This window comes from Mangrovimonas sp. CR14, assembly GCF_011764015.1.
Classification (GTDB): domain Bacteria; phylum Bacteroidota; class Bacteroidia; order Flavobacteriales; family Flavobacteriaceae; genus Mangrovimonas; species Mangrovimonas futianensis.
Genome location: NZ_JAAFZY010000008.1, coordinates 1 through 115,343, shown reverse-complemented (window position 1 = coordinate 115,343; position 115,343 = coordinate 1). Strand labels below are relative to the sequence as shown.

The window sequence follows — 115,343 nt, the reverse complement described above, 5'->3', positions numbered from 1 at the left end:
CCTCCAGGGGTTATAAATGTGGTGCACGGATTTGGTCCGGAAGCTGGAAAACCATTGGCTTCAAGTTCAAGAGTGGACAAGGTAGCCTTTACAGGTGAAACTACAACAGGACAGTTGATCATGCAGTACGCTTCAAAGAATCTAAATCCTGTAACGATGGAGTTAGGTGGAAAGTCACCAAACATATTCTTTAATAGTGTTATGGATGAAGATGATGCCTTCCTGGATAAAGCCATTGAGGGTGCTGTGCTATTTGCGTTTAATCAAGGCGAGGTGTGCACCTGTCCGTCCAGAATTTTGGTTCAAGAAGATATTTACGACAAATTCATGGAGCGTGTTGTTAAAAGAACAGAAGCCATTGTTCAAACCAATCCTTATGATACGTCTACAATGGTAGGGGCTCAGGCTTCAAATGATCAATTTGAAAAAATTCAGTCTTACATTAAAATAGGTAAGGATGAAGGAGCAAAAGTGTTATGTGGTGGTGAAGCAAACAAATTGGAAGGAGAATTTGCCAATGGTTATTATATCAAACCAACCATTCTTGAGGGACATAATAAGATGCGGGTTTTCCAGGAAGAGATTTTTGGGCCGGTCGTTTGTGTAACCAAGTTTAAGGATGAAGCCGAAGCTATAGAAATAGCAAATGATACATTATATGGATTGGGAGCAGGTGTCTGGACCAGAGATGCCCACCAGTTATATCAAATTCCTCGCGCCATTAAGGCAGGTCGTGTTTGGGTAAATTGTTACCATGCCTATCCAGCACACGCACCATTTGGAGGATACAAGAAATCCGGTTTCGGAAGAGAGAATCACCTAATGATGATGGATCACTATCGTCAAACCAAGAATATGCTTATCTCATATGATAAAAATAAACTTGGATTCTTTTAGGAGTTTAGTTAGTTAGTTTAAGGCTGGGTGGTTCCAGCCTTTTTTTTTAAATTTAAGTTTATGGAAAGAGTAGCAATTACAGAAAATGCCTCAAAGGTGGTTGAAGAACTTAAAGAAAAATTTGGGGAACTTATTTTTCATCAAAGTGGAGGATGTTGTGATGGGTCATCACCCATGATTTTTGAAAAGGAAGATATGTATCTGGATGAAAGTGATATTCTAATGGGTAATTTGTTGGGCGTTAATTTTTATATGAACAAAGACCAATTTGAATATTGGAAACATACCCATTTAACTGTGGATATTACAGAAGGCAGAGGCGCCAGTTTTTCTTTGGAGATTCCTATGGGAGTCAGGTTTATTATCCACTCTAGAATGTTAACTCCAGAGGAGGAAGCCTATTTTAATGCAAAAGCGGAATAATGGAGTAAAATGTCATTTTGTGATAATTTTTCAATTTGCAGCTGTAAAATATAGGTATATCCAATTATTTAAGTGAAAATATTAATGAATTGATATTTTAATGTTGCTAAATTACTATATTTATGCAAAATTAATATATATGAAGATTGACTTGTGTCCCAATTGCGGTTCAGACCATTATATAAAGAGTGGCATTGTTAACGACCGCCAACGTTATAAATGTAAATCATGCGGTTATTTCTTTACTGTTAACAAGCTTGGAAAGCGCATCGACGACTATTATGTCAATAAGGCTTTGCAATTATATTTAGAAGGATTGACCTATCGTGAAATCGAACGAATTTTAGGAATTTCGCATGTGAGTATCATGAATTGGGTTAAGAAGTATAATGTCAAACGCCCTTATAAAACAGATTATCATCCAACTTATAAGATTTTAAATGCCGAGGAATTGGGGAAATATTTTTCCAATTCTAATAATTTATCGGGTGCTGGTGTCTTGGTAACAGAGCTTGGAGATAAGTTTATGTTGATTAAATGGGAGCGATTTAAAGATTAACTATATCTAATGAACATAAAAATATATTAATTTTTTGTTAACAAAAGAATTTAAAGAGATTAGCAATGCACACAAAACTAATTGTTAATTAACTAATCTTTTTAAATTTTATGAGAAAAACACTATTCATAATGGCAGGATTTCTTTTTGCGTCCTGCCATTTTTTATTTGCCCAAGGATCGCCCGATTATACTGGCGGACTCAAGGTAAAACTGGATGAAGAGGGGAAAAAATACTTCCGTATTATCTCATGGGCACAAGTTCAAGCGGCTTACAGTGATGACGTACCAGACGAATCCAGTAAGCTTAACTTTAATCTGCGACGTGCCAGGGTTTTAATGTATGCCCAAATCAATGAGAAATTTTTAATTCTAACCCATTTCGGACTTAATAGTCTAAATGCTTCAAACATGACTCCAGTGGGAACAGGTAATAATTCCCAATTGTTCTTTCATGATGTTTGGGCACAATATAATATAGCTAAAAATCACACCATTGGTGGTGGTTTACACTATTTCAATGGGATTTCTAGATTGAACAATCAAAGTACTTTAAATTTTCTAACCTTGGATAATAACAGACAGTCTTGGTCTACTCTAGGGCTTTCTGATCAGTTTGCAAGACATATAGGAATCTTTGCCAAAGGTAAGTTTGGCAGATTGCAATACCGTGTTGCAGTAAATGATGCGATTACCAATTCATTAGATGTTCAGAATAGAGTAGCATATGATGGCGATGGAAATCTAGATATAGCTGAAAACACCACCTATTATGCCGGTAGAAAACTATTAGGAACTAAAGACGCAGGGAAAGCATATTCAGGCTATTTTGATTATAACTTTTTTGATCAGGAATCCAATTTTCTGCCTTTTAAAGTAGGTTCCTATGTGGGTACTAAAAAGGTATTCAATGTTGGAGCTGGTTTCTTCTTGCATCCCAATGGTGCGGTAAGAATGGAAGGAACTGAATTAGCTGGTGAAGATGTGGCCATTTTTGCAGTAGATGCCTTTTATGATGCGCCGCTAGGGGAGAGTGGTAGTGCTATTACTGCCTACGCTACGTTTCAATCCAATGACTATGGTGAAGATTATTTATACAGCGCTTATGGAACAGGATCTATGGTTTATGGCCACTTTGGTTTCCTAATTCCTGGTGATAAGACTAAAGCGAGATTTCAGCCATATGTGTCCTATGCTTCCAATAGTTATGATGCTGTGGATGACAATCGCAATATTCTGGGAATTGGCGCTAATGCCTATTTCAGCGGACATAATTCCAAACTGACCTTGGAATATAAAAATCAAAAATTCGGAGATTCAAACGTTGGGTCTGTCACATTACAAGCAATGATTTATTTATAAAATTTAAGATAATGACTGAAAAACAAAAACATGCAACTGCTTATTGGAAAGAAAACCTGAAATATCTAATCATCTTGTTGGTGATCTGGTTTTTGGTTTCCTATGGGGCAGGGATTTTATTCAAAGATGCTTTGAATGAAGTTAGATTGGGTGGATTTAAACTAGGGTTTTGGTTCGCACAACAAGGGTCTATTTACGTATTTATCGTGTTGATTTTCGTTTACGTAAGACTAATGAACAAATTGGATAAAAAATATGGTTTCGACGAGTAAACCAATAAAAACATATTAAAATTATGAGTGTACAAACGTGGACTTGGATACTAGTAGGGATCACTTTCGCCCTATATTTTGGAATTGCTATTTGGGCTAGAGCTGGCTCAACCAAAGAGTTTTATGTTGCTGGAGGAGGCGTATCTCCTTTAGCCAACGGTATGGCTACGGCTGCTGATTGGATGAGTGCTGCTTCCTTTATTTCCATGGCGGGGATTATTTCCTTTGCTGGATATGACGGATCGGTATATTTGATGGGCTGGACTGGAGGCTATGTGCTCTTGGCCTTATTATTGGCGCCTTATCTCCGGAAGTTTGGAAAATTTACGGTGCCAGATTTTATTGGTGACCGTTATTACTCCAATGCGGCTAGAACGGTTGCTGTAATCTGTGCCTTAATTGTTTCATTTACCTATGTTGCCGGACAAATGCGTGGTGTGGGAATCGTATTTTCCCAATTCCTTCAAGTTGATATTAATACAGGTGTCATTATTGGAATGGCTGTAGTATTGGTTTTCGCCTTTTTGGGTGGAATGAAGGGTATCACTTATACGCAGGTAGCACAATATTGTGTTTTGATTTTTGCCTTTATGGTACCAGCTTTCTTTATCTCCATGCAAATGACTGGAAACCCAATTCCTCAGATTGGAATGGGAGGAAAACTAGAAGGTGGTGCCTATTTATTGGATAAATTGGACGCCTTACACACACAATTAGGTTTCAACGAATATACAGATGGTACAAAATCAACTTGGGATGTTTTTGCAATTACTTTAGCTCTAATGGTTGGTACGGCAGGATTACCTCACGTGATCGTGAGATTCTTTACGGTACCTAAAGTGAAGGATGCTAGAAAATCAGCAGGTTTGGCCTTGTTGTTCATTGGTATCCTATATACCACAGCACCAGCGATTGCCGTTTTTGCTAGAACCAATCTTATTGATACGGTTAGTGAGCAAGAATATGCACAAATGCCAGAGTGGTTCAAAAATTGGGAGAATACAGGTCTTATCGCTTGGAGCGATAAAAACAATGATGGAAAAATCCAATATGTGGCCGGTAGTGCCATAGACGGAAAAAAACCTTTGTTTTCCGATACCCGTGGAGAGCATGGGGAACGCATGGTTACCAATGTGAATGCCGAATCCAAAAATGAGCTTTATGTAGATAGAGATATTATGGTATTGGCAAATCCAGAAATTGCTAAGTTACCTAACTGGGTTATTGCTTTAGTAGCAGCAGGGGGATTGGCAGCAGCTTTATCAACGGCAGCTGGACTTCTTTTAGTAATATCTACCTCCATTTCCCATGACTTGATTAAAAAGCAAATCAAACCAGATATTTCTGAAAAAGGTGAGCTTTGGGCAGCTAGAATTGCCATTTTAGTAGCCATTATTATCGCTGGATTGTTCGGTATTTATCCACCGGGATTTGTAGCGGCGGTAGTAGCACTTGCCTTCGGATTGGCGGCGGCATCCTTTTTCCCAGCCATTATCCTCGGAATATTTGATAAGCGTATGAACAAGCAGGGAGCTGTTTCTGGTATGATCGTCGGAATTACGCTTATGTTGTTTTACATGATTCGTTACAAAACAGGTTTGATTGGGGTGATGGACCCAAGACCAGCATCTGAATGGTGGTTTGGAACTTCCCCAGAAGGATTTGGAACAGTAGCTATGATTGTCAACGTGATTATTTCTGTGGTCGTTTCTAGAATGACGCCAGCACCTCCACATGAGGTACAAGAAATTGTTGAGCATATAAGAATACCTAGTGGAGCAGGAGAAGCCACTCATCACTAGGCTATATTTTAGGTTTATTAGTTAGCTTTAAACAGTGTCAATGGGTTTTTTGACACTGTTTTTTGTTACATTTATGGTTCTATCCATGAGTATGAAAAAAAGACATGAACAAAAATTGGTTGTCGTTTCAATAGCCTTGTTGCTGTTGTTTAATATTCCGTTTTTGCTTATTTATAGTTTGGAAGGAGCCATCTTGGGCATTCCTGTTTTTTACTTCGTTATTTTTTCTATTTGGTTGGTGTCCATTGTAATCGCATACATTGTATTAAAAAGGCATTATGAGTAATTATATATTAATTGCCATCATCATGTTCTATTTGGCAGTCTTGTTTTTTTTGGCTTTCAAAGCTGAAAAAAATGCCAAGAGCCGCTGGGTGAACAATCCGTATGTGTATTCGTTGTCGCTAGCTGTTTATTGTTCAGCTTGGACGTATTACGGGAGTATTGGGATAGCGGCCAATTCGGGTGTGGATTTTTTACCTATTTATATCGGACCAGTAATAGCAGCACCACTCTGGATTGTATTGCTGCGTAAAATCATCCGTATTTCTAAACAACACAAAATTTCTTCCATCGCCGATTTTATTTCTTTGCGCTATGGAAACAATCGTTTTTTAGGAGCTTTGATTACTATTATTTGCTTTCTGGCCATTCTACCTTATATCTCCCTTCAACTAAAGGCGGTCTCAGAAGGGTTTGAAATTATTTCAGATGAAACGAGCTATGTATCAAAAAGCATTTGGGATGACTCCACCTTTTATATTGCGGTTTTATTAGCCTTATTTGCTACTTTTTTTGGTACACAAGCAACAGATGCTTCTGAAAAACACCGAGGAATTGTTACCACAGTAGCTTTGGAGTCCATTTTGAAAATCGGATTTTTCCTTTTAGTAGGGATATATGTCACCTTTTTCATCTTTGATGGTACACAGGATATTTTTGACCAATTTTCCCAAATAGGAGATGTAGACCGACTCACAACCATTCAAGGCTTAGAGGGCGGTGTTAATTGGTTTTTTATGGTAGCCCTATCATTCTTCGCTATTTTTTTATTGCCGCGGCAGTTTCAAATGGCGGTGATAGAAAATAACCGGGAAAAACATTTAAAAACAGCTATTTGGGCTTTTCCGTTGTATTTGTTACTATTCAATTTGTTTGTGATTTTTATTGCCTTTGGCGGGAAATTGGTTTTTGGTGATACAGCCAATGCAGAGTATTATACGCTTCTTCTTCCTTTAAGTGAAGGTCATTTGTTTTTAACGTTATTGGTGTTCTTGGGAGGTTTCTCGGCGGTAATATCCATGGTGGTTGTTTCCACCTTGGCCTTGTCAACCATGGTGAGTAATAACCTGATTATACCTTATGGGTTTTTGGACAAGTTTATTGAGAACCATCCTGATAAAAATGCCTACTATATTAAAAACATCCGCCGTATATCCATTTTCTCGATTATTATTCTTGCCTATGTTTTTTACTACCACTTTTCTATAGAGCGGTCCTTGATTTCTATAGGGCTGGTATCATTTGTAATTGTATCACAATTGGCACCTTCCTTTTTCATAGGGTTGTATTGGAATAGAGGATCGGCGAGAGGGTCTATCGCTGGGATCATAATTGGATTTGCCATTACGGTTTATACTTTAATACTGCCGTTTACCACCAATATAGTTTCGGGAAACAATAATTTAGCTGAGCATGGATTATTCGGTATTTCCCTGTTAAAGCCTTATGCACTTTTCGGAATTGACTTTTTGAATCCCTATGCTCATGCCATGTTTTGGAGTTTGACCTTCAATATTCTGGTTTATTTGGTTTTATCCCTTATTTACAAAGGAAACTATCGAGAAAGAAACTATGCAGAAATGTTTATTGATAGTAAAAACTATTCTTCTTTACAAGACAGTGCCTTGGTATGGAAAGGAGAAGCTTATGTAGCGGATATTAAAAATGTGTTGGCCAAATTTTTAGGAGAAAAGGAAACCACCAGAGCCCTACGGATATTTTTCACAAAATATGACCTACCTCAGGACACCCAAGTCGCCGATGCCCGATTGATTAATTTTTCTGAAAAGCTTTTAACGGGAAGCATTGGTAGCGCATCGGCAAAAATCCTTATTGCAAGTGTGGTGAAAGAGGAAGAAATTAGCTTGTTGGAAGTCTTGAAAATTTTAGAAGAATCAAAGGAAACCATTGCAAGAAATAAAATGCTTAGGGAAAAGTCAGAAACATTAACCTTACTGACAGACCAGCTAAGACAAGCCAATTTGGATTTATTGGACAAGGACAAACAAAAAGATGAATTCTTGGATACTGTTGCCCATGAATTAAAAACGCCTATTACAGGAATAAGGGCCTCAACCGAATTGGTATTGGAAGATAAAGAAATGCCCGATCCAATAAGGGAGCAGTTCTTAAAGAATGTGCTTCAGGATAGCGACAGACTTTCTAGGTTGATCAATAATATTTTAGATTTTGAAAAACTCTCAAAAGGCAAGACTACGTTAGATTTGGCTCAAAATGACATTCAGCAAACCATCAAGAAAGCGATGGAAGTTGTGAAACATATGGCGGCCAAAAAACAGGTGACCTTGGTTAATAAAAACCCTCACAAACTTTCCTTAAGGTATGATGCAGATAGAATCCTTCAGGTGTTGACAAATTTATTATCAAATGCCATAAAGTTTTCACCTGCAGAAACCGGTGTGGTTACAATGGATTATAAGCTGTCAAATCAAAGCATAGAACTATCTGTTACTGATAACGGTAAAGGAATTCCACCAGAAGATTTTGACTTTATTTTTGATAAATTTTACCAATCAAAACACCAGAATACTAAAAAGCCAGAAGGTAGTGGATTGGGGCTAGCTATTTGTAAGCAAATTGTTGAGCAACACCAAGGAACCATATGGATTGATAAATCTTATAAAAAAGGGGCTAAGCTTGTTTTTAAACTGCCTTTTGATTAAATTGCCTAACGAAACTATGACGAGGAAAATTTTAATTGTAGATGACGAACCGAATATAGTGATGACCCTGGAATATGCCTTCAAAAAACAAGGCTTTGAGGTGTTTATAGCGCGAGATGGAGGCGAAGCATTACAAATTTTAGAAAGTAATATTCCAGATGTTGTTTTACTGGATATTATGATGCCAGAAGTAGATGGGTATGAGACCCTTAAGTTCATAAAAGAAAAGTCAGGTTTAGAACAGGTGAAAGTCGTGTTTCTAACCGCAAAACATAAAGCTTCAGATATTGAAAAAGGCTTAAAACTTGGAGCAGATAAATATTTAACCAAGCCGTTTTCGATAAAGAAAATTATCTCCGAAATACAGGATTTACTTGATTAACAATTGGTTTTGTGTGCAAATTAAACCAATGTGTAATTAAAGTAAGTTGTTATGAAATTTCGACTAGGACCGTTAGCATCGGATATATTGATATTCATATATGCCACAGGGTCCCTATATCTTCGTTTTAAGTTTGAAAGTCAAACTCCTATTAGTCCTTTAAACTCCATTGTTATGGGGGTGTGTTTTGTTGTGGTTATTTGGGCTTTAATCAAATTAAAGGTCCTCAATCCAAATTGGTTTGGTTTGTTTAATTCTAAAAAGGCTCAATAATGGACTACATGGATTTTTACAACCAAAGTATTGCAGAACCTGAAGTATTTTGGTTGAAGCAAGCGAAACAGTTAGATTGGAGCCAACTTCCTAAAACCATTACTTCAAAAAATGATGAAGATTATAACCAATGGTTTGCAGATGGCACTTTAAACCTTAGCTATTTATGTATAGATAAGCATATAGCCGATGGATATGGTGAACAAAATGCGATTATTTATGATTCTCCAGTAACCAATACCATTCAAAAAATCACCTATAACGAGCTTCATGAAGAAGTGTCCAAATTGGCTGGTGGGTTACAGAAATTGGGAATTGGCAAAGGGGATACCGTAGTTATTTACATGCCCATGATTCCTCAAGCGGTATACGCCATGTTAGCCTGTGTTAGAATAGGAGCGATTCACTCTGTAGTATTTGGGGGATTTGCACCACATGAGTTGGCTATCCGGATTGACGACTGCAAGCCCAAAGCCATCATAACAGCAACTTGTGGTATAGAGATAAAAAGAATCATCCCCTACAAACCGTTTGTAGACGAGGCCATCAATCAGGCAGAGCATAAACCTAATCATGTCGTCATCTTTGATCGTGGAATCGATGTAGAGAGACCACAAAAAACCTATGACGTCGATTATAGTGAATTGGTTGCAGAATCAGATTCCGTAAAACCAGTGGATGTGAATTCAAACCATCCCTCTTATATTTTGTATACCTCAGGAACCACAGGTAAACCTAAAGGTATTATAAGAGACACGGGTGGGTACGCCACAGCCCTAAAGTTTTCGATGAAATATATCTATGGGGTTGATGAAGGCGATGTGTTTTGGGCAGCCAGTGATGTTGGTTGGGTTGTAGGACATAGTTACATTGTTTATGGTCCGTTATTAAACAGAAATACCACCATCCTTTTTGAAGGGAAACCCATTAAAACACCAGATGCTTCCACGTTTTGGCGGGTGATAAGTGAACATCGAGTCAAAGTCATGTTTACAGCACCTACAGCTATTAGGGCCATTAAAAAAGAGGACCATGATGGTGAATTTATTGAAAAGTATGATTTATCATGTTTGAAATATCAATTCCTTGCTGGTGAGAGATGCGATGTGGCTACCCTTTCTTGGACTCAGCAACATTTGCATATACCGGTCATTGACCATTGGTGGCAAACAGAATCTGGTTGGCCTATGTTAGCCAATATGGTTGGCGTGGGATTACAGGAAATCAAACCTGGTTCAGCTGGGTTACCAGTTTGTGGTTATGATATCAGAATCCTTGATGAACACGGGGAAGAAGTTTCTGATGGTGTAGAAGGCTATGTGACCGTGAAATTACCATTGCCACCAGGTACGTTAAGCAGTCTTTGGGGAAATCCTGAACGATTTAAAGCAGGATACCTAAAAAGATTCCCAGGATATTATTTTTCCGGTGATGGAGGCTATAAGGATGAAGATGGTTATGTCTTTATTACAGGTAGGGTAGATGATATTATCAATGTGGCTGGCCACAGGTTATCAACTGCCGAAATGGAAGAAATTGTCGCTTCCCATAAAGATGTGGCAGAATGTGCCGTTTTTGGAATCCATTGTGAAATCAAGGGACAAAAACCACTGGGATTGGTCGTCTTAAAATCAGGTCAAACAAGTGATGAAGAAGTTTTAAAATCAGAGGTCATCCATGATGTGAGAAAGGAAATAGGGGCAGTAGCATCGTTTAAGGATGTCTTGGTTGTAAAACGCCTTCCAAAGACGAGATCGGGAAAAATTCTTCGTAAATTGTTACGACAAATGGCTGATGATTTATCCTTTAACATCCCATCAACCATAGATGATATGGATATCATTCCCGAAATCCAATCGGTTTATAAAGAAAATGAAATAGGAATACACAAACACTAATTATTAAAACATATATTAATTATTATGAGTAATTATCACATTAAACATTTAGAAGAGTACTTTCAGGTTTATAGAAAATCAGTTAGAAACCCTGAAAGTTTTTGGGAAGAGGTTGCTGAAGAACATTTTTTATGGAGAAAGCGATGGGATAATGCCCTAAGTTGGGACTTTTCCAAGCCTGAGGTAAAATGGTTTGAAGGCGCCAAATTAAATATCACAGAGAACTGTATTGATAGACATTTAAATACTCGAGGCGATAAAACAGCGATTATTTTTGAACCCAATGATCCAAATGAAGCGGCACAACACATTACCTACAAACAGTTACATGATAGGGTGTGTAGATTTGCCAATGTACTCAAGGAGCAAGGAATCCAAAAAGGAGATCGTGTTTGTATCTACCTTCCCATGATTCCAGAATTGGCTATTTCAGTCTTGGCATGTGCCCGTATAGGAGCGATCCATTCGGTGGTGTTTGCTGGTTTTTCTTCAACGGCTTTAAGTACCAGAATCAATGATAGTGACTGTAAAATGGTCATCACTTCTGATGGGTCTTATCGCGGCTCCAAAACGATTGACTTAAAAGGTATTGTAGATGAAGCCTTGGAAGATTGTCCAAGCATTCAAAGTGTCTTGGTAGTTAAAAGAATCAACTCTGATATCCAAATGAAAGAAGGTAGAGACCATTGGTTACAACCTTTATTGGATGAAGCTTATCACGATTGCGAACCAGAGATTATGGATTCAGAAGACCCATTATTTATTTTATACACCTCAGGTTCCACTGGGAAACCTAAAGGTATGGTGCATTCGTCAGGTGGGTATATGGTATATACGGCCTACACCTTCAAAAATGTATTCCAATATCGGGAGAATGATGTGTATTGGTGTACGGCAGATATTGGATGGATTACGGGACACAGTTACATCGTTTATGGGCCATTGGCAAATGGTGCTACCACGGTGATGTTTGAAGGCGTACCAAGCTATCCAGATTTTGGTCGCTTTTGGGAAATAGTAGACAAGCACCAAGTCAATCAATTTTATACAGCGCCTACGGCTATTCGTGCTTTGGCCAAAGAAGGGGTTGACTATGTTGAGAAATATGATTTGTCATCATTAAAAGTGTTGGGAACCGTTGGTGAACCTATCAATGAGGAGGCTTGGCACTGGTATGATGACAATGTAGGTAAAAAGAAATCACCAATTGTAGATACTTGGTGGCAGACAGAAACAGGCGGGATTATGATTTCACCCATTCCGTTTGCAACACCTACCAAGCCTACCTATGCGACCTTACCATTTATTGGTATCCAACCCGCATTAATGGATGAAAACGGTAAGGAAATCAAAGGAAATCAGGTAGATGGTAGACTCTGTATTAAATTCCCTTGGCCATCCATGGCTCGAACCATTTGGGGCGACCACCAGAGGTATAAGGACACCTATTTTTCTGCTTTTGAAAACATGTACTTTACAGGTGATGGCGCTTTAAGGGATGAAGTAGGTTATTATAGAATTACTGGTAGGGTAGATGATGTTATCATTGTTTCCGGCCATAACTTAGGAACAGCACCTATAGAAGATGCCATTAATGAGCACCCAGCGGTGGCAGAAAGTGCTATCGTAGGATTCCCTCATGACATTAAAGGAAATGCCCTTTATGGTTATGTGATCTTAAAAGATACAGGTGAATATCGTAGACATGATAACCTGCGTAAAGAGATAAACCAATTGATTACAGAACAAATTGGCCCTATCGCCAAGTTAGATAAAATCCAGTTCACACAAGGGTTGCCTAAAACACGTAGTGGTAAAATCATGCGTCGTATTTTACGAAAAATAGCGAGCAAGGATACGTCAAACTTAGGAGACACCAGTACGTTATTAAACCCAGAGGTGGTTCAAGAAATTATAGATAATGCTCTATAATGTCATAATTAGTGTTATGTGAAAAAGAGGGTTTTTAAACCCTCTTTTTTTTATGTGATTATACGTCCTCCTCTTGGTTTGATGAGCTTCTAAATATTTTCTTCTTGAAAGCACTAAACAAACCAATAGCACCTATGGCAATAAACTTCCAAAACTTGATAAGTAAGGCAAAAAAGCCAGCTTTGGCTAGTATTTTCCCGGCAATCAGTCCTCCGATACCGTAGGCAGCCACTTGGTCAATATCAGGATTGAAATCCTCATAGCGATGTCCTTTGTTAAACTCCACACTTCGAATCACATAGTCCTTATCTTGATTGAATTCATCTAAAACAGAAACGTCACCAATAGCCGTTAAGCTTAAATAACCTTTTCTTCCCAGGACTCTTATTTCATAGTTTAAGGTATTCACATCATAGTTTTCAAATTTAAGCTCCTTGGCCCAATGTAATTTTTTGTTTTCGTGATCATAATAAGGTGGGGCTGCCCATCCTACCAACTCGATTTTTTCATAGCCCATAGTTTCTCGTTGCGGATTGGCTTCTAGAACATCCTTTTGCATGGTTTCTAAAAGATCATCATAATCCAAATCTTCGGCATCTTCATCATCGATATAGCCATCCTCTGAATAGGAAATTTCGATGCAATAGGAAAAGTCGTCATCCAATGGTGAAACATTCTCTGGAAGCAACATACCTAAAGATTCACTAGGCGGGTTGTTCCATAATTCAGTTAGAACATACTCGGTTTGCTCAGAATTTAAAAACTTATAGCCGTTTGGTATGTGAATGATTGCCAAATCATCACCAATGGTGACATCACCATGCTCATATTTAAAGCTGTTGTTGATGCTATCCATAGCTTTTTGATAGGTGGCAAGATCAAACGATAAGGTGTCAGTTGATTCCTGTGCTGAAACAGAGAAAATTGAAAAAATAAATAATAATGAAAACAGTTGGTTTTTCATGGTTAGTTTGGGTTAGTGTTAGTAATTAACTTGCAATATAATATTCTTGAATTTTAAAAGCCTTATTTTTTTATCAGTTTGCTTGCTTTTATGAGCTCCCGTTTCTTCTAAAATTAATATTTTTGAAAAGGATTTTTAGGAATGATGAACTACCAACCTTTACTTGATTATATCGCCCAGTATGTGTCCTTGACCAAAGAAGAGGAAGCCTTTTTATTGAGTAAATTGAGCTACCGTAAATATCTTAAAGGGCAATACGTTCTGCAACAGGGAGATATAAGTAGGGTAGAGTGCTTTATAGTTAAAGGATGCACCAAAATGTTTTTTGTAGATGATTCGGGGCAGGAACATATTATCATGTTTTCTATTGAAGATTGGTGGACGTCCGATTTAGGAAGTTTTAGCACCCAAACACCTTCCGATTTTAATGTACAATGCTTAGAGGATACCGAACTCATTCAATTCTCACACGATACCATTGAAGACATTTTTGAACGCATTCCCAAAATGGAACGCTTTTTCAGGAAGATCATTGAAAAGGCCTTTGTGGCCTCTCAGAAAAGAATCATTCGTAATTTTAGTATGACAGCCAAGGAGCGTTACACCTCTTTCAGAAACAAATACCCCTCCATGGACCAACGCATTCCTCAATACATGATTGCGTCTTATTTGGGTATCACCAAGGAGTTTTTGAGTAAGATAAAAAGCCAACTGCTGCTAGAAGACTAAGGCGGTTGTTTTTTTCCTGTCATGCTGAACTCGTTTCAGCATCTCTAGTCACGCATAACCCAGCCCTGTCCTGCTGAACCCCAACGCTTGTCCTGCTGAACCCCAATTCTGTCCTGCTGAACCCCAATTCTGTCATGCTGAACTTGTTTCAGCATCTTTTATTCCATCACCCCACAAAAAACCTTCTTTTTTTTAACAAAAGAACACCTACATTTTTAATAAAAATCATAAATTAGTGATTCTCCTTAAGTTATTACGACTAGTTCCTAGCTAGTAGGGTTTATTATTTGAAATAAACCTATGATTTAATGTATTTTAAAAAGATAATAACAAACTCGAAACCCACTCAAAAAGATATCCCTACAAAAAGAGAAGTAAAAGATTGTTTTTTAGGGATGTATCAAGTTGTGCTTCATTATAACCAACCAATGACTAATGATAAAATTCTTCAGAAAAATTAGACAAAAAACCCTGACTGAAAATAAATTTGGAAAGTATTTAACCTATGCTATTGGAGAAATTATTCTTGTAGTTATTGGGATTTTGATTGCCCTACAGATTAATAACTGGAACATAAATAAAAGTAATTTAAAAGAATCTAAGGAGTTTGTTGCACGACTCAAAGTCGAAGTAAAAAGTAATATAGGTTTTGCTCAAGAAGAAATTGAGAAAAAGGAAAGCCAAAGGAGGAGTTCATTGGCTATTTTAAAAATGGTTGGTGAAGATATAACCAAACTTTCTTCCAAGAAATTGGACAGCCTAATCAATATATCTATGGCTAATGGCAACATGGAGTTTAAAAACGGAACCTTAAACGAAGGACTGAATACTGGAAAAGTCGCGCTTATTAAATCCGATTCCTTAAAAACACTTTTATACGGTTTACCATCTCTAGTCGAAGAGGTTAGAAGTGGAGAAAAATACATGAACGAAGACCTTAACGATTATTTTTACCCGTTTATATATGAGCATATCAGTTTCAGGCAGATGGACTATGAACACACTGCACATGGAGAACTAATCGGACCTTCAAAATTTAGCAGCCACAACAATTTAAATGTGCTGAATATTCTAAAGTTTGAGAGCTTAATAGACAATATATTTTATAACTCTAATGTACAGATTGACAACTACCAAAGACTTAAAACTGAATTAGAAAACATTTATGAATTAATAGAGGAATATGACTAAAATAACGAAAGCACAACAATGTATAACCCCAATTTCGTCGGATTTGACTACCCTTCGACTACGCTCAGGGCAGGCTAGAAGCCACTCGGAATTGCTTACGCTAGTTCTTAACCGAAAATTATCAACTTTAATCCCGTAACTGACGATTATACGAGCCGCTTGGTGTAAGGCAAAAAAGGACCACCATATATTCAAACGTAATTTTGGCTACATCGTAACTCAGTTTGGCAACAACTACTGCTTTGATTCTACCCAACTTTGCATTGTAAATTTTAAATAAGTATTACAATGGAAAAAACAATTTTTATAACAGGAGCTTCTTCAGGATTAGGAAAAGCAACCGCTAAATTATTTCAAAGTAAAGGATGGAATGTTATAGCTACCATGCGAAATCCTGAAAACGAAACGGAGCTTACCCAGTTGGACAATATTTCGTTGTTACCACTCGATGTAACCAACTTAGAGCAAATAAAATCGTCTGTAATGGAAGCCATTTCCTTACACGACATCGATGTGGTTTTTAACAATGCAGGCTATGGACTTATTGGCGCGATGGAAGGGTTGACAGACAAAAAAATCGCTCGTCAAATCAACACAAACCTGCTAGGGGTCTTACGTGTCACACAGGCATTTATTCCATACTTCAGAGAAAAGAAAAGCGGCTTGTTTATTTCGACAACATCTATCGGTGGATTTATGGGCTTTCCCTTACACTCTATTTATCACGCTACAAAATTTGCACTGGAAGGTTGGTCAGAAAGTATGTCGTTCGAATTAAGCAAATTTGGTATTGGTATTAAAACTATTGCTCCGGGTGGGATTTCAACTGATTTTGCCGGACGTTCGCTTGATTTCAATAAACAGGCTGAATATTCAGACATTGAGAATAAATTGCTGGAAGTGGTTGATGTCATGATGAAAAACGCATCAACAGCCGAACAAATAGCCGAAGTGGTTTACGAAGCTGCAACCGATAATAAAGACCAGGTGCGTTATTTAGCAGGTGTCGATGCTCATATGATGCATGAAAGACGACTGGAAATTGGAAAAGAATCGTTCAGAAAAGAAATCGGGCAACAATTCCTGTAAAAATTAAAAACAAAGTAACTGACTTTTTGAGGCAGTTACTTTTCATAAATTTGTAAGATCAATGCATATTGTCAATTCCATATCCGAATTTCATCAGCAATTACTGCTGCCAGAACCATTGCATCCACTCGTAAGCGTTATTGATGTTTCGGGAGTCAAACCGGACGAAAATAAAATCTGGGAACATTTTTTTGTGAATTTTTACTGCGTTTCATTGAAAAAAGATGTTACCGCAAAAGTCAAATATGGACAGCAATACTATGATTTCAATAAGGGAACGATGAATTTTATTGCTCCCAAGCAGGTTCAATCACTAAGCATTTCCGAAATCAGGAAAATAAGGAAAGAATGCGGGCAGGGATATATGTTGATGTTCCACCCCGATTTTTTGTTGAAACATTCTTTGGCAACTAATATAAAAAATTACGGTTTCTTCTCGTATGCGGTCAATGAAGCCTTACACCTTTCGGAGCGGGAAGAGAAAAATGTTATTGAGATATTTCAAAAGATAGACAGGGAATACCAGCATATAGACAGGCATACGCAGGATATTATTCTTTCGCAAATCGACTTATTACTTAACTACAGTAACAGGTTTTACGAAAGACAGTTTATTACTCGAAAAGCGATAAATCACGATTTGCTTTGTAAAATGGAACATCTATTGAATACTTATTTTGAAAAAGAGCAAACGCTAGATAAAGGACTTCCAACTGTTGGGTATTTGGCAGAGAAATTGAATGTCTCACCACGTTATTTAAGCGATATGTTACGCTCACTCACAGGACAAAGTACACAGCAACATATCCATGAAAAGCTAATTGAAAAAGCAAAAGAAAAGCTATCAACGACAAATTTATCGGTAAGCGAAATTGCCTTTCAATTAGGGTTTGAGCATTCACAATCGTTCAGTAAACTATTCAAGACAAAAACCAATCTTTCGCCTTTGGAATTTAGACAATCGTTTAACTGAAAGAAAAATACAACTTAATAGATTGAAATAAATCCCTGCACCCAACCCTGTCACGCAGAACCCCAACGCTTGTCATGCTGAACCCAAGATGTGTCATGCTGAACTCGTTTCAGCATCTCTTGTCCTGCAGAACCCAGACCTGTCGCCCTGAACCCCAATTCTGTCATGCTGCACTTGTTTCAGCATCTCTAGTCACGCAGAACCCCAAGCCCTTGTCTTGCTAATCCCCAAACCCTTGTCATGCTGAACTTGTTTCAGCATCTCTTGTTTCAGCATCTCTTGTTTCAGCATCTCTTGTTTCAGCATCTCTTGTTTCAGCATCTCTTGTTTCAGCATTTTATTCCACCACCCCACAAAAAACCCTATTTTTTTAACAAAAAAACACCTACATTTTTAATAAATAATAATAAATTAGTGGCTCTCCTTAAGATGTTACGACTAGTTGCTAGCTCGTACGGTTTATTAATTGAGATAAGCCCATTAGTTCATGTATTTTAAAACGATAATAACAAACTCAAAACCAATACAAAAAATTAACGATATCCCGACAAAAAGAGGGGTGAAAGACTATTTTTATGGGGATATAACGAGTTGGCAAACATTGAAGAAAGGGATGAAGTAAATTCTTAATAGGAGCATTATGATACAACCAAAACCGACAGTCTTTTCATTTCTACTATCATTTTTATTAGTTGTCAACATGGTACAGGCACAAAATGACACTATCAAAAACACCTCAACACTGTGGCATCAGGTAGAGGCCTTTACTTCTACCAAAGTGGTACTGCCTGATGATTATGACTCTTCTGAAGCACATACACTTGTCATAGCACTTCATGGCTATGGAGGTACCGCAGATAGTTTTCTAAGTTTGAGCAAGCCCTTTACCGATGCAGGATTTATTTATGCAGCTCCTGAAGCACCCTATCCGTACGTTCGTAGTAATGGGAAACAGGGCTATGAGTGGTTTCTATATGATATATCATCCTATATTATGCTCGAAAGACCTGCCTCTGACATGGAAAAAGCTGCTATGCGTGTGACCACCGAAAAGCAGATGAAGCAGGTAATGAGAGATTTAAAAGAAAGCTATAACATAGGTAAAATCTTCTTTACGGGCTTTTCTCAAGGTGGAATCATCACCTATCTGACTGGAATCCATCATCACGATAAAATTGATGGCATGATTATTTTCAGTTCTGTTGTGGATGAAGATTGGTTAGGGAGTGACAATATTCAAGATGGTAAAGGTGTAAGAACGCTGATTATTCAGGGAGAAAAGGACGAACTAGTACCCATAAAGTTTGCCGAAGCTGGTCGCGACCTACTGATTGAAAACGGATATGATGTAACCTACAAAAAGTTTGACGGGAAGCACACAGTTCCCATGCATCTTATGGACTTTGTGGTTGATTGGATTAGTAAAGAATGAAACTATAAAAACGTTTGCCAACAAAGTATAAAAATAATAGCCGAAATAGCAATAAACTTAAGGAGTTTAACCTGATTCAACTTTCTTGTATCTTGACTGCAAAGTGCCACGCAATGGGCAACTATTCTTATACTCACCGTTACCAGTAATTTGAGTAATGAAAAGACCAATCACATACTTAGTTCTACTATTATTAATTTTCGTGCATTCTTGTAAACAGACCAATCAACCGAATTATGCTGAAAGTTCAAGAAATCTAGCAGAGGAAATTTTAGTTGATTATATGAAATTACCCAAAATGAATTCTAATCTATCAGTCAACGGACTTGGTTCGCCTGAATTTAAAAGCTTAATGGCTAAAATTGACTCTTTAAAAAAAACAAATTATGGAAAAGATAGAGCGGGAATTATTAAAATAGCAGAATTTAAAATATTGTATTTATTTAACGAAAAAGACAAAGCATTTAATAAAATAACAGAATTTAAAAATCCTAAAACTGATGTACTAAAAAATCTGTACACTGGAATTTATTTAGAGTTAGAAAACAATGAACAACAAGCACTTCAAAATTTCAAGAAAGTATTTTATGAATTGAAAAATCAACGCATTGACGAGTATAATTGTTTGTATTATAATATAAGTATCATTTTAGCGGAAATGAATGATTTTGATTTCAAAGATTGTCATATTGAGTTTTTACCAAAAAACTATTTCCAAGAATTAAGAAAAAAAGATAAAAAGGAATTTATCAAAGATCATTTTTTCAGCTCATTTGAGATATAAAAACTACAGCAAACAATAGTTAAAAGTAATTACTTGTTCTCGCCAACTTCTGCCACGAGCACGAAGTGCGAACTGGGGTAGCATAATCCTCAAAAGCTTAACTGAAACAAGGCAATCAAAAAAACGTTGTGCATAATTTGACCAAACAAAATTCTATGAATGAAATATTAAAAAAAGGAGCATGTATTATTTTCTTAATTTTAGTATCCTCCTGTGGAGCTAATAAAGATCTAAATAACACAAAAGTAAATACTCATTCCAATTCTAAATACAAAAAAAGTAGAGTAGCTTACTCTGGAACACTAAACCGAACTGAATATGATAAACTGATTAAAAGTCTGGAAGAAGAATTAAAAACCACAATTCCTGATAATAAATCTATTCTTATAAATTATAACCAAAAAGCGCCAAATTGTATAAATGTTAGATTCAACAAAAATGACAATAGAAAAGTGACCAAAAACAGAATTAGTATTTCATCAAGAATGAGTTCTGATTATAATGCAATTGACTTTTTTGTTTATACGAATGATTCTTACAATAAAGAAATTTATGAACAAATGGATGAATTTATATTGGATTCTGGTTTTTTCTATAAGAATGTTTTTACAGAGCATCAAAACTGTGCCGGATTTTTAATAATAAAACCTAATGGAGAATTCTATCAACAATACGGGGAGGATTATTTTTCAGAAGTGAAAGCATTCTTTGAAAAGGAATAAAAAATTAGCGGAACAACGGATAAGTAATTACTTGTTCTCGCTTACTTCTGATACGAGCACAAAGTGCGAACTGGCTTAGCAAAATCCTTGCGCGTAAAACAGCAATTTTTTATACACAAACCATTAATACCCTAATGACCTTAAAATACGAACTTACAAACTCAGATTTTTTAGAATATCAACTATATGCGTCTTCAAAGTCTGAATCACATAAAAAGAAACACAGGAATAATAGAATTTTAGGACCAATTCTTTTTTTACCATATGGATTATACTTAACCAATAGGGATGAAAATTACATTGGAATTATAGTTTTTGGAATTACAGCAATTCTGTGGTTTATATTCTATCCAAAATATTCCAAAAGGAGGTATAAAAATCATTTTAAAAAACACGTTGAGGAAAATTATAAAAATCGGATAAATAAGCCTGTGCAAATTGACATTAATGAAAATTCTATCAATGCCAAAGATTTTACATCTGATACCAAATTAAACGGAACTGAAATCAAAGAACTAATAGAAACAAAAGATCATTTCTTCATAAAATTAACTACTGATTTGTCTCTGATTGTCCCAAAACACTCAATTGAAAATCAAACGGAAATTAAAAAACGTGTGACCGAGTTAGGAGCAGAATATATTGACGAACTGAATTGGAAATGGTAATAAAAGTGCTATTGGCAACAATGTAAAACAACAATTCCGATTGCATTGCTTCGCTATTTCTTAATTGAAAAACATAATAAAATAAAACAATGACTTACGGTTAGAAGAGACCTTTGTATAGCGTTTAAAAAAAACATCTATGATGAAATTAAAACTTGTAATTTTAAGCATATTCTTAAGTAATACAATTTATTCACAATCTGCCAAAGACTCACTTTTGAAAAAGGATATTAACGTTTTAGTTGAGGAAATGGAATTTATGTATGGATACGACCAAACTATGCGTGAATACACAATTTTTAAAACCTTTGATAAGTCAGAAACAAACAGAATTGAGAATCTTCCAGACAGTTTAAAAATTGAGGAAATAAAAAAACGGAAATTTAAATCTGACAGTATTGGAAAGCTAATTTGGAGAAAATATATCAATCCAATGGACGCTGAACACACTGAAAGATTGATAGAAATCACCAAAAAATATGGTTTCCCAAGTGTTGAACGAATAAAAAAATATTATAATAAAGAATTTGTTGATCCGGAATTTAGCCCATTAATAATATTTATCCACTCACCTAAAAAGTACTGGGAAGAATTAAAGGAACTGATGTTGGGCGAATATAAGAATGGAACAATTAATCAATGTCAATATGGGTATGCACTTTGGCAGTTTACGGGACGAAAAAGTTTTCAACCGATGCTTGATAATGGTTATGAATTAGTTGTAGAAAATGGAACAAAAAAATTAAAATCAACCTGTAAATAAAAACGTTGTACAACTATCTTTAACAGCAATTCCCATTGGAGATCTTCGCTATTTCTAAATTGAAAAACAAAATAATCCTATAACTTACGGTTAGAAGAGACCGTTAGGAAATCTAAAAAACGGAAAATGAAGTTATCAGAAGAAAATAAAATGTCTCTTTTAGTTTCAATCCATCAGATGATTGAAGAAAATGCAAACTATATTGCTAATGACATTGAGAGTAATAAAATCAATCGCCTTATAAACTATCCGCCTAATGGAGGCTTGACAGAATCAGAAAAAGAAGAAGTCTCAAAATTAAGCGGTAATCCGGTTCTAAAAAGCGCATTGAGGAAAATATTAGCAAGTAATACTTCAGATGTGTTTTTCGGATTCCTAAATATTTTAGATGGGACATCTGACCCAACTGTTGAGTACGGAGAGTGGGGAGAAGTTATGTTGGTTGACTTTGACGAAGAAAACGAAATGGATTCTATGCTTCATGACGATTTTTTTGGAACTTATTGGGACTGGAAAGAGAAAAGAAAAAATACCAGTTGGAAGTTAGACCTATTAGATGAATAAAAAAACACCTGATAACAACCAATAACAACAATTCCGAATGGATTGCTAATGCTAATGTTAAACCAAAATCATTAATTAAAAACCCGTAACTTACGTTTAGAAGTGACCTTTAGGCAACATATGAAAAAATTGACATTCACATTTTTAATATTTGGAATTTTTACAATTTTCTGTTATTCACAGACATTGAGAGTTGAAGACAAATTGATGAATTGTCTTTATCAAAGTTATGAGGATAATGGAGCGAAATTCAAAAAAACACTAACAGAATTTGAACAATTACTCATTAATGAAAAAATATTAAAAGATAGTAGTGGCAAAAGCTATGTTGCAATCTTTGAAAAGATAATAGAAGAAAACGATTTTAACTATAATCCATCAAAATCCTTTTTTGATATGATAATGGCCATCGGAATTCCTCAATCTGAATCCTTTGTCAAATGCCAATCAGAATTGAAAGAAAGTGAATTTATTAAAAGTAATGAATTACAGAAAGTATTAGATTCCCTTAAAGAGTCCGATAATTTTTCACCTTCAACAGTAGCAAACGGAATTTTAACTGTATTGAATTCCAGGGACTTTGAACTTGATTATTATAAAATGAGTGTATTTTTCTTATTTGACATGATTTCTTATGTTAACGATGATGGATTAAGCAGGAAGCTTCCAGAAATTCAAGAAGACGATACTGAATACGATTTAAGTAAAGCGATTAACATATACATTGATGGCAATAATCAAATTTTTGTAAATAAAAGTAAAGTAGATATTGACCAACTGAAAAATGCCCTAAAAGAGTATGAAGAAAAATATAAATCACAATCCATAATAAGTGTAAAAACAGAAAGAAGAACTAGGTATCAAACTTACATTGATGTTCAAAATGCAATCGTTGAGGAAATAAGGAAATTAAGAATCCAACTTGCAAAAGAACTATATAGCAAAGAATTGGATAGCTTGACTAAGGAAGAAATGACCGAAATTAGAAAAGTCTATCCTCAAAATTTTATTGAATAAAATACATTAACTAATAATAATTACAAGTAATAGCTTGTTTTCACTTACATCTGATACGAGCACGAAGTACGAACTGGCGAAGAAAATTCCTCGCGGATTTTTCCAAAACGGAACCTATCTATTACCGTTGTATATAATTAAAAAAAGAAAACATGATTAGTATTAATGTTGCGCAGAACCAAAAGTTACCTCCTTTAAATATTCGTGAAAACTTTGTTGAAGGTTTAAAGATATGGTTAGTTATTAAACCTCTTCAATTCTTATTCAAAAATGAGATGGAAAAACATATGGTAGAGTTACAAAGTTGTAAAGTAGGTACAGTCGGTTATGATATTTATGGGATGCTTAAGAAGTACCATTTGAAAGTAATACCAAAGTTTGAAAACCATGATTTAAAACATTTAATACTGGGATACGGAATGTCTCCACTTGAGGAAATTAGAATGCAAATGTATTTACTTGGAAATGGAAATTATAGCATTTATTGCCTACTCTTTGCTCTTTCAGGAATACTCTTTCCAAAACAGTGGCGCAGCTTTTATTTGGCATTCAAAAAAGGGAAAAATAGAGTTTCCATTCTCAACTTAACAATTTCAGATTGTATTCACATGCAAACTGAAAAATTAAAAACTACCTATAACAAAGACTAATTATAATATGATTTGGCGTTTAATTTGACATACCCGATAGCGCGGATTTGCAATCTGTGCTTAATTAAAACACACCCCAAGCAATATCATCTACTTCACTACTTACAAAGCTAAATTTCTTTGGTCATTTTAGAACAGGTCATCGTCGGGTCATCTTCGGGTCATCTTCGGGTGAGTTCGGGTGGGTTCGGGTCAACCCTTTGTTTAGAATAGCAATTCGCAATGGATCAAGTAGCGTGTATTTTGATAACCTGCTGTCAGTTCGAGTGCCTTTTGCGATTGAAATAAGCAAAAGGAGTATCGAGAACAAGAAATAGACTCAGTAACCTAGTTGTTTAAATAATAGCTTCAAAAATAAGTGCTTAGGCCAATATATTCCAAACAAGTTTGATCAAAAACACATCACAGGTTAAACTAGTTTAACTTCATTTCATAATCTACTTCATTTTTAAATAGGGGCATCTGCGGGATCTTTGTACCATCAATAACAAACAAAAAAGATAACCATGAAATTAATAGCAACAGCAGTTTTAGTTTTAGCAGTAATTACAAATCCTATTAAAAAAGAAAAAAAGATGATTAAAGCAGAAGAAAGTAAAGTAGTATGGAAAGGTTATAAAGTAGCCGGAGCTCATGAAGGTACCATTGCGGTAAAATCTGGTAACTTAGAATTCAATGGAGAAGAATTAGTTGGAGGTAGTTTCGTAATGGATATGACTTCTATCGGATCAACTGATTTATCTGGAGAATACAAAGACCAATTAGATGGTCACTTAAAGAGTGATGATTTCTTTGGTGTAGAAAAGTACCCAACCTCTTCTTTAACTTTCACTGAAGTGACTTCAACAGGTAAAAACTCTTACGAAGTAACTGGTGACTTAACAATAAAAGGAACCACACATCCCATTACTTTTGACTTATCTGTTTACGGAAGCAAAGCAAGTGCTAGCGTCAAAGTAGATAGAAGTAAGTATGATGTAAGATATGGTTCTTCTAGTTTCTTCGGAAACTTAAAAGACAAAGTAATCTATGATGAGTTTGACATCGTTGCAGATTTACAATTCTAATCTTTTAAATCCCTAAGTTTAATTATTAGTTAGTTTCAAGTCGGTTGATTCCTTATAAAGTCAACCGACTTTTTTATGCTTCAGGTTCAGGATGCTTTATATGCCTTACCATGTACATTAACACCAGGGAAAGTACTCCTGAAATGGAAAACCCAATAAAAAGCGGCAGCACACTATCATTCACAAAACTCCCAATGTAGTTAGCAATGGGCACCGCCATAATAGTTGAAATAAAACCATTGATAGCCGCTCCAATACCTGCAATATGTCCGATAGGTTCCATCGCCATAGAACGTAGGTTTCCAAATATAAAACCGATAGCAAAGAACTGCAGTCCAAAAAACGGAACCAGCACAGCTAGGGGAGGATTCACTCCAGAGTGAAAGATTAGAACAAACAAGAGCGATATGACGCTAAACCCTATGGTAGAAACGGTAGCTAGCCGTTTCATCCCAAACTTCAGCACCAAGGCACTATTGAAAAAGGTTGAAAACCCAATGGAAATAGCCAAACTGGCAAATATATAAGGGAACAATTCAGCCGTGTGATATTGTTCTTCAAAAATTTGTTGGGAGGTACTTAGATACACCATAAAGGATCCCGTAATCAATCCAGAAACAAAGGTGTAGGCTACGGCATCTTTGTATCTAAAAAATTCGCGTGTCCCGTTCCAAAATAGTTTGGGTGACAGTTTAATGCGTTTTTCCCTAGCTAAGGTTTCTGGTTGCTTTTTCCAAAACCAGAAAATGACCAAACAACCATAAATTAAATTGAGGTTGAATATGGAATGCCAATCAAAAAAGGTTATCATTAATTGCCCTATGGTTGGCGCTACTACCGGAACAAGAATAAATATCATGGTCACAAAAGACATCACTTGAGCCATAAAATCACCCCGGTAAGTGTCTCTAATCATAGCGATACTGATCGTACGTGGAGCAGACAATCCCACCCCTTGAAATATTCTTCCCACGACCATCCACTCAAAACTATTGGTGGTGACGCATAAAATACTCGCGAAAACAAAAATGGTGAACCCGGTGTAAATGATGGGTTTCCTTCCAAAGCTATCAGATAGTGGCCCAAAAATAAGTTGACCAAAGCCCAGACCCAAAAAAATCATGGTAATAAGCTTTTGGTTTTGGGTAGGGTCGTGGACGTTTAAATCTGAAGCAATATCTGGCAACGCCGGTAATAAGGCATCGATACTTAAGGCTACAATGGCCATTAAGGAAGCCATTAAGCCAATAAATTCGATGTTAATATTCTTTTCTGAGAGTTTCTGGGTAAGCTTTTGCATGCCACAAAAGTAAAGCAACCAATTCAGAGAAAACGTTGTAGTTAAAGTACGATCAGTAAATTTCACAGTTGTTTAACAAAAAACCGTAATTTCAAAGAAATTAAGATCATGAAATACCTTATCTGGATTCCCATTTTTCTTTTCCTAAGCTGCAAAGAGGAACCAAAAAGCTCCAAAAAGGCAACTAGTCCTTCCACCGAATTGGTTTTTCCAGAACAACAATTGGGGGATTTGTTTGTAGAAATACAATTAGCCGAAATATTTCCCGACAGTAAAACCTTTGTTGACGCCACAGCACTTGATTCTTATGATGCTATTCTTAAGGCGTACCAAGAGGGAAGGACCAGTGGCAATTTAGATTTAGAATCCTTTGTAGCTAGATATTTTGAGGTTCCAAAAGTTAAAGACCTTCATTTTAAAACAGACACTACAAATTCAGCCTCAGAGCATATTGAAAGATTATGGCCTGTTTTGACAAAAGTGAAAGATTCAGTTGGTTTAAGAAACAGTCTGATTCCTTTACCCAATGCTTACATTGTTCCGGGAGGAAGATTTAGGGAAGTGTATTATTGGGATTCCTATTTTACCATGCTGGGATTAGTAGAAAGTGGCCATTGGGATTTAATTGAAGATATATTGGATAATTTTAGCTATTTAATTAACCGGTTTGGGTTTATACCTAATGGCAACCGAACATACTATCTATCTAGGTCACAACCACCTTTTTTTGCTTGCATGGTAGAATTACTGGCTCAAAAAAACGGGGCATCAGTTTATAAGAAATATAGAGGAGCCCTTAAAAAGGAATATGAATTTTGGATGGCACATGATTCTACACAAAAAGTATATCAGCATGTCGTCAAGACAGAATATGGGTTGATGAATCGTTATTATGATATTTATAACAAACCCAGACAAGAATCATTCAGGGAAGATTATTCATTACAAAAGGACTTCCCCAATCGAGACCTTTACAGACAGTTGCGAGCGGGAGCAGAATCAGGATGGGACTATAGTTCTAGATGGTTTCAAGACAATCAAGAGCTGCAAACTATAGAAATATTAGAAATTTTACCAGTTGATTTGAATGCTTTGATGTTTAAGATGGAAACCATTTTATGCACAGCATATGAAAGTGAAGATGCTCAATTCATCAATCAATTAAAAACGAACCAAGCCAATAGACTAAGGTACTTGAACGAGGTTTCATGGAATGACTCTCTAGGAGTGTTTGAAGATGTTTATTGGAAAACTCAGGAAAAGACAGGACGCTTATCGCTAGCCATGGTGTATCCTTTGTTTTCTAAAATGGCAAATCAAAATCAAGCAGATAGGGTAGCACGTTTTATAGAGGCTCATTTTTTAAAGGAGGGAGGTTTGGTTACCACATTAAAACATACAGGCCAGCAGTGGGATGCACCAAATGGTTGGGCGCCATTACAATGGATTACGGTTATTGGTTTAGAAAATTATGGGCATCAAGAGTTGGCCAACGAGATTATGAGTCGGTGGGTAAATTTAAACGAAAAGGTCTTTAAAACTTCGGGGAAGTTTGTTGAAAAGTACCATGTTGAAAATCTAGATATTGAAGCAGGAGGGGGAGAGTATCCGTTGCAAGACGGTTTTGGATGGAGTAATGGCGTCTATTTGGCATTTAAAGGGAAGCTTAAATAAAAAAGCTCCTAAATTCTTCAGAAAATAGGAGCTTCTAAATTTTAGAATGGGATTTTATTTCTCCCTTGTATAATTTATTTCCATGGTTTTTATCTGAGCGCCTCCCATATCCATATACATCTCAAACTTATAGGAGTTTTTAGAAACAAACGTCATGACTTCTTTCACCTTTAAATCTTTCCCTGTAGTAGGATCCACCATGGTTCCTTCCAAAACAAGTACACGATATGGCTCCACAAAAATACCTTCCATCACCATAATGCCACTTCCGAAGTTGTCAATCCAAGTAGAAACAAACATTTTCTTAGAATTGTCAAAACCTGTGATGCTTCGACCCTCAAAAGCCATATTCATCATGTTTCCTCGATGGGATGATTCTTGATACAAACCATTCATAAGCATTCGGTTTTCTGTAGTTGCTTTAGACTCTACTGGGGGTTTTGAAGGATCCATCCATTGTTTCACAGTAGCAGTCCATTGACCATTCATACTTGCCAACCATTTATGCTCTTCTCCTGGAGTCATATAACTTTCCCAAGCTTTCATTTCCTCAGGCGATTGAGAAAAACTTGAAAAAGAAATAAATAGGGCAATCATTAAAAATAAAGGGTTTCTCATGTTAGTTTTCTTTAATTGTTGTTGTCCCTAAAGATACAGATTTTTACAATGGAATGTTACCATGTTTTCTAGTTGGCCTTTCAATTTTCTTGTCCTCCAGCATAGCAAATGCTTTAATTAATTTGCGACGGGTATCTTTTGGTAAGATAACTTCATCAATAAATCCACGTTCGGTGGCGCTATAAGGGTTTGCAAATTTCTCAGCATATTCTGCTTCCTTTTCTTTCAATTTGGCATCATGGTCTTCAGCTTCCTTGATTTCCTTCTTAAAAATAATTTCAGCAGCACCTTTGGCACCCATTACGGCAATTTCGGCACTTGGCCAGGCAAAATTCATATCAGCACCAATATGTTTGGAGTTCATCACGTCATAGGCACCTCCGTAAGCTTTTCTAGTAATTACGGTTACTCTTGGAACCGTCGCTTCACTAAAGGCATAGAGTAATTTAGCTCCATGAACAATGATACCGTTCCACTCTTGATCGGTACCGGGTAAAAATCCAGGTACGTCTTCCAGAACTAGTAATGGAATATTAAAACTATCGCAGAATCGCACAAACCTTGCGGCTTTTTTCGAACTGTTGACATCCAAAACACCAGCTAAAAACATAGGCTGGTTGGCAACGATTCCGATGCTTTTACCACCTAATCTTGCAAATCCTACAATAATGTTTTCTGCATGATCTTTATGGATTTCATAAAACGAATTCGAATCTATGATCCCCGAAATAACATCGTGCATGTCATAGGGTTTGTTGGCGTTGTTAGGAACAATATCAGATAATTGCTCTCGTATTTCATCGGTAAGAACGTACTCCAGTTTTGGTGGCGTTTCTTGATTATTTTGAGGTAAATAACTCAATAATTTCCGTACATCTTCCAAGCACTCCACATCATTAGACGAGGTTTTATGGGCAACACCTGATTTAGTGGCATGTGTAGAAGCACCTCCCAATTCTTCAGAGGTTACCGTTTCATTGGTCACGGTTTTAACCACATTGGGCCCCGTCACAAACATATAGCTTGTATTTTCTACCATTAAGGTAAAATCGGTCATTGCTGGAGAATAAACGGCACCTCCCGCACATGGGCCCATAATGGCAGATATTTGAGGAATAACCCCAGAGGACTGAACATTTCTATAAAAAATATCGGCATAACCACCTAAAGAACGAACTCCTTCCTGAATACGCGCACCACCGGAATCATTGAGTCCGATGACGGGAGCACCAACTTTTAAAGCCAAGTCCATTATTTTACAAATCTTTTCTGCGTGGGTTTCTGATAAGGAACCACCAAATACTGTAAAATCTTGGGCAAACACATAAACCAATCGGCCATCAATGGTACCATAACCGGTAACAACACCATCTCCATAAAACTGTTGTTTGTCCATGCCAAAATCTTTGGTTCTGTGCGTTACCAAGGCGCCAATTTCTTCAAAGGAGCCTTCATCCAACAGATACTCAACACGCTCACGAGCGGTTAGTTTTTTGTTTTCATGCTGTTTGTCAATTCGTTTTTGTCCGCCACCAGCATAGGCTAAACTTAATTTATCTTGTAAATCTTTGATTTTATCTTCCATAGGATCTTTTTCTTCTTGTTAGAACTTCCTATTTAGGTAGTTTTAAAATGGTTTTTTCCTTTTCAAATTGTTTTATGGCCAAAAGGGCTGCAATTTTAGCTTCTTGATTCCATTCGTTTTGAATGGCCTCTGGCGAATAGTATTTTTTGACGAAATGGGTGTCAAAATTTCCTGAAATAAAGGCTTCATGGTTACAAACAAAGGTTCCGAACGGTAAGGTTGTTTCAACGCCTTTCACTTGATAATCAGAAATAGCCTCTTTCATTAATTGAATAGCTTCTTCACGATTTTTGCCATAGGTAATCAATTTGGACAGCATGGGATCGTAATAAATAGGAATATCCATACCTTCTTCAAAGCCGTTGTCTACCCTGATATGCTCTCCTTTGGGTAAACGGTACTTTTCCAAGGTCCCTACACTAGGAAGAAAGTCATTTAGGGGATCTTCGGCATACACCCTTAATTCCAATGCGTGACCATTAATTTGTAGGTCCTCTTGTTTTATGGGTAACTCTTCACCACGAGCTACACGAATTTGCATTTCTACCAAATCGGTGTCTGTTATCAGCTCAGTTACAGGATGTTCTACTTGAAGTCTGGTATTCATTTCCAAGAAATAAAAATTCATGTTTTCATCCAAAAGAAACTCTACCGTACCTGCACCTACATAGTCACAAGCTTTTGCCACTTTTACTGCCGCCTGTCCCATTTCCTGTCTTAATTCTGGAGTCAATACCGAAGAAGGTGCTTCTTCAATCACCTTTTGATGCCTTCTTTGAATGCTACATTCTCTTTCAAAAAGGTGAATGATATTGCCATGGGTATCGGCCATTACTTGTATTTCTATGTGCCTTGGAGAAGCAACATATTTTTCAATAAAAACAGAGCCATCTCCAAAAGCAGAAGTAGCTTCACTAATGGCACGGTTCATTTGGGATTCCAGATCACTGGCCTTTTCCACCACTCGCATCCCTTTTCCACCACCACCTGCCGAGGCTTTGATAAGTATAGGGAACCCAATATCATTGGCAATGCTTTTGGCCTTATCAACATCGGTAATGGCTTCATCAATTCCAGGCACCATAGGAATGTCATAGGCTTTAACCGCATCCTTGGCAGCAAGTTTGCTACCCATCACTTTAATCGCTTTGGATTTGGGACCAATGAAAACAATGTCATTAGCTTCACATAATTCAGCGAAATCAGCATTTTCACTAAGAAAACCATAACCAGGGTGTATGGCATCCACTTCTAATTCTTTTGCAATATTTACAATTTTGTCTCCAAGCAAATAAGATTGATTGGAAGGGGCTTCACCCACGCAAATGGCTTCATCAGCAAAGGTTACATGAGGAGATTGCCTGTCAACAGTGGAGTAAATGGCCACCGTTTTAATGCCCATTTTTTTAATGGTTTTCATAACCCTTAGGGCTATTTCACCACGATTGGCAACTAGTATTTTTTTCATGAAAGAAACTTTTAGTTTTGAGATCGTTTTGGATTATTCAAATTCAATAAGGAGCTGGTTTTTATCAACAGCATCACCTTTATTAATCTTTATGGATTTAATAATACCTGCTCGGGGAGAGGTTAATACATTTTCCATTTTCATGGCTTCTAGAATAAGTAATGGGGAGCCTTCTTGAACTTCATTTCCCTCGGTAACCTGAATATCTAAAATTAAACCTGGCATGGGAGCTTTAATATCATTTACAAATTTTGAAGCTCCAACTTCAAAGCCCATATCCTTAATTAAAACATCTAATTCGTTGAAAATCTTAACATTGTATAGGTTGTTGTTAATTTTTACTTCAAATTCTTTGTGGTTGAAATCTGTAGTTTTTATTTGAGCATGATATCCTTTGTTTTGATACAGAACGTGTTGCTCGTTTTCAGTAATTGGATGAATGTCTAAACCCATTAGTTCCTCAGAAGTAACGGTGATGGGTTCATTTTCATTAACTGACACTTTGAAATGACTCATAGATTGATTTTTTAATGCGATAAAGATAACCAATCTATAACGTTTTCGTAACTAAGAAACCATATTATTGGTAATTTGCTATAGCTTTAAAATGTCTTTCAAGGTCCAGTCCTTTTTATTTTGTAGTATGGTTGTCGTTTTAAGAAAAATAAGAGCTGTGAGAAGCGCGTCACCTGCTGCCGTATGTCGATCTGAAACGTCCAATAAATACTTATCGGCAATGTGATCTAAGGAAAGGGTTTCGTTTTGGTTGAAATTTGTTCTTATTTTGGTTTCTCTGTAAAGATTGACGGTATCTAGAACTTTGTTCTTTAATTTAGGAAATCCATGTCTTTGTAGCATGTTATTAATCATTGTGACATCAAATTTGGTATGATGTGCTACAATAATGGCATTACCCAAATAGTCTAAAAATCGTTCGATGGCTTCAATTTCTGTAAGCGTTGAGATTCTTTCATTTTTTATGATTCCGTGTATAGGCACCGTTTTCTCGTTAAAGCGCTCCTGCTGAATATAAACTTCAAATGAGTTGGCAACTTGGATTTCATAGTTCATGATATCTACGGCACCAATGCACAAAACCCGATCAATATGGTAATCAAATCCGGTTGTTTCTGTATCTAACACTACAAAACGAGCCGATTTTAAGGTCAGATTCTCATCGTCCTTAAAGGAATCTTCATAATGGTTCCAGAATTCTGGTAGACTTAATCTTTTTGTATTTTTTTTAAACCAATTAAACATTAGAGAAGCGTGCTTACATTGAACCTTACTTTTATAAATTCTTGAACCTGAGCTATGGTTTTAAAACAGCGTTTTAATTTCATTTTTTCCTCTTTAGTCAGATGTTCCAATTCAATAAATCGACCATTGTCATTATTTTGTAACCCGTGTTTGGTTCTGAATTTTGAAATGGCTTTAAAGGCATAGGAGCACCCCAAATAGAGTTCCTCATTCTCTGGGAAGATTTCGGCTAACTTTTCAAAGCGCTCAGCGGTATTATTGATATTTTTAACTTGAAATTTCAAGGTCAGTAATCTTCCTGCGTCTACTATGGGCATCAGGGCTCGTTTTTTCAAATCAAATTGATCTTTGTGCTCACCATTAGATTCCACCAAAAATTGCCTAAAGAAGCCTAAAGGGGAGGCGTTGCTAAGCGCATTTGCTGCTAATTTGGATAGGAAAATGGTATTATCTTTTACAATATGGAGTACATGATCTGCCAATTCGTTTGTTAGTCTAGAATCACCATAACTAATGTCAAAATCAAAAAAGATATTACATAAAAGCAGTTCGTCGTTACCGGTATTGGTCGTCCATTGTTTAAACTGGTCTTTCCATTCATCCAAGCTTAGACACCATCGAGGATTTTTAGCCATCATATCGGCAGGACAGTAGTCAAAACCAATGGTATTGAGTCTCTTATTTATTTTTTTTGCCAGTTTTAAAAAATAGGCTCTGGTTTCTTCCAGTTTTTCAGGGGGCACATTTTCAAAAACTATGGCATTATCTTGATCGGTATGCAGTAATTGCTCTTTTCTTCCTTGGCTTCCTAGTGACATCCAAGCAAAATTGACTGGCGGATCTTCTTTCATCTTCACCAAGCAGCGCTCGACGACTCTTTTTACAGTAGCATCATTGAGTTCAAAAATAATCTTGCTGGTATGGGTAAGCGGGATATTTTGCATGATATAGCCCTTAAGAAGCACCATGATTTTTTCTCTAATTCGTTTGAGATCCTTAGTGGTATTACTTCTTTTAATGGCTTTCATCAACACAGAAGGGTTGGTCCCTTTCATGACAATGAGATCGTGTTCTGAAGCCAAACCAATTATTCGGCTATTGGGTGTCCCATCTTGCGTGATGCACAAGTGCCCAATTTTATGTTTTAACATGGTTATTTGGGCTTGCGCGATGGTAATGTTTTTGGGATAACACAACACCGGACTGCTCATGATTTTGGTGACTTGCTCGTTGATGGAATGAAGCCCAGTGGCCACTTTATTCCGTAGATCTTTATCGGTCACAATCCCTATTGGAATTTTATCTTCCAAATCAGCTATAATAATAGAACCAATGTTTTTTTCACTCATTGTTTTGGCAATGGTTCTTATTTTGGAGCTTGGTTCGGCAAGAATAATCTTTTTTATATAGTTGACAGGTTGTAATTCAAAGTGGTTATCCGTTGGATTTAAAATGATTTCAGCATCAGAAAAGAACTGAACGTGATGTTCTTTGGTAAACGGATTTTCGGTATTTGAAGCGAAGCTTTCAATCAAATAGTTTCCTATGTTCTTGTTTTTGGAAGCCATCGGTTGAAAAATGTCAATGGGAATACCATATAAAATGCATTCTTCGGCCGTTACAGCGGTAATGGCATAGTTCTCATGAGCAAACAAGGGTCTTAAACCAAAAACATCGCCTTCATCAAACTTATCGATAACTTCCTCTTTTTTCATGAGGGAAACCGCTCCTTTATGGATGATGTAAAAACGATCCTGTGGCGGATCATGTTCTTTATATATGGTTTCGCCTTTTTCTAAATAGATAATTTTTACCTGTTGCGAAATTTCTTGAAGTTGGGGTTTCCTTAATAGGTCAAAAGGAGGAAAGCGCTTTATAAAGTCAGCAATCCGTTCAGCAATAGTATTCTTCATGGTATCAAGAAGTATTTATCTATGCTAATTTAAGCAATCCTAGGCTATTAATAAATGGATTAGGTGTTTTTAAAAAAAGAACCTTCTTGATGAATTTTAATCGCTTTTAAGGATAAGAATAGACCAAGGATTAAAGAGGCAAATGCACCAATCCAAATTCCTGGAATAAAGTGGATGAAAAGGAAAAAATCATAGGCGCCATGAAAAATAATAGCTCCTAATAAGCCAATTAAATTCCATTTAATTCTATTTTTTGAAAATTTAGCTCGTCCCATAAAGAAGCCCATGATTACGGCGAAGGTGGCATGAGCTGGAATTGCTGTGAAAGCTCTCAGGAGAGCCACTTCATATCCGCCTTCTAAAACATACAGGATATTTTCAGTAGCGGCAAATCCCATGGAAACCATAACGGCATAGACAATACCGTCAAAAGGTTCATTAAATTCCAGTCGACGTTGGGAATAATATCTTACAATGATATACTTGCTGAATTCCTCGGTAAGTCCTACTATAAAAAAGGCCTTTATAAATTGTTGAAGTACTGTGTCTTTGTTTATGGGAAGTATATAATCAAAAATCACATACAGAACGGTAGTAATAAAAATACTCAGAAAAGCACCAAATAGAAACGTATAAAACATTAAGCGCCTAGGCTCCTTTTCATGCTTGTCTTTGGCATAAATATAGACGATAATAGCCACCACTGGGGCTAATGCAGCTAGTATCAAATTTAAAATACTCAAGAGTTGGCTGTTTCCTGTTTAATAGCTTGAAGTACTTTTTGGTAATAAGCTCTATTAGTGGGCACAAAGTGATCATTAGTACCGCTTTCTTTAAGAAGCGATTCAAATTCCTCAAAAGTAACCAATTTTAAAGCTTCTACTTCTTCAATTTGCGGAGTTAAATCTTGAAGTTTTGCGTTTAATTTGGCTATAAAAGTATGATGAAATTCATTATCCTTTATACCATTATCATACGCTTGAAAGCATTCAAAAACACCAATTTTTTTTAGGTCACTTTCATGGAGATTCAACCCAAGTTCTTCTTTAGTTTCCCGCACAGCTCCTTCGGTGAGTGTTTCACCCGCGTCTACGTGGCCTGCTACAGAAACGTCCCACATACCTGGGCAAATAACTTTTTGCACAGACCTTTGTTGTAGTAAAATTTCATGATTTTCATTGTATAACCATACATGTGCCGTGTTATGGTAAAAACCTTTAGCATGGATTTCAGATTTAAGGGCTTTTTTACCAGTAGGCTTGCCATCTTGGGTAACAATATCTATGAATTCGTCTGTCATAAAAAAAAAGCCGCTTTAGCAATCTGAAAATGTAAAGCGGACTTATTAATATTTAATCAAAGTAACTAAAAGATTCGCCATCCTTTATTTTCAAAAGGCTTTCATAAATCAATCGGATAACATTTTCTACATCCTCTTTATGAACCATTTCTACCGTAGTATGCATATACCTTAATGGCAATGAAATTAGGGCAGAAGCAACTCCGCCGTTACTATATGCAAAGGCATCTGTGTCTGTTCCGGTTGCTCTTGAAAGGGCAGAACGTTGAAAAGGAATTTTATTTTCTTCAGCAGTATCAGTAATTAGATCACGTAATTTTTGCTGAACAGCAGGAGCATAGGCTACCACTGGGCCAAGACCCAACTCCAAATGACCTTCTTTTTTCTTTTCAATCATTGGGGTGGTGGTGTCATGGGTTACATCCGTAACTATCGCCACATTGGGTTTAATCGTTTGGGTAATCATTTCTGCACCACGTAGACCAATTTCCTCTTGTACTGAATTGGTAATGTATAAACCAAAAGGTAATTTCTTTTTATTTTCATGAAGCAATCTAGCAACTTCAGCAATCATAAAACCACCCATACGGTTGTCAAGGGCTCTACAAACAAATTTGTCACCATTTAAGATATGAAATTCATCAGGATAGGTGATAACGCAACCTACGTGAACACCCATTTTTTCCACCTCTGCTTTATCTTTGGCTCCTACATCAATAAAGATGTTTTCTAGGCTAGGAGTTTGTTCTTTTGATTTGTCCCGAGTATGAATAGCAGGCCAACCAAAAACGCCTTTTACAATGCCTTTTTTGGTGTGAATATTTACGATTTTACTTGGAGCAATTTGGTGATCACTTCCGCCATTTCTTATGACATAGATAAGACCATTGTCTGTGATGTAATTGACATACCAAGAAATTTCATCAGCATGACCTTCAATCACGACTTTGTATTTAGCATCCGGATTAATGACACCAACAGCGGTGCCGTAAGTATCAGTAATAAACGTATCCACATAGGGTTTTACGTATTCCATCCACAGTTTTTGTCCGTCCCATTCATAGCCAGTAGGAGCGGCATTATTTAAGTATTTTTCAAGAAAATCCAAGGATTTTTTATTGAGAACTTGCTTCTTTGCCATACGGTTTTAAGTTTTGCACTAAAATAATAATATTATAAGATTTTTAAGGAGATTGGAAGAGTAAATTCTTAATTTTACCTATGTTTGGAACGGTTTTAGATAAACCTTCAGTTATGAAAAAATGGCCCCTAATTTGTTTGTTTTTACCAATATGGTTACACGCCCAAGAACTATCTGATGATAAGGATTCTGAGGAGGTAGAATACATTATTATTCAGGGGGATTCCATTCCTAGAACTGCCATAGATTTGGAGGAAGTACTTTTACTTCAAAAATTGAAATTTGATAGTAGGGAAGACAGAAGGGCTTATTTGATACTTAGAAGAAAAACCATAAAGGTATATCCTTATGCCAAAATGGCTTCTGAAAGGTTACAAACACTCAATGAACGCTTGGAAATGATGACTTCCAAAAAGGACAAGAGAAAGTACACCAAGCTTATTCAAAAATATCTCGAGGAGGAATTTACCGAAGAATTAAAAAACCTTACCCGTACTGAAGGTCAAATTTTAGTAAAGCTAATTCATCGGCAAACAGGTGAAACGACGTTTGAGTTGGTAAAGAGTTTGCGAAGTGGTTGGAGAGCCTTTTGGTATAACAGCACAGCCAATTTGTTTAGTATTTCTTTGAAGGAAGAGTTTAATCCTGTAGATAGTAAAGAAGACTACTATATTGAGGATATTTTGCAACGTAGTTTTCAAAATGGGGTGTTAGAATATCAAGAGTCTGCTTTGGATTTTGATTATTTTGAACTAACAAATAAATGGGTTAAAAAGGCGACCAAATAAGCATGCGTATCCAATCTCCATTAGAAGAAAAGTTCAATGCCTATACTCATGGAATAGGAGCTTTACTGGGAATAGTCGGTTTGATATTGCTCATAGTTTTTGACAACCACAAAACAGAATATAGTTTGTTTAGTGTGATTGTTTATGGCATCACCCTCATTGTTTTATTTTCTTCATCAACTTTGTATCATGCCGTTCAGCATGAATCCAAAAAGCATTATTATCGCATTTTAGACCATATAAGTATCTACCTGTTGATTGCAGGTACTTATACGCCCATTTGTTTGATTACTTTGGAAACTAGTAAAGGCTGGACTCTTTTTATCATAGAATGGGTCATAGTGGCTATCGGGAGCATTTTAAAAATCTTCTTCACTGGAAAGTATGAAGCGATTTCACTTATTTTATATTTAGTTATGGGTTGGCTTGTTGTATTGGACTATGGTTTTTTATCGGAGGCTCTAAGCTATAACGGATTGTTGCTTTTATTTTCAGGAGGTCTGTTTTATACCGTTGGAATCGTGTTTTATGCCATAGAGAAAATACCATATAACCATGTGATTTGGCATTTGTTTGTTTTGGGTGGGGCTTTAAGCCATTACCTGATGATATTATTATACGCGATTTAAGGTTTGATCACGTCTTTGTATTCTTCAAAAAAAGCTTCAAACAAAGTCATTTTTTCATTGAAAAATTCCATCACCTGTTGCCAAGTATTTTTATTGTGAATCGAAACTTTGGCATCCAGCGGAACATAAATCCGAGATATTTCTTTTCCATTTTCAAGATAAAAGACCTCTTCATATATGGCATCGGGTAGATAATCTTCGGTTAAGATACTCTTTAGAGCGACTAGTTTCTCCCAGCATTCAATTCGGTTTTCCAAATCATCTTCCAAATCCAGAGAAACAAAAGCTGATTTGGTATCAAAATAGAATTTAAAACTCAATCCTTTGATTTTGGTATTGTACAAAATCCATTTTCTAGGGAAGGACTTTCCAAAACTGGTCCAAAAGGTTTCTCTTAAATATCTGGATTCTTCTTTACTGAACATTATACAAAATAAGCTATAGCAAATCCAAAGATAATGGATAACAATTTAGTAAGATTAAAAGAATGGCCTTGATTGCTTTCAAACAAAATAGTCGTTGAGATATGCAGGAAGATACCAATCACTAGGGCATTAATATAATTGATAGCTCCAAGAGGAATCAAACCACTATATGATACAAGGGTTCCAAGAGGTGTCATGACGGCAAAAACACTTAGAAAAATAATAATTTGGAAACGACTGTATTCTGCATGCAACAAAAAGGTTGTAATCAACATGGCGATAGGTATTTTATGGATAAATACTCCATAGACCATGGTTTCATGATGGTGAATGGGAAAGCCTTCCAAAAGGCTATGCAAACACAAACTTAAAAAGAGCATCCATGGAAATTGGTGATGATCACCATGTAGGTGGATATGTCCATGTTCGGCACCTTTTGAGAAAAATTCTAAAATGATCTGAATCAAAATTCCTCCCATAATACAAGTTCCAACCACGACCTTATCTAAATGCTCATAAACCTCGGGTAACAAGTTGAACAAAGTGACAGCCAATAAAAAGGCACCACTAAATGACAACAATAATTTTGAGAATGTTGTTTTTTTATGATTGGTAGCCAATACAATACCTACGCCCATAAAAACGGCCAAAATGGGTAAAAAATATTCTATCATTTAAATATCATGATTAGTCGTTCTGAACTAGCTTCATAGAATTTTCTTAGTTTATAATCACCAAAAACATCCAATAAATAACAACCAGCTTTTTCAAATAGGGCTTCAAAATCCTTTAGTGTAAGGGCCTTGACGCGTTCCTGGAAATGGTAGTTCTTATTTTCAAATTCAAATTCAATGTCTTTGAAAATATGTCCGTCCTTGACATATCTTTTTAGATAAAAATCAATACCATTAACCGTTTTTTGGTCTTCAGTAATTAAATGATTTGCAACAAAAGAAACATTCATGAAATCAATCACACCAAACCCATAGTCGTTTAAATCTTGCTTGATGGCTTTGATGGTTTTAAGATTGTCCTCTTCCTGATCAAAATACCCAAAACTTGTAAATAAATTAAAAACAGCATCAAATTTTTTAGGATAGGGTTCACACATATCATGAACTTCAAACTTCAAAGAGTCCGTTTCAAACTGTTTGGCATAAGCAATACTTTTTTCAGATAAGTCAATACCCGTTACTTGATACCCTAGATTATTCAAATACACCGAATGCCTTCCACGTCCGCAGGCCAAATCCAATATATCTGCTTGCTCCGGTAAATTAAGGTATCCGGTAAGATTATCCATAAAAAGCTGAGCCTCATGATGATCCCTATCTTTATAGAGAATGTGGTAGAATGGGGTGTCAAACCAAGAAGCGTACCATTGTTGTGTATGTTCTGCCATAGTATAATGGGGTTTTCAAAATTCTAAAGAATTTTGAATCAGGCTTTCACAAGTCGCTTTTTTAGGCAGAAATTCCGCCAAAAAAGAGCTCCAACAAGTGTTCAATCCTTAACCCGACTAAAAAAGATTAACTAAGCCACAAAAATATGGTATTTTTGCTAGCAATTAAAAACCCAATATGGATAATAATTTTAAAATGGTGGCCAAAACCTTATTTGGTTTTGAAGATTTACTAGCCAAAGAGTTACTGCAGTTAGGAGCGATGGATATTGAGAAGGGTGTAAGGAATGTAAGCTTTGTAGGGGACAAGGGCTTTATGTATAAGGCGAACTTGGCGCTTAGAACCGCTATCAAAATATTAAAACCCTTAAAGACATTTCACATAAGAAGTGAACAGGATCTTTATGACGCGGTATATAAAATGCCCTGGGAACGCTATTTAAAGCCGACTGGAACTTTGGCAATAGATGCAACAGTACACTCTAAAGTTTTTACGCATTCCAAATTTATAGCGCTTAAAACCAAAGATGCTATTGTGGATAGATTTAGAAATCAATCTGGAGATAGACCCAATATCGATTTAAGATTCCCTGATTTAAAAATTAACGTTCATATTGACAGAAACCTTTGTACCATTTCTTTAGATTCTTCGGGTGAATCGCTGCACAGAAGAGGATATAAAACAGCTACTAACATAGCACCTATCAATGAAGTTCTAGCGGCTGGATTGATTATGATGTCTGGTTGGGATGGACAATCCAATTTTATGGACCCCATGTGCGGTAGTGGAACGATGTTGGCAGAAGCGGCTATGATTGCCTGTAACATTCCCCCCAATTTAATGCGTAAGGAATTTGCTTTTGAACGCTGGCAGGATTGGGATGTTGATTTGTTTGAAATGATTGAAGAGTCTTTATTGAAGAAAACAAGAGATTTTCACCATAAAATGATTGGGTATGATAAATCGCCTTCAGCAGTTAGAAAGGCTATCGACAATATTAAGAATGCCCATTTGGATGAGTTTATAACCATTGAACACCAAGATTTTTTCAAAACAGAAAAACCTATGGATGGAAAACTTCATATGGTTTTTAATCCACCGTATGGAGAGCGTTTGGATATCGACATGGAAAATTTCTACAAGAATATTGGTGACACCCTTAAACAGAGTTATCCTGGTACAGAAGCTTGGTTCATTACCTCCAATTTAGATGCTTTAAAACATGTAGGATTAAGACCATCAAGAAAGATTAAGGTTTTTAATGCCAAACTGGAGTCGAAATTGGTGAAATATGAAATCTACGAGGGCAGTAAAAAAGCAAAATACCAAGATTAACCATTCTTTAAGTTAAATAACTTTAAAACGGTTCTTAGTTGTAAATTATCATGGTAATTTGGCAATCAAGAACGGGAAGTTTGAGCATGTATATCGACGCAAAATGTTCCCGATAACATACAACTATTCCTCTTCGGTTACTTTCTTTTTGTCTTTTTTAAAGAAAGGAATGAGATAAGATACATTGTATCCAAAACCAAAACCGAAGTTACTACTGTCATAAGTACGCTGATATCCCGGAATGTATAGGTTTTCAAAACCAGATGGCTCATCTTGGGTAACCAGATATTTGAATTGCACATTGACGCCCATATAGATGTTATTGAACACTTCTACTTTAAGTCCCGCAATAACTTCTCCCCAAATAGCAGAAAGCCCCTTGAACTCTTGTTCTTCATTATTGGTAAATTGGGGTTGCCAATATTGATCTGTGGAATACACCCCATAAGAATGTAGGGTTTGTCTAAATGAACTAGCTCCAACACGAAAGCCAAGGTAAATCATGTTTTCCATGCCATACCAATTTTCGTAGGCATTCCAGTCGGCTCCAGCTTTAAAATAGGTCCCTTGAGTCGTGACATCTAAATAATCATTGTCTTGGGTACGCTTGTTTTCAGCGCCTATTTCTCCTGCCAGGTACCATTTTCTGGTAAGACGGTAATCTCCCATAACCTCAAAACCAGTGTAGTCATCCTCAACAAATGGTCTTATAAACTTGCCTACATCAACTCCCAATCGCAACCCATAAGTCTCTTTTATCTTTAGCGAATCAGATTTGGGCTCTTCGACAATCAAAACATTTCCTTGAACTTGTTGTCCGACTAGACTGTCATTTTGCGCAAACATTGAAAATGAAGCTAAAGCTATACAAAAAATATTAGTGATATATCTTAACATGAATGTCTAGTTCGTTTTCTATTGTCATATTGTCCTCGGCATATTGGATGGCTTGTATCCAGTTATCCCCATCGTTTACAGGGGTTACAGTCAAAAAGGCAAAATTGGTTTTATAGCCACAAGCCCTTGAAACATATTCTGTTTCTCTTTGGTAGGAAATGGTAATAATGTCTTCATTTCCCTCAATGAAATCATCACTAGGGTCATCAGGTGTATCATTATCATTTACGGAGTAATCCCTGATCAAACTATATTGCGTTTGATCCTCTGTGGTTTTCAAAGGAAGGTAAATTTCGTTTAGTGGACTACTTCCTGAATAGGTTGCTAAATAATCATCATTGCCAATACCTTGAACACGTAACCCAACAACATTTTTTGGCGTATCGGAGTTGATCAAATCGATATCGTAAAAACCTATATAAAGCCTTGGAGTAGTTACTTTGCCTTCATCACAGATGTCATCTCGCTCACAATTAGACGAAACCACCATCAAAAGAAGAAGTAAAAAGAGTTTTTTCATAGTTATTTTATTCGTTCTAAAAGTACAACATTTTCAACGTGATGTGTTTGAGGAAACATATCTACTGGTTGTACCTTGATCACTTTATAATCTTCAGCCATAAGAGCCAAATCTCTTGCCTGTGTAGCACTGTTGCAACTTACATACACGACGCGTTTGGGTGCTATTTTTAAAATTTGGGCAACCACATCTTTGTGCATCCCGTCTCTAGGAGGATCGGTTATGATGACATCTGGCTTGCCATGGGTTTTAATAAACTGGGCGTTGAAAACTTCTTTCATATCGCCAACAAAGAAGTCAACGTTTTCTATGCCGTTAAATTGTGCATTGGCTTTGGCTGCTGTAATAGCATCTGGTACCGCTTCAACACCAATAACTTTTTTGGCTTGTTTAGCTACAAACTGAGCTATGGTTCCGGTTCCTGTATATAAATCATAAACCAATTCTTCACCCGTTAGTTGTGCAAAGTCTCGGGTTACTTTATAAAGCTCGTAGGCCTGATTGGAATTGGTTTGGTAAAAGGATTTAGCATTGATTTTAAAACGCAAACCTTCCATTTCCTCAAAAATATGATCTCTACCTTTGTAGCAAATGACCTTTTGATCGTACAGGGTGTCGTTAGCTTTTTGGTTTATCACATAGAGCAATGATGTAATCTGTGGAAAGGTTTCTGATATATGGTTTAGCAATGCTTCTCTTTGTTCTTTTTTGTCCTCAAAGAATTGAACAAGCACCATAATTTCTCCTATGGAAGAAGTCCTGATCATTAATGTTCTAAGCAGTCCGGTTTGGTTTCGAGTATTGAAAAATTCCAATCCATGCTCGTTTGCAAAGGATTTGATACTGTTTCTTATATCATTGGAGGGATCCTCTTGAAGCCAACATTTTTTGACATCCAAAATCTTGTCCCACATACCTGGGATATGAAAACCTAAAGCATTTTTATTGTCAAAATCCTTTTCAGAATTGATTTCCTTTTCAGTTAGCCAGCGACTATCACTGAATGAAAATTCCATTTTATTTCTATAAAAATAGACGTCCTTAGAACCTAATATTTTGGTAGTTTCGGGTAATTCGAGATGACCGATTCTTTTGAGGTTGTTTTCTACCTCATTTTGTTTGAATTCCAATTGATATTGGTAATCCATGTTTTGCCATTTACAACCGCCACAAACACCAAAATGCTCACAAACGGGTTCGGTACGTTTAGGCGAATATTTATGAAAATGGATGGCCTTACCCTCGTAATAGGCACGACGTTTTTTAAAGGTTTGGATGTCTACCACATCACCGGGAACCGCATTTGAAAGGAAAATCACCTTTCCGTCTGAAGCTTTAGCGACAGCCTTACCTTTGGCTCCTGCATCAATTACTTCAACTTCAGTAAATATGTGTCTTTTGTTTTTTCTGGCCATGGGGCAAAAATAGAATAATTGATAGGATTTTCTCTAAAAATCATTCAAGATTCCTTAATTTGCGAACCTCTTAGGGATGATTTCTCTCCCACGCTGAATTTTCGAAACTTCGAAGGAATAAAGGTAGAGAAGGAATGGTTATTTTTTTCATACTAAAATTTTATTAAAATGGCTGTTTTAGACCAATTGACTTCGCAACAAGCGATAGCATTAGAAGACCAATACGGCGCCCACAATTACCACCCACTACCTGTAGTATTAAGTAGAGGAGAAGGGGTATATGTTTGGGACGTAGAAGGTAAAAAGTATTACGATTTTTTAAGTGCCTATTCGGCTGTAAATCAAGGGCATTGTCATCCACGTATTGTAGGAGCTTTAACCGAACAAGCACAGAAGCTAACCTTAACTTCAAGGGCTTTCTATAATGATATGTTAGGACGTTATGAAGAGTTTGCTTGCAATTATTTCGGGTTTGATAAATTATTACCGATGAATACCGGTGCCGAAGCTGTTGAAACAGCCCTTAAAATATGTAGAAAATGGGCTTATGAGGTTAAGGGTATTGATGAGAATGAAGCCGAAATTGTAGTTTGTAAAAACAATTTTCACGGACGTACCACAACGATTATATCCTTTTCAAACGACTCTGTAGCTAGAAAAAACTTTGGTCCGTATACGGACGGATTTATCAAAATAGATTATGATAATCTAGAAGCGCTAGAAGAAACTTTAAAGTCAAATCCGAAGGTCGCTGGATTTTTAGTAGAACCTATTCAGGGTGAAGCAGGCGTTTATGTGCCATCAGAAGGTTATTTAAGTAAAGCCAAAGCTCTTTGTGAAGCGTATGGTGTTTTGTTTATAGCTGATGAGGTGCAGACAGGAGTTGCCCGTACTGGGAAATTATTGGCTGTAAATCATGAGAATGTTACCCCCGATATCTTGATTTTGGGGAAAGCTATGAGCGGTGGTGTCTATCCTGTGAGTGCTGTTTTGGCTAATGATGACGTTATGAAAGTAATTAAACCAGGAACTCACGGAAGTACTTTTGGAGGGAATCCTTTGGCTGCTGCTGTAGCCATGGCTGCCTTGGAAGTTGTTAAGGATGAACAATTGGCAGAGAATGCTGAACGCTTGGGTGATTTGTTCAGAAGTGAATTGGACAAATACATTCAAACTAGTCAAATTGTGAATTTGGTTAGAGGTAAAGGGTTGTTAAACGCCATTGTCATCAATGATGATGAGGAAAGCGAGACAGCTTGGAACATTTGTTTGAAACTTCGTGATAACGGACTTCTTGCTAAACCTACCCATGGTAATATTATTCGTTTTGCACCTCCGTTAGTTATGACGGAAGAGCAATTATTGGATTGCGTTAGTATTATTATCGAAACTCTTAAAGAATTTGAATCTTAAATTGAAAAGCGACCCGAGGGTCGCTTTTTTTAAAACTTTTTGGTGACTAAATGTTTGGGTGAAGAGCCATCATTAACAATGACAAAATCGATGACACCTAAGATCAATTCTTCATTTGTGATCACTTCCACTTTCCATTCTCCTTCTTTTACATTGGCTTTGTAGGTATAACCTCTAAACCCTTCATCACGGCCTCCTTGGATATCATATCCAATATCTTCTACAATTTCCCATTCCTCAGTTTTGGGATTGTACCACTTCCAGCGGTGGATAATATATTTTTCCAATTCGGTTGGTGCAAAAACAGATGAAAACACGTAAACTCGTTCACCCGGCCTATGGGCATAAGTCAAGCGGTGTTCTCGCCAAAAGATGTGTTGGGCTTTCCTTTTTTCAAATGTCACAAAATACTTATGGTCCTTATTTTCTATGTTATGAGCTACAATTCCGTGATTTAGGGCCAAAGGTACCGGTGGTATTAATTTAAAATAATAAAAGATGTTGATGGTTATGTAAATCCCAAAAATTAACACCAATAATCTAGGTAGTTTGACTTCGGCGCGGGTGGTGGGACTCACTTTATAAATGAAAAGAATGAGAAATAAGGTGCATCCCAAACTCATGGCTCCCGAAATCAAAAAAACATTTGGATTCATCTCTTTTATAAACACGGGAACCATGAAGGTAAAGAAGGTAAAGCTTATAAAGAAATAAACACTAAACTGTAAATTTTTATTGGAAATGCGTTGCTTTAAAAACTCATTAGCAAATAGTAGAATGACTAATATAATAAAGAATGATGTCGTTTTTGATAGGGAGACACTTCTTGAAAAATAAATCACATAGGCACTAGAAAGTGCTCCAAAGAAAAATTGAATGGCCAAAGGGAAGTAGGTTTCAAAACGCTCTAAAAAGGTACCTTTCCACTTGCCATCATCTGCAACGTTAAAAAGATAAAGGGTTATGCTCACCAAAGTCATGTGGGAACATAAAACAATCATATCATAAAGTCGGTCAATACGACCCAATGTAAGCGAGTCAAATATAAATCCACCTATAAAGAAAATGACGGGAGCTGATTTTTGGTGCCTTTGTATAAAACGACTGAACGCACTTCTTCGATACTTAACCAAAAATCTTTTCATATAGGGTATTTATGCAACTAAGATAAAGAAATGAATATGAAATAAAATTTAAAAAATGTCTGGAATTATTTTTGGACTCTATGAATCTCTCTAAGATGTCAAATTGAAGTTTTCTATTCTTTTAAATTTAGTTTTTTTACCACTCTTGCGGGGTTACCTACCGCTAAAGAATCTGCGGGAATGTCTTTGGTTACGACAGAACCAGCACCTATTACCGAGCGGTCTCCAATTGTCACACCAGGACAAAGGGTTGCGTGCCCACCAATCCAACATTCTTCTCCTATGGTCACAGGGCTGCAATCTTCCCAAACCCTACGTTCTTTAATATCTAAAGGATGTCTTGCGGTATAAATATGAACTCCTGGGGCAATCAATGTTTTTCTTCCAATGGTTACCCGGGCACCATCTAAAATAACCGCTCCAAAATTGATAAAAACACCTTCCTCAGCAAAAATGTTATCTCCATAATCGCAATAAAAAGGAGGTTCTAAATGAATGTTTTTAGCTGAGTTTGGACATAATTCATGAATGGTTTCTTGAAATCTATCGGTATAATATTCGGTGACATTCAGCTTGTGTAAAATCCTTTTTACCTTGGTTCTAATGCTAATCATTTCCTCACAATGTGCATCATATGGCTCACCAGCCATCATTTTTTCTTTCTCGGTTTTCATTTAAGACGTATTAAGTGTCCCTATAAATTTAAAACCTTTAGACTTAAAATGATGCTTGAAATAATTAAAAATTATTCTTTAACCGAAGGCATGTCTGTAAATGGTTCAATACCAAAAGAAGGGTATATTTCTTTCGGATAATAGAAAGTCCCACCTTTTGATACCATGGAAACAGTTTTAATGGCTTTAAGGTCTTCCACAGGATTACCGGGAACCAAAAAGAAGTCTGCCAAATATCCTGGTTTAATGCTACCCAGATTTTTATCACCCAGATATGCAGCCATGTCATAAGTTGCTAGTTTTAACAATTCGGCTGGTGTAAAGCCTAACTGTTGGTATAATTCCAATTCCCGATGGAAAAAGAAAGAGCCACCCATGTCTGTTCCAGGTATTATTTGTATGCCTTTATTTTTCATAAGAGTCAGGGTCTCAATAATTTTTTTGAACGCCCCTTTATAAGCTTCATCATCCTCACTGTTGGTAACTTCAGACCAAGCAACTTTATAGCTTCTTTGTTCTGCGGGAGGTAAATGAGATATAAAGTCCACAGTACCTGGGGAGATGGTACCATTTCTTCCTAGAAGTAAGGCTTCATGGATGGCCAAAGTAGGATCTATGGCTGTATTGTTTTTGATAAACAAGCCGATGGTTTCTTGCACTTGCTCACTGTTTAAATCAATTTGCGGAAATCGCTTCATAGCGGTGAGCCTGAGTAACGTTCGTGTGTCCTCATTTGGTTCTAAAACCCAACCTAACATGGTTTGGTTGATATGGGTCATTTCATCAAAACCTGCATTAAGCATAGCGTTGGCATTTGAGAATGCCGGCACGTGACCGCATACAAACATGTCATATTCATGGGCTTTTTTAACTAATTCTGGAGCCCAATCACCATTCATACTGTTGTATAATTTGATACCGTAAAACCCTTGGTTGTGATAGGTATCAATAGCCTCCAAGGCTTCTTCCAAAGAAGATACCAAAATACCCCCATTACTATTATAAGGACTTTTACCTTCAATAAAACCCAATCTGTGAATTCTAGGTCCGGCCAATAATCCAGAATCAATTTTTACCATCAAATTTGTGAGAACGTCATTATGGTTTCCCATATCTCTAAAGGAAGTCACGCCTGCCAATAGGTTAAGAAGGCCTTGTCTTTCACCTGTGTGGGCATGCATGTCATACATACCGGGAATGAGCGTTCCACCTTTACCATCTATAATAACTTCATTTTCCCTAACTGTGTCAGGAGCATCAATACTCAAGATTTTGTCACCATCAACTACAACCGACACCAAATTGGATAAATTTAAAGTTTGCGGATCAAAAATCTTCACTTGTTTAACCCTAACCTTTTTGGGATAGTTATGGGCGTAAGATTTTTGTAAATCGGTAAACCGTTGGGCTTCGTAGGTTTCTGAAAGATCAATCATTTTTTGTGTGTAGTCCTCATAGCCTTCCTTAATGATGACGGTATGGGAAGAAATAGTAGCAAATAAATTTTGCTGGTCATCCATCACAAAATAACTTGGGTTCATGCTGTTTCCTGAAATGGAATAGGACGCCAATTTTAAATTTGTGGTATCTCCTTCCAATTGAATGGGTTCTATTTTTTGGAGAGAAATTGTACCTTGGGGTAAGACTGGTGCTTTTTGATCTTTTTGATGCAATAGATGTCTTGCCATTAAAAGCATGGAGTAGGGGCTGCCATTTTGATTTGAATAGAATGGAGGAGAAGTCGTTTTCAAACTATCTGAACCAGTGGCGTCTGTCCATCTAGCCCATTTATTTTCGTACTCAAACTGCTCATTTACCTGATTGCCAAAGGTCGTATTACCTTCAATATACCATGAAAGAGGTAGGCCTTCGGTATTTAAAACAAGGGTTTCTTTTAGAGAGGGTCCACGACCATTATTTTTATAGTCAAAATCAACATGGATGGTATCGCCCGAAGTCTCGGTTTTTAAATATCCAATTTTGGCGCCGTAATTTATGACAGAAAAAGCTTCGTTTCCTTGATGGTTGGAAAGAGAAGTTATAGCATTTTGTTTTTCTTGTTGACAGGACAGGAGACTGATGCCTAAGAGCAGGGAAATATAAACTTGAATCTTCATAGATGATTGGTTTTTAGGTTCTTGAAGATACGTAAAAATAATTTTCCTCTTTAAATAGTTTTAAATTGATTTGAAAACCATTGAAATCTAAATTTTTTGTTCATCAACCCATTTGCCAGTTTTTGGAGATTGGTAGGAAGCCATGGTTTCAAGTAACATGTTGATTTCACTCTCAATAATCACCATGGATTTATTGTCTTGAGATAGAAAACCCTCTTGAGCCATGGTTTCTACATGGTTTATTAAGTGATTGTAATAGCCATTGGTATTTAAAATACCTAAAGGTTTTTGATGAAGTCCTAATTGGCCCCAAGTGAGCATTTCAAAGTATTCGTCCAAAGTTCCGAAACCTCCGGGCAAGACAATAACACCATTACATAAATCATTCATTTTCGATTTTCTTTGGTGCATGGTATCGGTTAAGATCAATTCTGAAATACCCTCATGAGCAATTTCTTTAGATCTCAAAAAATTTGGAATCACCCCAATGACTTCACCGCTTTCAGAAAGCGCACCATCTGCAACGGCTCCCATTAATCCGATATGGGCACCACCATAAACCAAACCAATCCCTTTTTGGGCGAGGGTTTTACCTAATTGGAAGGCTTCTTGTTTATAAATGGCATCTTTTCCTAAACTGGAACCACAAAATACAGACACTCGTTTCATAAGATTTGGATTTTTAGGAAAGTTATGGAATTCTTTTTAGTTTAAGTCTAGGTGGATTAAAACTTGATGTTATTTTAAAATAGGTCCAACTAGAAATGCCATGATAGTGATTAAAAACTATCATGGCATCCCATTTGAAATTTTTAAAAAAGCGTATTTTCGTTTTTTTTAAATTCCTTTAACTGTGTATAAATAAGTTCTTTTTGGTGGAGGTTTCATCATCCTCTATAACTAATTTTTTGACTGTTTGCTCTTGTTGTAACGCCACAATAAAGTTGTCGATATTCTCTTTGGTGATACCTGGAACACAAATAAGATGCGAGATGTTTCCATCAGTGGCCAATTGAAATTGTTTAATGATTTCCTTTGACGGACTATCAAAAACCACTGTTAAGGCATCTTTGTTTCTCCAAGCATTTTGACCAATTTTATTTAGCTCATGTTCGGTATATCTCGCTAATTTCTGAGCTTCCTTGGCTCTTTTCTGCAAGCCTTCAATACCAAATTGTTCTATGAAGGACCATAAAAATAAGGGGGTAAGACCATTTCTAGAACCCGTAATGGTAGTATCCATCGTGTCTACATAGGAAACGGAGTTTGCAATTCTATTACGGTGCTTTCTTTTAACTAGTACCAGGCCACAAGGTATGGGACTGCCAATAAACTTATGTCCAGATATAGAGATGCTATCAATATCATTTGAAAAATCGAATTTTGGCTTTTCATCTACAAAGGGAGCAAAACTACCAAGAAATGCCGCATCACAATGGATGTAGTAATTTTTGATGGCATACTTTTTAATGATTTTTTTTATTTCGTCAATCTGATCTACAGCCTCAGTCATGGTTGTTCCAATATTAAGGAAAAAGATTGCGGGTTTATCCCTGTGCAAAATCAAGACACTCTCAAGGTCTTCATAATCCATTTCACCATTCTCTTGGGATCTAATAACCACATTAGGTAACTGAAGCAAGTGTAGGTTTTTCTTAACACTATAATGCGTGCTTTCACTGTAGTAAACCGTTGCATTACTAAAAGCCTCCCTGGCTACATACAAACCGTATAAATTACCTTCTGTACCTCCATTGGTAACATATCCCCAAACATCCTCAGGAGTTGCTTGCAAAACTTTTGAGAAAAAACGAACAACCTTTAGTTCAATCTCTTTTGTGTCTATGGCTAAAGTGGAATTGTTTTCAGGATCACCAACATTGTTGATACAAAGATTTAAAAATGGTGCAAACTGGTCATATTTAAAATCTTTGGCCAGTGGATAGCCCAAAAAAGTTTCCGTATTTTTTTGAATTCTGTTGTAGGTTGATTTAATCCAATTTTCCATTTTTTAGTAAAATTTTATTCTACAAAGGTAAATCTTTAAAAAATAATACTAATATATTTGTGTTAATTCAGAAAATATAGTTTAATATATGACCTAAATTAGAAAATAATACTTTTGAAGTGGATGTTTCTATATTAAAACAGAAAAATTGATGGATGAAATTGATTTTATAATATTACAAGAATTGCTTCTAGACTGCAAAAGACCCATTAAACAGATAGCGGAAAAGGTGAACTTGTCTATTACACCAGTACATGAACGTATCAAACGAATGGAAAGGTCTGGTGTTATTCACAGGTATGCTGCCGTTATTGAGCCCCATGCCTTGGATATGAATTTAATTGTATTGATGCAGATCAAATTAAAGGAACACCAAAAAGCCATTTTGAAGTTATTGGAAACAGAAATAAGGCAGTTTGGTGAAGTATTGGAGGCTTATTTTACTGCGGGAGATTTTGATGTATACTTAAAAGTATTGCTGAGGGATATGGAAGATTACAATCACTTTATTTTGGAACGCATTTCGGAATTGACCATGATAGATAGTATTAAAAGCAGTTTTGCAATAAGAAGTGTTTTGGATGATGATGTTTCGAAACATTTACTTTCTCCACTAAACCTAAAGACAATTCAAGGTTGAAATGACTAAAAGAAAGACCATTACAATTCACTATTTTTTGAGGATGATTTTGGTATTTGTTTCAAACGTTTATTGTTTTTTTAGAGTTTATAAGATCAAAATTCAGGTGAAGTAGCATTGTACAATTGTAGGAAAACAAATATCTTCGAACCTTAAAATCAATTAATGGCAAAAAAAGTATTTGTATCAGGTTGTTTTGATATGTTGCATAGCGGACACATCGCTTTCTTTAAAGAGGCTGCTTCTTATGGAGATCTTTATGTGGGCATTGGCTCAGATGCCACCGTTTTGGAGCTCAAGGGCAGACATACTATTAATTCTGAACAAGAACGAATGTATGTAATTGATGCCATCAAGCACGTCAAAAAAGTCTTTGTCAATAAAGGTTCAGGTATTTTGGATTTTGATGAGGATTTAAAGGACCTGCAACCAGATATTTTTGTTGTTAATGAAGATGGCTATTCACCTGCAAAAAAGGAGCTTTGTGACTCCTTAGGTATTGATTTTAAAGTATTAAAGCGTATACCTGATGCGGGCTTACCTGAGCGTTCCACTACTGCCATTAGAACCGAAGGAAATTGTACGCTGCCCTACCGAATAGATTTGGCAGGCACTTGGATCGATCAACCCTATGTGTCCAAATTCCATCCAGGATGGGCGCTTACCATTTCACTGGAACCTACCATAGAATACAATGAAAGGTGCGGCATGTCAACCTCCACAAGAAATGCGGCCAAAAATATATGGCCCTATTATCTTCCTTTGGAAAAACCAGAAAAACTGGCTGAAATCCTGTTTAAGTTTGAGAATGATCCCGGGTCTTCCATTATATCAGGGGCTCAGGATGCAATTGGTATTTGCATGCCTGGATTGGTTAGGCATTACTATGACAATGATTATTGGCCCAAGAAATTTCAATCCATTCACTCAGAATCAATTTTATCTTGGTTGGAAGCTCACCTTTGCATGACCTTATTATGGCCGCGAGAAAAGGGATTAGATCTTCTGTCAGACACCCATATCAACGAAACCAATGTGAAGGCATTAGCACAGGCTGCAGATCAAGTTTGGGATGCCATATTAGCTCAAGATTTAGATAGGTTTGCTCAAGGATTTTTAGATTCCTTTAAAGCCCAAACAACGATGTTTCCTAACATGTTGAATGACCGTATTGAACAAGAGATTGCCAAGTATAAAGATAAAGCCTTAGCTTGGAAACTGGCCGGTGCGGGCGGTGGTGGGTATTTGATAATGGTTTCTAAGGAGCCCATACCCGGAACCATGCGAATCCATATCAGAAGGAAAGATTCCCACCTATAATACATTCTTTTTTAGAAGTTTCTTATGGTAAGCAGCATAAAGGGCTATAACTAAAAAACATATCAGAGGAACTACATATGAAAAAGACACATTTTTAAAATCTATTAATGAACCTTGCAGAGGTGTTAGTACAGCACCACCAAGGATGGCCATTATAAGACCAGAAGCTCCTACTTTGGTCTCTTCATCGTTTAATCCTTCACAGCCCATTCCGAATATAGTAGGGAACATTAACGACATGCAGGCTGAAATGGCAATTAATGAGATTGCACCTACCATGCCTCCAATTAGAATAACATTTAAACTGAGTAAAATAGCCACTATGGCCACTACAAACAAGAGTTTGCTAGCAGCAATTTTATGCATTAAAGAAGTGAAAATCCATCGAAATATACCAAAGCAAATCAAGGCAACGGTATGATATTTTAAGGTTAATTCCTGTGAAGCACCTATCTGTTCGGGTAGATAGAAATTAGTATAAGTCCAAACAGAAATCTGTGCCCCTACATAAAAAAATTGGGCCAATACGGCGAAGCGGTAGTTACTTTTACGCAACAATTGACCAACCGTTTGCTTCATATTTAAAGCCGTTGTCGCTCTTTTTAAATCAGGCATTTTTGTAAAGGCAATTAATACCCAAACCAATATGAGCACACTACCAACAATTAAATAAGGATAAATAATAACTCCGAGTGTTTCTTTTATTTCATGAGTAGGGATGGCTAAATCTCCTTGGGTGTTGGTAGGTAACTGGGCCATAATTAGAATTTGACACATAAACACGCCTAAGATGGAACCCACAGGGTTGAAGGACTGTGCTAAATTCAATCGCTCTGTTGCTGTTTCTTTTGGGCCAAGAAGCAAAACAAAAGGGTTGGCATTTGTTTCTAAAATACCCAAACCACAGGCAAGAATGTAAAAGGAGAGACAAAAGTAAAGGAAGTTTTGGGCGAGGGTAGCAGGATACAGTAAAAAGCAACCAGCGATGTAAAGACCTAAACCGACTAATACACCTATTTTAAAAGAATACCTCTTCGATATCAGTGCTCCTGGTATAGCCATACAAAAATAGCCAAAGTAAAATGTAAATTGAATTAAAGATGCTTGAAAGGTGCTTAGTTCGCCGAAGACGTTTTTAAAGACCTTCACCAGCGGATCCGTAATGTTGTTTGCTAATCCCCATCCCATAAAACACAGGGCCAGAAGAAAAAAAACGAATCTGTTTTTCTTGGGTAATATTGAGTGGCTTATGTTAGTATTCATAGAATTAGAAGCAATCAGAAAGTGAAAAAATACGCTCCATTTTCTTCCACTTGTCTGAAGAGGAGTCCAGTCTTTGTTGGTAGGCATCCATAAGTAGTTCCCATTCTTTTTGCCCGGGCATGTCACCTAGTTTAGACATTTGAACATCCCAATCAAAGGCGTCTTCCGTATCAACAATCATAAATAACCGGTTTTCCCATCTAAAGATTTCCATGTTTAAAATACCAATGGCCTTTATGCCCTTTGGAATGTCCATCGGAATGTTGTTAGGTTGATGACATTCTTCATATTTCTGAATAAGTTCTTCGTCTGGCTTTAGGTCTAAGGTAAGACAATGTCTCATGAATGCTTTTATGATATATTCTTATTGGGAACTAATATAGGCAAATCAATGTCATATATGAAAGTGTCAAGAATTAAGTACTAAAAGGGATAGCCAATAGCAAAATTAAAAATGGTGTCATTGACATCAAAGTTGTAGCGTTCGCCGTCAGGTAAAGACGGATCATGAAATGGGGTGGCAAAATCAAAACGAATGACAAATCCTTGAACATCAACACGAGCACCCACACCAGCACCCATTCCTAATTCTTTATAAAAATTGTTACTAAAGGTGCCCCCTGGAAGAATTTCATTGGATTTACTGTTCCAAATATTCCCTGCATCTACAAAAAGGGCGCCTTTTAAAAATGAAACAATAGGGAAGCGGTATTCAATATTGGCTTCTAACCTGATGTTTCCACTTTGGTCTATATAAATATCATCATTATCTGTTTCCTGATGGAATGTTCCTGGACCCAAGGAACGAATTCTAAAGGCTCTTACACTATATGGTCCACCTGCATAATATTGTTTTACAAATGGTAAAACGTTTGAATTTCCATAGGGTAGTCCGTACCCAGCAAAAAGCCTCGTGGCGATTTTTTGTTCTTTTCCAAAATTAAAATGATAATGGAAATCCACATCCAATTTGGCATATTGTGCATATTCTAAACCTAAAAAGCTTTCGGGCTGTCCAGGCTCTTGCTCTTTTCCAAACAAGCTAATGATGTTACCCGCCATATCAAAGGTGGTATTAAAATAGAACTGGTGAGTGTTAGCTGCATCTACCATGCCGTTATAAGTAAAAGAATAGGTGAGTCCAGCAATGAATTCTTGTTCAAAACTTTCTCTCAAATACGGGTTGTCATCAAGGATTTGTTCAAATTCGGGTGTGGTATTGGTTAGTTGGGTATAAGTGATCGTTACGGGATTGATCTCATGAGTGACATACCGATTGGCATTCCAAACATAACCATACTTGGCGTTTCCAGAAAGTAGGGCATACAGCTGGGTGCGATTTAAATAGTCAATACCGAAACCAATTTTAGTTTTAGGAATAGCATATTCAAAATAATCATGATCAAATTGAATAGGAAAAACCATTCTAGGAACCAATAGTTCTGTTTCTAAGCCCAATTGGGTACTGCTCAAAGAACTACTGCTACCACTAGCAATTTGCTTTTCATAACCTACCTTGGCTCCTACACTAAAGGATTCACCACCACCAAATAAGTTGCGGTTGGTATAAGTAACCCCTAAAGCTGGTCCAGCAAAATTGTTGGATTTGGTTACCGCCTGTAGTTCGGTTCTTAAAGAGCGTTTATTTAAAGGTGATAGGTAGATATCTGCCTGCAACAATCCCAAATTGTCATTTTCCAGGGTATCCAACTCCTTATATTGAATATTCACGTATTTATAGGACCCAATAGAAGATAGACGTCGAGCGGTATTTCTAGATTTTTCAGGATGGTAATAATCACCTTCTTTAATCAGAATGAAGGGATCTAAATACTTAGGTTTAAAGAAAGGTTGCTCTTCTAAATAGTTTTTTTCATTATAGCGTGTGGTTTGAATTTGAATTGAATCTTGATTCAATTCGTAATTGGAATACACATTAACTTTTACAATTTTATAGGGAATTAAAGCCTTATTCGGCACGTGGGACTTCAAACTTAAATACAAATCATAGCGCTTGTTTTTATATCTGTTGGTATCGGCTTCAAAAATTAAAAACTGATTGTTGAAATTAAAGTAACCTTTTAGTTTTAGTTGACGTTCAATACGCTGGCGTTCCAATTCAAAATTTCCTAAATCAAAGCGCATGCCTTCCTTAAATGGTGTTTCTTCAAGACTTGTTTTCACTTCCTGATAAAATGGCCTTGGAATGGAGTCTAGTTGATAGGTAGCCATGGTATAGGGACTCGTAATATTTACGGTATAATCAACCGATGCTTCTTTGTCCTCTTCATTTACCTGCGAACCAGATGTACTGTAAAAAAAACCTCTGTTTTCAAGTCTGTTGACCAAAAGATCCCTTACTTCATGGGGTTCAACATCTGATTGATAAACAGGTTCTTCCCCCAAATTTTTATAGAGCCATCTATTAATAAATCCAGGATGTTTTTTCTGATTTTTATAATAAAAATATAGCCCCACGTACATTCCTAAGAATTTAGAATTGGGTTCTGGCATTAAGACCTGCTCCAATTCATTTTTTAATAAATCCTTGTTAACAATGGTCGTATCTGAGGACATGCTCAATGTTGCCCCAGTATAAAGGCGTTCATCCTCTGGGATAAATTTTTCCACACCACAAGAGGTAATAAACAATAGAATTACAAGATTGAGATATCTAAATTGTATGTTATATGAATTATTAGTTATTCTCATCTGCCTCCTGTTCTTTTACTTGATTTTGCTGCGATTCATTTTCTTGCGTGTCATCTTCAGGATGAAATATAGCATGCCAAAACTCACTAAATTTATTAAATTCCATGGTGAAAATTAGAGCAATACCACTGACCATTGTTTGGCCATCAATGACATTTTCAAATTCATTTCTTCTAAATCCCTTAATGCGATATCGGCCATTTTTGGTCAATAAATACTCTAATGTAACGTTTCCTATAACCGGAGTTTCTTCCTCTGTTTGATTGCTTCCCTGAATATCTACCTCGCTTCCTACACTTACTGTTAAACGATCGTTGAAGAGTTTTTTCTTTGCCGCGACCTCCAATTGTGTGCGATCCTGAGGAGTACTTCCTTGATAATCGGTAAAACTATCGAGTCCGAAATCCAATTCAAAGCCTGTTTTTCCTAGTAGTTTATCCGAAAACATATTAAGTTGATCAGAAACAGCGTCATTGAGGTTGTCACGGGCCACTGAGGCCATCCCACCATTACTACCATCACTGCCCGGTTCGGGATAAAAGCGGTTCAGCACCAACAGGGAAAAAACTTGTTTGTTCAATTCTTCTTCCTGTTGATTTAATTGCTGTACACGACCATAGACTTGACCATTGATAGCACCGCGTTCATTTTCTGGCATATCAATATTAAATGAGATAACAGGTTGCATGAGTTCCCCATCAATATTGAGATATACTTCAAATGGTAATACCTGTCTAAATTTATTACGCAGAGAAGGGTCAGATCCTGAAGTTTGGGTTGCCATTAAAGCTGAAGCCGAAGCTTTAACTTCATAAAGGGCTTTGATGTCAAGGGCAGCATCAAACGGATCTCCAGACCAGGTTACTCTACTACCGGGACTTAAATCAAATCGACGGTTTACTAAATTGTATAAACTCATCTCATAATGACCATCCGTAACATCATAAACTCCTGAAAGAGTCATTTGTCCATTGGGTTTCATGTTGAATACAAAATCTCCTTCTCCTGAAACTTTAAAATTATCATTGGTTTTCTCATTGATAATAATAGTCACCGCTGCCTCTGGTTTTACCTTAACGCGAGCTTTTATATCAAAACCTTTAAGTGTGGAAGTTGTTTCTTCGGTTTGTGTAAGAATAGCATCTGGATGATCCTTGTTTACAAAAATAACGACACCATCTCGTTGCTCCATGTTGACAGAAGCCGAAGGCATGATATATGAAATGTCGGTCTCATTACCAACAGTTGCCTCTACATCCAATTGAGGTATTTGAAGATTTCCGGTTAAACTTGCGGTGGCATCAAAAACAGCTTTACCATAAACAAAATCATTGTCATCAACAGAAGCATTTAAAAGCTGAAAGTTTGTTGCTTGAATTTGAAGGTTGAAAGAAGGATTTAAAGTATTTTCAGTAAGAATGTCTCCAGTTAGTATTAAAGGATTGTTGTTGGCATCTAAAACGGTGAATTTACTCAATGAAATCTTTTCATTGGTTACTTGAACACTTTCTTGTTTTAAGGAGAAGGCGGCATTGAACTTGGCTATATTAAAAGCTGCATTATTAAAATCCAATTGGCCTTGATATTTTAAATCACTAGGTGCTCCATTAACTTGAAATTTACCTGTCATGCTACCATTTGTATCAGTCAATGCTCCCATGCTGAAACCTTCCATTGCTTTCATTTGAAATTCATTGATATTGAGATCCAAATCTAAGGCTGCTCTTTCTGTTCCTGCTAAATAGTCGCCTTTAAGGTCCAAATCAACCATGCCTCCTTTTGTAGATAGATAAAAATCATACTGCTGGTCTTGTATCGGTTTTCCTTTTAGGGAAAGCGTGCCTAAGTCTACGTCTAATACATGAAGTTGATTGATGTCCAATTGGGCATTTAAACCAGTTTTACCAAAAGGATCCTCAACTATTAAATCCCCATTTATTAAACCAGTTGCAAGTGTTTTGTCAGGATTGAAATATCCTAGCAGTTCTTCAAGGTTTAATTGCTTGAAGGTCATAGCTACATGATCTTTTTGTATGTTAGGGAATTCATGAGTCAATTGAATTTCTTGGTCTTGAAACTGAAAAAGAACATCTTGAAAGGTTAGTTTCTGATTTGAATAATCAATTTGATTCGTGGCAGGAATTTGCCAATTGTTTTTGTTCAATACAAGGGTTTCGGGGTCTATATGGAAATGAAGCAATTCGCTATCACCGGTAATTTTGGAATCCATACGCATTACGGTAGTGTCCTGATCTTTAGCGATAAATTGTAGTGAGAGTTCATGGTTTTCCTGATGACCTGAAAAAATGGTTTGAGGTAGTACCAATGGACCAGCCGTTAATTCTTTAAACCTGAAATTGAAATCAAAATGTTCTTTATCAGTAAGCATATCAAAATGAAGGCTATCCAATTTATTACCATCATAATTAATATGAGGAGCCGTAATTTCTGTGTCTAATCGATAAGCCATTTCATCAAAATCCATAGCAATTTGAATGGTGTCTAAATCTTCAACGTTGACAAGTAATACTTCATTTAACAGAGGAGACGGATTTATAGTACCCTTGAATTTTAATTTAACAGGCCGCTCTAAAGTATCCACCCTCTGGAGATCTCTGTAAAAGTAACTTTGTATGTGTTGTGATAAAGCTTTGCTAAAGGTTTGCGGGTTTGAATTGGATTCCAAATCGGCATCAATTATTTTATTGTGTATAGTGACAGAAGTGGTATCTGGTCTCACATGGGCTTGAGCTTGTAAATCACCAAGTAAATACCTTTTATTGTCATAAACGATTACGCCCTCATTAATTTGCGTTTCAACATCAAATGACGAACTATTACCTTTAAAATCAGCTTCTAACTGAAACCCAGTTCTAAGAGATTGGTCTGTAATTCCCAAGGCGTTTAAATTAGCCCCAATAACATTCAAATCTATCTTCGCTTCTGGGGCAATAGAGTCTAAAGTGATTAAGGCATCCAGATTCATATTGAGGTTGTCATCCTTGTAATTTGATGTAATATGACCTTTTCCATTGACCAATTCTCCTTGAATGCTTAGGTCTTTAACATCATATTGCTTTAGTTTGAATTCTGAAACAACAGCATCCAATTGAGCATTTAAATGATTGATGTTGCTTCCTGTGCCATTAGCTTCTATACTCAAACTTAAAGCACCTAAATCTTCATTTTTAAGCAATTCATTAAGTTGGTAATTATCAATCTGACCATTTACATCAAAATGAATACCTGCTTCTTTATTGAAAAAACCTTCTAATTTGGCGTTTCCTTGTGAGGTGTTTAACAAGGCGGTGGCTCGAATATTGTTGAGGTTGCCTTTGGCTTTACCTTGGAGATTAACGGTTTCTGGAAACTGGATACCTAATGAATCTTCCGAAGCAAATTTGATGAGATCAGATCTTACCGTAGTTGCTCTAAATTGCGGAATGTAAAAAGTTATGGAATCTGGAGTGGTTATTTTTTTAATCTGACCTTTTAAGTCTATTTGCGTTTCTTTTCCCCATTGGATATTCAAATGAGAAATTTGAATATCAGACAAAGTTCCTTGTGCCTTCAGGTTACCTTGAAGTGCCTTTTGTCCGAGTGTTTGCATATATGGATTGTCCCTAAGACTGGGTTCAAACTTAAACACGTCATACAAGTCAAATGTCATGTTTGCTAGGTTCAAATTTACTTTAGCTTGTTCTGGGTTTGCCAAAAAAGAGGCTAAAGAGGCATATTGTAAGTCTAGGCTTCCTTTGATTTTATTTTGATTTATTGCGGCGTTTAGTTGTTGAATTTTAAGATTTTGATCTGTTATTGTTAATCCAACACCTATTTCTTGGACGTTAATTCCTGAGGCTTCATTAAAATTTAATGTGTTCAATTCTAATCCAGCAGTCTTATCTTTCAAAAGCACATTAGCTGCTTGAAGGTTGAAATTTGTGATGACTACGGCTTCTGGGTTGAAAGTGCCCTTTTTCGGTTTTTGATTGTTGGAAATAAAACTGAATTGATTGTCCTCAAAATCTATTTCACCAATGGTTAATTGAAGGTCTGGCCATTCAAGGGAGTTGGAATCAGAAGCCAATGGTTCATTGGATTCGGTTGAATTTTTTTTGGTTGTTTTGATGTCAATTTGTGATTGTTTTAAATTCAATTCCCCAAAAACAAACGCTTGGTTTGTTAAGTCAATGCTTTCAATTTCAGTATTAAAATCATCAATATTTGTGTTCACTTCTAAACCGTCTCCAATGGATTTATAATGTGCTTTTACCTTGTTCAGGGTTAGGTTATCCACTGAAATGAATGGAAGTATGGACGTTTCTGATTCAGAGCTGGCTATTACAGGAGTTTGGGTAACATCAATAAAGGCATCTTGTAATTCAAGGTCATCGACTTTAAAAGTCATGGTTTCCAAATTGGTTTCATCCATGTCAACTTCCAAGGTTTTAAACTTGTAAGTGCTTTGAATGCCTGTTACTTGGTCATTATAAACGATGTTAAAATCCTTTAAGTCCAAAGACCCCAATACAAGATTAAAGGGTTTGGAAACCGTATCTTGAGTTGATTCAACCGGTGTTTCATTGGAAGCAAATGCATCAATTAAAAATTGGAAATTAAATCCATTGATAGAATCCTTCCTGATGATGTTGGCACGTAATCCTTCCCATTCCAAATCATCAACACCCATTCCCTTACCTGTAATTAACGCCCACAACGGCATGTTGGCTTCAAGTCTTTTAGAGTAAACTAATGTGTCTCCTTGTTGATCTTCCACATAGAGACCTTCAATTTGTATATCGCCGTCAAAGGTTATAAAAGCCTTTTTCAGTTCTATTTTGGAGTGGGTTTTATTGGTGACATAGTCTATGGCCTTGTGAACAATAATATCTTGTCCCCACGGACTCCTGATGAAAAGAACCAAAAGGATAAAAAGGACTAGGAGTACCAAAAACACTTTTACAAGAATTCGGAAGACACGATGTCTCCTCTTCTTTGAGGTTTTGGTAGAATCTGTAGACAATTCCTAATACAATTTAGATGGTTCTTACAAATGTAATTAAATGTAAGTTACATGTTCTTAATAAATTGCTAATCCATAAGAAATGGCCTACTTTTTAGTTACCTGGTATAAAGTTTGACTCGCAGTACCTTTGGAGTGTCAAAATTTAACCCCCAATCAGTTTGGTCTCCATTTAGGATACGGTCCATAACAAAAGTACCATTTTCATAGTGTCCTTCCTCAACACTTAAAAACCACCAAGGCTTATCGGCATATTTTCCAGAAGGTTCAAACATGACTCGGCAATGGTAACCCACTAACAAAAATTCGTTGGTATCGAGTTCGGCAACCAATAGGCGTCCATCAGGATGTTTGGGTTGAAAAGAAGATCTTGACATTCTATCAAAAGTCCCAAATGCGATATTTAAATCCCATGATTTTAAAGAAATCGTTTGGTCGGTGACATAATTCTCACGGTCAACAGCACCTCCCTTTTCGGCTTCAGGGTCAATTGGTAGTAATTGAATTGCTGTTTGGATGTGACCGTCATAATTCAACTTGGCAATCACATCTGCCATGGGCTTAAATAACTTAAAGTTAAGCGCGGTAGGTTCATACATGTCTTTAGAAGTCATGGGCTTACCATCTGGACCTATTCGTAATCTGGTATCATCCAATCCGAACGGGGCATAACCTATGGCGCCTTCTCCCAAAGCGGCATAGAAAAATTTGGGAAAATCTTCATGCCAAAAGGTTTCAGGAACAAACAATGGATTGGTTTTGGTACTGTAAACCTCTAATGATTTTAAATAGGTTTGGGTATCCTTAAAATAAATATCCGGCGCTAATAGGTCAATATCAGGCGCTGCAGCTTTCCATAGATCCAAAACATTATCATTGGGTCCACCTACCTGATAGTAGGGAGGACCTGGATTAATAGGGTTTCTAATAGCGCCATTCACGTATAAAGGAAGCGAATATATGGCCTTTCCAGCCGAGGCGACTTGTCCTATATAGGAGGCCACATGCCAAACATGAAAGTATTCTTCAGCATGTTCTCCAAAGACTTGTTTCCAGGTTCCTCCATTATTTGAGGATACTTCCATGGCTTTTAAAGCTTCTTTAGGAACCTTACTTTCAAAGAGTTTGTTTGCGTCTTTAGAATAATCCCTGACACTTCCCCAGGAACCTGGTTCGTTTTGAACCTGTACCATAATTACTGTATGTTGCGGGTCCACTTCCTTAAGATGGTTCATAAACATTGAGAATGCCTTTATATCTGCTTCTAAGGTTGCTTGGGCATGAGGGGATGGGGAATCAATAGGTTCTCCATTTTTGTTCACCATATTGAAGTAGGTATCTGGTTTCAATTTCATCCACTGTGGCATGTAATGATTGGAACCATTTTTCCAGGTGGCAAACCAAAGTAATATAACTCTTAGATTGCGTTCTCGGGCTTGTTTAATGATGCTATCCATCACGCTATAATCATAAACACCTGGTTGGGGTTCAAATTGTTCCCAATAAATAGGTATTTCTAAAGTATTGATATGTAATTGATCCATGGCCGACCAGACTTGAGGAAGGGTGGCTGGCCAAGAACTGGAATTGTTACTTTGTGCTCCCAAAACAAGATAAGGTTCTCCATCAACAATTAAGGCATGTCGTCCATTTTGGGTTTCAATACGAGGAATAGGATTCTCTTTTGTTTGTGATATACCTAAAGTAGTGACGAGTAAAAAGATACTTAAAATGTGATTTACTGTTTTTTTGTAATGGAAAAAATTCATCATAGGAAATGACATATAGATTAAAGTAGTAAAGATAAAAAATGACAAGCTGAATAAGGGTGAAAAACACACTTAAATCCGTCAGAAATAGAGATGCTTTATGTCAGCATGACATTTTAAATATATTCTGTATTTTTAAGACTTAATCAGAAAACAAGATTTAAATGAAAGCACTCTTTACTTTATTGGCTGTCTTTTTGTTGGCTACCTCCTGTAATAAAAATACTGGCGCTGAGGATACCGCCCAAAATTCAGAAAACACTATTGATTTTAAAATTCCGTATGAAAAATTCACTTTAGACAATGGATTGGAAGTTATCTTACATGAAGATCATAGTGACCCTATCGTTGCGGTGGCAACTATGATGCATGTTGGTTCCAATAGGGAGAAACCAGGGAAAACGGGATTTGCCCACTTTTTTGAACACATGAGTTTTAATGATTCAGAAAATGTACCTGTAGGAGCCAATAGAAAATTAATTCCAGAATGGGGTGGTCAACGTAACGGTGGAACTTGGAGTGATGGAACGGTATATTATGAAGTGGTTCCAAAAGACGCTTTTGAAAAAATCCTTTGGATTGACTCTGATCGATTTGGGTATATGATTAACACCGTAACAGAAGCAGCTTTGGAACGTGAAAAACAAGTTGTTAAAAATGAAAAACGCCAAAGAGTTGATAATTCACCCTACGGATATACTGATGAAATTATTAGAAAAAATCTTTATCCAGAAGGCCATCCTTATAATTGGACGGTAATAGGGCAATTGCCAGATTTACAAGCAGCTACGATTGATGATGTTAAAGAGTTTTATGCTCAATACTATGGGGCTAAAAATGCGTCTTTGGTTATCGCTGGAGATATTGATATTGCCAAAACCAAAGAATTAGTTGAAAAGTGGTTTGGTGAGATTAACAGTGGACCAGATGTAGAGCCTCTGGAGCCAATGCCTGTTACTTTAACTGAAAGCAAGTCTTTATATTTTGAAGATACTTTCGCCAAGTTACCTGAATTACGGATGGTATTTCCAACCGTTGAAGAGTATCATCCAGATACCTATGCGTTAAATATTTTGGGAAATCTTTTGAGCGGAAGTAAAAAAGCGCCTCTTTATCAGGTGCTTGTTGAGGAAAAGAAATTGACTCCCAATGTTGGTTCTTATCAAAACAGTAGTGAGTTGGCAGGAGAATTTGTATTGAGGGTAAGAGCCAATAATGCGGTTGATTTGGATTCTGTGAAAATAGCTTTGGATGAAGGTTTGAAGCGATTTGAAACTAATGGAGTAGAGGATAAAGATTTGAAACGTATAAAAGCAGAATTGGAAACGCAGTTATATCAAGGTGTTAGTACCGTTTTGAATAAAGCATTTCAATTGGTTCAAGATAATGAGTTCAATGGTGATCCTAGTTATATTACCCAAACAGCCAATCTTACCAATGCCGTTACAAAGGAGGATGTTATGAGGGTTTATAACAAATATATCAAAGGTCAGAATTATGTGATGACCAGTGTGGTTCCCAAAGGGCAATTGGATTTGGCAGTAGCAAATTCCAAAGAGGCTACTGTTTGGATGGAAGAGGTAAAACAGGATGTTGCAGCCGAAGAAGTAGGTCAAGGAGAAGAGGCTGATTATGAGAAAACACCGAGTAAATATGATAGGAGTGAACCTCCTTTTGGTGACATGCCTTTATTTCAAGCTCCCGAAATTTATAAGGCCAATTTAGATAATGGATTGACTTTATATGGGATTGAAAACAATGAAGTGCCTTTAGTTCAATTTGAAATAACCATTCCTGGAGGGCACCTTTTGGATTCCAAAGAAAAGTCAGGTGTTGCCAATTTACTTGGTGATTTAATGATGGAAGGTACTGCTGCCAAAACACCAGCAGAATTAGAAGAGGCCATAGGGATGCTTGGAGCTAGTATTTCATTCTCAAGTTCTAATGAAGATTTTAGAATCACAGGATCTTGTTTAAGTAAAAACCTAGAAGGTACCATAGCCTTGGTAAAGGAAATGTTATTGGAACCGCGATGGGATTCCAAAGAATTTTCAAGATTACAACAGGCTCTTGAAACGAGTTTAAAAGGAAGGGAAGCAGAACCTAGATCTATTGCATCCATCAATTACGCCAAATTACTTTATGGAGATGACCATATTTTTGGAATTCCAGGCAGTGGTACTTTAGAGACAACAGCTGGGATTTCACTAGAGGACTTAAAAGCATATTATGCGATGCTCTCTCCTGAAAATGCTAAGGTTCATGTGGTAGGAGATGTTTCCCGAGCTCAAGCTGAAAAAGTATTTGCGGCTTTAAATACTTGGAAAGCGGCTGCTCCCGAAATGCCATCTTACACCCTGCCAGAGTCTCCAAAAGCAAATACAATCTATTTTATTGACGTTCCTGATTCCAAACAATCAGTTCTTTATATCGGTAAATTGGCGCTTTCTGCTGAAGATGCCGATTTTAATAATTTAGAATTTGCAAATGAAGTTTTAGGTAGTGGTTCTAGTGGCATGTTGACCCAAACCCTTAGGATAGAAAAAGGATATACTTATGGTGCCTATTCAGGAATTGCCACTAGTAAAGAGGTAGGTCCTTTTTATGTAATTACCAATGTTAGAGCAAATGCAACCTTACCATCTCTGGAAATTATTCAGGATATGCTCACTAATTACGGACCTAATTTCAGTGAAAAGGAAGTTGAAATCACCAAGAATAAAATCTTAAAGGATAATACCAGAGCCTTTGAGAGTTTGGGTTCCAAAATGGGTGTTCTTAGGAATATTAGTAAATATGACAAACCATTGGATTATATCGAAAAGGATCAGGAAGAATTGATCAGTATGACTGTTGCTGACTATAAGGAGATCATAAACAAGTACCTAAAAGAAAAGGAAATGATCTATGTCATTGTAGGTGATAAATCAACTCAATGGGATGAAGTGAAGAAACTAGGAAAGCCTATGATCGAATTGGATATACATGGCAATCAGTTGTAATTAATATTTCGAATAAAAAATTAAAAGCACTTCCATTGAAGTGCTTTTTTACTTTTCGGGGATTTGGTTTTATGAAACCTGCTGTTTGCTGTGTTGAGATTTAAATAGGTTGTCTATAAGGGTCATTGTTTCCTTGGCAGCTTCTTGAGGTTTCAAGGCAGTATCTGAAATACCAGATATCACTCTAGTAATATCATGATCGACACCTCCTTTTTTGTGCCATAAACCTGTTGATCCTACACTTATATAAGCTGAGAAATTGTGATGTCCAGAACCCGGTCTTTCTCCAATGATATGAATAATTCCATGATATTTATTTGCATGCTTTGAAGTACCAAATAAATGTTCGCCACAGGCATAACCAGCTCTTACTCTTCCGTGAGTGATGACTAAATGTTGTTCACTCAAGCTGTATCCATATTCAGTAATACCTTGAATTAATTCGGTTAAATAGGGTTGCAAATGACCAGTGTCTTGAAGTGCTCTTACATTAAGGCCATCAGAAATGATAATCTGAATATCAGGAGCTGAGCTTTCCCAAGTATTTTTGAGACGTTTTAATTTATCTATGGAACTTTCAGATAAGCGCTCACCAGTAGCAGGATGATAAACATAATCCTTTCGGTTTTGTGCTTGGGTTATAATGGGGTAGGCGGCAGGAATGGTTTGAATAAATTCTGACGACATTTCAGTCCAAAGGCTGATTTTGGCATCTTCATACAGTTGATGTACTTTGGCATCTAATTTTGGTTCCAAATCCCAAGGATTTTCTCCATAGCCTTGTGCAATTGACACCCCTCGTTTTTCTATTCTATCGATAAAGGCTTGACCTTCTTCAGTAATTATCTCAAAAGATCTAACATCTCCTTTTGCTTTTTGATATTTGTAATAAACCCAAATGGGGTCGCCAAAATGTTCGGTAGGATTTCCTAGCTCGTCAATGACTTCTATGTGTTTGAAAAAGTCCCACATGGCATCGTTTACACGATATCCAAATTGATCCCTAATCTTTACATGATTGCTAAAAGCAGTGGTTAAATAACTAAGCATGGGGTCATTTTTAGTAGGTAACGCCATAAGGTATGCTGGATTAGCGGGCATGACTTGCTCAATGCACCAATCAAGATCTTCTAGGTTGATATCCATATGAAGCGTGGAGCAGATATCCAAACCTATGGTGAGTCCATGCAGTTTACCCATAACCGTATCTTCTAGGCAGCATCTTACCAACTGTTCTTTTGATTTAAAGACTTCGGGTCCAATAAAACCTGCTACATCATTAACATGTACCCATGAGTTGTTATCTTTTTTGATCTCATTAATCTTATATTTTAACCCTCTTAAGAATCCATATTTTCTGGATTCGTGCATGACCATGTCAAATCCTTCACTATGACCATTGGTAAGGTCGGCACCTTGACCTGTTTCAGCATAAAATCCAAACTGACCATTTCTTTCAGAGGCATATTGCAGCATTTTATCAATAGTTACATCAAAGGTTTTGTTAGCATTAACAGTTCCTGCGATGCTTTGAAACCAAATCCCCGTTGTTCCCGGATGCATGTTTTCTACTTCTGCTTGAACATCTACATGGGACAACACGCAATTAGGAATGGTGGTTTCTAGTTGAAAGGTTTGAATAATATCAAGTAAGGCTGCTTCAACTTTTGCCACAGAAGTTGGATTGCTACTAACAGGGTTGGTTCCCAAAACAACGTCGCCTACGGCATAGGACCAAGCGTTAAAAACTTGCCAGGATATATCTTCAATATTATCAGTAGGGGAGTTGGGCTGTACACGGGCACCCATGTATCCTTTACTTCCTATTTTGGAATCTGGTAACGGATTGAATACCTGTTGACTTATTTGAATCAACTCTTTATTAGTCATCAATTTAACCAAACAAGCTATTATATCGCTAGATAAACTAGGCATAATCATATTGATTTCTTCTTCTGGTTTTGATAAAACGAATGTCTTTAAATCATTTATAGTCCAATCTTGGATGGTTTCATCTGGTAATGTTGAATTTTGGATGAATTTAAAGAGGTCATCTTCATAAACTGGATGTTGATTGAGGTTTTTTAATAATGTATTGCCCAACAATTCGCGCGCATGAAATCTGGAACTGGAACTGGTGGCTGCCACTTTTATAGTTTGATCGCCCTCTTTGAATTCATTGGCCGACCCTAAAATTTGTTTGTAAAGCACTCTATCAAAAGCTCCCTTTTTTCTTTGGATATATTGAAATATGTCTTCTTTACCGTGGGGTTTTTCAATAGTTACAGCCTGATTTTCTTTGGTAGTTGTCTGGGCAGGACTGAACATTTGACATCGGTTGAGTAACAATACCGAGGCCCCAATCAAACCGGTTTGTTTTAAAAAATCTTTCCTATCCATAGCTCTAAAGTTAACTTTCACAAAATCAGTTAGTCTTAAAGATACTAAAAGGAATAGATAATTTCAATGAAATAGTAAATCCTCAGAAAGCTTGGATTTTTATTTCCGAATTACCATATTTTCAAATTGAAATTGAAAATTAATAGACAAATGAAAACTAATGTGTTTCTATCTCGTCCATTATTTCCATGGCCATGGCATAATCTGTTTCCGGTACCTGAAGTTCCACCAAGAAGGTGGGCATGTAATTCATCACTTGGGTTGTAAATTGATTTCTTAAAAAACAAGGAATTCCTTCTGATTCCAATCGGCTTTTCAAAACCAATAATTCAGATTCATTGTGCGCCTTTTTTACGGTCTTCCAGATCATAGGTGTATTATTTATACTAATACTCTAAGATAAGAAAAATAGCAAAATCAAGAGATTATAATTTGGCTGATAGTCTCACGTTAAAAACTCTTGGGGTGAGGTAGTTTGGTATGGCGTACTGTCTCTTACTATATACATCTCTTACCCAAGTATTGGTAATGGAATTTTGAACGTCAAATAAATTGAAAATTTCAAAACCTAATGAAAGATACTTGAATGGTTTTTTCCAACCCTTATCAAAGGTCTCATTACGTTCTACTAATACGTAGGATAGTCCTAAATCAGCTCTTTTATAATCAGGCAGTCGGGTTTGATAAACATATGGGTCTGCGTAGCTTGGAGAACCACCAGGAAGCCCTGTATTGTAAACCAAATTCAAATACATCTTCATTTTTGGAAGTACAGGCACATAATCTTGGAAGAGAGCTGCAAATTTTAGGCGCTGGTCTGTAGGTCTAGAAATATACCCGCGGTTGTCTATGTTTTCTTCGGTTTTTAGGTAGCCAAAGCTAAACCAAGATTCTGTTCCGGGGACAAATTCACCATTTAATCTTAGATCCAATCCATAAGCATAAGCGGTTGCATGGTTTTTTGCTCTATAGCGTATCCTAACATTTTCAATGGTGTAAGGGTTTACATCTGTAAGATGTTTGTAATAGGCTTCGGTGGTCAGTTTAAAAGGGCGTTCCCACATATTGAAACTGTATTCATTTCCTAAAACGACATGTAAAGACTTTTGTGCTTTGACATCGGGTTGAACCATCCCAGTTGAATCTCTTAGTTCTCGGTAAAATGGCGGTTGGTAATATAAACCAGTTCCTAATCGAAATAGCATGTCTTTATTCCAATCTGGTTTTATGGCAAACTGTGCTCTCGGACTTATTACGGTTTGAGTGTTTTTTTCCAAATTATCTCCATCTACCGTCCAGTTGTGAACACGGCCTCCAATATTAAACCAAACATCATGTGTGCCTATTTTGGTTCTGCGACTATATTGCAAATAAGCTTGCAGTCTATCTATAGTTGTATTGTTTCTAGATCTCACATTACTGTAAGCTTCCAAGGGGCCTTCATAAGGTGTATAAGGTTGGTCATTGAAAGCATCACTACTTGGGGGATTGATTGAAAAACCAGCAGAATCAATAACTTCCCATTCTACCAAACGATCTCTAATATCTTCCTTTGTATACTTAAAGGACCATTCAAAATGGTTGTTTTCTTTTTCATAGCTTCCTTTGTGCTCTAGGTTGGCAATAAGGGCATCTAAGTCGTTTCTTCCGTGAGTCAATTGTCCGCCAATTCCTTCGCTAAATTGAACTTCACCTAAATCTTCATCTCCAATATTGGTGTTTACTTCCCCTAGACGGTATTGAGCCAAAATGTCAAAATATTCTTCCTCTGTAGTGTGATATTTGGAAGCAATAAGCTCCAGCGTTACCTGATCATTTAATTGGTAGGTTCCCTTTAAAGCACCAAACAGTGTTTGGTATTGGTCTTTCTCTTGGCCTTCATAAAAAACCAAAAGAGCCATGGGGTTTTCCAGGGTTCCAAAATTGGTTTGTCTGGTCAAGGGTTCATAATCATATTTGTTTAAAGAGGCGTTTCCTAAAAAACTCAACTGAAACTTATCTGAAAAACTATAGGTGAGATAGGTTTGGAAATCTACAAATACCGGATGGTAATTGGTTTCGGTTTCCTTCGCGTCCACCAATAAACTGTTGTCACGATATCGCACTCCTGCAATGGCTTGAAACTTGGAATCTTTTGAAATGCCTTCAGCAGTCAAACTTCCTCCTAAAAGACTCAAATCGGTTGTGATACCAAATTCCGTGGGTTGTCTGTAAGTAATGTCTAATACCGAAGATAATTTATCCCCATATTTAGCCTGAAATCCACCGGCGGAGAAATCGACATTATGAACCATATCGGTATTCACAAAGCTCAAGCCTTCTTGTTGCCCTGAACGAATCAAAAATGGACGATACACTTGAATGCCGTTGACATAGACCAAATTCTCATCAAAGTTACCTCCGCGTACCGAATACTGAGTGCTTAATTCGTTGTTGCTGCTTACTCCGGGTAAGGTTTGCAAGATGTTTTCAACACCTGGATTGGCTCCCGGTATTAAACGAATTGTTTCTGGTTCTAAAGTGACTATCCCTTGTACATCCTTTCGTTTTCTACCAGTAATGACCACAGTTGAAATTTGCTCGGTTGAGGCATTCATGACCGGATTGAATTCCATGGATTCACCACTTTCCAACTTAAAAGTGGCCGAAATTTTCTGGAACGCAATGTGTGTAAATTGAACCGTTATCTCTTTGTTTGCCGGAATTTTTAAAATAAAAAAACCATTTTCATTGGTGGTCGTTCCTACATCACCCGCTTGAATGTTGACATCTTCAACTGGGGCATTCTTTTCGTCTAGGATGATTCCTTTAAGTATACCTTGTTGAGAAAAACCTAAAACAGGAACTAATAGAATAAGACCTAAATAGCAGATTAGTGATTTCAATAGTTGGTTTATTTTCTATAAAATGTAGCTTCAAATGTACTACTATTTCCGACATTATCCGTTACGATGACTTTTAAATTGTTTTCGGTTTCTGTGATGACATTATCATTAAAATCAAAGGTTAACATGTCATCTTTATATTCGTATTCCATTAAAATAAATTTCCCATTTACCGTAGCTCGGTATTTAGAAATTCCAGATTCCTTATCCTCAATTTTTAATTTTAAATACCTAAAGTTGCTTACCCATTTTCCATCTGAAAAATTGATGGGCTTGATGGTAGGATCCACTGTATCTTTCGCTAAGGCATAAATACCTAACGTTTTGGTTCGTGTAGAAAGTATGTGACCCTCTTTTTTTGTGGAGCTATAATAAGGACGTTTGTAGTAGCCTACCAAACGGCCAATGTAAAGCTGCCCTAAATCCTCTGGTTTGTAATGACTGAGATCATAGGTGATTGTAAAATATTTTTGGGCTGCAATAGATTCATCATGCAGTTTAATGGTATCATTGGTTTGGGCAAAATCCATGTAAAAATCCTCATAAAAGGTGTTGGAAGGAAATTCTACAGCTACTTTGTCATGCACCAATTCATTGGTTTTATTAGCGTATATAAAGTAATTGGATTTGAAAGGTTCCTCTTTTTTAATCGTATCGTATTTTTTTCCTTTGATGTTGATTGTAAGCCAAGTATTATTGTTCTTATAATCGGAAACTTTGACCTTATAAATGGAAGACGTGCTATCTTGAATTTGTAAATAACCTTCATCATCCAAATTTTTATAAATGCTCAAGGGGTTGTTTGTGTCCCTATATAGTTTTTGTAGTCGGTGTTTTTCATTGATATATTGCTCATAATCAATGAAACGATTGATATGGCTTGATTCATCAAACGAAAATTTGTGAAAATCAATTTCAATCTTTTGATTTCCATTCAGAAAGGTTTGGATATTGTATAGGCCGTTATTGTTATAAGCCAAATCTTGTCTATCATTTGCTTCAATGGCAAATCCAATTTTCCCATAGGCTTCTACATTTTCCACTACATAATCATTGTTTGGTTGTCGAATTAAACGCAATTTTTGCTTTTCGTTGGATTTGTTAATATGGGAATCTGGTCCAATTGGGTAGGCATAAACATTTTTAATGAAAGGGGGAGTCGTGTCTTTGATGTCCAGTCCAAATAACATAGGGTTAATAGGGCGCTCCGCATTATCACGAATTTCGAAATGAAGGTGCGGGCCACCAGAACTTCCTGTATTACCACTGTAGGCAACGACCTCTCCTTTAGAAACTATTAACTCATCAGGATTGGGGAAAACCTCCACTTCATAACTTTCTTGTTCATACTGCAGTTTTTTAATGTAAGCTTCTAGAGTGGGACTCAATCTTTGCAAATGGGCATACACTGTGGTATATCCATTGGGATGCGTAATATAAATAGCTTTGCCATATCCAAAATGGGCAATTTTGATTCGACTAATATATCCGTCAGCCGCTGCATAAATCTTAAGACCCTCTACTTGTTGTGTCTTAATATCTATTCCTGAATGGAAATGATTGGAGCGCAATTCAGCAAACGTGCCGGCCATCACGAGGGTTATATCCAGAGGACTTTGAAAATAATCCTGGGGATAGATATTTTGAGCTTTCAATAAGGGAGAACAAAGTAGGAATAAGGCTAGGGTATATTTCATAAAATTTTAATTGTCGTTAAAATTATTAATTTGAGGTCACTTGTCAAAACACTAAACGCTTGAAGGCCATAATAAAGTCTATTGAGATAGGTTCTTCACAATTTTATTTAAAAACAATTGTTATTTATAGTAAGGTATATTAACTTTGTCTTAATAGTATTGCGTTAGCCAATGAGCAAGATTGAAGAGATTGTCAGCACTTTAGAAACCAGAATTAATAAGGTTTTAAATAGAATGGAAGTGCTAAAGGAGAACAATCAAAAATTGGAACATCAGCTTCAATCATCTCGCTTAGAGCTTCAAGAAAAGGAGAATGAAATTACTTCTTGGAAAGAAAAATACGAAGCTTTAAAAGTAGCTAATACAATGCTTGGTAGTGACAATAATAAAAGAGAGACCAAGCTCAAAATAAATTCATTGATTCGGGAAATTGACCATTGTATAGCACAGTTGTCCGAATAATGTCAAAAAACGGATTTCATGGCGGATGATAAGCTAAAAATCAAGCTTTCGATAGCAAACAGAGTATATCCGTTGACTATTCATCCAAGTCAGGAAGAAGGTCTACGTAAGGCATCAAAAAAAATTGAGGCCATGATTAGACAATTTGAGCAAAGTTATTCCGTTAGAGATAAACAAGATGTTTTGGCCATGTGTGCCTTACAGTTTGCCTCACAGGCGGAGCAGAAAACTATAGATAAAAATGTGATAAGTGAGCAAGTGGAGGATAAGTTAATAGCTTTAAATCAATTGCTTGAAGATCACAGCTCTTAACGTTCTTAAAAATAAAAAGGTTACTGCCTACATTAGTTATTTTTTTTGGTAAACTCAACATTAATTCTTTAAAAAGGGTGAGTTTAAGTTGTAAAAGCGTGCTGTCTTTGAACAGATACTTGATCAGCTTGTTAGCCCTAAACTTGTTTTTAAGGAGTTTATAAAAACGTCAAACTAGTGTAGGCTTTTTTTATATATATAATTAACTAAACTAAACATGGATAATAACGCAATTATATTAATTGTAGGAGGCGTAGTTTTAGGAGTGGTTATTGGTTTTATCATTGCTAAAATGATAGAAAAGAAAGCTGCATCAAAACTCATTAACGAAGCCAAAAAATCGGCTGAATCAATTGTAAAAGAGGCTCAATCAGAAGGAGAGTCAATAAAAAAAGATAAAATACTTCAAGCAAAGGAGAAGTTTATTGAATTAAAGTCTGAGCATGAAAAAGTAATCATGTCTCGAGACAAGAAGATGGCTGATGCCGAAAAGCGTACAAGAGATAAAGAATCTCAAGTATCTAGTGAGCTTTCCAAAAACAAAAAATTAAATGATTCTTTGGAGCAAAAGGTGAAAGATTACAATCACAAGTTGGAAATTTTAGACCGAAAGCAAGATGAATTAGATAAATTACATAAAAGCCAAGTACAACAGCTTGAAGTAATTTCTAGCTTATCAGCTGAAGAAGCCAAAGAACAATTGGTGGAATCTCTTAAAGGTGAGGCTAAAAATGAGGCATTGAGTTATGTTCAAAATGCCATGGAAGAAGCCAAGATGACGGCCCAACAGGAAGCCAAGAAAATCATCATTAATACCATTCAGCGTATCGGAACCGAGGAAGCAGTGGATAACTGTGTTTCTGTTTTTAACATAGAGTCTGATGACGTAAAAGGGCGAATCATTGGTCGTGAAGGTAGAAACATTCGCGCTATTGAGGCAGCTACAGGGGTAGAGATTATCGTGGATGATACACCAGAGGCAATTATCTTATCTTGTTTTGACTCTGTAAGACGTGAAGTAGCTCGTTTATCATTGCATAAATTGGTGACCGACGGACGTATTCACCCAGCTAGAATTGAAGAGATCGTTAAGAAAACACGTAAGCAAATAGATCAAGAAATAATTGAGGTTGGTAAGCGTACCGTTATCGATTTAGGAATTCATAACCTGCATCCAGAATTGGTGAAAATGGTAGGTAGAATGAAATACCGCTCTTCATATGGCCAAAACTTATTACAGCACTCTAGAGAAGTAGCAAAATTGTGTGGCGTTATGGCTGCTGAATTGGGATTAAATCCTAAGTTGGCCAAACGTGCTGGATTGCTTCACGATATAGGAAAAGTTCCAGACACGGAAGCGGACATGGAAACCCCTCACGCTATCTTAGGAATGCAATGGGCCGAAAAATTTGGTGAAAAGGATGATGTTTGTAATGCGATTGGTGCGCACCATGACGAAATAGAAATGAAATCATTACTAGCTCCAATTATCCAGGTCTGTGATGCCATTTCGGGAGCAAGACCAGGTGCACGTCGTCAAGTACTTGATAGCTATATCCAAAGGTTGAAAGACTTAGAAGATATCGCTTTCGGATTCCAAGGTGTGAAAAAAGCATATGCTATTCAAGCAGGTCGTGAGCTTCGCGTGATTGTAGAAAGTGATAAAGTAAACGATCAAAATGCAGCGGATCTGTCATTCAATATCTCACAAAAAATTCAAACCGATATGACCTATCCAGGTCAGGTTAAGGTGACCGTAATTCGGGAAACAAGAGCGGTGAATATCGCTAAATAGATTAAAGGAAATCCGATGGAAACATCGGATTTTTTATTTTCTGGGATGAAAGTTATTGACCACGTCTTTTAAATGGCTTTTCTCAACGTGCATATAAATTTCAGTTGTTGTGATGCTTTCATGACCCAAAAGTTGCTGAATGGATCTTAAATCGGCACCATTTTCAAGCAAATGAGTTGCAAATGAATGTCGAAAGGTATGAGGTGAAATGGTTTTATTTAAACCTATTTTCTCCGATAGCTGTTTGATAATGGTAAAAATCATGGCTCGGGTCAATTGTTTTCCTCGTCTATTTAGAAATAAGGTGTCCTCATGACCTTTTTGAATGTTCAAATGATTCCTGATTTCTGATTGATAAATATGGATGTATTTTTGGGTAGAAGGCACTATAGGTACAAACCGCTGTTTATCGCCTTTCCCAGTGACCTTAATAAAGCCTTCTTCAAAATAGAGATCTGATAGTTTTAAATTGGTTAATTCACTTACACGCAAACCACAACTATATAGCGTTTCCAATATGGCGCGATTGCGTTCCCCTTCTGGTTTACTTAAATCGATGGCTTGAATCAATAAATCAATATCGTTTTCAGATAGAGTGTCGGGTAGTTTTCGACCTATTCTAGGAGAATCTATGAGATCCAACGGATTGTCTTTTCGGTAATCCTCAAACACCAAATACCCAAAAAAACTTCTTAGACCTGAGATGATTCTCGCTTGGGAGCGCGCATGAAGCTCTTTGGCAATGGTATAAATAAACTCCTGAATAATATCCTTCTCAATGGAAAGAGGAGAAATAGAAAGGGACCTATTTTCTAAAAATAAAATAAGTTTTTCAACGTCCAGACAATAATTGTCAATGGAATTTTCAGAAAGTCCGCGTTCTATCTTTAAATAAAGGCGGTAATCTTTTAAGGCTGCTTCCCATTTCATGCCACTAAAATAAACCTTCCATTTTGAATGACCAATAGATCAAAACTGCCGTTTTGTAAGTTATTCCTACAGCCTCAGAGTTTCAGTGGGTTAGGGTTAATTGTGAATAAACCTGTTGAAAACGGTGGTATAATATGTTAATAACTATAAAAAAATGATTATTTTCACATTATAATCTTAATTATAACAACATGAAAAAGCTATTATTCATTACCATTTTATCCTTATTAGGATATACATCGACTCAAGCGCAAGTGTTTAAATTAGGTGCTAATGTTGGAATTCCTCTTGGAGATGCCAGTGATGTTTCAAATTTTGCTGTTGGAGCAGATTTTTATGTCTATTTTTTAGAGGCAGACTCTTTTTTTAATATTGGGGCCAACGTAGGTTATAGAAATTTTTTCAGAAAGGACTCTGAAGATGATTACACATTTCAGTCCAGCGATTTTCATTTTGATAACATATCTTATCTACCAGTAACTGCTGCAGCGCGTTTTACTTTGGCTAGTACCTTTTATGCTGGTGCTGATGTAGGATATGCTTTTGGTTTATCTGATAACACAGATGGCGGTTTTTTTGCTAAACCGGTGATAGGGATTGATATTGCTAATGTTATTGAGGTTTTCTTGGCTTATGACATGTATACTGCAGAATATAAACTTTCTGAAGTTCACGGCTTAGATTACAAATTTAGTAGTTTAAATGCTGGGGTCTTAATAGAATTTTAATCATATTAATTGATACTTCCCTAATCTACAATCCAGGTCCTTTGGGTCTGGATTTTTTCATGAATTTTATTAACTATTTATATTAATTACTATTAACAATTATTTTATTATGAGAAAATTATTTTTCGCGGCATGTGTTGCAACAATAGGATGTACATCTATCAATGCGCAGGAGTTTAGCTTTGGCCCTAAAGCAGGTGTGAACTTCGCTACTTTAACTGGAGATATTGAAGATAATGACATGCAAGTTGGATTTCATGTTGGTGGAGCAGCAGAATTTAAATTTAACGAGAAAATGGCTGTACAAGCAGAACTTTTGTATTCAAGACAGGGAACTAAGTACAGTGATTCTGAATCTGAAACTTTTAATGGTGTAACTTATAGATATGAAGCAGAAGAAAATATCCGTTTGGATTACATTAATATCCCATTTAGCTTCAAGTATTATATCGTAAACGGTTTTTATGCAAGTGCAGGACCCCAAGTTGGTATTTTAGCATCGGCAAAAAGTGAGTATGAGTTTACAGAGTCTGTATCTGGTGGTGGTTTTGATAATACTGATTCAGGGTCTGGTGATGAAGATATTAAAGATGATGTACTACCTATAGATCTTGGTGGACATATTGGATTAGGATATAGAATGACTAATGGTTTAGAATTTAGTGCTAGATACAATGCTGGATTTGTAAATGTGAATGATGCAGAAGATTCAGATGATTTTGAAATCAAAAACAGTGTCATCCAAGTATCTGTTGGTTTCATGTTCTAATGATTAAATAATCATATTGAGAAAACCGAGGCAAAAGCTTCGGTTTTTTTTTTTGCTTTTTAGTTTAGGGGATATAAATAGCTTGTTTTGAGTAATTTGTCCTTAATCGAGTATTGAATCAATTTTAAATTGACAGAAAATATTCACATATTGTAATATTAAATTCGTTGTAATGCAAAAAAAATCGATAAAATATTGTTTTTGTCGAAAATCTCTCTATATTTGCTGACACTTAAAAACCTATTTATTCATGAAAAAAGTTGCCCCAATCTTAGCTTTTTTATGTTATTTCTCCCTCATGGCACAACCAGAATATAGGGATATAACACTAGCACCCACAGCAGGATTCAATATGAGTTCCTACAGTGGAGGCGATTACAAAACAAGAAATTCCATCCATTTTGGCGTTATAGCTGAATATTACTTTAGTGACAACTGGAGCGGACGTACTGGTTTAACCTTTGAACCTATGGGAGCCAAGACCAAAGACGGTTATACCGACAAGTTAAGTTTCATTACCATACCTCTTAATGCCAATGTCCATTTAGGATGGGAAAGACAATGGTATGTCAATTTTGGTCCTTCTATTGGCTTTTTGGCTAATGCCGAATGCAGAGGACCCAACGATGAATTAATTAATATTAACGACGACATAGCACCAGTAGATTTTGGATTTGGTGTTGGAGTAGGTCGTATGTTCTCTTTAGGCCAGTTTATGCAATGGTTTGTGGACATACAAGGCTACAAAGGATTTGTGAATATGGACAAGAATGATGTTCTTGAAGACAGCATTACCAATTTTAGAGTTTCAGCAAACTTCGGACTTATAGTGACTTTATAGTCTAAGTAATATATCTCAATTTTGAAGCTAGAGTGAAAACTCTAGCTTTTTTTATACATTTATATTATGAAAAGAATAATGATCATCAATGGGCCCAACTTAAATCTTTTAGGGAAAAGAGAGCCCAAAATATATGGTAGCCTAAGTTTTACCGACTTTCTTGAAGAATTAAGGGAAAAGTATGCCAACTTGCAAATTGATCATTTTCAGTCCAATATTGAAGGCGAACTTATTAGTCAAATTCAGGAAGCAGGTTTTGATGGTGTTTACGATGGCATTGTTTTAAATGCTGCAGCTTTTACCCATACGTCAGTAGGTATTGGGGATGCAGTAGCCGCAATAGAAACACCTGTAGTTGAAGTACATATTTCCAATACTTTTGACCGAGAAGAATTTAGACACGTTTCTTTTATCTCTCCCAACGCTAAAGGTGTCATTGTTGGTTTTGGATTGCAAAGCTATGAATTGGCTATTCAAAGCTTTTTTAGCTAAAATTTGGTTCTTAATTTCTGTAATCCATAAGACAAAACCTTTTCCAGGGATGCAAAATCCCTGACATCACATGAATAATTCATTTGGTCTAGATACCTCAAGTTATTTTTTGTGTCAAATACAAAAATTTTTACAGACGTGTTGTTGGATTGATTCTTTGAATAAAATATAATTTCTATAAAGAGATTTTGGAACTGGCCCTCAACCATAAGATCTGATGAAACCTTCCTTTTGTTGTAGAATTTCAATGGGCTGGTGGCAAACATAACTTGATTATAGGTTTTACTTAACAAATTATGATTTTCGATTTTTGGTAAATCTGGCCACTCCTGTTTTATTAGGTCTGTAGTCCAATGAGCAATTTTGAATCTCAGTGAATCTTTTTGAATGGAATCAGTTGGATTATAGATAAGAGTATATGCCGTAGAGAAAGCCAGGTTATCTAAACTTAATAAATTATTAAAATCATTTTTATTTTGATCATTCAGCTTAACATCATCCTCACAATAGGTTGCAGGTGGTAATTTAGGTTTATTGACCAATTTTTTGCTTTGGATGTGTGAGGATTTGCAACAAATAAATAGTAAAGCAATTGCGAAAACAAAAAAGGTAGGTCTCATGTAATGTGTTGATTTAAAACTAAAAAAGCCCCTAAATGGGGCTTTTTAAAATTATTTTATAATTAAATGCAAATTATATTTCATTTACAAGTGAATCACTTCGTCATAAGCAGCTGCAACAGCTTCCATAACCGCTTCACTCATGGTTGGGTGAGGGTGGACAGCTTTTAATACTTCGTGTCCAGTAGTTTCCAGTTTTCTACCTAAAACGGCTTCTGCAATCATATCTGTAACGCCAGCTCCAATCATGTGGCATCCTAACCATTCGCCATATTTGGCATCAAAAATCACTTTTACAAATCCATCACTGTTTCCACCAGCTTTTGCTTTTCCAGAAGCAGAGAAAGGAAATTTACCCACCTTAATTTCATATCCTTTTTCTTTGGCAGCTTTTTCAGTTAAACCTACTGATGCAATTTCAGGGGCACAATAGGTACAACCAGGAATGTTACCGTAGTCTAAAGCCTCAACGTGCATCCCTTTAATTTTTTCAACACAAAGAATTCCTTCAGCGGAGGCAACGTGCGCCAATGCCTGTCCTGGAGTCACATCTCCAATGGCATAATATCCAGGAATATTGGTTTGATAGAAATCGTTAACTAGAATCTTGTCGCGGTCAACAACAATCCCGACATCTTCTAATCCTATGTTTTCAATGTTTGTTTTGATTCCAACTGCAGAAAGTACCACGTCAGCTTCTAAAACTTCTTCTCCTTTTTTGGTTTTAACGGTAGCTTTCACACCGTCTCCAGAAGTATCCACTTTAGTAACTTCGGCAGAAGTCATGATTTTGATACCATTTTTCTTGAAGCTTCTTTCCAATTGTTTAGACACTTCCTCATCTTCCACAGGAACTACGTTCGGCATAAACTCAACGATGGTAACCTCAGTCCCCATAGAATTGTAGAAATAAGCAAATTCCACTCCAATGGCTCCAGAACCTACCACAATCATTTTCTTAGGCTGTGTTTTTAAACTCATAGCCTCACGGTAACCTATTACTTTTTCTCCATCTTGTGGTAAGCTAGGAAGTTCACGAGAACGTGCACCAGTAGCAATTATAATATGATCAGCACTATATTCAGTACCATCAACGTCTATTTTTTTACCTGGTTTTAGCTTCCCAAATCCTTCAATAACGTCTATTTTGTTCTTCTTCATTAAGAATTGAACACCTTTGCTCATACCTTCAGCAACCCCTCGGCTACGCTTCACAACAGCATCAAAATCCTTATCATATTCTGATACGGAAAGACCATAGTCTCCAGCATGTTTTAAATATTCAAAAACTTGTGCTGACTTCAACAAGGCTTTGGTAGGAATACATCCCCAATTCAAACATACCCCTCCTAAGTTTTCTTTTTCTACAATGGCTGTTTTAAACCCTAATTGTGATGCTCTAATGGCAGTAACGTAACCTCCAGGACCACTACCTAGAACAATAATATCGTATTTACTCATGAGAAATTATTTTGTCATTTTTAGAAGCTACGAAGGTACGAAACCTAAAGCTAAAAAGGAATTTACCATTTAAAAAAATGATACCTTTGTTAGGAAAGCCATCATCTATGAATATACCTCGATTGAGTTATCCCCGGATCGTGATTATTGGCGGCGGATTTGCCGGTTTAAGTTTAGCTAAGAAGTTAGCGGGTAAGGAGGCCCAAGTTGTTATGCTGGATAAGCATAATTATCACACATTTCAACCCTTACTTTATCAAGTTTCTACCGGTGGATTAGAGCCAGATTCTATAGCTTATCCCCTTAGGAAAGTATTAAAAAATTACCCTAATATTCTTTTTCGACTGGCTCATGTGGAAGAAATAGATGTGCAAGCAAAAAAAATCTTTACCGACATAGGGAGCTTAAAGTATGATTATTTAGTTATTGCCTCAGGTTCAGAAACCAATTTCTTTGGTAACCAAGCTTTGGAAACTCATGCGATGGCTATGAAATCCATTCCGCAGTCTCTAAACTTACGAAGTTTAATGTTGGAGAATTTTGAAGATGCCTTGTTGACTTCCGATTTAAATGAACGTAATAAACTGATGAATTTTGTCATCGTTGGCGCAGGTCCAACAGGTGTGGAATTAGCTGGGGCTTTAGCAGAGATTAAGAAAGGGATTCTTCCAAAAGATTATCCAGATTTGGACACAAGAATGGCTCAGATTAATTTAATTCAATCGGGTGATCGGGTGCTTAAGGAAATGAGTGAAAAAGCTTCTGAAAAAGCTGAAGAATTTTTAGAAGATTTGGGAGTCAATGTCTGGAAAAATTTACGCGTGACGGGTTATGATGGCCAATTGGTCACTACCAATACAGATGTTTCTTTTGAGGCTGCCACACTGGTTTGGGCAGCAGGTGTGAAAGGGGCGTCAATAAAAGGATTGGATAGTGAGGACTTTGTAAATAGAGGCAATAGAATTTTAGTAGATGCCTACAATCAGGTAAAAGGTGTTGAAAATATCTTTGCTGTTGGGGATGTAGCATGTATGGAAACGGAAGATTTTCCGCAAGGTTTGCCTATGATGGCTCAACCGGCCATTCAGCAGGGAAAGCAATTGGGAGAGAATATCTCACGGTTGCTTGAAAGGAAACCTCTAAAACCATTTGTCTATAAGGATAAGGGGGCTATGGCAACTATAGGTAGAAACAAAGCCGTAGTAGATTTAAAACATTGGAAGTTTCAAGGGGTTTTTGCGTGGTTCGTTTGGATGTTAGTTCATTTATATGCTTTAATAGGGTTTAGAAATCGGGTAGTGGTCTTCGTAAACTGGGTATATAATTACATTCGATTTGATAGGGAGGCGCGATTAATTATCAGACCTTTTAAAAAAAGGAAGTATCGGGATTGAAAAATTTGTTGTAAAATTCTGACTTACAATGTTTTTTGGTTAACTTTATAGGGAGATACTAACTAAAATTTTATTCGATGAAAAAAATTATCCTTCCAATGGTGATGATCTTCACCATGGTTATGTATCCCCAAATGAAAAAAAACGGAACTATTTACGACCAGCATCCTGCTATAAGCGTGGTCGAAGAAATGCAACAAGCCTTTGTTGCTGGTGACAGTGCCAAAGTGGCTTCTTATCTAACTAGTGATTTTAAAATGTATGATGGTTTTAATTCAAACCCCGACTATGAGGGAAGAACGAGAGACCAATTTTTAAATTCGATCAAGGGTTGGCAGAAATACACGGATTACATGAGTTTAGAACGTTTCCCCGGTGCTTATCCAGATGCCTTAGAATATAAAAAGGATGAATCTGGTCTATGGGTACAAACGTGGGATATGTTAAAAGGCATGGATAAAGAAACGGGAGTTAAATTGAATATGCCTGTTCATCGCTTGTATAAAATGGATGATAACAACAAGATTCAGATGTTGATTACTTATGATGATAATTCTGTTTGGATGAAAAACAGGGAAGCTTTTAACCCGAGAACAAACGGAACGATTTACAACCAACATGAGAATATCAATACCGTTCGTAAAATGGTAGGTGCCTTGGAGAATGGTGATGTTGATAAAGGTTTTAGCTATTTTACTGATGATGCCCGATTTACCAGTTTAGACATGAAAGAGGGTGAATTTAGAACTACAAAAGATGAAAAAGAGCATTTTAATGAATTCTTAAAGGCTTATGATATTGAGGGAATGGATATGCGCGGTTATCCAGATTACTTGGAATATGAGATAGGTAAATCCAAACTTGTTCAATCTTGGTGGGATTTTAGAATCAAACGCAAGTCTGATGGGAAAAAATATAAAATTCCTATTTTCTTTATCCACTATTTTAACGATGATGGAAAAATCACTAGGGAATCAGGTTACTACACTTTGAGTTCAATGAAGGAATAAGTTTAAAAATAATAGATAAAAAAGCCTTCTAAAAAAGAAGGCTTTTTTTATTCTTTGGTTCCATTTTCAAAATCCAAACTTCCAGAATTAACACAATAGCGCAAACCGGTATCTGTTGGGCCATCATTAAACACATGCCCCAAATGTCCGCCACACTGTGAACAGAGTATTTCTGTTCTCACCATCCCATGAGTTCGGTCTTCTTTATAAACAATAGCATCTTTGATGGCTTTATCAAAACTTGGCCAGCCGCAATGAGACTCAAACTTACTATCACTTTCAAATAACTTTTGGGAACATCCAGCGCAATAATAGGTGCCATTTTCAAAATGAAGGTTATATTTTCCTGTATTAGGACGCTCGGTTCCTTTTTGCCTTAAAATATAGTATTGTTCATCAGTTAGCTCATTTTTCCATTCTGTATCTGTTTTTTGAACGGTATAGTTTGGTTTTTCGGTCATGGTTTTACGTTCTTGAGATTGACAATTGGTAAAAATAAAAATAGCTAATAAAAAAGGTAAATATTTCATGAGGTTTATGGTTTGCCTGTTTGGTCGTATATGTAGGAAATACCTAACGTAGATTTTAAGTTTAATTAATCGGAAATAACTTCTTATTAACCACATAATTTATTAAATTTATAATGTTCATTCAGTTTAAATTTTAAAATCTGTAAAAAAAGTGGATAAAACATACCAATTTGATAGTTCTAACCATTTTTAATTTATTCCTTAATTAATTCCAATTTGCTTAAAATGAAAGTATTACATGTAAGTGCCGAGTGTTACCCTATTGCTAAAATAGGAGGTCTTGCAGATGTGGTTGGGGCTTTACCTAAATATCAAAAAAACCAAGGAGTTGAAAGTTCGGTAATTATGCCCTTCTATGAGAATAAGTTTACTAATTCAAATCATTTTGAGAGCATCTATGATTCGGAATTATTGTTAGGAGGAATAAATCATTCATTTAGTGTTTTGAAATTACAAGACACAGATGTTTTGGATATAGATGTGTTCTTCATAGATGTTCCAGATTTACTCTACAAGGATTTTGTCTACTCCTATGATGATACAGATCGATTTTTAGCTTTTCAAATTGCCTTTTTAGATTGGTTGTTAACGTTGAATAAACAGCCTTCCATCATACATTGCCATGACCATCATACAGGGTTGGTCCCATTTATGCTTCAAGAATCTTTGAAATATAAAAACCTAAAAGATATTCCAGTTGTTTTGACAATCCACAATGCACAATATCAAGGTTGGTTTTCTCACGATAAAGTGAGTTATATTCCTCCTTTTGATTTTGAAAAGGTTGGTTTGTTGGATTGGGGCGGAGTAATTAATCCTTTGGCGGCAGGTATTAAATGTGCTTGGGCAGTTACCACTGTTTCTCCCAGTTATATGGAAGAATTACAACATGCTGCTAACGGATTGGAAAGTCTTTTAAGTGATGAAAAAGACAAATGTGTAGGTATTTTAAATGGTATAGACGATGAAGTCTGGAATCCCGAAACAGATGAATTTATAGTCAAAAATTATTCCGCAAGGAACGTGCATGTGGGCAGACAAGAAAATAAAGATTGGCTTTGTAAAGAATTTGGATTGGATAATGAAAAACCATTGTTTGCTTTCATAGGTCGATTAGTAGGTGAAAAAGGAGCAGATTTGTTACCTCAAGCTATTGAAATAGGTTTAGAATCTAACGATATTAATGTTTTGGTGTTAGGATCTGGTCACAAGGAAATAGAGGAACAATTAGATAATTTAAAAAATAAATATGCTGGGAGTTATAATGCCTTTATAGGATATGACGAAAAGTTATCCCATATCATTTATGCTGGTGCAGATTTCTTGTTGATGCCATCTCGGGTAGAGCCATGTGGATTAAATCAATTATATGCCCTTAGGTATGGAACGGTTCCAATTGTGAGAAGGGTTGGAGGTTTAAAAGATACTGTTATTGATATTGGTGATGGTGGTTTTGGTATTTGCCACAATGAAACATCGGTTCATGATATCGTCTTCTCCATAGAAAGAGCTACCCAGTTTTATAAGAAAACAACCGCTTTTAAAAAGGTTAAAAAAGTCATGATGGACATTGACCATTCATGGAATGCATCAGCCAAAAAATATTTGAAATTATATAAATCTTTAAATTAACAAGCTATTATGATCAATGAGAAAGTATTATCCGTCATTTTAGGCGGAGGTCAAGGAACAAGGTTATACCCGCTTACAGATAGTCGATCCAAACCAGCAGTGCCAATTGCAGGAAAATACCGTTTGGTAGACATTCCAATTTCCAATTGTATCAATTCTGATATTAAAAGGATGTATGTATTGACCCAGTTCAATTCGGCCTCTCTTAATAGACATATCAAAAACACCTATCACTTCAGTTTTTTTAGTTCGGCATTTGTCGATGTTTTGGCAGCGGAACAAACACCAGAGAATAAAACATGGTATCAAGGAACTGCTGATGCAGTACGTCAAGGTATGCATCACTTTGCCAAACATAAGTTTGATTACTTTTTGATTTTGTCTGGAGATCAATTGTATCATATGGATTACAATTTAATGATTGAACAACATATCAGCACTGGGGCCGATATTACTATTGGTACTGTTCCAGTGAATGCTAAAGATGCCCCCGGTTTTGGAATCTTGAAAACAGACGAGGAGAATAATATAACCTCTTTTACAGAAAAGCCAACCAGTGATTTATTACCGGATTGGACGTCACCAACGGGTCCAGAAATGGAAGCTGAGGGAAGACATTATCTTGGAAGTATGGGGATTTATGTATTTAACAGACAATTGCTGGTCGATTTAATGAATGACCCATCAACCGTTGATTTTGGAAAGGAAATTATTCCGCAAGCTATTGGAAATAAGAAGGTTTGTAGCTATCAATTTGAAGGCTATTGGACAGACATTGGGAATATCGATTCCTTTTTTGAGGCCAATATCGGTTTAACGGATGATATTCCTAAGTTCAACTTATATGATATCGACCAAAGAATTTATACCAGAGCACGTATTTTACCAACCTCCAAAATTGCCGGAACACATTTAGATAAGGCAGTTATAGGTGAAGGTTGTATCATACATGCCAAACAAATCACTTCTTCAGTCATTGGGATTAGATCTAGAATAGGAAAAGGTTCCGTGGTAACCAAAACTTACATGATGGGTACAGACTTTTATGAGTCTTTAGAAGAAATAGAAAGAAAGCATATTGAAATTTTAGCCGGTATAGGTGAAAATTGTAATATAAATAATACCATCGTTGAAAAGAATTGCAGGATAGGGGATAATGTGACCATTAATGGAGGTCCACATTTGGAAGATGGTGAATCAGATTTATATGTAATCAAGGATGGAATAGTGGTTCTTAAAAAAGGAGTAGTGATACCTTCTGGAACAGTAATTGGATAATATGGCAAAAGTAACTCCCTTTAGTTTATTTACAGAGTTTGATATCAATCTTTTTAAAGCTGGAAAACATTACAGACTTTATGAGAAAATGGGATCCCATATTACTGAGGTCAAAGGAATAGAAGGAACATATTTTGCGGTTTGGGCTCCTGGAGCAAAAAAGGTATCTGTTGTTGGCGATTTCAATTTTTGGAAGGATGGTGAGTATGAATTAATGGTTCGTTGGGATGGTAGTGGTATTTGGGAAGGTTTTATTCCCGGAATAGGAAAAGGAAACCTTTACAAATACAAAATTCACAGTAACCATAACGGAATCATTACTGAGAAAGCCGATCCTTATGCCAGAAGATGTGAGCATCCACCAAGTACTGCATCCGTTATTTGGGAAGATTCTTATAAATGGAAAGATGCCAAGTGGATGAAAAGTCGAAAGAATCATAATTCTTTAGAATCGCCATTTTCAGTTTATGAGGTGCATTTGGGATCCTGGAAAAAAAGGGTAGAAGAAGACCGTTCACTTTCCTATTTTGAGTTGGCTGACGAGTTGGTTGCTTATGTGAAAGATTTGAACTTTACACATGTTGAGTTGATGCCGGTTATGGAATATCCTTTTGATCCCAGTTGGGGATATCAAATTACGGGGTATTTTGCACCAACGTCCCGTTTTGGGTACCCAGAAGAATTTAAATTTTTAGTTGATAAACTACATCAAGAGGGTATTGGTATTATCCTAGATTGGGTGCCTTCTCATTTTCCAGAGGACGCACATGGTTTAGGAAATTTTGATGGAACCTGTGTTTATGAACACCCAGATAAAAGAAAAGGGTACCACCCTGATTGGAAAAGTTTGATCTTTAATTATAGTAGAAATGAAGTCAGATCCTTTTTGATTAGTAATGCCATATTTTGGTTGGATCAATATCACGTTGATGGCCTAAGGGTTGATGCTGTTGCTTCTATGCTTTATCTTGATTATAGTAGAGAAGATGGTGAATGGGAACCGAATGAATTTGGTGGCAATGAAAATTTGGATGCTATTTCATTTCTTGAAGATCTAAATAAAGAAGTATATGCCTCTTTTCCAGATGTTCAAACGATAGCCGAAGAATCTACGGCTTATCCAGGAGTTTCAAAACCAGTTTTTTTAGGAGGATTGGGATTTGGAATGAAATGGATGATGGGCTGGATGCACGATACTTTGGAATATTTTGCAAAAGCACCGGTTCATAGAAAATATCATCAGGATGATATTACTTTTTCCATGACTTATGCCTTTACAGAGAATTTCATGTTGCCTTTATCTCATGATGAAGTTGTGCATGGAAAGCGCTCTATAATAGGTAGAATGCCAGGTGATGAATGGCAACGGTTTGCCAATTTAAGACTACTATATAGTTATATGTTTGCCCATCCAGGAACCAAGTTGATGTTTCAAGGAGATGAATTTGGTCAATATGATGAATGGGATTTTCAATCGAGTTTGGATTGGCATTTATTGGATTATAAAGTCCATAAAGGTGTTCAATTATTGATAAAAGACTTGAATATTTTTTACAAGCAAGAACCAGCACTTTATAAAACGCAATTTATTCAAGATGGTTTTGAATGGATTGATTACAATGATCATGAAAATTCTGTTTTATCTTTTATAAGAAAAGGGGAGAACAAAAAGGAAGATGTCATTGTGGTGTGTAATTTAACCCCTGTACCAAGGGAAAAGTATCGAATAGGTCTTTCAAAAACTGGAAAAATCAAAGAAGTTTTTAATAGTGATTTGGAAAAATATAGCGGAACAGGAAACTATAAAAATCCGACAAAGTCGGTTTCAGCCAAATCATGGCATTTTCGGAAATATTCTGTTGTGATTGATTTACCGCCCTTGTCCATGGTAGCTTTTAAATATGAAAAATGATAATTAACTTGTTTCAAACGTTATAGTTAATAAAAACTGCATATGTTTCTACATAAGCAGTTTTTTTTATGACAGCAATTGTTTTCTTTTACAATATTTTTATTTAATCAATGTCAGGTTATGATTATTAATACAGAGTTAGAGCAAAAAGGAAATACGTTTCCCTCTAAAATAGTTTCTTATACTAAAGATGTTGATACCTTGGTATTTACTACTGAAAATGATGTCGCACTTCAAATTCAAATACTAAGGGACAGTGTTTTAAGATTTAGATATTCAACTACTGGAATCTTTTCTCCAGATTTTTCATATGCCATCACCAAATATGCAAGTACTGGTTACAACCAATTGGAAATTGAAGAGGCAGAAAACAGTTATATTATTACCACCTCAAAACTTATTTGTAAAGTGTCCAAGGCCAATCTTAAGGTCGAACTTTATGATAGCAAGGACCAAACCTTAATCAATCAAGATGAATTAGGTTTCCACTGGGAAGAAAGTTATGAGTTTGGTGGTGATATTGTAAAAATGAGTAAAGTTTCCCAGGAAGGGGAAAGTTATTTTGGATTGGGTGATAAGCCCAACCACCTTAATCTGAAAGGAAGACGCTATGAGAACTGGGTTACAGATTCTTATGCCTTCGGAAAAGATACCGATCCCATTTATAAAGCAATTCCGTTTTACACGGGGTTAATCAATAAAAAGGCATACGGCGTATTTTTTGACAATACGTTCCGTTCCTATTTTGATTTTGCTCAGGAAAGACGCAATGTGACAAGCTTTTGGGCACAGGGCGGTGAAATGAATTATTACTTTTTCTACGGACCTAAAATGACGGACGTAGTAGAAGCCTATACTGATTTAACTGGAAAGCCACACCAATTACCACCTTTATGGGCTTTAGGATTCCATCAATGTAAATGGAGCTATTACCCAGAAAGTAAGGTTAAGGAAATTACTTCAAAGTTTAGAGAACTTCAAATTCCTTGTGATGCCATTTACTTGGATATCGATTATATGGAAGGTTTCCGTTGTTTTACTTGGAACAAGGACTATTTCCCTGATCCAAAACGAATGGTGAAAGAATTGGAAAAAGAAGGATTCAAGACGGTTGCCATCATCGATCCGGGAATAAAAGTAGATAAAGATTATTGGGTATATCAGGAAGGATTGGAGAATGATTACTTCTGCAAGCGTGCCGATGGACCATACATGAAAGGGAAAGTTTGGCCAGGAGAGTGTTATTTTCCAGATTTCACAAATCCAGAAGTTAGAGAATGGTGGTCCGGTTTGTTCAAAGAACTCATTGAGGATATCGGAATTAAAGGGGTTTGGAATGATATGAACGAACCCGCTGTTATGGAAGTGCCTAATAAAACCTTTCCAGATGATGTAAGACATGATTATGAAGGTAACAGATGCAGTCATAGAAAAGCACATAATATTTACGGTATGCAAATGGCAAGGGCGACCTATCAAGGATTAAAGAAATTTTCTTATCCAAAGCGTCCATTTGTAATTACTAGAGCAGCTTATTCAGGAACACAACGATATACGTCAACTTGGACAGGTGACAATGTGGCTAATTGGGAACACTTATGGGTGGCCAATATCCAAGTGCAACGTATGGCCATGTCAGGATTTTCGTTCGCCGGTAGTGATATAGGGGGATTTGCTGAACAACCACATGGCGAACTCTTTGCTAGATGGATTCAATTGGGTGTTTTTCATCCATTTTTTAGAGTCCATTCTTCAGGACATCATGGAGATCAAGAGCCATGGACTTTTGATGAGGATGTGACCGAGATAGTAAAGAAATTTATTGAACTACGTTACCAATTATTACCTTATTTCTATACCACTTTTTGGCATTATGTAGAAAAAGGAACACCTATGGTGAAGTCTTTAGTTATGTTTGATCAAGAAGATTCGCACACTCATTATAGAACAGATGAGTTTGTTTTTGGAGAACATATTTTAGGCTGTCCTATTTTAGAACCTAATGCAAAAGGTAGAAGAATGTATTTACCAAGAGGTAAATGGTATAACTTCTGGACTGATACCGTTGTACGTGGAGGTAAGGAAATGTGGGTAGATGCAGATATTGATAGCATGCCTATTTTTATAAAAGAAGGAGCTATTGTTCCAAAGTATCCAGTACAACAGTATGTGGGAGAAAAAGTGATTGATGAAGTGGTCTTAGATGTGTATTATAAAAAAGGAAAAGAGGATAGTCAATTTTTTGATGATTCACATGATGGGTATGATTACACGAAAGGACGCTTTTGTCTTAGAACATTTAAATTGACGGGAAGAGATAACCAGTTGATTATTCAACAGCACAAGGAAGGTTCCTTTGAAACAGAATATAAGAAGTTCAAAATTCAAATTCACGGTTTGCCTTTTGAAATTACCAATATTGAATTGGATAATGAATCAAAGCCATTGGAACATCTTAAAGTTAATGGTTGTCAAACCATAGTGGTGGATGAGAGTTTTACAGAGTTGGATCTTTCGGGTAAGGAATAACTTCAAAGTGTGACAATTTTGTTAATATCCATCCAAAAGGTAGGTTTTTTCGTAAATTTAGTAAAACACAAAACCATTAACTATGAATATTAAAAATAAGATAGTAGCCTTTGGTGGGTTGCTATTGTTTTTATCTTGTGCCACAAATCCATTTACTGGGAAACAGACGATGGCATTTGTTGCAAACGATCAAATTTTTCCAGCTTCTTTTCAACAGTATAATCAAGTGTTATCAGAAAGTAAAGTGGTAAAAGGTACTTCTGAAGCTGAAATGATCAAACGAGTAGGAGAAAGAATTGCAACGGCATCTGAAAGATGGTTAAATGCTTTAGGCTACCAAGGCTACTTGAAGGATTATCGTTGGGAGTATAATTTAATACAATCTGATGTTGTCAATGCATGGTGTATGCCCGGTGGTAAAATAGCATTCTATACCGGTATTCTTCCAATAGCCGAAAACGAAACAGCTATTGCAGCCATTATGGGGCATGAAGTAGCGCATGCGCTGGTTAATCATGGCCAACAACGTATGAGTGCTGGTATGTTACAACAGGCAGGAGCTATAGGATTGAATGTTTTTTTACAGGATAATGAAAATTTAGAATTATTCAATCAAGCTTACGGTATAGGTTCTACGGTAGGAGGAATGCTACCATTTAGTAGAGCTCATGAAGAAGAGGCTGATAAAATAGGTTTATATATCATGGCCATTGCAGGTTACAATCCTGATGAAGCTTCAAGATTATGGGAAAGAATGGGAGCTAGTGGCGGACAATCACCTCCAGAAATATTAAGTACACACCCATCTACCGATTCCAGGATTGCAAACTTAAAAGCTTTAGCTCCAAAGGCTAAGGCAGAAGCTCAAAAATTTGGAGTGACATCTTACAGACCCATAACAAAATTTTAAATTACGTTAAAGAAATAATACTTACTTTAGGAGCTGCTCAATAAAATGAGCAGTTTTTTTTATGACACAATTTGAAAAAGGAAGCAAGAAATTATTAAATGCCTGGGCCTTTTATGATTGGGCCAATTCGGTTTATACCCTAACCATCGCTTCAACCATATTTCCTATATTTTATGGGACCCTTAATTTCGTTAATGGGAATCAAGTACCCATTTTTGGTTTAGAGATTAAAAACACAGCACTTATATCCTTTATCACAGCTTTTGCTTTTTTGGTTGTTGCATTTACATCGCCCATCCTTTCGGGAATTGCCGATTTTGTTGGTAATAAAAAGGCTTTTATGAAGTTTTTCTGCTATTTGGGCGGCTTAGGTTGTATTGGTCTTTATTGGTTTAAAATAGAACATATTTATTGGGGACTGTTATTTTATTTTTTTGGACTAATTGGCTATTGGTCTAGCTTGGTTTTTTATAATTCCTATTTGCCAGATATTGCCTATCCCGAACAACAAGATAAAATTAGTGCCAAAGGATTCTCTATGGGTTACATAGGAAGTATCCTTTTGTTAATAACCAATTTGGCAATGGTATTATACCCACAATGGTTTGGGTTTGATATAGGAACTACAGAGGAACAAAAGAATGAAGCAGCAATTGAAGCCATGAGATGTTCCTTCATTACCGTAGGGATCTGGTGGATTCTCTTTAGCCAATACACTTTTTATGTGCTTCCTAAAGGCGTTTCCAAAGGTCGTAAAGTAACAAAAGATGTTATCTTCAATGGTTTCAAAGAATTGAAGAAAGTTTGGGAAGCTCTCAAAGAGAACCTCCAACTAAAAAGGTATCTATATGCCTTTTTTGTTTACAGTATGGCAGTACAAACTATTATGCTGGTGGCTACCTATTTTGGAGAGCAAGAAATTGAATGGGGTGGAGAAGAAGAGAAAACCATGGGTTTAATTGTTAGTATATTGGTTATTCAATTACTAGCTATAGTAGGGGCTGTTTTGACTTCTAGAGCCTCCACAAGGTTTGGGAATATCAAAACATTAATTGCTGTAAACTTTGTTTGGATGAGTATGTGTTTTGTAGCTTATTTTGTAACAACACCTTACCAATTCTACGCTACAGCATCCATGGTAGGTTTGGTAATGGGGGGCATTCAAGCTCTGTCGAGATCTACATATTCCAAATTTTTACCAGAAACCAAGGATACTACATCTTACTTCAGTTTTTTTGATGTTTCCGAAAAAATAGGAATCGTCATTGGAATGGTTTTATATGGAACCATAGACCAAGTTACTGGTAGTATGAGAAATGCGATTGTGTTCTTGTTTATATTCTTTTTACTAGGGATAATTTTGTTGTTCAGGGTTCCTAGATATCAAAAAGAATAATTTTTATTATGTTTGCTAAAAACCCAAATTTTATGAACTATACCAAACAACTGTATTCCAGTTTATTCCTTTTTATTGCCTTATTTTTTATACAATCTTGTGAGAACGAGCCTTTGGAAGGTGAGTTCGGAAATGGGGAAATGCCAGCTTCAGCAGGGAATTTTCAAGTAGATTTTAATGGAAGTACGTTTCAAACAAACCAAGTTGGTGCTACTGTGCTCGATAATATGATATCCATAGGAGCGATAAGTGGCGATGAGGCTTTTGCCGTTGCACTTATGGATAATACTGAGGGAACCTATCAATTGGGATTACTTGATTTAAATAACCCAACCACTTTTCCTAATCTTGTCAGTTATATGGCTACTCAGAATCCGACCCAAGCAGATAGTCAAACTTGGGATTCCGCTAATCCAACTAATCTTATGATTTCGGCTGGAGAAGTTGTCATTACCAATATTGATTATCAAAATAATACCATATCGGGCACTTTTTCTTTTACAGGTTATAATGTTAATGCATCACCCAATTCCATAGAGTTTACAAATGGGAGTTTTACCAATGTCAGTTTTGAAGATGAATTACCAAATAATAACCCTAATGGTAATGAATTTTATGCTGAAATTGATGGTGTTGAATTTGAAGAAGATGTAGTTAATGTTGATGCAAGTAGTGGATTTAGTATTGGTATTTCTGGTACTACCAATGCACTTGAAACTATTTCGGTGTCACTGCCTTCAGATATTACAGTAGGAAGTTATCCTTTTAGTATGGAAACCCAAGGTATAAGCCCGTTTTTATATGTTCAGTATTATGATTTTAATGACCCATCAAATATACCTTTTATTGAAGGAACCATTCAGGTGACTACTCATGATTTGGCAACAGGACATTTAGTTGGTACTTTTAATTGTAGTGGAGAATTTGAAGATGGATCTACAATGACTATTTCTAATGGTAGCTTTGATGTTTACTATTAAAATATTTGATCATATTATAAGTTTGAGCCACTCTAACCGGGTGGCTTTTTTGTTCTCAAAATTCTCATAAAATAAAAAATGATTATGTTTGCGAAAAACAACTAAATTATGAACCAATCTATCAAATATCTTACTTTTCTATTTTTAGCCTTTTCAGTTTTCACATTTCAATCTTGCGACAATGAAGCTTTAGAAGGTGAATTTGGAACTGACACTGGCAATACCGATCCCGCAGGTTTAGTGGGGGACTGGGAAATGGTTTCTTTTGAAGCTGAAACAACTACAAACTCTAATTATTTAGGACAAGCTATATCTGTCAATGGGGTTATTACAGGATCTGATTTTGATTATGTAGTAACTTTTACGGAAGATGCTTACACTACCAATGGAAGTTATACGCTAAGTGCTGTTTTTTATATGGCTGGTATGGAAATGGAAAATGGATCGGAGACCTATAGTAATGTTTCTGGCAGTGGTACCTACACAACAGAAAATGGAACGATGACCATCAGCGATCCATTTTTTACCTTTGAATTTCAAGGAATGGATTTATCAGAATTTGGAGGACAACAAACCACCGATTACAATTTGAGTAATGATGGGCAAATTTTAACCTTATCTCAAAATGAAACTATCAATGAAACGGTAAATGGAGTAGAAACAACCACTGAAATTAATTCAACTACCGTTCTTTATAAAATATAAATTCACTTTATATTAAAGATAAAAGCCACTCAAATTTGAGTGGCTTTTTTTATAGTTGGCTATTTTTTGTGCATGGTGACACCTCCGTAATCTGAGGATATCTTAACATAGTTTCCGCTACTTTGACCGCCATAGTGGCCTACATATTTTTTATCACTGCCATCTTTCTCTTTAGAAGTAAAAGTGAAATCATCTCCACCGCTTAAGGAAGCATATTCCAAGTCTATATCAAATTGAAACTGATAGTTGGCATTATAACCTACTTTGATGCCTGTGTATTCGCCATCGATTTCAAGATTTTTTGCTCCAGCTGTCATTTCTTCAATTTTTATAGATCCATAATCAGCATCTATCTTAACATTTTGATATACTTCTCCTATCATTACATTAAGGTAGTCTCCTGATCCTTTAATGTTATTGGCCTTTTTGATCTTCATATTGCCATAATCACAATTGTATTCAATACTTTCAACAGCTTCCACTTCAGAATTGGTATAATCTGCATTTATCTTTAAGTTTTTTGATTTAGAAACCGTAAACCCACTGTAATCAGCATTGATATATCCATTATTAATGTAATCAAAATAACAACCACTGGTGTAGTCAAAATTTAGTCGGTTGCTTTCTCCCATGAGCTCTTTAGTGATAATTTTTCCGTAATCACAACTGATGTTGGCATTACCTTCCAATTTGTCTAGGTTAATATTTCCGTAGTCATTACTAAGGTCAACAGAATTTGAAACGGGCATTTTAACAACGTAGTTTATTTTCATGTTCACTTTGTTATTACCGTTCCAGTTCCACCAGCTATTGGATTTATTCTTGTTAAAAATGGTTTTTGCAGAAACCAGGCTAGGGGATGCTTCAAAATCTACGGTAATTTCATCAAGCTTTTGTTGAACCTTATCTAGGTTGTTTCCGTCTGTAGTAATGGTAACTTCTATATCAATTTTATTCTCGTTCCAAGTGATGATATTTAGATTTCCGTAACTATTGTCAACTTTTAGTGTTGCATCAGAATTTACCGAAAAGCTTTTTTTGATAGTTTTCTCTTTAGTATGCTTACTTTTTGGCTCAGTTGGGTTTGTGGCCAATAAAAAGGCAGGTGCCAAAAGTAAGATAAAAAGGATGCTATATAGTTTGGTTGCTTTCATTGTTATTGTTTTTTAACTGTTTAACTAATTCAATTTGTTTAAGGGTACTTTCTAAAATGTTGATTCGGTTTTGAAAATTCGAAATCATGGCATAAATCACACGTTTGTCATCGCCGCTTTTTCTCAAATCGGATTTGAGCTTTTCATACTCCATTTCCAATTTGCTCATTTGAATCATGGCATCTTTTACCAAAGCTTGGGTATCATGATCCGTGACATTTTCCAGTTTTTTCATTTCAGACTCAATAGAGACTGTGAAAAAACTTTCGGTTTTAGCCAATTCAGGTGATACAGCTGCCAAATCATAGGATGATTCACTAGGCTTATTAACCAAGAGCGCTGTTAATACAATGGCAGCAGTAGCAGCAATACCCATAAGAGGTTTCCAAAGTGTTCTCAATTTGGAAGGTTTTTTCAAATCCCTCTTATTTTGGTTGTTAAGTTTATCTAGAAACCTTTTTTGGTGTCCTTCATTGGGCACTTCCACATCAAAGGATGTATTAAGGTTTTCAAATAATTTGTCTAATGGATCATTCATAACTTGGTTTATTTAATGTTCAACCTGTGGTTGTAATTTTTGTCTTAAGCTAGCTTTGGCACGCGAAATAGTGGTGCGGCAGTTTGCATAAGACATATCCATGATATCACTTATTTCCTCATAATCATAGCCTTCAATAAGATGAAGCGTTAGGGCAACTCGATAGCTTTCCTTTAAAGAGTTTAAAGTATCCAAGACCGTTTGGGCCTTAACATTGGTATACTCATAATCACTCGGTATGCCATCATCTGCCTGTTCCATTTTAAAGGCGACATCATCATAAGGAACGTTTTGGTATTTATGACTTTTTTTATAGTTGTAAATACTCTTGTTAATTACAATTCGTTTTAACCACGAACCAAAAGTCACTGTATCGTGCAATGTGTCAAGCTTTGTGAAAGCAGATAAGAACGCATCCTGCATAATGTCTTCAGCTTCAAAACTGTCTTTGACAATTCTATAGCTTACATTGTACATGGCTTTGTAATATCTGTTGTATAATTCCAACTGCGCAAATTGGTTTCCGGATTTACATAGCTCGACTAATTGCTCAATATTTTGTTTGGTTAGTGACAATTAAAACGTTTTGTTATTATATAGATAATTGCTTTTTTAAATTGTTACAGTTGGCATTAAAAAAAGTTTCTTGGCATATTAATTGCCTAATAATGGGGAATCAAATGCTTCCTATCTTAACTATTTTAAAGGGTTACAAGGCAATTGATGTGATAATTAATAATGAATTAAAAAGATATTAGCTGTTATTTCTACTAAGTTATGACAGTTTGACCTAAATAAATATATGAAGAAGACAAGTATTTTAAATCTTGACAGTTTGTCATTACAAGATTTTGACGAGAATTCAGAGTTAATCCCTTTAATGACACCCGAGGATGAAGAAGAAATTAATAAAGAGGAATTACCCGAGACATTACCTATTCTTTCATTAAGAAATACGGTTTTGTTTCCAGGCGTGGTTATTCCTATCACCGCTGGTAGAGATAAGTCTATTAAGCTAATTAATGATGCCAATAAAGGCGGAAAAGTAATTGGAGTTGTTGCTCAAAAGGATGAAGCAATTGAAAATCCTACCGCTAAAGACTTGCATCAAACTGGTACGGTAGCAAGAATTCTTAAGGTGCTAAAAATGCCTGATGGAAATACCACGGTTATTTTACAAGGTAAAAAGCGTTTTCAAATCAATCAAGTGATTACTGAGGAACCTTATATAACGGCAACGATAGAGGGTGTCTCTGAAACGAAACCAGAACCAGCAAACAAGGAGTTTGAGGCAATTATAGAATCTATCAAAGATTTATCATTGATGATTATTAAGGAAAGTCCAAATATTCCTTCTGAAGCTTCCTTTGCTATTAAAAATATCCAAAGCAATTCTTTCTTGGTCAATTTTGTTTCTTCCAATATGAACTTAAGTGTTCAAGAAAAGCAGTCTTTGTTGGAATCGAGTGATTTAAAAGATCGTGCTCTGGAAACCTTAAAGTTTATGAACTTGGAGTACCAAAAATTGGAGTTGAAAAATGACATCCAATTGAAGGTGCAAAATGACATGAACCAACAGCAGCGCGAATATTTCCTTCATCAACAAATGAAAACCATTCAAGAAGAGTTGGGTGGTGTGAGTTATGATGAAGAGTTGGAAGAAATGAAGGAGCGTTCCAAGTCTAAGAAATGGGATGAAAAAGTTGCTAAGCATTTCGAAAAGGAGATTGCAAAAATGCACCGTATGAATCCGCAGGTGGCAGAGTATTCAATCCAAAGAAATTATTTAGATCTTTTTCTAGACTTGCCTTGGAATGAATTTAGCAAGGACAATTTCGACTTGAAACGAGCCAAAAGAATTTTAGATCGTGATCATTATGGATTAGATGATGTTAAAAAGAGAATTATTGAGTATTTGGCAGTTCTTAAGTTAAGAAATGACATGAAATCTCCCATCCTATGTTTGTATGGCCCTCCAGGTGTTGGTAAAACCTCTTTGGGTAAATCTATTGCAGAGGCATTGGGAAGGGAATACATCAGAATGTCTTTAGGAGGATTAAGAGATGAAGCTGAAATTAGAGGGCATAGAAAAACTTATATAGGAGCTATGCCTGGAAGGATTATTCAAAACCTTAAAAAAGCAGGTACATCAAATCCTGTATTTGTTTTGGATGAAATTGATAAATTGTCAAATTCCCATCAAGGGGATCCTTCATCTGCTATGCTGGAAGTATTGGACCCAGAGCAAAACAGTGATTTCTATGACAATTTCCTAGAAATGGGATTTGATTTGTCTAAAGTCATGTTTATTGCAACTTCCAATAGTTTGGCAACCATTCAACCTGCTTTAAGGGATAGAATGGAGATTATTAATGTGACTGGTTATACCATTGAAGAGAAAGTGGAGATTGCTAAAAGACATCTCCTTCCAAAGCAATTAAAAGAACATGGTTTAACGGCTAAAGATTTAAAAATTGGTAAAACCCAGCTTGAGAAAATAGTAGAAGGTTACACAAGAGAATCGGGAGTACGTGGATTGGAAAAGCAAATCGCCAAAATGGTGAGATATGCAGCTAAGAATATAGCCATGGAAGAAGAATATCACGTGAAAGTTACCAATGATGATGTTATTGAAGTATTGGGAGCACCAAGATTAGAGCGTGACAAATACGAAAATAATAATGTTGCTGGAGTTGTAACTGGTTTGGCTTGGACTCAAGTAGGAGGGGATATTCTTTTTATTGAATCGATATTATCAAAGGGTAAAGGTCAATTGAACATTACTGGAAACCTTGGTAAAGTGATGAAGGAATCGGCCACCATTGCCATGGAGTATATTAAAGCTCATGCTGATGAATTTAATCTAAACCCTGAGATATTTGATAAATACAATGTGCATATACATGTACCTGAAGGTGCTACGCCAAAAGATGGACCTAGTGCTGGTATCACCATGTTGACATCGCTTGTATCACTCTTTACTCAAAGAAAGGTTAAGAAGAATTTAGCAATGACAGGTGAAATTACTCTGAGAGGTAAAGTGTTACCAGTGGGAGGAATTAAGGAGAAAATCTTGGCGGCCAAACGAGCTAGAATTAAGGAGATAGTGCTTTGTGAAGAGAATAGAAGGGATATTAACGAAATAAAAGAAGAATATCTTAAAGGATTAACCTTCCATTATGTTAGTGATATGAGTGATGTTCTTAAAATTGCACTCACCAATCAGAAAGTCAATAACGCAAAAGAATTATAAATGAGTAACCTCGAGACTTTCTCGAGGTTTTTTCTTTAAATAAAAATAAATAAACCATACAGTCGTTTTAAGATAGATTTAGTTATTTTGCGTCTCTATGAAAAAGAACTACCCGGTTTTATTGTTCTTTCTTACTTCATTGGTTGGCTGGTCTCAAATAGGAGGTGAGTCAACCTATCAGTTTTTGAATTTAATTTCATCGCCAAGACAAGCGGCATTGGGAGGCAAGACGATCACTAATATTGATTATGATGTCACTCAAGCCATATACAATCCTGCAACTATAAATGTGGAAATGGACGGTCAGTTGGCCGTAAACTATAGTAATTATCTTGGAGGAATCAATTATGGTACGGCAGCATATGCCTATACAGTCGATCGTAGAACACAAACGTTTCATATAGGTGTCAATTACATTAATTACGGAAGCTTTGACGGTTATGATGAGTTAGGTAATGCAACTGGTTCCTTTACGGGTAATGAGGCGGCAGTTTCTTTTGGTTATGCCAAACAATTGGGTTGGTCTGATTTTTACTTAGGTGGAAGTATTAAATTAATAACATCAAAACTAGAACAGTATAATTCCTTTGGTGCAGCTGTAGATGCTGGTTTGATATATTTAGATGAAGATATCGAATTTCAAGCAGCTTTGGTAGTTCGCAATTTTGGAACTCAAATTACTACGTATGCCGGACAAAGAGAATCATTACCATTTGAGGTAGCTCTTGGTCTTTCCCAAACATTAGAGCATATTCCCTTAAGGTGGCACATCACTTTTGAGAATCTTCAAAAGTGGCCCATTTCAGTTTCCAATCCTTCTCGGGCAGAAACCGATTTGGAAGGAAATCAAACACAAGAAGAAGTTGGTTTTTTTACTAATGTATTAAGGCATACTATCTTGGGAGCAGAATTTTTTCCAAAAGGCGGATTCAACATTAGAATTGGATATAATTTTAGGAGGGGTGAGGAATTAAGGATTGTTGATGAAAGAAATTTTTCTGGAATTTCCGCCGGATTTGGTGTGAAGTTGAATAAATTTCGTTTTAGCTACACACATGCTAGATATACAAGTGCATCAAATGCCAATTTCTTTGGCTTACAAATTGATTTGAGATAAGGATGGATAAAATTACAATTGCCATAGATGGTTATTCTTCGACAGGAAAAAGTACGGTCGCCAAGAAATTAGCTTCAAAATTGGGATATGTATATGTTGATAGCGGCGCCATGTATCGTGTAGTGACTTTGTTTGCCATGAGACATCAATGGGTTGATGATAACCATTTTGATAAGGATACCTTAATCTCAAGACTTGAGGATATTGATTTAGCTTTTCATTTTAATTCAGAGGTTGGATTTGCAGAGGTTTACTTGAATGGAGAAAATGTTGAAAAAGAAATAAGAACCTTAGATGTGTCTTCTTTTGTAAGTCAGGTAGCTGCTGTTCCTGAGGTTCGGACTTTTTTGGTTAAAAAGCAGAGGAAACTGGGTGAAGACAAAGGAGTTGTTATGGATGGGAGAGATATTGGAACTGTTGTTTTTCCTAATGCTGAAATAAAAATATTTATGACAGCATCTGAGCAGGTGAGAGCACAACGACGTTATGAGGAGTTAAAGGCTCGCGGAGATCAAATTTCGTTTGATGATGTTTTGAATAACGTGAGGGAACGTGACCATATTGATTCTACAAGAAAACAATCCCCATTAAAAAGAGCCGAAGGTGCTATTGACATTGATAATTCTTATTTGACTGAAGAACAAGTTTTTAGTGAAATAATGGACTTGGTTCAAAAGGCTATTGATTCTAAAAACTAAGCCTTTAATTTTTAGCGATATAACATTAGGTTTATTGGATTTTAAGTATTATTTTTGCACTCCTTTTTTAGCGAATCAATGGATAGAAAAAAGGAACCGAAAATTTTATCATTAATAATCTTCTGTAGCCATCGCTTAAACTTCCATCAACTACAGAATACAAATTAATAATCAGCATATGGCTGAAAATGCAAAACAAGCTGAAGTTGAAGCAACTGAAGCAAAAACTGCTGAGGCACCGCAAGTTTCTGCGGCTCAAGCAAACCCAGAGAAATTTTTAAAAGATTTCAACTGGCACAATTACGAAGAAGGAATCGACGAAGTAGAAGACTCTCAATTGAAAGAATTCGAAAAGTTAGTTGCAGAGAATTTCGTAGACACTTTAGATGACGAGGTAGTAGAAGGAGAAGTAGTTCACATTACAGATCGTGATGCTATTATCGATATCAATGCTAAATCTGAAGGTGTTGTTTCTTTGAACGAATTCCGTTACAATCCAAACTTAAAAGTAGGAGACAAAGTAGAAGTATTGATTGACGTTCGCGAAGATGCTACAGGTCAATTGGTATTATCTCACAGAAAAGCTCGTGTTATTAAAGCTTGGGATCGTGTTAACGCAGCTCATGATACTGGTGAAATCGTTAATGGTTTCGTTAAGTGTAGAACAAAAGGAGGTATGATCGTTGACGTATTTGGTATTGAAGCATTCTTACCAGGTTCTCAAATTGACGTGAAGCCTATCCGTGACTACGATGCTTACGTTAACAAAACTATGGAATTCAAAGTTGTTAAAATCAACCACGAATTTAAGAACGTAGTAGTTTCTCATAAAGCTTTAATTGAAGCTGATATAGAAGAACAAAAGAAAGAAATCATTGGTCAATTAGAAAAAGGACAAGTATTAGAAGGTGTTGTTAAAAACATTACTTCTTATGGTGTGTTTATTGACTTAGGTGGTGTTGACGGTTTAGTTCACATTACAGATCTTTCTTGGTCAAGAATCAACCATCCAAATGAAATTGTTGAATTAGATCAAAAATTAAACGTTGTAATCCTTGATTTTGATGAAGATAAATCAAGAATCCAATTAGGTCTTAAGCAATTGAGCAAGCACCCATGGGATGCTCTTGGAGAAGAAGTTAAAGTTGGTGACAAAGTAAAAGGTAAAGTAGTTGTAATTGCAGATTACGGTGCGTTTATTGAAGTTGCTGACGGTGTTGAAGGATTGATTCACGTTTCTGAAATGTCTTGGTCTACACATTTACGTTCAGCTCAAGATTTCGTTGCTATCGGTGATGAAGTTGAAGCAGTTATCTTAACTTTAGATAGAGAAGAGCGTAAAATGTCTCTTGGTATCAAGCAATTGACTCCAGATCCATGGACTGATATTACTTCTAAGTATCCTGTAGGTTCTAAGCACACAGGTGTTGTACGTAACTTTACAAACTTTGGTGTATTTGTTGAATTAGAAGAAGGTATTGACGGATTGATTTATATCTCTGATTTATCTTGGACTAAGAAAATCAAGCACCCAAGTGAATTCTGTAACGTAGGAGACAAATTGGATGTAATTGTTCTTGAATTGGATGTTGAAGGACGTAAATTAAGTTTAGGTCACAAGCAAACTACAGAGAACCCTTGGGATAAATACGAAAAAGACTTCGCAGTTGGGTCATCTCACACTGCAGAAGTAACTGAAATCGTTGACAAAGGTGCTACTGTAGAATTTAATGAAGACATCGTAGCTTTCGTACCAGCTCGTCATTTAGAGAAAGAAGATGGTAAGAAACTTAAGAAAGGTGAAGAAGCAGAATTTAAAATCATTGAATTCAACAAAGAATTCAAGAGAGTTGTTGCTTCACACACTGCAGTCTTCAGAGAAGAAGAAGCTAAGATTGTAAAAGCTGCTGCTAAAAAAGCAGAAGCTGCTGCAGCAGAAGCTAAGCCAACATTAGGTGATGCCAATGATGCTTTACAAGCTCTTAAGGATAAAATGGACGGAAAGAAATAATTTTTTCAATCCATTACCAATAAAGAAAGCCTTCAATTTTTGAAGGCTTTTTTATTTTATGAGCATTCGAAAACTCAATTTTTAGCTTATCTTTGTTTACCAAACAATGTTTGGGAATACTATGAGTCAAAAAGTTTTACTTAACAACAAAGAGGTAAACATCATTCTGCATAGATTGGCTTGTCAACTTATTGAAAAACACAACGATTTCTCAAATACAGCGCTCATTGGTCTTCAACCTAGAGGGAAATTTTTAGCCGATAGATTGGTTAAAATTCTGCAAGAGGATTATCAAATAAAGGATATTAAATGGGGTTCACTAGACATCACTTTTTTTAGGGATGATTTTAGAAGGAGTGATAAGCCATTACAGGCCAATTCCACCCATATTGATTTTATTGTGGAAGACAAGCGAATTGTGTTTATAGATGATGTACTATATACTGGACGAAGCATTCGTTCAGCCCTTACTGCTATTCAATCGTTTGGAAGACCGGCTGAAATAGAGCTATTAACTCTTATAGATAGAAGGTTTAGCAGACATTTACCTATTCAACCCGATTATAGAGGCAGACAAGTTGATGCTATAAATAATGAAAAAGTAAAGGTAAATTGGAGTGAAAACGAAGGAGAAGATTCGGTTTATCTTATAAATAATTAAAACATGAGTGAATTAAGTGTCAATCACTTATTAGGGATCAAATATCTGAATAAAGCAGACATTGATCTTATTTTCAGCACCGCAGATCATTTTAAGGAAGTCATTAATAGACCTATTAAGAAGGTTCCTTCTTTAAGAGATATTACGATAGCTAATCTATTTTTTGAAAACTCAACAAGGACCAAATTGTCCTTTGAACTGGCAGAGAAAAGACTCTCGGCCGATGTGATTAATTTTTCAGCATCTCAATCATCTGTAAAGAAAGGCGAAACCTTAATAGACACGGTTAATAATATTCTCTCCATGAAAGTTGATATGGTGGTTATGAGACATCCCAATCCAGGAGCAGGTGTCTTTCTATCCCAACATGTCAATGCGAGTATTGTCAATGCAGGTGATGGAGCTCATGAGCATCCAACCCAAGCTCTTTTAGATTCGTTTTCTATTAGGGAGCGTTTAGGAGAAGTTGGAGGAAAAAATGTCGTTATTGTAGGTGATATTTTGCATAGTAGAGTCGCGCTCTCAAATATTTTTGCTTTACAATTACAAGGTGCCAATGTCATGGTATGCGGACCAAAAACACTCCTTCCCAAGTATATTGATAAATTGGGTGTTAAGGTTGAAACCAACTTAAGAAAGGCTCTGGAATGGTGTGATGTAGCTAATATGCTAAGAGTTCAAAATGAGAGAATGGATATCAGCTATTTTCCATCAACAAGGGAATACACACAGCAATTTGGTGTAAATAAAGCCTTATTAGATTCTTTAGATAAGGAAATTGTAATCATGCACCCCGGACCAATTAATAGGGGAGTGGAAATTACTAGTGATGTAGCAGATTCTGATCAAGCTATTATTTTGGATCAAGTTCAAAATGGAGTAGCAGTTAGAATGGCTGTAATCTATTTATTAGCTTCTAAAATTAAAAATTAGAGATATGCTTATTGATAAGGATGAAAATATTACCATAATTACTCAGGAAAAGGCAACTATTGTTGAGTTGGTAAAAAAAATGGAGGTGATATATGATCGCTATAAAAACGATAATATCATTGTCAATCTGAACAGTTTAAAAAGCATTAGCTTAGAACAAATTATTGAGTTTTTAAGGTTGTCAAATAAGCATAGAAAAGCTAAACATTCCTTTGTAATCGTAACTGACAAAGTCAATTTTGATGAAATGCCCAACGAAATAGTTGTGGTGCCAACCACTAAGGAGGCCTATGATGTCATTGAAATGGAAGAGATGGAAAGAGATCTAGGTTTTTAAATATGAAATTAACCATTTTAGGCTGTCATAGTGCAACTCCCAGAATTCATACGCATCCCACATCTCAGGTTTTAGAAATCAAAAATCACATTTTTTTGATAGATTGTGGAGAAGGCACTCAAGTTCAGCTTAGAAAAAATAAAATAAAATTCAATCGCATTAAACATATTTTCATTTCCCATTTACATGGGGATCATTTTTATGGTTTGGTGGGATTGATATCTACATTTAGATTGTTGACTCGGGAAACCGAGCTTCACATTTATGGCCCCAAAGGTATTAAGGAAGCGATTACCATGCTCTTGAAGTTAGGAGATTCATGGACCAATTACCCTTTAATTTTTCATGAACTAACCTCTAAGGAATCTGAATTGATTTTTGAAGATGATTTAGTTGAAGTTCGAACTATTCCGCTAAATCATAGAGTATATACCAATGGATTTTTATTTAAAGAAAAGCCAGGGGAACGTAAACTGGATTTAAATGCAGTTCTTAATGCCGACATTGATGTAGCCTATTATCGGAAATTAAAGCAGGGTTATGATGTAGAGAGTAATGATGGAACGCTTATAAAAAACGAAGAGGTTACAAAACCACCTTTACCTGCAAAGAGTTATGCATTTTGCAGTGATACAGCATTTGAAAAGTCTATAGTACCTATAATTAATGAAGTAAATGTGCTATACCACGAATCTACTTTTCTTGAGAAACATGCACATTTGGCCTCTCCAACCAAGCATAGTACAGCCAAGGAGGCTGCAACTATTGCTAAATTAGCTAATGTTGGCACTTTAATTATGGGACATTATTCCACTCGCTATGACAATTTAGAGGATTTCAGAACAGAAGCTTCTGAATTTTTTTCTAATGTTGAATTGGCAGAGGCAGGGAAAGTGTTTGAATTTTAATTAATCTATTTATTCTTAAATTTAAGGTCAAATTTTAATTATGGAGAATAACGATTTAAGTCATTATAGAAAGTCCTATGAAAAACATGAGTTGTTACTTCAAGAAACACCAGATAATCCATTAGAACTCTTTCAAAAATGGTTTCACGAGGTAGATGAGTTTTTTCCAGAAGATGAAACCAATGCCATGACTATTTCTACCATGGGGTTGGATGGATATCCCAAAAATAGGGTGGTGCTTTTAAAACGATTTAATTATGAAGGATTCATATTTTTTACCAATTACCTAAGTGAAAAGGGGAGAGCTATTGCTAAGAATCCAAATGTTTGTTTGTCTTTTTTTTGGGCTGGAGCAGAGCGACAAATCATTATAAAAGGAAAGGCAGAAAAAATAGCCGAAAATTTAAGTGATGGTTATTTTGAATCGAGACCAAGAGGTAGCCAATTAGGTGCTATAGTCTCTCAACAAAGCGAAGTTTTAGAAAGTAGGGAAGAACTGGAGAATAGACTGACTGAGCTAGAAGCACTTTATGAAGGTAAGGAAATTGAAAGGCCATCATACTGGGGAGGATTTCTTGTAAGACCTGTAGAAATAGAATTTTGGCAAGGACGCCCCAACAGACTTCATGATAGAATCAGATATCAATTAGATTCAGAATATAATTGGGTGAAAAAACGATTATCTCCTTAAAAAAACCGATGTAATGCATTAAAACCATATCTAAAATTGCATTTCATCGATAAAAGGAAATAAATAACGATTAAAAGCGTGTTTTTAATCGAAATTAACATTTCTTTAACATTTATTTTGAGTTAGGCGGTTAATTTTATAGCACCAAATCTTAATTGCCCAACATGAAACGACCTACTATATTACCAGTTTTGGTACTATGCGCCATGTTAAGCTTTTCCTGCTCTACCGAAAGTGTGGATGACAAAGCCGAATTGGCCACAGAGCAAATTGTAGTACCTCAAGCCAAAGAAATAGAAATAGAAATTTTGGAGTTGATTAATGACTACCGAATTAATAATGGGTTGGTTCCATTAAATGGTATGGATTTAATCAAATCACAAGCCTATAGTCATACAGATTATATGGTAGCTCAAAATTCGGTATCTCACGATTACTTTTATCAAAGAAAGGCTTTTTTAATGGATCATACTGGTGCAGTAAAAGTTAATGAAAATGTAGCCTATGGGTTTACATCTGCTGAATCTGTTGTCAATGCTTGGATTAACAGTGATGCTCATAGGGAAAATATTATAGGAGATTTTACAGATTTTGACGTATCCGCTGAAAAGAACAGTCAAGGTAAATGGTATTTTACCAATATATTCATAAAGAAATAGGTTATATGTAAGCTAAGATGATAACCAAAGATTGTTGAAAATCATGATTGATTAGTAGCAAAACAACAATTCTTGTGAGAAAACCACCGGTATCGGTGGTTTTTTTTTGCTTGGAAGTTATTCTAATTAACTTATTCCTCGTCGTATCCTTTCAGGGTGAGGGTAAGTACTTTTTGGAATATGGGTAGAATGTATAACGACATTAGAATATGTTATAAATTTAAAAGCCACCCAGGATTGGGTGGCTTTTTAGTAATAAGGCATTGTTAGGAAGGTATAATATGTAAGCTATAATATTAAATAATCACTAAACCTTATTACTCAGAAATAGTCTTACAAAAAGTTAAAATAATTTAACCCTCCATGTTATTTTTCTTCTTTACCAGAAAGAATCATGAATTTAGATCGCCTGTTCTCTTGGTGCTTTTCTTCAGAACATTTAACACCGTTGGAGCATTCATTGACCAATTGGCTTTCTCCATACCCGATGGCACTTTCAATACGTTCTGGTGCAATGTTTCTAGAAAGTATATAGTCTCTGGTTGATTTAGCTCTTCTATCAGATAATTTCATGTTGTATTTATCACTACCACGGCTATCTGTATGGGACTCAATCTTAATAACCATGTTTGGATGCTCTCTCATGACTGAAACAATATTTTCCAATTCATAGGCGGCATCAGCTCTGATATCCCATTTATCGAAATTAAAAAATATAGGGTTGATCACAATTTCATTTAGATTGATAAGAGGAATCAAGTTAAGATCTACTTGATGTTCTTTCATATGCTCGTTGGAAGTTTCAACTTCTTTTATATCATCTTTGTAGTCGGCCTTACTGGCTAGAACGGTGTATTTCTTGTCACAATCGGCTTCCAATTTATAAACACCATTTTCATCGGTAGTTGTTTCGGCAACAATTTTTCCAGATTCATCAATTAGTTGAACAGTTGCTCCTTGAAGGATGGACAGGATCTTACTGTCTCTCACAATTCCTTGGACGATTTGTTGGCAATCATAAGAAACAAAACCGTAAATATCATCACTACCTTTTCCTCCTGGTCTATTTGAAGAGAAAAATCCATCTCCAGAATCAGAATCTAAGTAGATAGCAAAATCATCGTAACCACTATTGTAAGGAGCACCTAAATTAACAGCTTCGGCATTGGAATTGTTCAAGATATCCGATTTGAAAATGTCCAATAATCCTAAATTTAGGAATCCGTCAGACGAAAAGTAAAATGTATTGTCCTTTGCAATAAAAGGGAATACTTCTCTACCTTCTGTGTTAATCTTTTCTCCCATGTTTTCAACGGTTCCAAAAGAACCATCATCTTTGATGGCTACTTGATAGATATCTGTTTGACCAAAACCTCCTTCTCTGTCAGAAACAAAGTAAAGTGTTTTGTTGTCTAAACTTAAGGCTGGATGTCCTGTAGAATAGACATCATCATTAAATGGTAACTCTTCCACATTACTCCATAAAGAATCAACTAGAGTGGCTCTATACATTTTAAGGTGAGTAGTTCCTTCCTTGTCATAACGAGGCCTGTTTCTTTTATCGACATTATCCCTTGTAAAATACATGGTCTTCCCATCTTTTGTAAAAACCGGATTGGCGTTATGAATGTTTTTTCTTTTAACTCCTGAAAAATTTACCAATTGTGGCTCAGAAAATTTCGCCTTTCCATCTTCCATAACCCTGTCAGCTACATAAATGTCTAAAAAAGGTTCTCCATTCCATTTATAAATTTCATTTTCCGTATTTCTTGAAGTAGAAAAGAACATGACACTATCCATGACAACGGGACCAAAATCCGCATAAGTGGAGTTTATATCCAATCCTTTTACGTCCACGAAAAGTCCTTTAGGAGTTGATAATTTTTCATAAAGACTTAAGTTGCTAGAGGCCAATTCATCGGCACGTCTGTCATCATTTTGAATGTCCTTAAACTTAGCTAACCACTTTTCGGCCTCTTCATAGTTGCCTAAACTTCTTTGGGTTTGGATGTACTTATAAATGTATTCTGGACTGATTTTGTTTTCATATTTGTCCAAAGCCATTTTATACCATTTGGCAGCTTGCTCCGAATTGGAATTGTTGTAATAACAGTCTCCCAATCGTGTTAAAACATGCTCACTATTCTCTCCTTTTTTGACAGCTTCCTCATACAATTCAGCAGCTTTCAAATAAGCATATTTCTCAAAAAATTTGTCAGCAACTTTTTCTTGGGCAAAAGTAAAAGTTGAGCATAATGCTATGATTATAAGTAAAACTTTTGTTTTCATGCTGTTCATATTTAGAAGTATCTTGGGGATTTAATTCTTTTCATTTTAAATAATTCAAACATCACAATCAATTCATGGGTACCACCAGTGTAATCGTTGATTTCAGAAAGCGGGTATTCGTAAGTGTAACCTATTCTGAATTGTTTAGAAACTTGAAAATCGATCAAACCTCCTAGAGCTGAAGTATTTTCATTAATTCGGTAACCTGCTCCTAACCATAGTTTTTCATAGAATAGAAAATTACCAGTTAAATCATATGACATAGGCGCTCCATTGGTAGCCTTAACCAAGAATGCAGGTTTGAACTTTGTGTTGTCACCCAATGGGAATACATATCCCCCAGTAAAGTAGTAACTGACTCTTTCTAATGCTTGGAATTCTTGTCCATTGGAATCATGTCTATTGTAGTCGTTATTCAATATTCTTGGTGTTGACAATCCCAAGTACCACATTTGACTGTGCCAAAAGATACCAGCTCCAATATTTGGGCTCCAGCGATCTTCAATTCCATAAATATTTGGGTCGTTTGCTCCAGGGTCTAAAGCCAAACGGTCTAAACGATAGCTTGTAAAACCAGCTTTAATACCAAACGCCAATTTAGTTTTCTCACCGGTATTAATGGTGTAAGAAAAGTCTCCGTAAAGGTAGGTGAATCGTTCATCCCCCAATTTGTCGTTAATGAATGACATACCAATTCCGATTTTTTCATTCCTTAATGGGGAATGTATAGACAGGGTTTGGGTGGTTGGTCCACCGTCAAATCCTACCCATTGACTTCGGTGGAGTCCCACTATACTTAGCGTTTCTCTACTACCCGCATAAGCTGGATTTATAGAAATGGTGTTATACATGTACTGAGTAAATTGGGGCAATTGTTGGGCAATTCCTTGGATACCACTCAATAATGCTAACGCTACTACAAAATTTCTAATAAGTTTCATAGGTTATGGTTTTATTTGGTTCCAACGTAGATATGACCTGTGAAAGGCTTCAATCCACTATTTTTTAGGGTTACTATATAGTAATATGTTCCGTTAGGTACTTTATCGGCATTTCCAATAGAGGATTTATGGGTTTGACCATTCCAGTTATTTTGGTAATTGTCAGTTTCAAAGATCATAGCTCCCCATCTGTTGAAAATCTTAACATCAATTATGAAATCACATTCTTCTACACCCGTAATTTCAAAGAATTCATTCCATTGGTCTCCGTTTGGAGTGATGGCTTTAGAAATTTCTATATTGTCACCACAAGGTAGAACCAAACAGTCATCATTGATATTAATGGTAACTTCATAAGAAGTCAAACACGCTCCATTTGCTACGGTGTAACTAAATACATAGTCACCTAGTAAAACTTCTGAAGGATCAAAAATGGAACCGTTCAATTCGGTATTTCCAGCAAGAACTGTCCATGTTCCTGATAAATCATTACCAGAGTAATAATCAAATAAATCAATTTCTCCATCATCATTACATCGCTGATCAAAAGTTTCAACCACGTCAATACTTATCAAGACGTGTACGGTTTGACTCGCCGTTGCTTCATTACCACAAGCATCTACAAAAGTCCATGTCCAAACAATATCGTAATCATTTGCTGTGCCATCAAAGCCATTATCTTCCGTAAAATCAGTAATAGTAACTTCAGAACAATCATCAAATTCTAAAGTAGGTTCAGTTGGAACATCATCACAACTTACGGTTATATCTGCCAAATCTGTTAAAACTGTTGGCGCTGTTGTATCTTGAATAGTGATGGTCTGCGACACCGAAGATGAATTGTTACACGCATCAGTAAATGTCCACGTTCTGGTCACCACTATGTTACAAGGATCTGTATCGTCCATGCTATCCACAGCAGTAGCTGTAATATCACCAGCACAGTTGTCTGTAGCGGTCAGTTCACCAGCAGCAGGCATATCGCCGATACACTCATAAGTGATATCTGCAGGTGCCTCAGGAGCAACCGGAGCTGTTGTATCTTGAATAGTGATTGTTTGTGACACCGAAGATGAATTGTTACATGCATCAGTGAATGTCCACGTTCTGGTCACCACAATGTTACAAGGATCTGTATCGTCCATGCTATCCACAGCAGTAGCTGTAATATCACCAGCACAGTTATCTGTAGCAGTCAACTCACCAGCAGCAGGCATATCGCCGATACACTCATAAGTGATATCTGCAGGAGCCTCAGGAGCAACCGGAGCTATTGTATCTTGAATAGTGATGGTCTGTGACACTGAAGATGAATTGTTACATGCATCAGTAAATGTCCATGTTCTGGTC

At 36.3% G+C, this 115,343-nt stretch carries 101 protein-coding genes and 1 other RNA gene (1 of these 102 running past the window's edge); 61 read left to right on the top strand and 41 right to left on the bottom strand.

Annotated features, from left to right (window positions below):
• From GZ212_RS14950 to acs, 12 genes are all read left to right on the top strand, one after another.
• On the top strand, positions 1-897 hold the 3' portion of the coding sequence (locus GZ212_RS14950; protein ID WP_166961983.1) for an aldehyde dehydrogenase family protein. 603 nt of this gene lie to the left of the window's left edge; only the last 897 of its 1,500 coding nucleotides appear in the window; its start codon lies beyond the left edge, outside the window; the stop codon is at positions 895-897.
• Between the two features lie 60 nt (positions 898-957).
• Positions 958-1,320, top strand: a complete 363-nt coding sequence (locus GZ212_RS14945) for a DUF779 domain-containing protein (protein ID WP_166961980.1) — start codon at positions 958-960, stop codon at positions 1,318-1,320.
• 139 nt (positions 1,321-1,459) lie between these two features.
• On the top strand, positions 1,460-1,879 hold the full coding sequence (locus GZ212_RS14940; RefSeq protein ID WP_053970134.1) for a helix-turn-helix domain-containing protein: 420 nt from the start codon (positions 1,460-1,462) through the stop codon (positions 1,877-1,879).
• Between the two features lie 110 nt (positions 1,880-1,989).
• Positions 1,990-3,240, top strand: coding sequence for a hypothetical protein (locus GZ212_RS14935; protein WP_053970101.1), 1,251 nt, complete (start codon positions 1,990-1,992; stop codon positions 3,238-3,240).
• A gap of 11 nt (positions 3,241-3,251) precedes the next feature.
• Positions 3,252-3,512 (top strand): DUF4212 domain-containing protein, encoded by a 261-nt coding sequence (locus tag GZ212_RS14930; protein ID WP_053970100.1) that lies wholly within the window; start codon positions 3,252-3,254, stop codon positions 3,510-3,512.
• Between the two features lie 23 nt (positions 3,513-3,535).
• Positions 3,536-5,314 carry a sodium:solute symporter family protein gene (locus GZ212_RS14925; protein ID WP_166961977.1) on the top strand — a complete coding sequence of 593 codons (1,779 nt, stop codon included), beginning with the start codon at positions 3,536-3,538 and terminating at the stop codon, positions 5,312-5,314.
• Between the two features lie 91 nt (positions 5,315-5,405).
• The gene (locus GZ212_RS14920; RefSeq protein ID WP_166961975.1) at positions 5,406-5,600 is read left to right on the top strand and encodes a hypothetical protein; all 195 of its coding nucleotides are present in this window, start codon (positions 5,406-5,408) and stop codon (positions 5,598-5,600) included.
• Positions 5,593-8,280 carry a sensor histidine kinase gene (locus GZ212_RS14915; RefSeq protein WP_166961972.1) on the top strand — a complete coding sequence of 896 codons (2,688 nt, stop codon included), beginning with the start codon at positions 5,593-5,595 and terminating at the stop codon, positions 8,278-8,280. Before GZ212_RS14920 ends, GZ212_RS14915 begins: the two co-directional genes overlap by 8 nt.
• Before the next feature lie 16 nt (positions 8,281-8,296).
• Positions 8,297-8,662, top strand: a complete 366-nt coding sequence (locus GZ212_RS14910) for a response regulator transcription factor (protein ID WP_053970097.1) — start codon at positions 8,297-8,299, stop codon at positions 8,660-8,662.
• A 51-nt stretch (positions 8,663-8,713) separates the two neighbouring features.
• Entirely contained in the window at positions 8,714-8,935 is a 222-nt protein-coding gene (locus GZ212_RS14905; RefSeq protein WP_166961970.1) for a hypothetical protein, read from the top strand.
• Positions 8,935-10,833 (top strand): acetate--CoA ligase, encoded by a 1,899-nt coding sequence (locus GZ212_RS14900; protein ID WP_166961967.1) that lies wholly within the window; start codon positions 8,935-8,937, stop codon positions 10,831-10,833. The genes GZ212_RS14905 and GZ212_RS14900 overlap by 1 nt, the downstream gene beginning before the upstream one ends.
• Before the next feature lie 24 nt (positions 10,834-10,857).
• The gene (gene acs / locus GZ212_RS14895; protein WP_053970094.1) at positions 10,858-12,765 is read left to right on the top strand and encodes an acetate--CoA ligase; all 1,908 of its coding nucleotides are present in this window, start codon (positions 10,858-10,860) and stop codon (positions 12,763-12,765) included.
• A 58-nt stretch (positions 12,766-12,823) separates the two neighbouring features.
• On the opposite strand, the gene GZ212_RS14890 is transcribed toward acs, so the two are convergent.
• Positions 12,824-13,729, bottom strand: a complete 906-nt coding sequence (locus tag GZ212_RS14890; RefSeq protein WP_166961964.1) for a DUF2167 domain-containing protein — start codon at positions 13,727-13,729, stop codon at positions 12,824-12,826.
• A gap of 141 nt (positions 13,730-13,870) precedes the next feature.
• On the opposite strand from GZ212_RS14890, the gene GZ212_RS14885 reads away from it, so the two are divergent.
• From GZ212_RS14885 to GZ212_RS14825, 13 genes are all read left to right on the top strand, one after another.
• Positions 13,871-14,458 carry a Crp/Fnr family transcriptional regulator gene (locus GZ212_RS14885; protein ID WP_232635626.1) on the top strand — a complete coding sequence of 196 codons (588 nt, stop codon included), beginning with the start codon at positions 13,871-13,873 and terminating at the stop codon, positions 14,456-14,458.
• Positions 14,459-14,893: 435 nt separating this feature from the next.
• Positions 14,894-15,649, top strand: coding sequence for a DUF6090 family protein (locus GZ212_RS14880; protein ID WP_166961768.1), 756 nt, complete (start codon positions 14,894-14,896; stop codon positions 15,647-15,649).
• A 288-nt stretch (positions 15,650-15,937) separates the two neighbouring features.
• The gene (locus GZ212_RS14875; RefSeq protein WP_166961961.1) at positions 15,938-16,738 is read left to right on the top strand and encodes an SDR family oxidoreductase; all 801 of its coding nucleotides are present in this window, start codon (positions 15,938-15,940) and stop codon (positions 16,736-16,738) included.
• 61 nt (positions 16,739-16,799) lie between these two features.
• Positions 16,800-17,711 (top strand): AraC family transcriptional regulator, encoded by a 912-nt coding sequence (locus tag GZ212_RS14870; protein ID WP_166961959.1) that lies wholly within the window; start codon positions 16,800-16,802, stop codon positions 17,709-17,711.
• Positions 17,712-18,351: 640 nt separating this feature from the next.
• Positions 18,352-19,143, top strand: coding sequence for an alpha/beta hydrolase (locus GZ212_RS14865; RefSeq protein WP_166961956.1), 792 nt, complete (start codon positions 18,352-18,354; stop codon positions 19,141-19,143).
• 157 nt (positions 19,144-19,300) lie between these two features.
• Positions 19,301-19,927: a hypothetical protein gene (locus GZ212_RS14860; RefSeq protein WP_166961954.1), complete on the top strand. Its 627-nt coding sequence runs from the start codon at positions 19,301-19,303 to the stop codon at positions 19,925-19,927.
• A gap of 155 nt (positions 19,928-20,082) precedes the next feature.
• Entirely contained in the window at positions 20,083-20,649 is a 567-nt protein-coding gene (locus GZ212_RS14855; protein ID WP_166961950.1) for a hypothetical protein, read from the top strand.
• Positions 20,650-20,783: 134 nt separating this feature from the next.
• The gene (locus tag GZ212_RS14850; RefSeq protein WP_166961948.1) at positions 20,784-21,317 is read left to right on the top strand and encodes a YcxB family protein; all 534 of its coding nucleotides are present in this window, start codon (positions 20,784-20,786) and stop codon (positions 21,315-21,317) included.
• A 139-nt stretch (positions 21,318-21,456) separates the two neighbouring features.
• Positions 21,457-22,080, top strand: a complete 624-nt coding sequence (locus GZ212_RS14845; RefSeq protein ID WP_240923827.1) for a hypothetical protein — start codon at positions 21,457-21,459, stop codon at positions 22,078-22,080.
• Between the two features lie 126 nt (positions 22,081-22,206).
• Complete coding sequence (locus GZ212_RS14840) at positions 22,207-22,644, top strand: hypothetical protein (protein ID WP_166961945.1); 438 nt, start codon at positions 22,207-22,209, stop codon at positions 22,642-22,644.
• A 120-nt stretch (positions 22,645-22,764) separates the two neighbouring features.
• Positions 22,765-23,661 carry a biopolymer transporter ExbD gene (locus GZ212_RS14835; RefSeq protein WP_166961942.1) on the top strand — a complete coding sequence of 299 codons (897 nt, stop codon included), beginning with the start codon at positions 22,765-22,767 and terminating at the stop codon, positions 23,659-23,661.
• A gap of 152 nt (positions 23,662-23,813) precedes the next feature.
• The gene (locus GZ212_RS14830) at positions 23,814-24,311 is read left to right on the top strand and encodes a hypothetical protein (protein ID WP_166961939.1); all 498 of its coding nucleotides are present in this window, start codon (positions 23,814-23,816) and stop codon (positions 24,309-24,311) included.
• A 506-nt stretch (positions 24,312-24,817) separates the two neighbouring features.
• Complete coding sequence (locus GZ212_RS14825) at positions 24,818-25,378, top strand: YceI family protein (RefSeq protein WP_053970078.1); 561 nt, start codon at positions 24,818-24,820, stop codon at positions 25,376-25,378.
• A gap of 73 nt (positions 25,379-25,451) precedes the next feature.
• On the opposite strand, the gene GZ212_RS14820 is transcribed toward GZ212_RS14825, so the two are convergent.
• A complete protein-coding gene (locus GZ212_RS14820) occupies positions 25,452-26,678 on the bottom strand; it encodes a multidrug effflux MFS transporter (RefSeq protein WP_166961936.1) in 1,227 nt (408 codons plus the stop codon).
• Between the two features lie 108 nt (positions 26,679-26,786).
• Here GZ212_RS14820 and treF point away from each other — a divergent pair, with 108 nt between their 5' ends.
• On the top strand, positions 26,787-28,352 hold the full coding sequence (gene treF / locus GZ212_RS14815) for an alpha,alpha-trehalase TreF (protein ID WP_166961933.1): 1,566 nt from the start codon (positions 26,787-26,789) through the stop codon (positions 28,350-28,352).
• 54 nt (positions 28,353-28,406) lie between these two features.
• On the opposite strand, the gene GZ212_RS14810 is transcribed toward treF, so the two are convergent.
• The 9 genes from GZ212_RS14810 to GZ212_RS14770 form a co-directional block, all read right to left on the bottom strand.
• A complete protein-coding gene (locus GZ212_RS14810; RefSeq protein ID WP_166961930.1) occupies positions 28,407-28,970 on the bottom strand; it encodes a DUF1579 domain-containing protein in 564 nt (187 codons plus the stop codon).
• Between the two features lie 43 nt (positions 28,971-29,013).
• Positions 29,014-30,555, bottom strand: coding sequence for an acyl-CoA carboxylase subunit beta (locus tag GZ212_RS14805; RefSeq protein ID WP_166961927.1), 1,542 nt, complete (start codon positions 30,553-30,555; stop codon positions 29,014-29,016).
• A gap of 28 nt (positions 30,556-30,583) precedes the next feature.
• Positions 30,584-32,023, bottom strand: a complete 1,440-nt coding sequence (gene accC / locus GZ212_RS14800; RefSeq protein ID WP_166961924.1) for an acetyl-CoA carboxylase biotin carboxylase subunit — start codon at positions 32,021-32,023, stop codon at positions 30,584-30,586.
• 33 nt (positions 32,024-32,056) lie between these two features.
• Complete coding sequence (locus tag GZ212_RS14795; protein WP_166961921.1) at positions 32,057-32,539, bottom strand: acetyl-CoA carboxylase biotin carboxyl carrier protein subunit; 483 nt, start codon at positions 32,537-32,539, stop codon at positions 32,057-32,059.
• A gap of 78 nt (positions 32,540-32,617) precedes the next feature.
• On the bottom strand, positions 32,618-33,283 hold the full coding sequence (locus GZ212_RS14790; RefSeq protein ID WP_166961918.1) for a PolC-type DNA polymerase III: 666 nt from the start codon (positions 33,281-33,283) through the stop codon (positions 32,618-32,620).
• Positions 33,283-35,196, bottom strand: coding sequence for a DUF294 nucleotidyltransferase-like domain-containing protein (locus GZ212_RS14785; protein ID WP_166961915.1), 1,914 nt, complete (start codon positions 35,194-35,196; stop codon positions 33,283-33,285). The genes GZ212_RS14790 and GZ212_RS14785 overlap by 1 nt, the downstream gene beginning before the upstream one ends.
• Before the next feature lie 59 nt (positions 35,197-35,255).
• Positions 35,256-35,939 (bottom strand): PrsW family intramembrane metalloprotease, encoded by a 684-nt coding sequence (locus GZ212_RS14780; protein WP_206080464.1) that lies wholly within the window; start codon positions 35,937-35,939, stop codon positions 35,256-35,258.
• Positions 35,936-36,496 carry an NUDIX domain-containing protein gene (locus tag GZ212_RS14775; RefSeq protein ID WP_166961912.1) on the bottom strand — a complete coding sequence of 187 codons (561 nt, stop codon included), beginning with the start codon at positions 36,494-36,496 and terminating at the stop codon, positions 35,936-35,938. Before GZ212_RS14775 ends, GZ212_RS14780 begins: the two co-directional genes overlap by 4 nt.
• 52 nt (positions 36,497-36,548) lie before the next feature.
• The gene (locus GZ212_RS14770; protein ID WP_053970068.1) at positions 36,549-37,637 is read right to left on the bottom strand and encodes a M42 family metallopeptidase; all 1,089 of its coding nucleotides are present in this window, start codon (positions 37,635-37,637) and stop codon (positions 36,549-36,551) included.
• A 113-nt stretch (positions 37,638-37,750) separates the two neighbouring features.
• Here GZ212_RS14770 and GZ212_RS14765 point away from each other — a divergent pair, with 113 nt between their 5' ends.
• Complete coding sequence (locus GZ212_RS14765; protein WP_053970131.1) at positions 37,751-38,425, top strand: DUF4294 domain-containing protein; 675 nt, start codon at positions 37,751-37,753, stop codon at positions 38,423-38,425.
• A 2-nt stretch (positions 38,426-38,427) separates the two neighbouring features.
• Complete coding sequence (locus GZ212_RS14760; RefSeq protein WP_166961910.1) at positions 38,428-39,054, top strand: hemolysin III family protein; 627 nt, start codon at positions 38,428-38,430, stop codon at positions 39,052-39,054.
• On the opposite strand, the gene GZ212_RS14755 is transcribed toward GZ212_RS14760, so the two are convergent.
• From GZ212_RS14755 to GZ212_RS14745, 3 genes are read right to left on the bottom strand one after another with little or no spacing between them, the layout of a single operon-like run.
• Entirely contained in the window at positions 39,051-39,479 is a 429-nt protein-coding gene (locus GZ212_RS14755) for a DUF4268 domain-containing protein (protein WP_166961907.1), read from the bottom strand. The two genes, GZ212_RS14760 and GZ212_RS14755, sit on opposite strands and share 4 nt — an antisense overlap.
• Complete coding sequence (locus GZ212_RS14750) at positions 39,479-40,153, bottom strand: ZIP family metal transporter (protein ID WP_166961905.1); 675 nt, start codon at positions 40,151-40,153, stop codon at positions 39,479-39,481. The genes GZ212_RS14755 and GZ212_RS14750 overlap by 1 nt, the downstream gene beginning before the upstream one ends.
• Positions 40,150-40,881 (bottom strand): bifunctional 2-polyprenyl-6-hydroxyphenol methylase/3-demethylubiquinol 3-O-methyltransferase UbiG, encoded by a 732-nt coding sequence (locus GZ212_RS14745; RefSeq protein WP_166961902.1) that lies wholly within the window; start codon positions 40,879-40,881, stop codon positions 40,150-40,152. Before GZ212_RS14745 ends, GZ212_RS14750 begins: the two co-directional genes overlap by 4 nt.
• A gap of 178 nt (positions 40,882-41,059) precedes the next feature.
• Between GZ212_RS14745 and GZ212_RS14740 the strand changes: the two genes are divergently transcribed.
• Positions 41,060-42,217, top strand: coding sequence for a class I SAM-dependent RNA methyltransferase (locus GZ212_RS14740; protein ID WP_053970063.1), 1,158 nt, complete (start codon positions 41,060-41,062; stop codon positions 42,215-42,217).
• Between the two features lie 123 nt (positions 42,218-42,340).
• On the opposite strand, the gene GZ212_RS14735 is transcribed toward GZ212_RS14740, so the two are convergent.
• The 3 genes from GZ212_RS14735 to rlmD are packed head-to-tail and all read right to left on the bottom strand — an operon-like array spanning position 42,341 to position 45,049.
• Positions 42,341-43,063 (bottom strand): DUF6048 family protein, encoded by a 723-nt coding sequence (locus GZ212_RS14735; RefSeq protein ID WP_240923826.1) that lies wholly within the window; start codon positions 43,061-43,063, stop codon positions 42,341-42,343.
• A gap of 31 nt (positions 43,064-43,094) precedes the next feature.
• Positions 43,095-43,634, bottom strand: a complete 540-nt coding sequence (locus tag GZ212_RS14730) for a DUF6452 family protein (protein ID WP_166961897.1) — start codon at positions 43,632-43,634, stop codon at positions 43,095-43,097.
• Positions 43,635-43,636: 2 nt separating this feature from the next.
• Entirely contained in the window at positions 43,637-45,049 is a 1,413-nt protein-coding gene (rlmD, locus tag GZ212_RS14725) for a 23S rRNA (uracil(1939)-C(5))-methyltransferase RlmD (protein ID WP_166961895.1), read from the bottom strand.
• Between the two features lie 168 nt (positions 45,050-45,217).
• Here rlmD and rocD point away from each other — a divergent pair, with 168 nt between their 5' ends.
• A complete protein-coding gene (gene rocD / locus GZ212_RS14720) occupies positions 45,218-46,462 on the top strand; it encodes an ornithine--oxo-acid transaminase (RefSeq protein ID WP_166961893.1) in 1,245 nt (414 codons plus the stop codon).
• Positions 46,463-46,491: 29 nt separating this feature from the next.
• Here rocD and GZ212_RS14715 read toward each other — a convergent pair whose 3' ends face one another.
• The 5 genes from GZ212_RS14715 to GZ212_RS14695 all read right to left on the bottom strand — a co-directional run bounded on the left by GZ212_RS14715 (position 46,492) and on the right by GZ212_RS14695 (position 52,406).
• Positions 46,492-47,607, bottom strand: coding sequence for a DUF2914 domain-containing protein (locus tag GZ212_RS14715; RefSeq protein WP_166961890.1), 1,116 nt, complete (start codon positions 47,605-47,607; stop codon positions 46,492-46,494).
• Between the two features lie 113 nt (positions 47,608-47,720).
• Complete coding sequence (locus GZ212_RS14710; protein ID WP_166961888.1) at positions 47,721-48,281, bottom strand: sugar O-acetyltransferase; 561 nt, start codon at positions 48,279-48,281, stop codon at positions 47,721-47,723.
• A 71-nt stretch (positions 48,282-48,352) separates the two neighbouring features.
• Positions 48,353-50,398 carry an amidohydrolase family protein gene (locus GZ212_RS14705; RefSeq protein WP_166961885.1) on the bottom strand — a complete coding sequence of 682 codons (2,046 nt, stop codon included), beginning with the start codon at positions 50,396-50,398 and terminating at the stop codon, positions 48,353-48,355.
• 87 nt (positions 50,399-50,485) lie between these two features.
• Positions 50,486-51,067: a TIGR00730 family Rossman fold protein gene (locus GZ212_RS14700; RefSeq protein WP_166961883.1), complete on the bottom strand. Its 582-nt coding sequence runs from the start codon at positions 51,065-51,067 to the stop codon at positions 50,486-50,488.
• 178 nt (positions 51,068-51,245) lie between these two features.
• Positions 51,246-52,406 (bottom strand): histidine decarboxylase, encoded by a 1,161-nt coding sequence (locus tag GZ212_RS14695; protein ID WP_166961880.1) that lies wholly within the window; start codon positions 52,404-52,406, stop codon positions 51,246-51,248.
• Positions 52,407-52,557: 151 nt separating this feature from the next.
• Between GZ212_RS14695 and GZ212_RS14690 the strand changes: the two genes are divergently transcribed.
• Both GZ212_RS14690 and GZ212_RS14685 read left to right on the top strand, forming a co-directional pair.
• Positions 52,558-53,046: an Lrp/AsnC family transcriptional regulator gene (locus tag GZ212_RS14690; protein ID WP_166961878.1), complete on the top strand. Its 489-nt coding sequence runs from the start codon at positions 52,558-52,560 to the stop codon at positions 53,044-53,046.
• A gap of 165 nt (positions 53,047-53,211) precedes the next feature.
• A complete protein-coding gene (locus GZ212_RS14685) occupies positions 53,212-54,366 on the top strand; it encodes an adenylyltransferase/cytidyltransferase family protein (protein WP_166961875.1) in 1,155 nt (384 codons plus the stop codon).
• Here the strand turns inward: GZ212_RS14685 and fucP are convergent.
• The 5 genes from fucP to GZ212_RS14660 all read right to left on the bottom strand — a co-directional run bounded on the left by fucP (position 54,361) and on the right by GZ212_RS14660 (position 65,136).
• On the bottom strand, positions 54,361-55,629 hold the full coding sequence (gene fucP, locus GZ212_RS14680) for an L-fucose:H+ symporter permease (RefSeq protein WP_166961873.1): 1,269 nt from the start codon (positions 55,627-55,629) through the stop codon (positions 54,361-54,363). The genes GZ212_RS14685 and fucP overlap by 6 nt on opposite strands.
• A gap of 4 nt (positions 55,630-55,633) precedes the next feature.
• Positions 55,634-55,972, bottom strand: a complete 339-nt coding sequence (locus GZ212_RS14675; protein WP_166961870.1) for an L-rhamnose mutarotase — start codon at positions 55,970-55,972, stop codon at positions 55,634-55,636.
• Positions 55,973-56,052: 80 nt separating this feature from the next.
• The gene (locus GZ212_RS14670) at positions 56,053-58,341 is read right to left on the bottom strand and encodes a BamA/TamA family outer membrane protein (RefSeq protein WP_166961868.1); all 2,289 of its coding nucleotides are present in this window, start codon (positions 58,339-58,341) and stop codon (positions 56,053-56,055) included.
• The gene (locus tag GZ212_RS14665) at positions 58,328-63,364 is read right to left on the bottom strand and encodes a translocation/assembly module TamB domain-containing protein (RefSeq protein ID WP_166961865.1); all 5,037 of its coding nucleotides are present in this window, start codon (positions 63,362-63,364) and stop codon (positions 58,328-58,330) included. Before GZ212_RS14665 ends, GZ212_RS14670 begins: the two co-directional genes overlap by 14 nt.
• 98 nt (positions 63,365-63,462) lie before the next feature.
• On the bottom strand, positions 63,463-65,136 hold the full coding sequence (locus tag GZ212_RS14660) for a DUF5597 domain-containing protein (RefSeq protein WP_206080462.1): 1,674 nt from the start codon (positions 65,134-65,136) through the stop codon (positions 63,463-63,465).
• Positions 65,137-65,297: 161 nt separating this feature from the next.
• On the opposite strand from GZ212_RS14660, the gene GZ212_RS14655 reads away from it, so the two are divergent.
• A complete protein-coding gene (locus GZ212_RS14655; RefSeq protein WP_166961863.1) occupies positions 65,298-68,135 on the top strand; it encodes a pitrilysin family protein in 2,838 nt (945 codons plus the stop codon).
• A 69-nt stretch (positions 68,136-68,204) separates the two neighbouring features.
• Here GZ212_RS14655 and eutB read toward each other — a convergent pair whose 3' ends face one another.
• The 4 genes from eutB to GZ212_RS14635 all read right to left on the bottom strand — a co-directional run bounded on the left by eutB (position 68,205) and on the right by GZ212_RS14635 (position 75,117).
• Positions 68,205-70,535, bottom strand: coding sequence for an ethanolamine ammonia-lyase subunit EutB (gene eutB, locus GZ212_RS14650; protein ID WP_166961861.1), 2,331 nt, complete (start codon positions 70,533-70,535; stop codon positions 68,205-68,207).
• Between the two features lie 157 nt (positions 70,536-70,692).
• Positions 70,693-70,905, bottom strand: a complete 213-nt coding sequence (locus tag GZ212_RS14645) for a DUF2007 domain-containing protein (protein WP_166961859.1) — start codon at positions 70,903-70,905, stop codon at positions 70,693-70,695.
• 55 nt (positions 70,906-70,960) lie between these two features.
• Positions 70,961-73,420 (bottom strand): carboxypeptidase-like regulatory domain-containing protein, encoded by a 2,460-nt coding sequence (locus GZ212_RS14640; RefSeq protein WP_166961857.1) that lies wholly within the window; start codon positions 73,418-73,420, stop codon positions 70,961-70,963.
• Between the two features lie 8 nt (positions 73,421-73,428).
• A complete protein-coding gene (locus tag GZ212_RS14635) occupies positions 73,429-75,117 on the bottom strand; it encodes a M23 family metallopeptidase (RefSeq protein ID WP_166961853.1) in 1,689 nt (562 codons plus the stop codon).
• Between the two features lie 171 nt (positions 75,118-75,288).
• Here GZ212_RS14635 and GZ212_RS14630 point away from each other — a divergent pair, with 171 nt between their 5' ends.
• The 4 genes from GZ212_RS14630 (at position 75,289) to rny (ending at position 77,686) form a co-directional block, all read left to right on the top strand.
• Positions 75,289-75,579: a hypothetical protein gene (locus tag GZ212_RS14630; protein ID WP_053970044.1), complete on the top strand. Its 291-nt coding sequence runs from the start codon at positions 75,289-75,291 to the stop codon at positions 75,577-75,579.
• Positions 75,580-75,597: 18 nt separating this feature from the next.
• Complete coding sequence (locus GZ212_RS14625; protein ID WP_166961850.1) at positions 75,598-75,891, top strand: cell division protein ZapA; 294 nt, start codon at positions 75,598-75,600, stop codon at positions 75,889-75,891.
• A 52-nt stretch (positions 75,892-75,943) separates the two neighbouring features.
• Positions 75,944-76,051, top strand: a non-coding RNA gene (gene ssrS, locus GZ212_RS14620) — 6S RNA.
• Positions 76,052-76,108: 57 nt separating this feature from the next.
• The gene (rny, locus tag GZ212_RS14615; protein WP_166961847.1) at positions 76,109-77,686 is read left to right on the top strand and encodes a ribonuclease Y; all 1,578 of its coding nucleotides are present in this window, start codon (positions 76,109-76,111) and stop codon (positions 77,684-77,686) included.
• A 33-nt stretch (positions 77,687-77,719) separates the two neighbouring features.
• Here rny and xerD read toward each other — a convergent pair whose 3' ends face one another.
• On the bottom strand, positions 77,720-78,616 hold the full coding sequence (gene xerD / locus GZ212_RS14610; protein WP_166961844.1) for a site-specific tyrosine recombinase XerD: 897 nt from the start codon (positions 78,614-78,616) through the stop codon (positions 77,720-77,722).
• A 191-nt stretch (positions 78,617-78,807) separates the two neighbouring features.
• On the opposite strand from xerD, the gene GZ212_RS14605 reads away from it, so the two are divergent.
• The 4 genes from GZ212_RS14605 (at position 78,808) to aroQ (ending at position 81,446) form a co-directional block, all read left to right on the top strand.
• Positions 78,808-79,344 (top strand): hypothetical protein, encoded by a 537-nt coding sequence (locus GZ212_RS14605; protein WP_166961841.1) that lies wholly within the window; start codon positions 78,808-78,810, stop codon positions 79,342-79,344.
• Between the two features lie 109 nt (positions 79,345-79,453).
• Complete coding sequence (locus GZ212_RS14600) at positions 79,454-80,113, top strand: porin family protein (RefSeq protein ID WP_166961838.1); 660 nt, start codon at positions 79,454-79,456, stop codon at positions 80,111-80,113.
• 250 nt (positions 80,114-80,363) lie between these two features.
• On the top strand, positions 80,364-80,954 hold the full coding sequence (locus tag GZ212_RS14595; RefSeq protein ID WP_166961835.1) for a porin family protein: 591 nt from the start codon (positions 80,364-80,366) through the stop codon (positions 80,952-80,954).
• A gap of 66 nt (positions 80,955-81,020) precedes the next feature.
• A complete protein-coding gene (gene aroQ, locus GZ212_RS14590) occupies positions 81,021-81,446 on the top strand; it encodes a type II 3-dehydroquinate dehydratase (protein ID WP_166961832.1) in 426 nt (141 codons plus the stop codon).
• Here aroQ and GZ212_RS14585 read toward each other — a convergent pair.
• Both GZ212_RS14585 and lpdA read right to left on the bottom strand, forming a co-directional pair.
• Positions 81,443-82,066 (bottom strand): hypothetical protein, encoded by a 624-nt coding sequence (locus GZ212_RS14585; protein WP_166961830.1) that lies wholly within the window; start codon positions 82,064-82,066, stop codon positions 81,443-81,445. The genes aroQ and GZ212_RS14585 overlap by 4 nt on opposite strands.
• Positions 82,067-82,150: 84 nt before the next feature.
• On the bottom strand, positions 82,151-83,527 hold the full coding sequence (gene lpdA / locus GZ212_RS14580; RefSeq protein ID WP_053970035.1) for a dihydrolipoyl dehydrogenase: 1,377 nt from the start codon (positions 83,525-83,527) through the stop codon (positions 82,151-82,153).
• A gap of 107 nt (positions 83,528-83,634) precedes the next feature.
• On the opposite strand from lpdA, the gene GZ212_RS14575 reads away from it, so the two are divergent.
• Together GZ212_RS14575 and GZ212_RS14570 are read left to right on the top strand one after the other, a co-directional pair.
• On the top strand, positions 83,635-84,921 hold the full coding sequence (locus GZ212_RS14575; RefSeq protein ID WP_166962038.1) for an NAD(P)/FAD-dependent oxidoreductase: 1,287 nt from the start codon (positions 83,635-83,637) through the stop codon (positions 84,919-84,921).
• 77 nt (positions 84,922-84,998) lie between these two features.
• Positions 84,999-85,931, top strand: a complete 933-nt coding sequence (locus GZ212_RS14570) for a nuclear transport factor 2 family protein (protein WP_166961827.1) — start codon at positions 84,999-85,001, stop codon at positions 85,929-85,931.
• Positions 85,932-85,978: 47 nt separating this feature from the next.
• On the opposite strand, the gene msrB is transcribed toward GZ212_RS14570, so the two are convergent.
• A complete protein-coding gene (gene msrB / locus GZ212_RS14565; RefSeq protein ID WP_240923830.1) occupies positions 85,979-86,392 on the bottom strand; it encodes a peptide-methionine (R)-S-oxide reductase MsrB in 414 nt (137 codons plus the stop codon).
• Between the two features lie 294 nt (positions 86,393-86,686).
• On the opposite strand from msrB, the gene GZ212_RS14560 reads away from it, so the two are divergent.
• The 8 genes from GZ212_RS14560 to GZ212_RS14525 all read left to right on the top strand — a co-directional run bounded on the left by GZ212_RS14560 (position 86,687) and on the right by GZ212_RS14525 (position 97,803).
• Complete coding sequence (locus GZ212_RS14560; protein ID WP_166961821.1) at positions 86,687-88,093, top strand: glycogen synthase; 1,407 nt, start codon at positions 86,687-86,689, stop codon at positions 88,091-88,093.
• A gap of 9 nt (positions 88,094-88,102) precedes the next feature.
• The gene (locus GZ212_RS14555) at positions 88,103-89,371 is read left to right on the top strand and encodes a glucose-1-phosphate adenylyltransferase (protein ID WP_166961818.1); all 1,269 of its coding nucleotides are present in this window, start codon (positions 88,103-88,105) and stop codon (positions 89,369-89,371) included.
• Position 89,372: 1 nt separating this feature from the next.
• Positions 89,373-91,283 carry a 1,4-alpha-glucan branching protein GlgB gene (glgB, locus tag GZ212_RS14550; RefSeq protein WP_166961814.1) on the top strand — a complete coding sequence of 637 codons (1,911 nt, stop codon included), beginning with the start codon at positions 89,373-89,375 and terminating at the stop codon, positions 91,281-91,283.
• A gap of 120 nt (positions 91,284-91,403) precedes the next feature.
• A complete protein-coding gene (locus GZ212_RS14545; protein ID WP_166961811.1) occupies positions 91,404-93,812 on the top strand; it encodes a glycoside hydrolase family 31 protein in 2,409 nt (802 codons plus the stop codon).
• An 82-nt stretch (positions 93,813-93,894) separates the two neighbouring features.
• Entirely contained in the window at positions 93,895-94,722 is an 828-nt protein-coding gene (locus GZ212_RS14540) for a M48 family metallopeptidase (protein ID WP_166961808.1), read from the top strand.
• Between the two features lie 61 nt (positions 94,723-94,783).
• Positions 94,784-96,118 carry an MFS transporter gene (locus GZ212_RS14535; RefSeq protein ID WP_166961805.1) on the top strand — a complete coding sequence of 445 codons (1,335 nt, stop codon included), beginning with the start codon at positions 94,784-94,786 and terminating at the stop codon, positions 96,116-96,118.
• Positions 96,119-96,150: 32 nt separating this feature from the next.
• The gene (locus GZ212_RS14530) at positions 96,151-97,098 is read left to right on the top strand and encodes a DUF6252 family protein (protein ID WP_166961802.1); all 948 of its coding nucleotides are present in this window, start codon (positions 96,151-96,153) and stop codon (positions 97,096-97,098) included.
• A gap of 108 nt (positions 97,099-97,206) precedes the next feature.
• Entirely contained in the window at positions 97,207-97,803 is a 597-nt protein-coding gene (locus tag GZ212_RS14525) for a hypothetical protein (protein WP_166961799.1), read from the top strand.
• Between the two features lie 59 nt (positions 97,804-97,862).
• Here the strand turns inward: GZ212_RS14525 and GZ212_RS14520 are convergent, their stop codons facing one another.
• The 3 genes from GZ212_RS14520 to GZ212_RS14510 are packed head-to-tail and all read right to left on the bottom strand — an operon-like array spanning position 97,863 to position 100,071.
• Positions 97,863-98,957, bottom strand: a complete 1,095-nt coding sequence (locus GZ212_RS14520; protein ID WP_166961797.1) for a hypothetical protein — start codon at positions 98,955-98,957, stop codon at positions 97,863-97,865.
• Positions 98,935-99,495, bottom strand: coding sequence for a hypothetical protein (locus GZ212_RS14515; RefSeq protein ID WP_166961794.1), 561 nt, complete (start codon positions 99,493-99,495; stop codon positions 98,935-98,937). Before GZ212_RS14515 ends, GZ212_RS14520 begins: the two co-directional genes overlap by 23 nt.
• Before the next feature lie 12 nt (positions 99,496-99,507).
• Positions 99,508-100,071 (bottom strand): RNA polymerase sigma factor, encoded by a 564-nt coding sequence (locus GZ212_RS14510; RefSeq protein ID WP_166961791.1) that lies wholly within the window; start codon positions 100,069-100,071, stop codon positions 99,508-99,510.
• Positions 100,072-100,297: 226 nt separating this feature from the next.
• Between GZ212_RS14510 and lon the strand changes: the two genes are divergently transcribed.
• The 10 genes from lon (at position 100,298) to GZ212_RS14460 (ending at position 110,763) form a co-directional block, all read left to right on the top strand.
• Positions 100,298-102,748, top strand: a complete 2,451-nt coding sequence (gene lon, locus GZ212_RS14505) for an endopeptidase La (protein WP_053970021.1) — start codon at positions 100,298-100,300, stop codon at positions 102,746-102,748.
• A 97-nt stretch (positions 102,749-102,845) separates the two neighbouring features.
• A complete protein-coding gene (porQ, locus tag GZ212_RS14500) occupies positions 102,846-103,865 on the top strand; it encodes a type IX secretion system protein PorQ (protein WP_053970020.1) in 1,020 nt (339 codons plus the stop codon).
• A 2-nt stretch (positions 103,866-103,867) separates the two neighbouring features.
• Positions 103,868-104,563 carry a (d)CMP kinase gene (cmk, locus tag GZ212_RS14495; protein WP_166961786.1) on the top strand — a complete coding sequence of 232 codons (696 nt, stop codon included), beginning with the start codon at positions 103,868-103,870 and terminating at the stop codon, positions 104,561-104,563.
• A gap of 178 nt (positions 104,564-104,741) precedes the next feature.
• Positions 104,742-106,574, top strand: a complete 1,833-nt coding sequence (rpsA, locus tag GZ212_RS14490) for a 30S ribosomal protein S1 (RefSeq protein WP_053970018.1) — start codon at positions 104,742-104,744, stop codon at positions 106,572-106,574.
• 121 nt (positions 106,575-106,695) lie between these two features.
• Positions 106,696-107,235 carry a bifunctional pyr operon transcriptional regulator/uracil phosphoribosyltransferase PyrR gene (pyrR, locus tag GZ212_RS14485; protein WP_053970126.1) on the top strand — a complete coding sequence of 180 codons (540 nt, stop codon included), beginning with the start codon at positions 106,696-106,698 and terminating at the stop codon, positions 107,233-107,235.
• 3 nt (positions 107,236-107,238) lie between these two features.
• On the top strand, positions 107,239-108,168 hold the full coding sequence (locus tag GZ212_RS14480; protein WP_053970017.1) for an aspartate carbamoyltransferase catalytic subunit: 930 nt from the start codon (positions 107,239-107,241) through the stop codon (positions 108,166-108,168).
• A 4-nt stretch (positions 108,169-108,172) separates the two neighbouring features.
• The gene (locus GZ212_RS14475; RefSeq protein ID WP_053970016.1) at positions 108,173-108,505 is read left to right on the top strand and encodes a hypothetical protein; all 333 of its coding nucleotides are present in this window, start codon (positions 108,173-108,175) and stop codon (positions 108,503-108,505) included.
• A gap of 2 nt (positions 108,506-108,507) precedes the next feature.
• Complete coding sequence (locus GZ212_RS14470; RefSeq protein WP_166961783.1) at positions 108,508-109,413, top strand: ribonuclease Z; 906 nt, start codon at positions 108,508-108,510, stop codon at positions 109,411-109,413.
• Between the two features lie 40 nt (positions 109,414-109,453).
• A complete protein-coding gene (gene pdxH, locus GZ212_RS14465) occupies positions 109,454-110,104 on the top strand; it encodes a pyridoxamine 5'-phosphate oxidase (protein ID WP_166961780.1) in 651 nt (216 codons plus the stop codon).
• A 164-nt stretch (positions 110,105-110,268) separates the two neighbouring features.
• Positions 110,269-110,763 (top strand): CAP domain-containing protein, encoded by a 495-nt coding sequence (locus GZ212_RS14460; protein WP_166961777.1) that lies wholly within the window; start codon positions 110,269-110,271, stop codon positions 110,761-110,763.
• 366 nt (positions 110,764-111,129) lie between these two features.
• Here the strand turns inward: GZ212_RS14460 and GZ212_RS14455 are convergent, their stop codons facing one another.
• From GZ212_RS14455 to GZ212_RS14445, 3 genes are all read right to left on the bottom strand, one after another.
• Positions 111,130-113,052, bottom strand: coding sequence for an OmpA family protein (locus GZ212_RS14455; protein WP_166961774.1), 1,923 nt, complete (start codon positions 113,050-113,052; stop codon positions 111,130-111,132).
• An 11-nt stretch (positions 113,053-113,063) separates the two neighbouring features.
• On the bottom strand, positions 113,064-113,993 hold the full coding sequence (locus GZ212_RS14450) for a type IX secretion system membrane protein PorP/SprF (protein WP_053970012.1): 930 nt from the start codon (positions 113,991-113,993) through the stop codon (positions 113,064-113,066).
• 11 nt (positions 113,994-114,004) lie between these two features.
• The coding region (locus GZ212_RS14445; protein WP_166961771.1) for a gliding motility-associated C-terminal domain-containing protein at positions 114,005-115,343 on the bottom strand (1,339 nt) is incomplete at its 5' end.

What these genes read in the sequence shown, in the direction of transcription:
- GZ212_RS14945 (WP_166961980.1), top strand. Translation starts at nt 958, where the DNA reads ATGGAAAGAGTAGCAATTACAGAAAATGCCTCAAAGGTGGTTGAAGAA.
- GZ212_RS14940 (WP_053970134.1), top strand. Translation starts at nt 1,460, where the DNA reads ATGAAGATTGACTTGTGTCCCAATTGCGGTTCAGACCATTATATAAAG.
- GZ212_RS14935 (WP_053970101.1), top strand. Translation starts at nt 1,990, where the DNA reads ATGAGAAAAACACTATTCATAATGGCAGGATTTCTTTTTGCGTCCTGC.
- GZ212_RS14930 (WP_053970100.1), top strand. Translation starts at nt 3,252, where the DNA reads ATGACTGAAAAACAAAAACATGCAACTGCTTATTGGAAAGAAAACCTG.
- GZ212_RS14925 (WP_166961977.1), top strand. Translation starts at nt 3,536, where the DNA reads ATGAGTGTACAAACGTGGACTTGGATACTAGTAGGGATCACTTTCGCC.
- GZ212_RS14920 (WP_166961975.1), top strand. Translation starts at nt 5,406, where the DNA reads ATGAAAAAAAGACATGAACAAAAATTGGTTGTCGTTTCAATAGCCTTG.
- GZ212_RS14915 (WP_166961972.1), top strand. Translation starts at nt 5,593, where the DNA reads ATGAGTAATTATATATTAATTGCCATCATCATGTTCTATTTGGCAGTC.
- GZ212_RS14910 (WP_053970097.1), top strand. Translation starts at nt 8,297, where the DNA reads ATGACGAGGAAAATTTTAATTGTAGATGACGAACCGAATATAGTGATG.
- GZ212_RS14905 (WP_166961970.1), top strand. Translation starts at nt 8,714, where the DNA reads ATGAAATTTCGACTAGGACCGTTAGCATCGGATATATTGATATTCATA.
- GZ212_RS14900 (WP_166961967.1), top strand. Translation starts at nt 8,935, where the DNA reads ATGGACTACATGGATTTTTACAACCAAAGTATTGCAGAACCTGAAGTA.
- acs (WP_053970094.1), top strand. Translation starts at nt 10,858, where the DNA reads ATGAGTAATTATCACATTAAACATTTAGAAGAGTACTTTCAGGTTTAT.
- GZ212_RS14890 (WP_166961964.1), bottom strand. Translation starts at nt 13,729, where the DNA reads ATGAAAAACCAACTGTTTTCATTATTATTTATTTTTTCAATTTTCTCT.
- GZ212_RS14885 (WP_232635626.1), top strand. Translation starts at nt 13,871, where the DNA reads ATGATGAACTACCAACCTTTACTTGATTATATCGCCCAGTATGTGTCC.
- GZ212_RS14880 (WP_166961768.1), top strand. Translation starts at nt 14,894, where the DNA reads ATGATAAAATTCTTCAGAAAAATTAGACAAAAAACCCTGACTGAAAAT.
- GZ212_RS14875 (WP_166961961.1), top strand. Translation starts at nt 15,938, where the DNA reads ATGGAAAAAACAATTTTTATAACAGGAGCTTCTTCAGGATTAGGAAAA.
- GZ212_RS14870 (WP_166961959.1), top strand. Translation starts at nt 16,800, where the DNA reads ATGCATATTGTCAATTCCATATCCGAATTTCATCAGCAATTACTGCTG.
- GZ212_RS14865 (WP_166961956.1), top strand. Translation starts at nt 18,352, where the DNA reads ATGATACAACCAAAACCGACAGTCTTTTCATTTCTACTATCATTTTTA.
- GZ212_RS14860 (WP_166961954.1), top strand. Translation starts at nt 19,301, where the DNA reads ATGAAAAGACCAATCACATACTTAGTTCTACTATTATTAATTTTCGTG.
- GZ212_RS14855 (WP_166961950.1), top strand. Translation starts at nt 20,083, where the DNA reads ATGAATGAAATATTAAAAAAAGGAGCATGTATTATTTTCTTAATTTTA.
- GZ212_RS14850 (WP_166961948.1), top strand. Translation starts at nt 20,784, where the DNA reads ATGACCTTAAAATACGAACTTACAAACTCAGATTTTTTAGAATATCAA.
- GZ212_RS14845 (WP_240923827.1), top strand. Translation starts at nt 21,457, where the DNA reads ATGATGAAATTAAAACTTGTAATTTTAAGCATATTCTTAAGTAATACA.
- GZ212_RS14840 (WP_166961945.1), top strand. Translation starts at nt 22,207, where the DNA reads ATGAAGTTATCAGAAGAAAATAAAATGTCTCTTTTAGTTTCAATCCAT.
- GZ212_RS14835 (WP_166961942.1), top strand. Translation starts at nt 22,765, where the DNA reads ATGAAAAAATTGACATTCACATTTTTAATATTTGGAATTTTTACAATT.
- GZ212_RS14830 (WP_166961939.1), top strand. Translation starts at nt 23,814, where the DNA reads ATGATTAGTATTAATGTTGCGCAGAACCAAAAGTTACCTCCTTTAAAT.
- GZ212_RS14825 (WP_053970078.1), top strand. Translation starts at nt 24,818, where the DNA reads ATGAAATTAATAGCAACAGCAGTTTTAGTTTTAGCAGTAATTACAAAT.
- GZ212_RS14820 (WP_166961936.1), bottom strand. Translation starts at nt 26,678, where the DNA reads ATGCAAAAGCTTACCCAGAAACTCTCAGAAAAGAATATTAACATCGAA.
- treF (WP_166961933.1), top strand. Translation starts at nt 26,787, where the DNA reads ATGAAATACCTTATCTGGATTCCCATTTTTCTTTTCCTAAGCTGCAAA.
- GZ212_RS14810 (WP_166961930.1), bottom strand. Translation starts at nt 28,970, where the DNA reads ATGAGAAACCCTTTATTTTTAATGATTGCCCTATTTATTTCTTTTTCA.
- GZ212_RS14805 (WP_166961927.1), bottom strand. Translation starts at nt 30,555, where the DNA reads ATGGAAGATAAAATCAAAGATTTACAAGATAAATTAAGTTTAGCCTAT.
- accC (WP_166961924.1), bottom strand. Translation starts at nt 32,023, where the DNA reads ATGAAAAAAATACTAGTTGCCAATCGTGGTGAAATAGCCCTAAGGGTT.
- GZ212_RS14795 (WP_166961921.1), bottom strand. Translation starts at nt 32,539, where the DNA reads ATGAGTCATTTCAAAGTGTCAGTTAATGAAAATGAACCCATCACCGTT.
- GZ212_RS14790 (WP_166961918.1), bottom strand. Translation starts at nt 33,283, where the DNA reads ATGTTTAATTGGTTTAAAAAAAATACAAAAAGATTAAGTCTACCAGAA.
- GZ212_RS14785 (WP_166961915.1), bottom strand. Translation starts at nt 35,196, where the DNA reads ATGAAGAATACTATTGCTGAACGGATTGCTGACTTTATAAAGCGCTTT.
- GZ212_RS14775 (WP_166961912.1), bottom strand. Translation starts at nt 36,496, where the DNA reads ATGACAGACGAATTCATAGATATTGTTACCCAAGATGGCAAGCCTACT.
- GZ212_RS14770 (WP_053970068.1), bottom strand. Translation starts at nt 37,637, where the DNA reads ATGGCAAAGAAGCAAGTTCTCAATAAAAAATCCTTGGATTTTCTTGAA.
- GZ212_RS14765 (WP_053970131.1), top strand. Translation starts at nt 37,751, where the DNA reads ATGAAAAAATGGCCCCTAATTTGTTTGTTTTTACCAATATGGTTACAC.
- GZ212_RS14760 (WP_166961910.1), top strand. Translation starts at nt 38,428, where the DNA reads ATGCGTATCCAATCTCCATTAGAAGAAAAGTTCAATGCCTATACTCAT.
- GZ212_RS14755 (WP_166961907.1), bottom strand. Translation starts at nt 39,479, where the DNA reads ATGTTCAGTAAAGAAGAATCCAGATATTTAAGAGAAACCTTTTGGACC.
- GZ212_RS14750 (WP_166961905.1), bottom strand. Translation starts at nt 40,153, where the DNA reads ATGATAGAATATTTTTTACCCATTTTGGCCGTTTTTATGGGCGTAGGT.
- GZ212_RS14745 (WP_166961902.1), bottom strand. Translation starts at nt 40,881, where the DNA reads ATGGCAGAACATACACAACAATGGTACGCTTCTTGGTTTGACACCCCA.
- GZ212_RS14740 (WP_053970063.1), top strand. Translation starts at nt 41,060, where the DNA reads ATGGATAATAATTTTAAAATGGTGGCCAAAACCTTATTTGGTTTTGAA.
- GZ212_RS14735 (WP_240923826.1), bottom strand. Translation starts at nt 43,063, where the DNA reads ATGTTTGCGCAAAATGACAGTCTAGTCGGACAACAAGTTCAAGGAAAT.
- GZ212_RS14730 (WP_166961897.1), bottom strand. Translation starts at nt 43,634, where the DNA reads ATGAAAAAACTCTTTTTACTTCTTCTTTTGATGGTGGTTTCGTCTAAT.
- rlmD (WP_166961895.1), bottom strand. Translation starts at nt 45,049, where the DNA reads ATGGCCAGAAAAAACAAAAGACACATATTTACTGAAGTTGAAGTAATT.
- rocD (WP_166961893.1), top strand. Translation starts at nt 45,218, where the DNA reads ATGGCTGTTTTAGACCAATTGACTTCGCAACAAGCGATAGCATTAGAA.
- GZ212_RS14715 (WP_166961890.1), bottom strand. Translation starts at nt 47,607, where the DNA reads ATGAAAAGATTTTTGGTTAAGTATCGAAGAAGTGCGTTCAGTCGTTTT.
- GZ212_RS14710 (WP_166961888.1), bottom strand. Translation starts at nt 48,281, where the DNA reads ATGAAAACCGAGAAAGAAAAAATGATGGCTGGTGAGCCATATGATGCA.
- GZ212_RS14705 (WP_166961885.1), bottom strand. Translation starts at nt 50,398, where the DNA reads ATGAAGATTCAAGTTTATATTTCCCTGCTCTTAGGCATCAGTCTCCTG.
- GZ212_RS14700 (WP_166961883.1), bottom strand. Translation starts at nt 51,067, where the DNA reads ATGAAACGAGTGTCTGTATTTTGTGGTTCCAGTTTAGGAAAAGATGCC.
- GZ212_RS14695 (WP_166961880.1), bottom strand. Translation starts at nt 52,406, where the DNA reads ATGGAAAATTGGATTAAATCAACCTACAACAGAATTCAAAAAAATACG.
- GZ212_RS14690 (WP_166961878.1), top strand. Translation starts at nt 52,558, where the DNA reads ATGGATGAAATTGATTTTATAATATTACAAGAATTGCTTCTAGACTGC.
- GZ212_RS14685 (WP_166961875.1), top strand. Translation starts at nt 53,212, where the DNA reads ATGGCAAAAAAAGTATTTGTATCAGGTTGTTTTGATATGTTGCATAGC.
- fucP (WP_166961873.1), bottom strand. Translation starts at nt 55,629, where the DNA reads ATGAATACTAACATAAGCCACTCAATATTACCCAAGAAAAACAGATTC.
- GZ212_RS14675 (WP_166961870.1), bottom strand. Translation starts at nt 55,972, where the DNA reads ATGAGACATTGTCTTACCTTAGACCTAAAGCCAGACGAAGAACTTATT.
- GZ212_RS14670 (WP_166961868.1), bottom strand. Translation starts at nt 58,341, where the DNA reads ATGAGAATAACTAATAATTCATATAACATACAATTTAGATATCTCAAT.
- GZ212_RS14660 (WP_206080462.1), bottom strand. Translation starts at nt 65,136, where the DNA reads ATGATGAATTTTTTCCATTACAAAAAAACAGTAAATCACATTTTAAGT.
- GZ212_RS14655 (WP_166961863.1), top strand. Translation starts at nt 65,298, where the DNA reads ATGAAAGCACTCTTTACTTTATTGGCTGTCTTTTTGTTGGCTACCTCC.
- eutB (WP_166961861.1), bottom strand. Translation starts at nt 70,535, where the DNA reads ATGGATAGGAAAGATTTTTTAAAACAAACCGGTTTGATTGGGGCCTCG.
- GZ212_RS14645 (WP_166961859.1), bottom strand. Translation starts at nt 70,905, where the DNA reads ATGATCTGGAAGACCGTAAAAAAGGCGCACAATGAATCTGAATTATTG.
- GZ212_RS14635 (WP_166961853.1), bottom strand. Translation starts at nt 75,117, where the DNA reads ATGAAATATACCCTAGCCTTATTCCTACTTTGTTCTCCCTTATTGAAA.
- GZ212_RS14630 (WP_053970044.1), top strand. Translation starts at nt 75,289, where the DNA reads ATGAGCAAGATTGAAGAGATTGTCAGCACTTTAGAAACCAGAATTAAT.
- GZ212_RS14625 (WP_166961850.1), top strand. Translation starts at nt 75,598, where the DNA reads ATGGCGGATGATAAGCTAAAAATCAAGCTTTCGATAGCAAACAGAGTA.
- rny (WP_166961847.1), top strand. Translation starts at nt 76,109, where the DNA reads ATGGATAATAACGCAATTATATTAATTGTAGGAGGCGTAGTTTTAGGA.
- xerD (WP_166961844.1), bottom strand. Translation starts at nt 78,616, where the DNA reads ATGAAATGGGAAGCAGCCTTAAAAGATTACCGCCTTTATTTAAAGATA.
- GZ212_RS14605 (WP_166961841.1), top strand. Translation starts at nt 78,808, where the DNA reads ATGAAAAAGCTATTATTCATTACCATTTTATCCTTATTAGGATATACA.
- GZ212_RS14600 (WP_166961838.1), top strand. Translation starts at nt 79,454, where the DNA reads ATGAGAAAATTATTTTTCGCGGCATGTGTTGCAACAATAGGATGTACA.
- GZ212_RS14595 (WP_166961835.1), top strand. Translation starts at nt 80,364, where the DNA reads ATGAAAAAAGTTGCCCCAATCTTAGCTTTTTTATGTTATTTCTCCCTC.
- aroQ (WP_166961832.1), top strand. Translation starts at nt 81,021, where the DNA reads ATGAAAAGAATAATGATCATCAATGGGCCCAACTTAAATCTTTTAGGG.
- GZ212_RS14585 (WP_166961830.1), bottom strand. Translation starts at nt 82,066, where the DNA reads ATGAGACCTACCTTTTTTGTTTTCGCAATTGCTTTACTATTTATTTGT.
- lpdA (WP_053970035.1), bottom strand. Translation starts at nt 83,527, where the DNA reads ATGAGTAAATACGATATTATTGTTCTAGGTAGTGGTCCTGGAGGTTAC.
- GZ212_RS14575 (WP_166962038.1), top strand. Translation starts at nt 83,635, where the DNA reads ATGAATATACCTCGATTGAGTTATCCCCGGATCGTGATTATTGGCGGC.
- GZ212_RS14570 (WP_166961827.1), top strand. Translation starts at nt 84,999, where the DNA reads ATGAAAAAAATTATCCTTCCAATGGTGATGATCTTCACCATGGTTATG.
- msrB (WP_240923830.1), bottom strand. Translation starts at nt 86,392, where the DNA reads ATGACCGAAAAACCAAACTATACCGTTCAAAAAACAGATACAGAATGG.
- GZ212_RS14560 (WP_166961821.1), top strand. Translation starts at nt 86,687, where the DNA reads ATGAAAGTATTACATGTAAGTGCCGAGTGTTACCCTATTGCTAAAATA.
- GZ212_RS14555 (WP_166961818.1), top strand. Translation starts at nt 88,103, where the DNA reads ATGATCAATGAGAAAGTATTATCCGTCATTTTAGGCGGAGGTCAAGGA.
- glgB (WP_166961814.1), top strand. Translation starts at nt 89,373, where the DNA reads ATGGCAAAAGTAACTCCCTTTAGTTTATTTACAGAGTTTGATATCAAT.
- GZ212_RS14545 (WP_166961811.1), top strand. Translation starts at nt 91,404, where the DNA reads ATGATTATTAATACAGAGTTAGAGCAAAAAGGAAATACGTTTCCCTCT.
- GZ212_RS14540 (WP_166961808.1), top strand. Translation starts at nt 93,895, where the DNA reads ATGAATATTAAAAATAAGATAGTAGCCTTTGGTGGGTTGCTATTGTTT.
- GZ212_RS14535 (WP_166961805.1), top strand. Translation starts at nt 94,784, where the DNA reads ATGACACAATTTGAAAAAGGAAGCAAGAAATTATTAAATGCCTGGGCC.
- GZ212_RS14530 (WP_166961802.1), top strand. Translation starts at nt 96,151, where the DNA reads ATGAACTATACCAAACAACTGTATTCCAGTTTATTCCTTTTTATTGCC.
- GZ212_RS14525 (WP_166961799.1), top strand. Translation starts at nt 97,207, where the DNA reads ATGAACCAATCTATCAAATATCTTACTTTTCTATTTTTAGCCTTTTCA.
- GZ212_RS14520 (WP_166961797.1), bottom strand. Translation starts at nt 98,957, where the DNA reads ATGAAAGCAACCAAACTATATAGCATCCTTTTTATCTTACTTTTGGCA.
- GZ212_RS14515 (WP_166961794.1), bottom strand. Translation starts at nt 99,495, where the DNA reads ATGAATGATCCATTAGACAAATTATTTGAAAACCTTAATACATCCTTT.
- lon (WP_053970021.1), top strand. Translation starts at nt 100,298, where the DNA reads ATGAAGAAGACAAGTATTTTAAATCTTGACAGTTTGTCATTACAAGAT.
- porQ (WP_053970020.1), top strand. Translation starts at nt 102,846, where the DNA reads ATGAAAAAGAACTACCCGGTTTTATTGTTCTTTCTTACTTCATTGGTT.
- cmk (WP_166961786.1), top strand. Translation starts at nt 103,868, where the DNA reads ATGGATAAAATTACAATTGCCATAGATGGTTATTCTTCGACAGGAAAA.
- rpsA (WP_053970018.1), top strand. Translation starts at nt 104,742, where the DNA reads ATGGCTGAAAATGCAAAACAAGCTGAAGTTGAAGCAACTGAAGCAAAA.
- pyrR (WP_053970126.1), top strand. Translation starts at nt 106,696, where the DNA reads ATGAGTCAAAAAGTTTTACTTAACAACAAAGAGGTAAACATCATTCTG.
- GZ212_RS14480 (WP_053970017.1), top strand. Translation starts at nt 107,239, where the DNA reads ATGAGTGAATTAAGTGTCAATCACTTATTAGGGATCAAATATCTGAAT.
- GZ212_RS14475 (WP_053970016.1), top strand. Translation starts at nt 108,173, where the DNA reads ATGCTTATTGATAAGGATGAAAATATTACCATAATTACTCAGGAAAAG.
- GZ212_RS14470 (WP_166961783.1), top strand. Translation starts at nt 108,508, where the DNA reads ATGAAATTAACCATTTTAGGCTGTCATAGTGCAACTCCCAGAATTCAT.
- pdxH (WP_166961780.1), top strand. Translation starts at nt 109,454, where the DNA reads ATGGAGAATAACGATTTAAGTCATTATAGAAAGTCCTATGAAAAACAT.
- GZ212_RS14460 (WP_166961777.1), top strand. Translation starts at nt 110,269, where the DNA reads ATGAAACGACCTACTATATTACCAGTTTTGGTACTATGCGCCATGTTA.
- GZ212_RS14455 (WP_166961774.1), bottom strand. Translation starts at nt 113,052, where the DNA reads ATGAAAACAAAAGTTTTACTTATAATCATAGCATTATGCTCAACTTTT.
- GZ212_RS14450 (WP_053970012.1), bottom strand. Translation starts at nt 113,993, where the DNA reads ATGAAACTTATTAGAAATTTTGTAGTAGCGTTAGCATTATTGAGTGGT.